Annotated in this window: 100 protein-coding genes and 1 tRNA gene (2 of these 101 only partly in view); 56 read left to right on the top strand and 45 right to left on the bottom strand. The window is 60.6% G+C overall.

The annotated features are described in order from the left end of the window. From FIU93_RS08525 to tsaD, 7 genes are all read right to left on the bottom strand, one after another. Positions 1–180: the beginning of a methyltransferase gene (locus FIU93_RS08525; RefSeq protein WP_152505353.1), read on the bottom strand. Its footprint begins 492 nt before the window's first position; 180 of the gene's 672 nt are visible here — the first part of the coding sequence; the start codon lies at positions 178–180; the stop codon falls past the left edge of the window. 27 nt (positions 181–207) lie between these two features. Continuing rightward, positions 208–633 (bottom strand): EVE domain-containing protein, encoded by a 426-nt coding sequence (locus FIU93_RS08530; RefSeq protein WP_023002897.1) that lies wholly within the window; start codon positions 631–633, stop codon positions 208–210. Then, a complete protein-coding gene (locus tag FIU93_RS08535) occupies positions 634–924 on the bottom strand; it encodes a YciI-like protein (RefSeq protein WP_055659704.1) in 291 nt (96 codons plus the stop codon). A 479-nt stretch (positions 925–1403) separates the two neighbouring features. Next, the gene (locus tag FIU93_RS08540) at positions 1404–2411 is read right to left on the bottom strand and encodes an NAD(P)H-dependent glycerol-3-phosphate dehydrogenase (RefSeq protein ID WP_023002899.1); all 1008 of its coding nucleotides are present in this window, start codon (positions 2409–2411) and stop codon (positions 1404–1406) included. Continuing rightward, positions 2398–2874, bottom strand: coding sequence for an NUDIX domain-containing protein (locus FIU93_RS08545; RefSeq protein WP_055659702.1), 477 nt, complete (start codon positions 2872–2874; stop codon positions 2398–2400). The genes FIU93_RS08540 and FIU93_RS08545 overlap by 14 nt, the downstream gene beginning before the upstream one ends. 26 nt (positions 2875–2900) lie before the next feature. Beyond that, positions 2901–3404 (bottom strand): NUDIX domain-containing protein, encoded by a 504-nt coding sequence (locus tag FIU93_RS08550; protein WP_075283377.1) that lies wholly within the window; start codon positions 3402–3404, stop codon positions 2901–2903. A 103-nt stretch (positions 3405–3507) separates the two neighbouring features. Further along, a complete protein-coding gene (gene tsaD / locus FIU93_RS08555; RefSeq protein WP_152505354.1) occupies positions 3508–4614 on the bottom strand; it encodes a tRNA (adenosine(37)-N6)-threonylcarbamoyltransferase complex transferase subunit TsaD in 1107 nt (368 codons plus the stop codon). Between the two features lie 93 nt (positions 4615–4707). Between tsaD and hemC the strand changes: the two genes are divergently transcribed. The 7 genes from hemC (at position 4708) to FIU93_RS08590 (ending at position 13360) form a co-directional block, all read left to right on the top strand. Then, positions 4708–5634, top strand: coding sequence for a hydroxymethylbilane synthase (hemC, locus tag FIU93_RS08560; protein ID WP_152505355.1), 927 nt, complete (start codon positions 4708–4710; stop codon positions 5632–5634). 7 nt (positions 5635–5641) lie between these two features. After that, a complete protein-coding gene (locus FIU93_RS08565; protein WP_152505356.1) occupies positions 5642–6358 on the top strand; it encodes a uroporphyrinogen-III synthase in 717 nt (238 codons plus the stop codon). Between the two features lie 120 nt (positions 6359–6478). After that, positions 6479–8377 carry a hypothetical protein gene (locus FIU93_RS08570; protein WP_209010315.1) on the top strand — a complete coding sequence of 633 codons (1899 nt, stop codon included), beginning with the start codon at positions 6479–6481 and terminating at the stop codon, positions 8375–8377. Between the two features lie 77 nt (positions 8378–8454). Next, complete coding sequence (locus tag FIU93_RS08575) at positions 8455–10497, top strand: heme biosynthesis HemY N-terminal domain-containing protein (protein WP_152505357.1); 2043 nt, start codon at positions 8455–8457, stop codon at positions 10495–10497. 200 nt (positions 10498–10697) lie between these two features. After that, a tRNA-Thr gene (locus tag FIU93_RS08580) sits at positions 10698–10773 on the top strand. A gap of 739 nt (positions 10774–11512) precedes the next feature. After that, positions 11513–12334, top strand: a complete 822-nt coding sequence (locus FIU93_RS08585) for a response regulator (protein ID WP_208984613.1) — start codon at positions 11513–11515, stop codon at positions 12332–12334. A gap of 288 nt (positions 12335–12622) precedes the next feature. Further along, positions 12623–13360, top strand: a complete 738-nt coding sequence (locus FIU93_RS08590; protein ID WP_152505358.1) for a hypothetical protein — start codon at positions 12623–12625, stop codon at positions 13358–13360. Between the two features lie 206 nt (positions 13361–13566). Here the strand turns inward: FIU93_RS08590 and FIU93_RS08595 are convergent, their stop codons facing one another. From FIU93_RS08595 to FIU93_RS08635, 9 genes are all read right to left on the bottom strand, one after another. Beyond that, the gene (locus FIU93_RS08595) at positions 13567–14355 is read right to left on the bottom strand and encodes a crotonase/enoyl-CoA hydratase family protein (protein WP_152505359.1); all 789 of its coding nucleotides are present in this window, start codon (positions 14353–14355) and stop codon (positions 13567–13569) included. Then, complete coding sequence (locus tag FIU93_RS08600) at positions 14352–15212, bottom strand: hydroxymethylglutaryl-CoA lyase (RefSeq protein WP_023002910.1); 861 nt, start codon at positions 15210–15212, stop codon at positions 14352–14354. The genes FIU93_RS08595 and FIU93_RS08600 overlap by 4 nt, the downstream gene beginning before the upstream one ends. A 117-nt stretch (positions 15213–15329) precedes the next feature. Further along, positions 15330–16961: an acyl-CoA synthetase gene (locus FIU93_RS08605; RefSeq protein ID WP_152505360.1), complete on the bottom strand. Its 1632-nt coding sequence runs from the start codon at positions 16959–16961 to the stop codon at positions 15330–15332. Next, positions 16948–18942: an acetyl/propionyl/methylcrotonyl-CoA carboxylase subunit alpha gene (locus FIU93_RS08610; protein ID WP_152505361.1), complete on the bottom strand. Its 1995-nt coding sequence runs from the start codon at positions 18940–18942 to the stop codon at positions 16948–16950. Before FIU93_RS08610 ends, FIU93_RS08605 begins: the two co-directional genes overlap by 14 nt. A gap of 3 nt (positions 18943–18945) precedes the next feature. After that, positions 18946–19275 (bottom strand): hypothetical protein, encoded by a 330-nt coding sequence (locus FIU93_RS08615; protein WP_152505362.1) that lies wholly within the window; start codon positions 19273–19275, stop codon positions 18946–18948. Further along, positions 19265–19786, bottom strand: coding sequence for an O-acetyl-ADP-ribose deacetylase (locus FIU93_RS08620; RefSeq protein ID WP_152505363.1), 522 nt, complete (start codon positions 19784–19786; stop codon positions 19265–19267). Before FIU93_RS08620 ends, FIU93_RS08615 begins: the two co-directional genes overlap by 11 nt. Further along, positions 19783–20208 (bottom strand): ASCH domain-containing protein, encoded by a 426-nt coding sequence (locus tag FIU93_RS08625; protein ID WP_152505364.1) that lies wholly within the window; start codon positions 20206–20208, stop codon positions 19783–19785. The genes FIU93_RS08620 and FIU93_RS08625 overlap by 4 nt, the downstream gene beginning before the upstream one ends. Before the next feature lie 4 nt (positions 20209–20212). Next, a complete protein-coding gene (locus tag FIU93_RS08630; RefSeq protein ID WP_152505365.1) occupies positions 20213–21820 on the bottom strand; it encodes a carboxyl transferase domain-containing protein in 1608 nt (535 codons plus the stop codon). A gap of 75 nt (positions 21821–21895) precedes the next feature. After that, positions 21896–22537 (bottom strand): TetR/AcrR family transcriptional regulator, encoded by a 642-nt coding sequence (locus FIU93_RS08635; protein ID WP_152505366.1) that lies wholly within the window; start codon positions 22535–22537, stop codon positions 21896–21898. Between the two features lie 222 nt (positions 22538–22759). On the opposite strand from FIU93_RS08635, the gene ppk2 reads away from it, so the two are divergent. Both ppk2 and FIU93_RS08645 read left to right on the top strand, forming a co-directional pair. Next, a complete protein-coding gene (gene ppk2 / locus FIU93_RS08640) occupies positions 22760–23668 on the top strand; it encodes a polyphosphate kinase 2 (RefSeq protein ID WP_055659675.1) in 909 nt (302 codons plus the stop codon). 264 nt (positions 23669–23932) lie between these two features. Continuing rightward, positions 23933–24940 (top strand): Gfo/Idh/MocA family oxidoreductase, encoded by a 1008-nt coding sequence (locus tag FIU93_RS08645; protein WP_152505367.1) that lies wholly within the window; start codon positions 23933–23935, stop codon positions 24938–24940. Between the two features lie 133 nt (positions 24941–25073). On the opposite strand, the gene FIU93_RS08650 is transcribed toward FIU93_RS08645, so the two are convergent. Next, positions 25074–25913, bottom strand: coding sequence for an MBL fold metallo-hydrolase (locus tag FIU93_RS08650; protein WP_209010316.1), 840 nt, complete (start codon positions 25911–25913; stop codon positions 25074–25076). Positions 25914–26009: 96 nt separating this feature from the next. On the opposite strand from FIU93_RS08650, the gene FIU93_RS08655 reads away from it, so the two are divergent. Continuing rightward, positions 26010–26930: a helix-turn-helix domain-containing protein gene (locus FIU93_RS08655; RefSeq protein ID WP_152505369.1), complete on the top strand. Its 921-nt coding sequence runs from the start codon at positions 26010–26012 to the stop codon at positions 26928–26930. A gap of 100 nt (positions 26931–27030) precedes the next feature. Beyond that, positions 27031–27873 (top strand): hypothetical protein, encoded by an 843-nt coding sequence (locus FIU93_RS08660; protein WP_152505370.1) that lies wholly within the window; start codon positions 27031–27033, stop codon positions 27871–27873. A gap of 86 nt (positions 27874–27959) precedes the next feature. Here the strand turns inward: FIU93_RS08660 and FIU93_RS08665 are convergent, their stop codons facing one another. From FIU93_RS08665 to FIU93_RS08685, 5 genes are all read right to left on the bottom strand, one after another. After that, positions 27960–28799, bottom strand: coding sequence for an inositol monophosphatase family protein (locus FIU93_RS08665; RefSeq protein WP_152505371.1), 840 nt, complete (start codon positions 28797–28799; stop codon positions 27960–27962). A gap of 1 nt (position 28800) precedes the next feature. Beyond that, positions 28801–29862, bottom strand: coding sequence for an ABC transporter ATP-binding protein (locus FIU93_RS08670; RefSeq protein WP_152505372.1), 1062 nt, complete (start codon positions 29860–29862; stop codon positions 28801–28803). Continuing rightward, positions 29859–32090: an iron ABC transporter permease gene (locus FIU93_RS08675; RefSeq protein ID WP_152505373.1), complete on the bottom strand. Its 2232-nt coding sequence runs from the start codon at positions 32088–32090 to the stop codon at positions 29859–29861. Before FIU93_RS08675 ends, FIU93_RS08670 begins: the two co-directional genes overlap by 4 nt. 237 nt (positions 32091–32327) lie before the next feature. Further along, positions 32328–33356 carry an ABC transporter substrate-binding protein gene (locus FIU93_RS08680; protein ID WP_031270233.1) on the bottom strand — a complete coding sequence of 343 codons (1029 nt, stop codon included), beginning with the start codon at positions 33354–33356 and terminating at the stop codon, positions 32328–32330. Between the two features lie 198 nt (positions 33357–33554). Next, positions 33555–34595 (bottom strand): ABC transporter substrate-binding protein, encoded by a 1041-nt coding sequence (locus tag FIU93_RS08685; protein ID WP_152505374.1) that lies wholly within the window; start codon positions 34593–34595, stop codon positions 33555–33557. A gap of 211 nt (positions 34596–34806) precedes the next feature. Here FIU93_RS08685 and FIU93_RS08690 point away from each other — a divergent pair, with 211 nt between their 5' ends. The 6 genes from FIU93_RS08690 to FIU93_RS08715 all read left to right on the top strand — a co-directional run bounded on the left by FIU93_RS08690 (position 34807) and on the right by FIU93_RS08715 (position 43017). Continuing rightward, positions 34807–35550, top strand: coding sequence for a response regulator transcription factor (locus tag FIU93_RS08690; protein WP_023002928.1), 744 nt, complete (start codon positions 34807–34809; stop codon positions 35548–35550). Then, entirely contained in the window at positions 35551–37668 is a 2118-nt protein-coding gene (locus tag FIU93_RS08695) for an ATP-binding protein (protein WP_023002929.1), read from the top strand. A 486-nt stretch (positions 37669–38154) separates the two neighbouring features. Then, positions 38155–39153: a Gfo/Idh/MocA family oxidoreductase gene (locus FIU93_RS08700; protein ID WP_152505375.1), complete on the top strand. Its 999-nt coding sequence runs from the start codon at positions 38155–38157 to the stop codon at positions 39151–39153. A 2-nt stretch (positions 39154–39155) separates the two neighbouring features. Further along, complete coding sequence (locus FIU93_RS08705) at positions 39156–40730, top strand: CoA-transferase (protein ID WP_023002932.1); 1575 nt, start codon at positions 39156–39158, stop codon at positions 40728–40730. Continuing rightward, positions 40727–41500 carry an enoyl-CoA hydratase/isomerase family protein gene (locus FIU93_RS08710; RefSeq protein WP_152505376.1) on the top strand — a complete coding sequence of 258 codons (774 nt, stop codon included), beginning with the start codon at positions 40727–40729 and terminating at the stop codon, positions 41498–41500. The genes FIU93_RS08705 and FIU93_RS08710 overlap by 4 nt, the downstream gene beginning before the upstream one ends. After that, on the top strand, positions 41497–43017 hold the full coding sequence (locus FIU93_RS08715; protein ID WP_209010317.1) for an aldehyde dehydrogenase family protein: 1521 nt from the start codon (positions 41497–41499) through the stop codon (positions 43015–43017). Before FIU93_RS08710 ends, FIU93_RS08715 begins: the two co-directional genes overlap by 4 nt. A gap of 8 nt (positions 43018–43025) precedes the next feature. Here the strand turns inward: FIU93_RS08715 and FIU93_RS08720 are convergent, their stop codons facing one another. Continuing rightward, positions 43026–44075 (bottom strand): substrate-binding domain-containing protein, encoded by a 1050-nt coding sequence (locus FIU93_RS08720; RefSeq protein ID WP_152505377.1) that lies wholly within the window; start codon positions 44073–44075, stop codon positions 43026–43028. 316 nt (positions 44076–44391) lie between these two features. Between FIU93_RS08720 and FIU93_RS08725 the strand changes: the two genes are divergently transcribed. From FIU93_RS08725 to FIU93_RS08780, 12 genes are all read left to right on the top strand, one after another. Next, the gene (locus FIU93_RS08725) at positions 44392–45594 is read left to right on the top strand and encodes an ABC transporter substrate-binding protein (RefSeq protein ID WP_228148126.1); all 1203 of its coding nucleotides are present in this window, start codon (positions 44392–44394) and stop codon (positions 45592–45594) included. Between the two features lie 164 nt (positions 45595–45758). Next, positions 45759–46664: a sugar ABC transporter permease gene (locus FIU93_RS08730; RefSeq protein WP_023002937.1), complete on the top strand. Its 906-nt coding sequence runs from the start codon at positions 45759–45761 to the stop codon at positions 46662–46664. Next, positions 46664–47536 carry a carbohydrate ABC transporter permease gene (locus FIU93_RS08735; protein ID WP_023002938.1) on the top strand — a complete coding sequence of 291 codons (873 nt, stop codon included), beginning with the start codon at positions 46664–46666 and terminating at the stop codon, positions 47534–47536. Before FIU93_RS08730 ends, FIU93_RS08735 begins: the two co-directional genes overlap by 1 nt. A 4-nt stretch (positions 47537–47540) precedes the next feature. Beyond that, on the top strand, positions 47541–48650 hold the full coding sequence (ugpC, locus tag FIU93_RS08740; RefSeq protein WP_055659653.1) for a sn-glycerol-3-phosphate ABC transporter ATP-binding protein UgpC: 1110 nt from the start codon (positions 47541–47543) through the stop codon (positions 48648–48650). A 3-nt stretch (positions 48651–48653) separates the two neighbouring features. Continuing rightward, positions 48654–50138, top strand: a complete 1485-nt coding sequence (locus tag FIU93_RS08745; RefSeq protein WP_152505378.1) for a GMC family oxidoreductase — start codon at positions 48654–48656, stop codon at positions 50136–50138. Further along, a complete protein-coding gene (locus FIU93_RS08750) occupies positions 50135–50893 on the top strand; it encodes a 3-ketoacyl-ACP reductase (protein ID WP_152505379.1) in 759 nt (252 codons plus the stop codon). Before FIU93_RS08745 ends, FIU93_RS08750 begins: the two co-directional genes overlap by 4 nt. 25 nt (positions 50894–50918) lie before the next feature. After that, positions 50919–52511, top strand: coding sequence for a GMC family oxidoreductase N-terminal domain-containing protein (locus FIU93_RS08755; RefSeq protein WP_152505380.1), 1593 nt, complete (start codon positions 50919–50921; stop codon positions 52509–52511). Further along, positions 52508–52822 carry a Dabb family protein gene (locus FIU93_RS08760; RefSeq protein ID WP_152505381.1) on the top strand — a complete coding sequence of 105 codons (315 nt, stop codon included), beginning with the start codon at positions 52508–52510 and terminating at the stop codon, positions 52820–52822. Before FIU93_RS08755 ends, FIU93_RS08760 begins: the two co-directional genes overlap by 4 nt. Positions 52823–52849: 27 nt before the next feature. After that, a complete protein-coding gene (locus FIU93_RS08765) occupies positions 52850–54013 on the top strand; it encodes a dihydrodipicolinate synthase family protein (RefSeq protein WP_152505382.1) in 1164 nt (387 codons plus the stop codon). Between the two features lie 7 nt (positions 54014–54020). Then, on the top strand, positions 54021–55034 hold the full coding sequence (locus tag FIU93_RS08770) for a LacI family DNA-binding transcriptional regulator (RefSeq protein WP_023002945.1): 1014 nt from the start codon (positions 54021–54023) through the stop codon (positions 55032–55034). Further along, entirely contained in the window at positions 55031–56302 is a 1272-nt protein-coding gene (locus FIU93_RS08775; protein WP_152505383.1) for a glycerate kinase, read from the top strand. Before FIU93_RS08770 ends, FIU93_RS08775 begins: the two co-directional genes overlap by 4 nt. Then, on the top strand, positions 56299–56889 hold the full coding sequence (locus tag FIU93_RS08780; RefSeq protein ID WP_152505384.1) for an HAD family phosphatase: 591 nt from the start codon (positions 56299–56301) through the stop codon (positions 56887–56889). The genes FIU93_RS08775 and FIU93_RS08780 overlap by 4 nt, the downstream gene beginning before the upstream one ends. A gap of 30 nt (positions 56890–56919) precedes the next feature. Here the strand turns inward: FIU93_RS08780 and FIU93_RS08785 are convergent, their stop codons facing one another. From FIU93_RS08785 to infC, 3 genes are all read right to left on the bottom strand, one after another. Next, positions 56920–57819, bottom strand: a complete 900-nt coding sequence (locus FIU93_RS08785; protein WP_152505385.1) for a sigma-70 family RNA polymerase sigma factor — start codon at positions 57817–57819, stop codon at positions 56920–56922. 15 nt (positions 57820–57834) lie between these two features. Next, positions 57835–58500 (bottom strand): flavodoxin family protein, encoded by a 666-nt coding sequence (locus tag FIU93_RS08790; protein WP_152507545.1) that lies wholly within the window; start codon positions 58498–58500, stop codon positions 57835–57837. A gap of 168 nt (positions 58501–58668) precedes the next feature. Further along, the gene (infC, locus tag FIU93_RS08795; protein ID WP_075283347.1) at positions 58669–59208 is read right to left on the bottom strand and encodes a translation initiation factor IF-3; all 540 of its coding nucleotides are present in this window, start codon (positions 59206–59208) and stop codon (positions 58669–58671) included. Positions 59209–59540: 332 nt separating this feature from the next. Here infC and FIU93_RS08800 point away from each other — a divergent pair, with 332 nt between their 5' ends. Then, entirely contained in the window at positions 59541–60008 is a 468-nt protein-coding gene (locus tag FIU93_RS08800; RefSeq protein ID WP_152505386.1) for a translation initiation factor IF-3, read from the top strand. Positions 60009–60016: 8 nt separating this feature from the next. Here the strand turns inward: FIU93_RS08800 and FIU93_RS08805 are convergent, their stop codons facing one another. After that, positions 60017–60391, bottom strand: a complete 375-nt coding sequence (locus FIU93_RS08805; RefSeq protein WP_152505387.1) for a YkvA family protein — start codon at positions 60389–60391, stop codon at positions 60017–60019. Between the two features lie 106 nt (positions 60392–60497). Next, positions 60498–60746 (bottom strand): hypothetical protein, encoded by a 249-nt coding sequence (locus FIU93_RS08810; RefSeq protein ID WP_023002954.1) that lies wholly within the window; start codon positions 60744–60746, stop codon positions 60498–60500. Between the two features lie 201 nt (positions 60747–60947). Here FIU93_RS08810 and FIU93_RS08815 point away from each other — a divergent pair, with 201 nt between their 5' ends. Beyond that, on the top strand, positions 60948–61199 hold the full coding sequence (locus tag FIU93_RS08815) for a YMGG-like glycine zipper-containing protein (protein ID WP_023002955.1): 252 nt from the start codon (positions 60948–60950) through the stop codon (positions 61197–61199). 143 nt (positions 61200–61342) lie between these two features. Here the strand turns inward: FIU93_RS08815 and FIU93_RS31365 are convergent, their stop codons facing one another. Continuing rightward, on the bottom strand, positions 61343–61504 hold the full coding sequence (locus FIU93_RS31365; protein ID WP_156912406.1) for a hypothetical protein: 162 nt from the start codon (positions 61502–61504) through the stop codon (positions 61343–61345). A gap of 73 nt (positions 61505–61577) precedes the next feature. Here FIU93_RS31365 and FIU93_RS08820 point away from each other — a divergent pair, with 73 nt between their 5' ends. Next, on the top strand, positions 61578–61853 hold the full coding sequence (locus tag FIU93_RS08820) for a hypothetical protein (RefSeq protein WP_152505388.1): 276 nt from the start codon (positions 61578–61580) through the stop codon (positions 61851–61853). Between the two features lie 136 nt (positions 61854–61989). Next, positions 61990–63021, top strand: coding sequence for a sodium:calcium antiporter (locus FIU93_RS08825; protein ID WP_152505389.1), 1032 nt, complete (start codon positions 61990–61992; stop codon positions 63019–63021). Positions 63022–63049: 28 nt separating this feature from the next. Here FIU93_RS08825 and FIU93_RS08830 read toward each other — a convergent pair whose 3' ends face one another. Together FIU93_RS08830 and FIU93_RS08835 are read right to left on the bottom strand one after the other, a co-directional pair. Continuing rightward, positions 63050–63637: an exopolysaccharide biosynthesis protein gene (locus tag FIU93_RS08830; protein ID WP_152505390.1), complete on the bottom strand. Its 588-nt coding sequence runs from the start codon at positions 63635–63637 to the stop codon at positions 63050–63052. A gap of 145 nt (positions 63638–63782) precedes the next feature. Further along, a complete protein-coding gene (locus FIU93_RS08835; RefSeq protein WP_023002960.1) occupies positions 63783–64235 on the bottom strand; it encodes a host attachment family protein in 453 nt (150 codons plus the stop codon). A gap of 208 nt (positions 64236–64443) precedes the next feature. Here FIU93_RS08835 and FIU93_RS08840 point away from each other — a divergent pair, with 208 nt between their 5' ends. Continuing rightward, positions 64444–64872 carry a DUF4399 domain-containing protein gene (locus FIU93_RS08840; RefSeq protein WP_055659623.1) on the top strand — a complete coding sequence of 143 codons (429 nt, stop codon included), beginning with the start codon at positions 64444–64446 and terminating at the stop codon, positions 64870–64872. A gap of 89 nt (positions 64873–64961) precedes the next feature. Beyond that, positions 64962–65537, top strand: a complete 576-nt coding sequence (locus tag FIU93_RS08845; RefSeq protein ID WP_286202415.1) for an MgtC/SapB family protein — start codon at positions 64962–64964, stop codon at positions 65535–65537. 6 nt (positions 65538–65543) lie between these two features. Here FIU93_RS08845 and FIU93_RS08850 read toward each other — a convergent pair whose 3' ends face one another. Continuing rightward, entirely contained in the window at positions 65544–67232 is a 1689-nt protein-coding gene (locus FIU93_RS08850; protein WP_152505392.1) for an acyl-CoA dehydrogenase family protein, read from the bottom strand. A gap of 163 nt (positions 67233–67395) precedes the next feature. Here FIU93_RS08850 and FIU93_RS08855 point away from each other — a divergent pair, with 163 nt between their 5' ends. Beyond that, positions 67396–68286: a YihY/virulence factor BrkB family protein gene (locus FIU93_RS08855; RefSeq protein ID WP_023002964.1), complete on the top strand. Its 891-nt coding sequence runs from the start codon at positions 67396–67398 to the stop codon at positions 68284–68286. A gap of 36 nt (positions 68287–68322) precedes the next feature. On the opposite strand, the gene FIU93_RS08860 is transcribed toward FIU93_RS08855, so the two are convergent. Beyond that, entirely contained in the window at positions 68323–69198 is an 876-nt protein-coding gene (locus FIU93_RS08860; protein WP_023002965.1) for a DMT family transporter, read from the bottom strand. Between the two features lie 312 nt (positions 69199–69510). Between FIU93_RS08860 and FIU93_RS08865 the strand changes: the two genes are divergently transcribed. Continuing rightward, a complete protein-coding gene (locus FIU93_RS08865; RefSeq protein ID WP_209010320.1) occupies positions 69511–71448 on the top strand; it encodes a HAMP domain-containing methyl-accepting chemotaxis protein in 1938 nt (645 codons plus the stop codon). Positions 71449–71618: 170 nt separating this feature from the next. Continuing rightward, complete coding sequence (locus FIU93_RS08870) at positions 71619–72803, top strand: FAD-dependent oxidoreductase (protein ID WP_152505394.1); 1185 nt, start codon at positions 71619–71621, stop codon at positions 72801–72803. 80 nt (positions 72804–72883) lie between these two features. On the opposite strand, the gene FIU93_RS08875 is transcribed toward FIU93_RS08870, so the two are convergent. From FIU93_RS08875 to secA, 7 genes are all read right to left on the bottom strand, one after another. Next, positions 72884–73846: a hypothetical protein gene (locus FIU93_RS08875; protein WP_062486775.1), complete on the bottom strand. Its 963-nt coding sequence runs from the start codon at positions 73844–73846 to the stop codon at positions 72884–72886. Between the two features lie 130 nt (positions 73847–73976). Beyond that, a complete protein-coding gene (locus FIU93_RS08880; RefSeq protein ID WP_152505395.1) occupies positions 73977–74771 on the bottom strand; it encodes an alpha/beta fold hydrolase in 795 nt (264 codons plus the stop codon). A 53-nt stretch (positions 74772–74824) separates the two neighbouring features. Continuing rightward, positions 74825–76015 carry an adenylate/guanylate cyclase domain-containing protein gene (locus FIU93_RS08885; RefSeq protein WP_209010321.1) on the bottom strand — a complete coding sequence of 397 codons (1191 nt, stop codon included), beginning with the start codon at positions 76013–76015 and terminating at the stop codon, positions 74825–74827. A gap of 68 nt (positions 76016–76083) precedes the next feature. Then, positions 76084–77604, bottom strand: coding sequence for a glycosyltransferase family 39 protein (locus FIU93_RS08890; RefSeq protein ID WP_209010322.1), 1521 nt, complete (start codon positions 77602–77604; stop codon positions 76084–76086). 3 nt (positions 77605–77607) lie between these two features. Next, positions 77608–78039 carry a GtrA family protein gene (locus tag FIU93_RS08895; RefSeq protein WP_152505397.1) on the bottom strand — a complete coding sequence of 144 codons (432 nt, stop codon included), beginning with the start codon at positions 78037–78039 and terminating at the stop codon, positions 77608–77610. Then, positions 78029–79066, bottom strand: coding sequence for a glycosyltransferase family 2 protein (locus FIU93_RS08900; protein ID WP_209010323.1), 1038 nt, complete (start codon positions 79064–79066; stop codon positions 78029–78031). Before FIU93_RS08900 ends, FIU93_RS08895 begins: the two co-directional genes overlap by 11 nt. 109 nt (positions 79067–79175) lie before the next feature. Beyond that, the gene (gene secA / locus FIU93_RS08905) at positions 79176–81947 is read right to left on the bottom strand and encodes a preprotein translocase subunit SecA (RefSeq protein WP_062491312.1); all 2772 of its coding nucleotides are present in this window, start codon (positions 81945–81947) and stop codon (positions 79176–79178) included. Positions 81948–82216: 269 nt separating this feature from the next. On the opposite strand from secA, the gene FIU93_RS08910 reads away from it, so the two are divergent. The 4 genes from FIU93_RS08910 to FIU93_RS08925 all read left to right on the top strand — a co-directional run bounded on the left by FIU93_RS08910 (position 82217) and on the right by FIU93_RS08925 (position 85340). Then, the gene (locus tag FIU93_RS08910; RefSeq protein ID WP_051990069.1) at positions 82217–83101 is read left to right on the top strand and encodes a peptidylprolyl isomerase; all 885 of its coding nucleotides are present in this window, start codon (positions 82217–82219) and stop codon (positions 83099–83101) included. Positions 83102–83356: 255 nt separating this feature from the next. Then, positions 83357–84598, top strand: a complete 1242-nt coding sequence (gene argJ / locus FIU93_RS08915) for a bifunctional glutamate N-acetyltransferase/amino-acid acetyltransferase ArgJ (RefSeq protein WP_075284199.1) — start codon at positions 83357–83359, stop codon at positions 84596–84598. A gap of 85 nt (positions 84599–84683) precedes the next feature. Next, a complete protein-coding gene (mutT, locus tag FIU93_RS08920) occupies positions 84684–85085 on the top strand; it encodes an 8-oxo-dGTP diphosphatase MutT (RefSeq protein ID WP_152505399.1) in 402 nt (133 codons plus the stop codon). Positions 85086–85112: 27 nt separating this feature from the next. Next, on the top strand, positions 85113–85340 hold the full coding sequence (locus FIU93_RS08925; RefSeq protein ID WP_152505400.1) for a Flp family type IVb pilin: 228 nt from the start codon (positions 85113–85115) through the stop codon (positions 85338–85340). A gap of 19 nt (positions 85341–85359) precedes the next feature. On the opposite strand, the gene FIU93_RS08930 is transcribed toward FIU93_RS08925, so the two are convergent. After that, on the bottom strand, positions 85360–86190 hold the full coding sequence (locus FIU93_RS08930; protein WP_209010397.1) for a methyltransferase domain-containing protein: 831 nt from the start codon (positions 86188–86190) through the stop codon (positions 85360–85362). A gap of 295 nt (positions 86191–86485) precedes the next feature. On the opposite strand from FIU93_RS08930, the gene FIU93_RS08935 reads away from it, so the two are divergent. The 5 genes from FIU93_RS08935 (at position 86486) to FIU93_RS08955 (ending at position 89798) form a co-directional block, all read left to right on the top strand. Further along, the gene (locus tag FIU93_RS08935) at positions 86486–87247 is read left to right on the top strand and encodes a ComF family protein (protein WP_055659609.1); all 762 of its coding nucleotides are present in this window, start codon (positions 86486–86488) and stop codon (positions 87245–87247) included. A 114-nt stretch (positions 87248–87361) separates the two neighbouring features. Continuing rightward, entirely contained in the window at positions 87362–87619 is a 258-nt protein-coding gene (grxC, locus tag FIU93_RS08940) for a glutaredoxin 3 (protein WP_006932400.1), read from the top strand. Between the two features lie 47 nt (positions 87620–87666). Then, on the top strand, positions 87667–88521 hold the full coding sequence (locus tag FIU93_RS08945) for a carbon-nitrogen hydrolase family protein (RefSeq protein WP_077291620.1): 855 nt from the start codon (positions 87667–87669) through the stop codon (positions 88519–88521). Next, positions 88518–89045, top strand: a complete 528-nt coding sequence (locus FIU93_RS08950) for a DUF1178 family protein (protein WP_023002983.1) — start codon at positions 88518–88520, stop codon at positions 89043–89045. The genes FIU93_RS08945 and FIU93_RS08950 overlap by 4 nt, the downstream gene beginning before the upstream one ends. Positions 89046–89426: 381 nt before the next feature. After that, a complete protein-coding gene (locus FIU93_RS08955) occupies positions 89427–89798 on the top strand; it encodes a response regulator (protein ID WP_075284198.1) in 372 nt (123 codons plus the stop codon). 204 nt (positions 89799–90002) lie between these two features. On the opposite strand, the gene FIU93_RS08960 is transcribed toward FIU93_RS08955, so the two are convergent. The 3 genes from FIU93_RS08960 to ubiG form a co-directional block, all read right to left on the bottom strand. Continuing rightward, positions 90003–90548 carry a hypothetical protein gene (locus tag FIU93_RS08960; protein WP_023002985.1) on the bottom strand — a complete coding sequence of 182 codons (546 nt, stop codon included), beginning with the start codon at positions 90546–90548 and terminating at the stop codon, positions 90003–90005. A gap of 230 nt (positions 90549–90778) precedes the next feature. After that, the gene (locus FIU93_RS08965; protein WP_062486793.1) at positions 90779–91474 is read right to left on the bottom strand and encodes an alpha/beta hydrolase; all 696 of its coding nucleotides are present in this window, start codon (positions 91472–91474) and stop codon (positions 90779–90781) included. Continuing rightward, on the bottom strand, positions 91474–92235 hold the full coding sequence (gene ubiG / locus FIU93_RS08970; RefSeq protein WP_152505401.1) for a bifunctional 2-polyprenyl-6-hydroxyphenol methylase/3-demethylubiquinol 3-O-methyltransferase UbiG: 762 nt from the start codon (positions 92233–92235) through the stop codon (positions 91474–91476). The genes FIU93_RS08965 and ubiG overlap by 1 nt, the downstream gene beginning before the upstream one ends. Positions 92236–92428: 193 nt before the next feature. Here ubiG and FIU93_RS08975 point away from each other — a divergent pair, with 193 nt between their 5' ends. From FIU93_RS08975 to FIU93_RS09015, 9 genes are all read left to right on the top strand, one after another. Further along, on the top strand, positions 92429–93679 hold the full coding sequence (locus FIU93_RS08975) for an aspartate kinase (protein ID WP_055659596.1): 1251 nt from the start codon (positions 92429–92431) through the stop codon (positions 93677–93679). A gap of 64 nt (positions 93680–93743) precedes the next feature. Beyond that, entirely contained in the window at positions 93744–96011 is a 2268-nt protein-coding gene (gene ptsP / locus FIU93_RS08980) for a phosphoenolpyruvate--protein phosphotransferase (protein WP_152505402.1), read from the top strand. A 54-nt stretch (positions 96012–96065) separates the two neighbouring features. Then, complete coding sequence (prfA, locus tag FIU93_RS08985; RefSeq protein ID WP_152505403.1) at positions 96066–97139, top strand: peptide chain release factor 1; 1074 nt, start codon at positions 96066–96068, stop codon at positions 97137–97139. A 1-nt stretch (position 97140) separates the two neighbouring features. Continuing rightward, positions 97141–97989: a peptide chain release factor N(5)-glutamine methyltransferase gene (gene prmC, locus FIU93_RS08990; protein ID WP_152505404.1), complete on the top strand. Its 849-nt coding sequence runs from the start codon at positions 97141–97143 to the stop codon at positions 97987–97989. Between the two features lie 391 nt (positions 97990–98380). After that, a complete protein-coding gene (locus FIU93_RS08995; RefSeq protein ID WP_152505405.1) occupies positions 98381–99076 on the top strand; it encodes a DUF4167 domain-containing protein in 696 nt (231 codons plus the stop codon). A 255-nt stretch (positions 99077–99331) separates the two neighbouring features. Further along, the gene (clpB, locus tag FIU93_RS09000) at positions 99332–101929 is read left to right on the top strand and encodes an ATP-dependent chaperone ClpB (protein WP_075284185.1); all 2598 of its coding nucleotides are present in this window, start codon (positions 99332–99334) and stop codon (positions 101927–101929) included. A gap of 206 nt (positions 101930–102135) precedes the next feature. Further along, positions 102136–102339, top strand: coding sequence for a DUF2892 domain-containing protein (locus FIU93_RS09005; RefSeq protein ID WP_152505406.1), 204 nt, complete (start codon positions 102136–102138; stop codon positions 102337–102339). A gap of 13 nt (positions 102340–102352) precedes the next feature. Then, positions 102353–103381 carry an efflux RND transporter periplasmic adaptor subunit gene (locus FIU93_RS09010; RefSeq protein ID WP_152505407.1) on the top strand — a complete coding sequence of 343 codons (1029 nt, stop codon included), beginning with the start codon at positions 102353–102355 and terminating at the stop codon, positions 103379–103381. Then, a complete protein-coding gene (locus FIU93_RS09015; protein ID WP_152505408.1) occupies positions 103378–106599 on the top strand; it encodes an efflux RND transporter permease subunit in 3222 nt (1073 codons plus the stop codon). The genes FIU93_RS09010 and FIU93_RS09015 overlap by 4 nt, the downstream gene beginning before the upstream one ends. Positions 106600–106742: 143 nt before the next feature. Here the strand turns inward: FIU93_RS09015 and FIU93_RS09020 are convergent, their stop codons facing one another. Then, positions 106743–107253: the end of a M23 family metallopeptidase gene (locus tag FIU93_RS09020; protein WP_075284182.1), read on the bottom strand. 1463 nt of this gene lie beyond the right edge of the window; 511 of the gene's 1974 nt are visible here — the last part of the coding sequence; its start codon lies beyond the right edge, outside the window — the gene reads right to left on this strand; the stop codon is at positions 106743–106745.

The raw sequence follows: 107253 nt of genomic DNA on the forward strand, positions 1-107253 counted from the left end.
TGCCCAGGCAAAGGCCCAGAATGGCGGCGGCAGGCCTAGCTCGCCCAGTTCGTCTTCGGTCTTTTGCCACAGATCCATGGCCTCGTCGGCCACATGCAGAAGGATTTCCTCCGCATGCGGCACAGGTTTGACCTTGGTCTCCTTCCGGATGAAGGCTGCCGGATCCTTGATAAGGGCCATTCAGGGCGGATCTCTCAGGAGAGGACGTTAGGCAGGCTCTTTCAGGCCGCCCATTTCACAGACGATTTTCCATTCCTCTTCCGTGACCGGCTGAACCGACAGGCGCATGGAAGTGACCAGCGACATCTTGGCAAGGCGCGGTTCGGCCTTGACGTCGGCCAGGGTCACCGGCTTGGGCATGTCACGGACGGCCTTGAAGTCCACGCATTCCCAGCGGGGATCATCGATAGTGGTGTCCGGATGGATGTCGCTGCAGACTTCAACGATGCCGACGACTTCCTTGCCGATGTTGGAATGGTAGAAGAACGCCTTGTCGCCGATTTCCATGGCCCGCATGTTGTTGCGTGCCTGGTAGTTCCGGATACCGTCCCACTGCTCACCCTTGTCGCCACGGGCCTTCTGCTGTTCCCAGGACCATTTGTCGGGCTCGGACTTGATCAGCCAGTACTGCACTCAGTTTGCCTCCGGATTCTTGATTGCCCAGTTCCAGGGGCGGATCTCGACGCTTTCGAACAAACCGGCACGGGCGTAGGGATCTTCCTGGGAGATCGCCAGGATCTCGTCGCGGTTGGAGGCTTCGATCACAACCAGCGAGCCGGTCATGTTGCCGTCGTCGTCAAGGAACGGACCGGCTGCCTTGAGGCTGTCGCCGAGGCCTTTCAGGAAGTCGAGATGGGCGGCGCGGTTGTCGAGGCGCGTCTGCAGGGCACCGGGCTTGTCGGTGCAGATCAGGGCATAAAGCATGAAGAATTCCCCGGGTTGGTCGAATCTGCGTCGAACCTAGGGCCGGGGCGGGGGAAACTCAATGGGGGAAAGAAAGGAGAGGTGCATCACACCCTGTGCAAGCGGCCCATCCTTCGAGACGCCTGGCGTTGCCCGGCTCCTCAGGATGAGGGGGTGGGGGAGCTGTTCTCCCCTTCGTGGCAGGGCAACTGACTTTGGACTAAAGACAGGCAGCAAGCACAAGTGTCACCCCGGGCGAGCAACGCGAGACCCGGGGGCTACTCGTTTCCAGGGAGCTGGAATGGGTTGTGCCTCTTCAGGGTACCTTGTCTGCTTCGGCAAGCGGCGCTGCGAGTGGGCCCCGGATCTGCGCTTCGCTTGTCCGGGGTGACGCCGAGGGGATGAGGATATCGCTCATATGCCAATCCCCTATCACAAGCGGAAAGAGAACCAGGTGCCGGATTGTTCCTATGCCAAACGCCGGTTTCCTTGCGAGAGGCTTAAAGCCCTGCCGTTTCCGATTTCAGCGGGCGTGCCATCAGGGTGTTGAGGGCGTCGTCGATGGTCAGGTCCTCGTCGATCATTCTGGCGACGGTCTCGCAGATAGGCACTTCGACATCGTATTTGCGGGCCAGCTTGACTGCGACGCGGGCGGAATAGGCGCCTTCCGCGAGCTTGCCGCCTGCCGAAATCAGCTCGGAAGCCATGAAGCCTTCCCCGAGCCGCAGCCCGAAGGAAAAGTTGCGCGACTGGCTGGACGAACAGGTGAGCACAAGGTCTCCCAGACCGGAAAGGCCTGTCAGGGTTTCACCCTGTGCGCCCATGGCAGTGCCGAGGCGAGACAGTTCGGCAAAGCCGCGGGCGGTCAGCGCTGCCTGGGCACTGGCGCCGAGCTTGCGGCCGACCACGGCCCCGCAGGCGATCGCGAGCACGTTCTTGAGGGCGCCGCCGATCTGGGCACCGAGAATGTCGATCGAGGCATAGGGCCGGAAACAGGGCGATTGCATCGCTTCGCACAGGCTGAGCGCGGTCTTGGCCGAATTGGCGGCAACGGTGACGGCAGTCGGCAGGCCCTTGGCGACGTCGTCGGCAAAGCTCGGGCCGGACAGGACGCCGGGTTCGACGCCGGGCAGTTCCTCGCTCATGACCTTCGACAAGAGCTTGCCGGAGGATTGTTCGATGCCCTTGGCGCACAGCACGACGGGGCCGCGTACCTTGCCCGTCTGTTTGAGGGCAGCCAGCATCGCACGGGTTGTCTGGGCGGGTGTCACCAGCAAGATGGCATCGGCGTCGGCAACCTCTTCCAGCGAAGATGTCGCTTCCAGTTCCTCGTCAAAGGTGATTCCCGGCAGATACCTCGGGTTCTGCCGACGGGACCTGATATCGGAGACCGTGCCGGGATCACGCGCCCAAAGGCGCACTTCCCGTCCGGCACGGGCTGCGGTCAGGGCCAGGGCCGTGCCCCAGGCGCCGCCGCCAACGACGCCGATAGACCTAATGGCGCCCATTGCTCTGCCTTTCCACGCGCGTCCGTAATGTTTCAAGTTGCGCTCCAAACCCTTCAAAAAAGCGGGCCTCGGTCGGCGCATCCATGGTGAACAGGTCAATCCAGAACAGGCGGAACCTTATCGGGGGACCGCCTGCGTTCGGTGACATTTCGAAATGTTCCCATTCTGTCGCGGGCTTTTCACGAATTCGGCCGTGAAAATGCCGCCGGCGATGCAAGCCGTCGAGACAACGGGGAACATCTTTGAAGATATGGTCCTGGTCGGCGAACGATTCGAGCGCGATATCCAACGAAAGTCCGGTCTCCTCGGCAAATTCTCTCCTGGCAGCCTGCAGATAGCTTTCGCCGGGGTCGACCGTGCCTCCGGGAACCTGGAGGCCGGCGTTCGGGAAATCGGGTTCCACAAACACGAGAAGCTCTGTTCCACAGGTCAGGTAGACATAGGCCTTTTGGTAGATCAGCACGGGCAGGTCCTTGAAAGAACTGTTGTTTATGCCGCGTTGGCGAGGCGTGTCACACGTTTGCGCAGGGCATCGAGGGGCGCGCCGAAGGCTGCGAAGAAGTTTTCCTCGTCGCTTGCCCGTTCGCCAAAGAGGTCAACCCAGAAGAAACGGTAGCGAATCGGATCGCCGCCGCTGCTGGGATGCATTTCGTAATGTTCCCACTCGCTCTTCGGCCGGGCACCAAGGCGGACATGGTAGTTGCGACGGATGTGTCGGCCGAGCAGTGGACGGTTGGGTGCGGGCCGGTACTGTCCGACGGGAGGGATCGTTTCGAACGGGATATCCTGACTGGAAAAATGATCAAAGGCCACGTCCAGTTCGAGGCCGGTTTCCTCGGCAAATTCCCGCATGGCGCCATGCAGAAAGCTTTCGCCCGGATCGATGGTGCCACCCGGAACCTGCAGGCCCAGATGAGGCGTGTCCGGTTCGTCGAAGACCAGAAGGTCCGTGCCGCAGGTCAGGTAGACATAGGCCTTGTGGTAGACGCGCATTTCTCAGAACAGTCCTTGTTGGAAGGCTGAAGTTTCCTAACAGGGTCTTTGGTCGCGCAAAAGGGTCGGTGGGAAATTGAGCGATGATTTACAGGTCCACATCCTAGACCTTGGCGCCCTTTTTACCCGCGCCGAGCACACCGGCATTGGCTGAATCCAGCGGCCAGCGAGGCCTGGGTGACAGGCTCATGTCGTCCACGGGGCCAATTCGAAGCCGCTCGATACCGGCCCAGGCGATCATTGCTGCATTGTCGGTGCAAAGGCGCATGGGCGGCGCGATGAAACGGGCATCTGCCTCTTCTGCCGCAGCCAGAAGACTGTTGCGGATTTCCTGGTTCGCCGCGACACCGCCAGCCACAACGATTGCCGGTTTGACACCCGGGTGACGTGTCCGGAAGAGATCGAGTGCGGAGCGGGTGCGGGCTGCCAAAACGTCGGACACAGATCGCTGAAACGCCGCGCAGAGGTCGGCAATCGTCTGTTCATCGACAGGTTCAAGCTTTTTCGCCTGGGTGCGAAGGGCCGTCTTCAGTCCGGCGAAGGACATGTCGAGGCCCGGGCGATCCAGAAGCGGACGCGGCAGGCGGAAGCGGGTGACGTCGCCCTTGGCAGCCATTTTTTCTACATGCGGGCCGCCGGGATAGGGCAGGCCCAGCAGTTTGGCTGTCTTGTCGAAAGCTTCGCCAATGGCATCGTCGATGGTCGTGCCGAGACGTTCATAGTCCCCGACGCCGCGCACCAGCAGGAACTGGCTGTGGCCGCCGGAGACGAGCAGCAAGAGGAACGGAAACTCGAGATCGTCGGTCAGGCGCGCGGTCAGGGCGTGGCCTTCCAGGTGATTGACGCCGACGATCGGCTTTCCCGCTGCCATCGAGATGGCCTTGGCGGTCATGAAGCCGACGATGACACCACCGATGAGGCCGGGACCGGCAGTTGCGGCAATCGCGTCGATATCGTCCCAGCCGCAACCGGCCTCGTTCATGGCTTCGGCAACGATCCGGTCGAGGATCTCGATGTGGGCACGGGCGGCAATTTCCGGCACCACGCCACCGAATTCTGTATGCTCGTCGATCTGCGAACGGATCGTATTGGAGAGGATCTTCTTGTGCGCAGGGCCGCACACAACCGCTGCTGCGGTTTCGTCGCAGCTGGTTTCAATGCCCAGGACCGTCAGATTGGTCGCATTGTCATCTGTTTTGACTGAGGTCATTGGTCTAAGTGCGGTGGCCTGTGTTAGGACATCCGAAAAGACATAAATCGGTGCCCGTCATTTCTGCCGGGCGTAGCATCTGGACGGTAAACCTTGCAATCAAATCCTTTGCGTATCGGAACAAGGGGCAGCGCGCTGGCGCTGGCACAGGCCCACGAAACCCGCGACAGGCTGATGGCGGCCCATGATCTGGCCGAAGACGCGTTCGAGATCGTGGTCATCAAGACCTCCGGCGACAGGATCCAGGACAGGCCGCTGTCGGAAGTCGGTGGCAAGGGGCTGTTCACGAAGGAAATCGAGGAAGCGCTTCTGGACGGACGGATCGATCTTGCCGTTCATTCGTCCAAGGACATGCCGACGGTCCTGCCGGATGGTCTGGCTTTGACGGCCTTCCTGCCGCGGGAAGATGTGCGCGATGCGTTCCTGTCGCCCAAGGCAAAGACCCTGACCGATCTGCCGCAGGGCGCCGTCGTCGGGTCCAGTTCGCTGCGCCGCCAGGCAATGATCAAGCGGCTGCGCCCGGATATCGAAGTGGTGATGTACCGCGGCAACCTGCAGACACGCCTGCGCAAGCTGGCAGAGGGAGAGGTGGACGCAACACTTCTGGCGGCTGCCGGTCTGCGCCGGTTGGGCCTGGAAGCGGAAATCACCAGCCTTCTGGAAACCGACCAGTTTCTGCCGGCTGTCGGCCAAGGTGCGATCTGCATCGAAAGCCGGGCGGACGACAAAGCTACCCTTGAAATGCTGGCGGCGATTCACGACGCGGCAACGCAGATCCGCCTTGATGCGGAGCGCGCCTTCCTTGCTGTTCTGGACGGGTCTTGCCGCACGCCCATCGGCGGTCTAGCAACACTCGAAGGCGATACGATGCACTTCCGAGGGATTGTGCTGAAGCCGGACGGATCGGCCGCGCATGAGGCATCGGGCAGTGGGCCTGCGGCAGAGGCCGCGCGGATCGGCCGGTCTGTCGGGGACGATCTGAAAACCCGGATGGGACCGGACTTTCTGGCAGGAGCCTGACCAGGTCATGCGCTTTCTGGTGACACGCCCCCAGCCGGATTGCCGGCGAACCGCTGAAAAACTGCGGGCGTTGGGGCATGTTGCCGATGAAGCTCCCGTTCTGAAAACCGTTGAGGTGCGGTCGGCACAATTCGGGCCGGAGGGCGTGTCGGCGCTGGCGTTTTCAAGCCGGCGGTCGGTCGCCGTCCTGTCGGCACAGGGCCGGATCGATGCCTTGCGGAGCTTGCCGGTTTTCACGGTGGGCGACGCGACCGCACTCGCCTGCCGGGAAGCGGGCTTTTCAAACATACTTTCGGCCAGCGGGGATATTGCTGCGCTGGCTCAGCTGATTCTCGATAATCGGAGCGGATTGTCCTCAGGGGCCGTCCTTTATCCTGCTGCCGAGGATCGGGCGGGGGATCTGGAGGGACTTCTCGCCGCAGGGGGCATTTCCTGTCGCACCGTCGTGCTTTACCGCATGGAGCCGGCGGAAAGCCTGCCTTCTGCCGTGGTTGACGGCCTTCGCCAGAATGCCTTTGATGGTGTCTTCATTTATTCCAAACGCACGGCCGAAGCTTTTCTGGCGCTGGTTCGCAGGCACGGTCTTGACCATATTTTTTCCAGGTTGCCTGTCTATGCCCTTTCGCGGCAGTCGGCCGAGCCCCTATTTGAGGTAAGCCAGGTGCGTATTGCAGCTGCGCCGAACGAAAGCGCCTTGATGGATCTGGCTTTAACACAGTGTTAACCAGATCCGGGGGAGTCGTTCTTTTGCAGCGCGCAAAAGTCTTTGCTGCGGCGGTACCGCTTCGCAAAGAGGTGTGTATAGTGAAGGTCTTGGGACCGGCAGGGTTCAGGAGGAGATGAGATGACGACGGACAAGAAATCCCCGGGCGGGACATCTTCATCGGGCGGCAGCGGCACTGGCGGCAAGGACAAGCCGGGCAGCAGCACTGCGTCTTCCTCCGGCAGCAGCAAGCGGCCGGTAACGATTGATCTGACCGCAGAGAAGGTCGGTGCCAAGCCGACAGACACGAAGCCAGCCTCTGGTACGAGCTCAACGACGAGCGCCACGACGGGGTCTGGCGGCACGACTGCCGGTGCAACCAAGACAGGCGGTATCGGCAGCACGACTGCGTCCGGCAGCTCAACGTCAGCCGGAAATACAACGTCATCCAGCAGCACCGGCAGTTCGGGCAGCACATCGTCGCCCTCTTCGTCTGCATCGACCTCGTCCTCGACCGGATCAGGCTATTCTTCTTCGTCGTCTACCACTGCCGGGTCTTCCACAGCCGGAAAGCCCGCAGGAGCCAGCACAACCGGGTCGTCATCTGCGACCGGCAAACCGGCGTCTCCGGCAGGCTCATCGACGTCTGCCACCAGCCAGCCTGGAACCTCCTCGACAAGCAGCAGCTCCCGTCCTGCGGGATCAACCAGCTTTTCCAATCCGCCGGCCGCTGAAGACCGCGGCGGTGTCGGGGCATTCGGCGTTCTGATTGCGGCCGTTATCGGCGGTATCCTGGTGCTTGGCGGCGGCTTCGGCCTTTACCAGGCCGGGCTCGTCAAACTGTCGCCCGAGCCGAACCAGCAGCTCACCAGCGCGCTCAGTGCCGCCGAACGCAAGATCTCTGATCTGGAGAAAAAACTCGGCGACGTGACGTCTTCGGTCTCCAGCCAGGGCAGCTCCGGTGCTGTTTCTGCTCTGGAAAGCAAGGTCAGCGCGCTTGAAGCCAAACTGCAGGATGCGTCGTCGTCCGATCTGGGCGCCGCAGTCGATGCCCTGAAGCAGGATGTAGAAGGACTGCGCAGCACCGTTGCTTCGGCAGGGGCCGGCACCGGCGAAGGAACCCCAGCCGATCTCCAGCCGCTTGAAAGCCGCCTGGCCAAGCTGGAAACCGACACCACGTCGACATCTTCCGAAGCCGACAAGCTTTCCGGTTCCGTAACCGGGCTCGAGGGCCAGCTTTCGGACCTGAAGACGACCCTTTCCGAGGTGGAAACCAGACTTTCCAATACCGAAGCGACCGCGAAAGCAGCGCAGACAGCCGTATCGACGTCGGACGTTTCCCTGAAGACCCTTGCCGACAGCCAGGCACGGGCAACCGAGACCCTGTCTTCGCTGGCTGCCGACATCAAGTCTGTCGGCGCGGCCAACACGGCAGCGCTGGAAGGTTTGCGCTCTGAACTGGACGCGCTTTCAACGCGCCTTGCCGCGGTTGAGGCAACGATGGGCGATGCGACAGCGCGTGAAGTTGCTGCAAGGGCTCTGTCCGTTTCCGCGCTGAAGTCGGCCGTCGATTCCGGCCGCCCTTATGAAACCGAGCTGGCCGCCGTCAAGGCGGGGCTTCCGGGCGGGCTCGACCTGTCTGCACTGGAGGCCAACGCCAAGACCGGTGTCGAGCCGGTGCCCGTGCTGATCGCCCAGTTCCCGCCGGTTGCGCGCTCTGTCTACCAGACGTTTTCCGAACCGGACCGGTCCGGTGATGTACTCGACAGCCTGATGACCAGTGCACAGTCGCTGTTCACCGTTCGTCGTTCGGGCTCAGGTGAAGGCGACGGGCCGGCCGCTGCCCTGCAGCGCATGGAAAACGCCGTCCGGAAGGGAGACCTCAAGTCGGCACTTGCCGCCTACAAGGATCTGCCAGAACAGGGACAGGCTGCTGCTGCCGACTGGGCAACGCGCGCCGAAGCCCGGGTCGAGGTTGATGACCTGACGGACAAGGCCTCGCAGGAAGTGCTCAACGCGCTTGCTGCGAAGGATAGCTGAATGCAGGCCGGCCACTCGCCCGCCCGTCAATGGAACTATGTGCCGGCAGGGGCCGGCCGTCGCAGGGAGCGAACTGAATGATCCGCGTTCTGTTCTTTTTCGCGCTGTTGTTTGCCGTTGCCATGGGCTTTGCCTGGATGGCGGACCTGCCGGGAACGATCCAGATTTCCTGGCCGGTTTATGAAGGTGGCCAGCAGGTCGGGACGGATATCTGGGAGCAGTCGCCTGCGATTGTTGCCCTTGCCGCAGCCATTTTCCTGGCGATCTTCCTGGCGATTGTCTGGGTGATCCGCGTCGTCTTGAAATCACCGCAGATTGCCAGCCGCTTCTTTCGGCGCCGCCGGAAAGACAAGGGCTACAATGCGCTGTCACAGGGCTTGATCGCTCTGGGCACGGGCAACGCCAAACTGGCGCGCCGCTACGCGCTGGACGCCGACAAGCTGCTGGATGATGAACCCGCGGCAAAGCTGTTGCTTGCACAGACGGCCCAGCTTGCCGGCAAGGACGACGAAGCGCGTCAGCGTTTCGAGGCGATGCTGGAAGATCCGGCCACCAAGGCGCTTGGTCTGCACGGTCTCTTCATCGAGGCCGAGCGGCACAGGGAACCGGTGGCAGCACGCCACTACGCGGAGGAAGCCGCCAAGACATCGCCGGGTCTGGAGTGGGCCGGCAAGGCCGTGCTCGGCTACCAGGCGGTTGCCCACCATTGGGACGAAGCGCTCAAGACCCTGGAGCGCAACTACGCCGCAAAGATGCTGGACAAGAAAACCTATCGGCGTCAGCGCGCCGTCATCCTGACGGCCCTTGCGACAAAGCTGGAGGACGGCGAGCCGGAACGGGCCTATTCGCTGGCCAAGGAAGCTCATGGCCTGGCACTCGACCTTGTACCGGCCGCCGTGCTGACGTCTCGTCTGGCAACGCGCCGGGGCGACATCCGCAAGGCCTCCAAAGTGTTGGAAGCGACCTGGCGTTTGTTTCCGCATCCGGAGTTGGCTGAAACCTATGCCCATGTGCGTACCGGCGATTCGGCTGTCGATCGTTTGAAGCGGGTGAAATCGCTTTCCGCACAACGGGCAAACACTCCCGAAGGTGCGCTGGCTATCGCCCGCGCAGCCATGGAGGCGCGCGAGTTCGAAGAAGCGCGCAAGCAGCTGAAAAAGGTCCTGCAGTCCGAACCTACCCGTCAGGCGTTTCTGCTGATGGCGGAAGTGGAGGAAGCCGAACACGGTGACCGGGGCCGCACACGCGACTGGCTGGCCCGTGCCGTCAGTGCGCCGCTCGACAAGGTCTGGATGGCCGACGGCATCATTTCCGCCGAATGGCAGCCGGTATCACCGGTCACCGGCAAGCTCGATGCGTTCCAGTGGGCAACGCCGGGCAGTCTGTCCGACGAGGACGGTCCTCTGCTTGAGGACAGCCTGTTCGAGGCGCCGGCCCTGCCGTCCGCCACTCCAGCCGAGCCGGTTCGGCCGGTTGCAGATGTGGATGACGACGCGATGGTGCTGGAAGCCGAACCCGTCACCAGGCCTGCCACTGCCAAGCCTGCGGGATCCGAGACGGGTGACGCTAAATCCGGCAGCGCCAAGTCAGCCGCCGCGGAACCTTCCGCTGCCTCTGCAGCACTGGAAAAGCAGGGCTACGAAGGGACGACGGACGATGTCAAATACAGCCCTGCGCTGAAGGACCTGCCCGACGCCGAGGCTACCAAGGCACCTTCGGACAAGGCTGCGACCGTTGAGAAGACGGCAGCCAAGGAAAGCGCGGTAAAAGCCGAAGCCGGGGCAGACGATAAACCTGCCGTGGTGACAGGCAAAGACGCCGGGACAGCGAAAGCTGGTGTGACCGGCAAGACCGACACCCGGAACGGTTCCGAGACGCCTTCCAAGCCAGAGGCAACATCTGAGGCCAAGGTTGAGGAAACTCCGAAATCGGCGGATACAAAGCCATCGGCTGCCAAAGCCGGGGAGGCCAAGACAGGCGAAACAAAATCCGGCAGTTCCAAAGAGGATCTCAACCGGCCAATCGAATTTCCCCTGTCGCGGATGCCGGACGATCCGGGCCCGGATGAGGACGACGAGGACGAGACCGCCAAGACGCCACGCCCGCGCTTTTTCAACTGAAGCGCTGCTGCGGCGATAGTCGGAATGTGCTGACGAGCATGTGTTTGCCTGGCTTCCGGAAAAGGGAAGATGTGATCTTCCTGAAAGAACCGGTTTTAGGCTCTTGCATCTGACGCCAAGCTCCGGTAATTAGCGGCGCACTCGGGCTTGACCTGAGTGTCCGCGCCAAATCGCGCGATGCCCGGCATCTGCCGGAGAACGCCGCTGTAGCTCAGATGGTAGAGCACGTCATTCGTAATGATGGGGTCGGGGGTTCGAGTCCCTTCAGCGGCACCACTTTCCAGGCCCAGGTTCCTTTCTTCAGGTGCGCCCGATAGGGCTATCCCTTCTCTGATGCTTTCCTCTGAATTGAGCAAGCTGTCACGAGACTTCAGAAACAGCTGTGCGATCGTTGGCCCTGCCACCAGTCCATGGGCTGCACAGGTCGCAGTGACAGCTTTGATGCTGGCGAACTTGTTGCCCTGCTGCTGATCCGGTTTCTGTTTGTCGGACGGGAAGTGCCGCATTGATGGCTCGTCGGCAGTCCTTGCAAGAGGCGGGTGATTGTCCAATTCTGACGCTACAAATTGACGTAGAGTTGGTTTGGCAGGTTGTGGGCGCCCTTGTCCTCACGAGACAATCGTATCGGCCGACAGATCCTTGTTTGGGTCTCGTCTTATTTTCAGAAACAGGCTGGTTGGATCCCGTGTTCTGAAAAATCTGGCCGCAGGTTGCTTCAATTCGACGGAAGTCACTGAACCATAATGCGACTGCGGGAATCCTGTGACGCCGGCTTGCGCCTGTTTCCTCGTATTTTGTGGGATTTTCCCAGATGTGGTTTCGGTCTTTACATCCTATTTGTAAGAACTTTGGAATCCGGTGAATGAATATTCATGTAAATCTATGTATATCAAAGGTTGTAAAATGTCTGGCCAGCTTCAGTAACAGAAAATATACAATTGTTTCCTTATTGTACTTGTTAATTTAGACATGGCCTCAAGTGACGATGCGAGAGCCGCACACAAGGTGATGAGAATTGCTGCATAAAATGATCCGCATTCTTGTCGCTGACGACAGCGGCATCGCTCGTGAAGTCATCAACAACGGCATCGCCGTTCATCGTTCCAAGCGGTACATCGAGGTTGATAACGTCGATAACGGTCGTTCTGCTGTCGAGGTTTTGAAGAAGAAACAGATCGACATCGCCTTCATCGACATCAACATGCCGGGGCTGAATGGTCCGGACGTAATCGCCGCGATGAGCGAGACGAAGTCTGCAGATTGTCTGACAGTCGCGATTTCAAGCGGCCTTGATGAGCGCAATGCCAACATGCTTCAGCAGCTGGGGGCCTATCATTTCCTGAAAAAGCCTTTCACTCAGGAGGATGTGTCGGAGATCGTCGCCACTTACATGACGATGACGACGACCTATCCGATCCTGATCGTCGACGACAGCGGTACGATGCGCAAACTGACGCGCAAGGTTCTGGAGGCCAGCCGGTTCGACTTCGAAATCTCGGAAGCCGACAGCGCGCAGGCGGCACTTCGTACACTGGCATCGGGCAAGTTCCGGATGGTGCTGACGGATTTTCACATGCCGGATGTCGACGGTATCGAGCTTGCCGGTTCGATCCGGGACCTGTCGAGCAAGATCGGCATCTACATGATGTCCACCAACGACACGAGCTATCTGGAGCGGTCCGCGGCCTTCGTCGGGATATCCGGTTTCCTGAAAAAGCCGTTCACGCCTCAGGACATAGATACGCTCATGCATCAGTTCCTGGAGCTGGATACGCCAAAATTCGGCAAGGTGCGCAACATGTTCAGCTTCATGGAACGAGAACGCAAGGCATCGTGAGGCTCGCCGGACTGGCGAGTGCTGATCGTTCCTCTTGGTTCTTCTGGGCATTTCGGGGGAACCATTTGCCGAACGCTTACATTGTTTCTGGATTGTTTGTCAGCATTCTTGATTTAAAACGCTTCAGTTGATTCAATGCAAGAATCAGAAGTCTCCCCCTAGTTCGTATCGGTTCCACTGTCTGAATGCATGGAGAGCGGTGTGGGCAAAACAGCAAAACTTGAATTACTTCGCCGGATATTGCCTCTCGGCCTCTGCGTGCTGGGTATAGTCGGCGGATATTTTTTCATGTCGGTGCTCAGCAGCCTGCTCTGCATTATCGCCGCCGCCGGGATCTATGCCGCCTTGCCGCGGCCGAACGTACCGTCCGGTGCCGTAAAGCCGGTATGTCATCCGCCGGTTCTGGTACTCGACATAATCGGGTTTGTGATTGGTGCCGCTTTCTTTTCCATTGCATTCATCGGGATGGCAGACTGGAGCGGAGGCGCAGCCCTGATGGCGCTGCTTTGCCTGGGGCCTGCCTCGATTGCACCGGTGCTGTTCACCGTGTCCGCGCGACAGGAGACATCCTGGGTTCGTTTCTTCAGCAACGGTTTCGAATTCACCCAGTTCGGCCGGCGCGTCCGGGTGATGTATGAGGATCTGAAAAAGATCGACATCCGCCTATGGCACGCTTCCGGCTGGGCTGCCTGGTTCCAGTCGACGATCGGCTCGCTTGGGCCGAGATCAGCGGTTCTGCTGAATGGGGCTGAAACCACCACGACTCTGGTCTTTAAGCGCCCGGACGGAGCAACCTTCACCATTTCCTCCGAACTTGTGCCGGACCTGCAGCGGGTGCTGATCAACATCGACAGGGCCGGTATGGAGCTTCCTGACGGGATCAGTGAATATCAGCGCAAGAAGATCCGCCAGCGGCGCGAGCGCATGTACGGCGGCCCGCCGCAGGAACCGCCGCAGTCGGAACAGAAGGAAGTGGCGCGTATCGCGGCCCTTATCGAACACGCCAGGCGCAGCGCCGGCCATTGAGGGCGGTTTTTCTGTTTCCAGCGCTTTGTTGAAGCTCACCACAAATTCATCCTCATGCTGAGGAGGACTGCCAGGTCCGTCTCGAAGCATGGGCTGCTTGTTCTGTGTGGCCCATCCTTCGAGACGCGCGCCAGCGCGCTCCTCAGGATGAGGGAGTGGGGAGTTTGATTGTCTGAAGACCCGGTGCTGGCATCAGCCGCTGCAAACTATGAACCGACCCAGTTCGCCTTTCGCTTTTCGAAGAATGCGGAGATGCCTTCCCGGGCTTCGGGGGTTTCCCAGGTCTCGGCGAGACGGCGGATGGTGTCGTCGATGATTTCTTCGGTGATTTCCGGGCCAAGGCTGCGGGCCAGCGCCTTGGAGGCGGCTACGGCAGCGGGGGCAGCGGAGAGATACGGTTTGATTTCCTTTTCGATCGCCGCATCGAGGTCCGCTTCGCTCACGACCTTCGCCACAAGATCTAGATCCCGAGCCTCTTCCGCGCCGAACAGGCGGGCGGACATGAATACCCGGCGTGCCTTGCCTTCTCCCATGCGGGCCAGCACATAGGGGCTGATGGTTGCCGGGATGAGGCCGAGACGTACTTCCGTCAGGCCGAATTTGGCGCTGTCGACGGCTATCACGGTGTCGCAGACGCTCATCATGCCGATGCCGCCGCCAAAGGCCTGGCCTTGTACGCGGCCTATCAGTGGCTTCGGCAATTCGTTGAGGCTCTGCAGCATCATGGCAAGCTTGCGCGCTTCAGTCATGCGGGTTTCGCGGTCAGCTTCGAACTGCTCGCGCATCCATCCAAGGTCGCCACCCGCGCAGAAGCTGGCGCCAGCACCCGTCAGGACAACGACACGGACAGTGTCGTCCTCTGCCAATTGTGCGGCAACTTCCGTCAGTTCGGAGATCATCGTGGCGGAAAGCGAATTGTGCTTTTCCGGGCGGTTGAGTGTCAGCGTTGCGACGCCCCGGTCGTCAACGGCAAGGGAGATTGTCTCGAAGCTCATGCGTCAACACTCCTGAGGGTGCGGGCAAAGTCGGCGATTTCAGCAAGCTTTGCCCGGTCGATGCCGGTCTCGAAGCCCTTGCGGGTCATCAGGTCTAGCACGGCTTCGGTTGCGACATTGCCTTTGGCACCCGGTGCATAGGGGCAACCGCCCAGACCGCCGACCGCACTGTCGAAGGTGCGCAAGCCTTTTTCGAGGCTGACCTCGATGTTCTCGATCGCCCGGCCCTTTGTGTCATGAAAATGGCCGGCAAGCTTGTCCGCAGGGATCGCGGTCAGCACGGCGTCCAGCATCCGGCCGATGGTCTCCGGCGTTCCGGCGCCGATGGTATCGCCGAGGGAAATCTCGTAGCAGCCGAGATCGAACAGCGTTTTGGCGACCTCCGCAACCTTCTCCGGTGGTGTTGCACCGTCGTAGGGGCAGTCGGTTACGCAAGAGACATAGCCGCGAACCGGGATGCCGTCCTCATGTGCCTTTTCCAGAAGCGGCTTGAAGCGTTCGATGCTTTCGGCAACCGAGCAATTGATGTTCTTTCTGGAAAAGCCTTCCGAGGCCGAACCGAAAATGGCGACTTCATCCGCCGACACCTTCTTGGCGGCCGTATAACCCTTCACATTGGGTGTCAGCACCGCATAGGTCACGGACGGATGCCGGTAGATGCCTTCCATCACCTCCTGGGCGTCGGCCATCTGCGGTACCCATTTCGGACTGACGAAACTGGTCACCTCGATCTTGCGGAAGCCGCAGGCAGAAAGCCGGTCCACGAGGTCGATCTTCTGGGCCGTCGGCACAAAGGTTTTCTCGTTCTGCAGACCGTCGCGCGGGCCCATTTCAAACAGGGTGACGAATTCAGACATGTTTTCTTCTCTAGCTTCTCGTGAGGCCTAAAGGTGAGGCCGGTTCTTCGCTGCGCTTCGTCCGGGGACGGCACCAGGCAAATCGCGGATGCATTCGTTAAACGGTGTTTGACACGATCACTCTTCCTGCTCGGCACGGGCGCGCAGTTCACGGCGGATGACCTTGCCGGTAGTGGTCAGGGGCAGGGCGTCGACAAAAGCGACTTCGCGCGGATACTCGTGGGCTGCAAGGCGCGTCTTGACGAAGTCGGCGATTTCCCCGGCAAGTTTGTCCGTCGGATCAATGCCGCTTTTCAAGACGATGTACGCCTTGACGATCTCCGTACGCTGGCTGTCGGGTTTGCCGACGACACCGGCCATGGCGACCGCCGGGTGCTTGATCAGGCAATCCTCGATCTCTCCCGGGCCGATGCGGTATCCTGATGACGTGATGACGTCGTCATCCCGTCCGACGAAGCGGATCCACCCGGTGTCGTCCTTGATGCCCGTGTCGCCGGTCAAAAGCCAGTCGCCCGCAAATTTCTTTTCCGTCGCTTCCATGTTGTTCCAGTAGTTCAGGAACATCACAGGATCAGGACGTTTGACGGCGATGTTGCCGAGTGATCCGGCAGGCAGTTCCTCGCCCGTGTCGCTGACGACGCTGACATCATGACCCGGAACCGGGCGGCCCATGATGCCGGGGCGCGCTTCCATCAGTCTGGCGCAACTGGAAACGATCATGTTGCACTCGGTCTGGCCGTAGAATTCATTGATCGTCAGGCCGAATGTGCGGCGGCCCCAGTCGATCAGCTCCGCGCCGAGTGTCTCGCCACCGGAGGCAACGGACCGCAGGGTGAATTGCCAGCGGTTTTCCGGGGCTTCCACCTGACGCATCATCTTCAGCGCGGTTGGCGGCAGGAAGGTGTTGCGGATCTTCTGGTCCTGCAGCAGCTGGAAGGCTGCTTCCGCGGTGAACTTTCTGAACCGGCACGCTACCACGGGCACACCCAGGAAGAGCGCGGGCATCAGAACGTCGAGCAGGCCGCCGATCCAGGCCCAGTCCGCCGGGGTCCAGATCCTGTCACCCGGCTGGCCCAGAAGATCATGGCTCATCTCGACGCCCGGCAGATGGCCGAGCAGCACCCGGTGGCCGTGCAGGGCACCCTTGGGCTGTCCGGTGGTGCCGGAAGTGTAGATGATGATTGCCGGGTCATCGGGTCCTGTGTCGAAGGGGTGGAATGTGCCTTCGTGTCCGGCCATGTGATGATGGAGGCTTTCTGCCCCCGGGACGTCTTCATCTGCACAAAGGACAGTCGTCAGTTCCGGCAACCGGTCACGGATGGTCGCGAGTTTGGCAGCGCCACTTGCATCCGTGATCACCGCCTTTGCGCCGGAATCCTTCAGCCGATACTCAAGTGCTTCTTCACCGAACAGGGTGAAAAGCGGAATGGTGATCGCGCCGAGTTTCAGGGCCGCAATATGGGCAAAGGCGGTTTCGGGCCTTTGCGGCATCAGGACGCCGATCCGGTCTCCGGGCTGGACGCCTCGGGCAGTCAGCAGGTTAGCAAGCTGATTGGAAAGCCGCCGAAGGTCGCCATAGGTGTAGCTGGTGGCGCTGCCGTCCTCGTCGGTATAGACCAGCGCCTCCCGGTTCGGCTCGCGTGCCGCCCAGTCGTCACATATGGCAACGCCGATGTTGAACCGGTCTGGGATCTCCCATCGGAACCTGCCGGACAGGTCGTCATAACTCGTGGCGTCATGCGGCAGCATCGGCTTCCTCCGCGAGCGCCAGAAGAACGGTGCCGTCGGTTACCTGCTCGCCTTCGGCAACAAGAACCTCGCCAATGACACCGTCCCGCGGGGCTTTCAGCGTGTGTTCCATCTTCATGGCTTCCAGGATCACAAGAGGCTGGTCCTTCGTCACGGCTTCGCCTGCCTTGGCGTTCAGAACCTTCACGAGGCCGGGCATCGGTGCGATCAGCTGATCGCCCGCGCCGCCGGCTTCCTCGTCTGCGCTGAGCGTGTCCGGCAAGGCAACCGGGAAAGCATGGCCGCCGAGGAAGACCGTCAGTCCCTTGCGGTCCTCCACCACGACCGCGCGGGCACGGTGGCCGTCACAGTCGTAGGTGATCGCACCGCCTTCCACCTTCACCAGAGCATATTTGCGTGAGCCTTCCTCCAGCTGGACCGCGAACCGCTGATGGCCGAGGGCATGGACCTCGACATCCCGGCGCTCGCCTGCAATTTCAAGCAGTGCGTACTGGCGCGATGCACTCCAGATCCGCCATCCGGCCAGCGTGTCGAACGGATCGTTGCCACTTGCCGGCCTGGTCAGGCCGAGCGCCGTGAGAGCGGCAAGGGCAATCGCGTCCACCGGAATGGAGGGTTCTTCTATGAGCTGGGTCAGATCCCGGTCGATAAGGCCGGTGTCGACATCGCCCGCGGCAAAACCTTCATGGCGGCACAGGGCCGCCAGAAAGCCGGCGTTGGTGACGCAGCCGGCAACTTCCGTTGCCTCAAGGCTTGCCAGCAGCTTGCCGAGTGCCGCCTGGCGGGTCGGGCCGTGGACGATCACCTTGGCGATCATCGGATCGTAATAGGGGGTGATTTCATCTCCGGAACGCACGCCGCTGTCGACCCGGGCGCTGTCTTCCGGAAGGGCCAGATGCTCCAGCGTGCCGATGGCGGGCAGGAAGCCCTTCGGCGCATCTTCCGCATACAGCCGGGCTTCGAAGGCCCAGCCGTTGAAGGAAAGATCTTCCTGGCGCTTTGGCAAGGTTTCGCCGGAGGCCACGCGAAGCTGCCACTCGACCAGGTCTTCGCCGGTGATGAGCTCGGTAACCGGGTGCTCGACCTGCAGCCGGGTATTCATTTCCATGAAATAGAACCGGTCGGGCCTGAGGCCTTCGGAAACGTCGGCGATGAACTCGATAGTGCCGGCGCCGGAATAGTCGATGGCCTTGGCCGCGGTCACGGCGGCTTCCCCCATGGCGCGGCGCATTTCCTCCGGCATGCCGGGGGCAGGGGCTTCCTCGATCACCTTCTGGTGGCGGCGTTGCAGCGAGCAGTCGCGCTCGAACAGATGCACGGCATTGCCGTGGCTGTCGCCGAAAACCTGAATCTCGATATGGCGTGGCTTGGTCAGGTATTTCTCGATCAGCACGCGGCCATCGCCAAAACTGGCTTCGCCTTCGCGCTGCGCGCCTTTCAGGGCGTCTGCAAAATCCTTCGGGTCATCGACCCGGCGCATGCCTTTGCCACCACCGCCGGCACGCGCCTTGATCAGCACCGGATAGCCGATCCGGTCGGCCTGCTCCTTCAGGAAGTCCGCGTCCTGGTTTTTGCCGTGATATCCGGGCACCACCGGCACGCCGGCCTTTTCCATCAGCGCCTTGGCGGCATCCTTCAGGCCCATGGCGCGGATGGACGAGGCGCTCGGGCCGATGAAGGCTATGCCGGCCCTGTCGAGGGCGTCGACGAAATCCGGATTTTCCGATAGGAAGCCGTAGCCCGGATGTACGGCTTCGGCGCCACTCAGCTTGCAGGCTTCGATGATCTTGTCAGCCTTCAGATAGCTTTCCGAGACCGGTGCCGGTCCGATGCGGAAAGCCTCGTCAGCCATGGCAACGTGCTTGGCCCTGGCGTCCGCATCGGAATAGACCGCAACGGTCTTGATGCCGAGCTTCTTGGCCGTTGCCATCACCCGGCAGGCAATCTCGCCGCGGTTGGCAATGAGGATCTTCTTGAACATTTCTCAGTTCTCCTCCCAGGGAGTGACTAGTGCGCCGGGGGTATCGGCAGTTCGGTCCGGAGCAAGATCCGGCATATGTTGTATGGGCAGCTCGCTGAACACCGTGATGGAGTTCCGGCTCCCGTCGGCAAGGAGCGCGCTTCGTCCGGTTGCCAGCACGTTCACCCGCAGGCCGCCGACGGAGAGGGTGTCGCCCTTGTCGATATTGCCTTCGTCGAGCGCAACCAGGATGGCCGTCAGGGGCTGCGTCAGCTGTATGTCGGGATGCTGGTCACGGAACGCCGCTTCGATATCCGGGCCGCATTCCACCATCGAGCGGACTTCACCCTTCATGAGGTTTCCTCCCGAGTGCTGCCAGAAGATGGGCATGGCTTGCCTCGTCGAAGGCAACCAGTGTGACGGTTTCGATTTCCGGCAGGTCCTCCAGAAACCGTTTGACAGTTTCCACCGCGACCGACGCGGCGCTGCCGGCCGGATAGCCGTAAATGCCGGTGGAAATGGCCGGGAAAGCTATGCTTCTGCAGCCGGTTTCTGCCGCAAGACGCAGGCTGGTTTCATAACAGGAGGCAAGAAGGTCCGCTTCGCCCGACGTGCCGCCTTTCCAGACGGGGCCGACCGTGTGGATGACGTGACGGGCGGGCAGGCGGTAGCCACTGGTGATCTTTGCCTTGCCTGTTTCACAGCCGTTAAGCGTCCTGCATTCGGCCAGGAGCTCCGGACCTGCCGCACGGTGGATCGCCCCGTCGACACCACCGCCGCCGAGCAGCGATGAGTTGGCCGCGTTGACGATGGCATCCACGTCGAGCCGGGTGATGTCGCCGATGTGTGTCTCGATCCTGCTCACGGCTTGAGCTCCGGCTGCAGATCTTCAACAACCTTGAAGCGTTCGCAGACAAGGTCCATTTCCGGGTCAAATCCGCCGTTGCGTTCAAAGAAGACCTGATGGTCCCTGCGCCAGCCGGCGAGGTCATCATTCTCGCCTTCCGCCAGGGCGAAGTCTTCCCCGACATCGCAGAAGCGCACGACGGACACTTCCAGTGTTTCGATCACCAGCGCGGGGGTGTCGTCCCAGTTCAGTGCAATGTCCCGCCGTCCATGAACGGGCAGGACCTCACCACCGTCCTCATAGCTCTGCAAGGCGCCGCATGTGGCGGTTTTCCTGCCGGCGCGCACAAGGGCGATGAGCTGGGCACACAGGTCCGCATTGTCGCCGAACTTGAAGGTTTCGGCGCCGGGGTATCTTTCTTTCAGCTCGTCGATGGACATCGGATCACATCCTGAAGAGACCGAAGCGCGTGTCTTCGATCGGGGCGTTGAGGGCTGCCGACAGGGAAAGGCCCAGAATGTCCCGGGTCTTGCGCGGGTCGACAATGCCATCGTCCCAGAGCCGGGCAGTCGCGTAAAGCGGGTGACCCTGCTGTTCGAACTGATCGATGATCGGTTGCTTGAAGGTTTTTTCCTCATCCGCCGACCAGCTGCCACCCTTGCGCTCGATACCGTCGCGGCGGACGGTGGCAAGCACGCCGGCGGCCTGTTCGCCGCCCATGACCGAAATGCGGGAATTGGGCCAGGTCCAGAGGAAGCGCGGCGAATAGGCCCGGCCGCACATGCCGTAGTTGCCGGCGCCGAAGGAGCCCCCCACCAGCATGGTGATCTTCGGGACCGAGGTGGTGGCGACCGCCGTCACCAGCTTGGCACCGTCCTTGGCAATGCCGCCGCTTTCATATTTGCGGCCGACCATGAAGCCGGTGATGTTCTGCAGGAACACCAGTGGAACCTTGCGCTGGGAGCAGAGCTCGACGAAGTGGGCCCCTTTCACCGCGCTTTCGGAAAACAGAACGCCGTTGTTGGCGATAATGCCGACCGGCATGCCATGGATATGGGCGAAGCCGCAGACCAGTGTGGTGCCGTAGCGGGCCTTGAATTCATCGAAGCGTGATCCGTCGACGGTGCGGGCGATCACTTCGCGGATGTCGTAGGGCGTTTTCAGATCGGCCGGAACGACACCGAGGATTTCGTCCGGATCGTAGAGCGGGTCTTCCGGGGCCTGCAGCGCGACGGATGGCGTCTTTGTGCGGTTGAGGCTGGCGATGGCGCGGCGGGCAAGCGCCAGTGCGTGGGCATCGTCGCGGGCCAGATGATCGGCAACGCCGGACAGGCGCGTGTGAACATCGCCGCCGCCGAGATCTTCCGCAGATACTTCCTCGCCGGTGGCGGCCTTCACCAGAGGCGGGCCGGCCAGGAAGATGGTGCCCTGGTTCTTGACGATGATGGTCTCGTCCGACATGGCCGGCACATAAGCGCCGCCCGCTGTGCAGGAGCCCATGACGACCGCGATCTGGGCGATGCCTTTTGCCGACATGTTGGCCTGGTTGAAGAAGATGCGGCCAAAGTGGTCGCGGTCCGGGAAGACCTCGTCCTGGTTGGGCAGGTTGGCGCCGCCGCTGTCGACCAGATAGATACAGGGCAGATTGTTTTCCGAGGCAATTTCCTGAGCGCGCAGGTGTTTCTTGACCGACATCGGATAATAGGTGCCGCCTTTGACGGTCGCGTCATTGGCGAGGATCATCACCTCGCGGCCTTCAACCCGGCCGATGCCTGCGATCATACCGGCGGCGGGAGCCGCGCCCTCGTACATCTCGTGGGCGGCCAGCATGCCGACTTCCAGGAAGGGTGAGCCGGGATCGAGCAGGCGGGAGACGCGTTCGCGCGGCAGGATCTTGCCGCGGGACACATGACGCTGTCGGGCGGTCTCGCCACCACCGTCCAGTGCTGTCTGGGCTGCTGCCTTGACGGTGTCCATGGCCGCTTCGTGGGCGGCGCGGTTTGCTGCAAACTGTTCGCTTCTCGGCGATAGGCTCGATTTCAGGATGCTCATGTCACCCGGTCTCCCTTGGATCAACCTTGTGGACGGTCGATTGAGTTCAGTTGCTTGCTCCCCACGCGTCCGGTTTCACGCCTGAGGGGCCGGAATGTCTCGGTTCTCCGGCGCAACGGCCTTGCGCGCCAGGTCCAGGTAAATCTCTTCGATATCCAGTTTCGACAGGCGACCGCCTTGGCGGTACCAGCTCGGAATGCCAGTCAGCATGGCAATGATCGCGCGGGTGGCGACCCTCGGTTCGCGGACGCTGTAGCGGCCTTCAGCGGAGCCGGTTTCCAGAATACCCGTCAGGATGCCCTCGTAGCGACGGCGCTCCGCTTCGACGATGTCGAAGTTGTCCGGTTCGAGATTGCGCAGTTCCATGTAGGAAATGAACACCTCGTCCGCCCGTTCCAGGTGATAGCGGATGTGAAAGCGGACAAAACGCTCCAGCGGGTCCATGTCAGCCGGAAAAGCCGCTTCGTCCCAGGCAGCAAGGAGTTCGCCCATGTGGGCGAGCATCAGGTCCTTCAGGATGTCCTGCTTGGTCGGAAAATGGTTGTAGAGCGCGCCTGGCTGAACGCCGACATCGGCGGCGATTTCGCGCATGGAGACAGCGGCATAACCGTTGGCGGCAAAGCGTTTCAGGGCTGCCTTGCGCACACGTGCGGCAGTCTCCTGGCCTTTCGCTCCCGTTCTGGATCGGCTTTGCGGTCTTGCGGCTGCACTTGCCATCTTGTTTCTCCCTATTGCAAAAAATAAATGAACGTTCGTTCATTTGCAAGGGTAATTTGAGTGCGAAAGCGTTGCTGCTAGAAAGAATGACAGGGGAACAGGCGCGACTGTCAAAAAACTTTCATGGATAACCTGTTCACAGTCCTTGGGCATTCTGCGTCCGGTTGAATGCGCTGACGAACCTGGGTGTACCTCCGGGATGTATTTCAAAGGAACCGATTGATGACCGAAGAAAGTGCAAAAACCTGGGTTGAAGCGGAATGGGCAGACAGCCTGGACGAAGAGCTGGAAATGGAGATCGACGATTTTCTCGTCGCCAAGGATCTCGCCTTCATCTCCGCGAAGAAGCACAAGTCGACCATCGACCGGAACACCTATTTCCACGAGTTGCTGCGTCTGCAGGCCGAACTGGTGAAGCTGCAGGACTGGGTGCAGCATACCGGTGAGAAGATCGTGATCATCTTCGAGGGGCGCGACGCTGCCGGCAAGGGCGGGGTCATCAAGCGCATCGCGCAAAGGCTCAATCCGCGTGTCGCCCGTGTGGTGGCGCTGCCGGCACCAACCGACCGTGAAAAGACCCAGTGGTACTTCCAGCGCTACGTGCCGCATCTGCCGGCCGCCGGCGAAATGGTGCTGTTCGACCGCTCCTGGTACAACCGCTCCGGCGTCGAGCGCGTCATGGGCTTTGCCAGTGATAGCCAGGTGGAGGAGTTCTTCCACGATGTGCCGGAATTCGAGCGCATGATCGTGCGCTCCGGCGTGCGGCTGATCAAATACTGGTTCTCCATCACGGATGAAGAACAGCAGCTGCGCTTCCTGATGCGCATCCACGATCCGCTGAAGCAGTGGAAACTGTCGCCGATGGACCTGGAATCCCGCGTGCGCTGGGAGGATTACACCAAGGCCAAGGAAGAAACCTTCGAGCGGACCAATATTCCCGAAGCACCCTGGTTCATCGTGGAAGGCAACGACAAGAAGCAGGCGCGCCTCAACTGCATCAGTCACCTCCTGTCGATGATCCCTTACGAAGATATCCCGCACGACCCGATCAAGCTGCCGGAACGGGTCTACAATTCCGACTATGAGCGCAAGGTCCTGCCGGAACATCTCTACGTGCCGGAGAAATTCTGAGCCGCGACAGTGCTCCCTTCACGGGCGCGGCGCTGCTATGTGAAATCGCGGCGAAAGACCTTCGATGTCTCCCCGGATCACCGCTACGCTTGTCCGGGGGGGCGCGGTTGGTGTGAATGCTGCCCGCGTCCAACCGATGAGGCCGGTTTCAAATCAGCTTTTCACCAGCGAGCAGGCCTTTCTCCGGCCTTTCTGCCCTTGCGGAGTTAAATCGTTTTATGTCATCTGGCGTGCGTACCTCAAAATCATGGGAAGGATGCCGGCATGACGGAAAAGACTATCAGGTGGGGGATCGTTTCGACCGCGAAAATCGGTCTTGATAAGGTCATTCCGGGCATCCAGCGGTCGAAGACCGGCACCGCCTATGCGATTGCTTCGCGAGATCTCGACCGGGCAAAGGAAGCTGCGAAGGGTCTCGGCATCGAGAAGGCCTATGGATCATACGAGGAGCTGCTCGCAGATCCGGAGATCGACGCGATCTACAATCCGCTGCCCAACCACATGCATGTGCCCGTGACGATCCAGGCGGTGAATGCGGGCAAGCACGTGCTTTGCGAAAAGCCGGTCGCGCTGAATGCCGACGAGGCAAAGCAGCTTCTGGACCTGCCGAAGGACAAGCTGGTTGCCGAAGGCTTCATGGTTCGGGCCCACCCGCAGTGGATCAAGGCGCGCGAGATCGTGCGGTCCGGCGATCTGGGGGAGCTGAAAGCGATCCAGACCTTCTTCAGCTACTACAACGATGACCCGGGCAACATCCGCAACAAGGCGGATATCGGCGGGGGTGCGCTGCTCGACATCGGTTGCTACACGATGCTGGCCGGTCGGTATTTCTTCGATGCCGAACCGCAGCGGGTCGTTTCGCTGATCGACCGGGATCCCGCATTCGGCACCGACCGCATGACCAGTGCCCTGCTCGACTTCGGCAATAACCGGCACCTCAACTTCACCGTCTCGACCCAGCTGACGCCTTATCAGCGCATTCATCTGGTCGGTACGAAGAAGCGGCTGGAAATCGTCATTCCGTTCAACGCGCCGCAGGGCGAAGCTGTTCAGATCCGGCTTGACGACGGTTCGCTGCTCGGCGATGCAGCGATGCAGTCGGATATCATCGCGCCTTGCGATCAATATGCCGAACTGGCGGACGTGTTTGGCCGGGCGATCACCGGTGAAGCGCCACTTCCTTATGGCGCGGAAGATGCCGTCCAGAACATGAAGATCCTCGACGCTATCTTCGCGTCGGCCGAAAAGGATGGCTGGGTCAACATCGGTTAAGCCGTTCGCACACCCTGCCTCCCGCAAAGCCAAGTCCCGGCCTCGAGCCGGGACTTGTTTTTTGAGGAGACCGCGGGGCAAAAGCCTGCGCAACCACGAAAGGACTTGGCGTGGTTGAAAAGTCGCCTTGTGTTCAAATCTCCACAAAAGCGAACCCGTTGTCGCGTGTTTCCAGACATCCGAACCTGTCGGTAGACAGGTGCGTCGCGGCGAAGGGGATCCTGTCTGCCGACAGCCTGTCGAACAGAGCCCTTCTTGTTTTAACGGCCAGATCCGGGTCACTGTCGAGCGCATAGCGGACATCCGGATTGGCAAATTGCAGCACATCGGACACCACGACATCCGCGAGCAGAATGGCTTCCTTGTTGCCTGAAGAAAGGTGCAAGGCCTGATGACCAGGGGTGTGGCCGGGCGCTGAAAGCAGGGTGATGCCATCGCCGATGTCGGCGTCGCCACGATGAAGCCGCAGCTGATTGCCGACCGGTTTCGCAAGCGCCTGAATGAGACCCACCAGCGGCCGTTTGTCTTCCGGTACTGAGGTCAGCAGGGCTTCGTCGGTCCAGAAGTCCCACTCGGCGGCCTGAACATGGATCTCTGCATTCGGGAAGAGACTGCTGCCGTTCAGCGACAGTCCGCCGATATGGTCGGCATGCATGTGGGTAATGACGATATCGGTCACCGCTGCGCGCTCTTCGGTCTTTTCCGGAGCTTGCCAGGTCAGCGTGCCACTGGTTGGAAATCGTTCCTTCAGATATTCGCCCGAACCGGCGTCGACCAGGATCTTGCGGTTGCCGGTCTCAATCAACCAGGTATTGGCGCCAAAGCGTGTGCTCGGGCTGACGGCGTCCTGTTCGGTCTGTGTCACGTTGGAAAAATAGGCTGCGGGAATGTCGAGATAGCCGTCCGACAGGGCCGTGACGGTCAGGTTGCCTCGTGCAAGACGGGATGCAGATTTATCGAGAGTGCCGAGCATAGGGGTCTCCATGTGTTTGTGCTTTGGAGAAACTTAGCTTCGAGCATCTTTCGGGGCGATTGGCGCAAATGACAAAGAATGTGCTAAACCAGCCAAATGGGCCAATCGCTGTCGATCGCCATTCTCGCTTATCCGGGATCCCTGAAATCCGCTGTCTACGGGCTCCAGGATATTCTGGGCCATGCGGCGCGGATCAGCGATACCGAGGTGAAACTGGATCTGTTGGAGGATTTTTCTGCGGCAGTGGACCGATATGACGCGGTAGTCCTGCCGCCCTCGGCAGGGACTGTCCGTCTGGAAGATGTTCCGGCTCTTCCTGGTTTTCTCCAGCATTTGCACGGTCGCGGCGCTGTTGTCTGTTCGGCTTGTACCGGGCTGACATTCGTTGCGGCGGCCGGTCTGGCGGAGGGGCGCAAGGTTACGACCCATTGGGGACTGGAACAGCGTTTGTCAGCAACCTATCCGGACCTCAGGCTCGATACGGACAGGCTGCTGATCGAATATTCCGATCTGATCACGGCCGGAGGCCTCATGGCCTGGGTCGATCTTGCGCTGGCGCTCATCGAGCGGTTTCTGGGGTACCCGGTGGCCGTTGCCACGGCGCGGCATTTCATTGTCGACTTTCGCCGCCGCGACCAGCGCCGGTTCAGGCGCTTCCTGCCTGAACTTCGGCACGGCGATGCTTCCATCCTGAAAGTGCAGCATTTCCTGGAAACCCGGTCGGGTGACGACGTGAGCGTTGCCGATATGGTGCGCACCAGCGGGCTGCCGGCGCGAACCTTTCAAAGGCGCTTCAAGCTGGCAACGGGACTTGCCCCGAAACAGTATCTCCAGGAGCTTCGCATTGAACGTGCGAGGGATCTCCTGATCGAAACGGATCGGCCCGTCTCGGATATCTGCTTTGCCGTCGGCTACAACGACCCGCCATCCTTCGTTCGCCTGTTTTCACGCCTTTCCGGCCTGACACCGGGCGCGTTCCGCGAGCAGTATCGACGGCAGTCAGATATGGCAGGGTAACCGGCTTGATCGACCCTCTTGTTGGTGCGACCTTTGCCGCTGCCGGCGAGCGCATACGAATATGAGAGAGGGACAGGCGATAGGTATCTTCGCAAGAACTATGGGACTTCTGGCCGTTGTGGGCCCCTGCCTTCTCGCGGGCGGCGGCGCTGCGGACACGTTGCCTTCTCCCGTCACGGGTGCGGTCGAGTTCGGCGGTCTCCAGATGAAGCTGTCAGAGGACGGCGGTCAAAGACGTTTGATCTTGGCAAACGGCGACCGTCTGCCTTTTCCGAAAGGTGGCAACATCGTTCTGGCTGTCGATCGGGTCCTGGTCTTTGATGCAGAGGGAAACACCGCCGGGAGTTTTCTTCATGACGGTCGGATTTCTTCTGAATTGCTGCAGCGGATGGCCATTCTGGAGAGCTTTTCCGCAATAGGTGCAAACCAGACACGTGAAGACGCCGCACAGCATCTTGCTGCCTTTGGTCTGCCTCGGACGTCTGCAGAACTGCTGGCGGCAATAAACCGGGATGTGCCGGAGTTTGCCCGCGCCAGTGGAGAAGAGTGTGGCGGCAATTGCGATTGGGCCGCGCTCAACGCCATCGAGCGTATTTCAGAGGATCTGGAACGCAAGGATGTCCGTATCTTCGAAAACGCCACTCGCTATCTTGTCGGCTTCGGGCCGCCGGAAGTAGAGGCGAAGCCTGATTACATGATAGCGGCAAACCCCGCTGCGCCGCTGTACCTTTCTGCGGACAAGACGGCTGCGGCGACTAATGCACTCGGCCTGAAGTTCTTGCTGCTGAATGCGGACGAGCAAACGGACAGCCCCGGGCGCCGGGCCGTCTGCGTTCCGCTTTCAGGCTGTGGTTGGGCGGAAATCGATGTTCTGACAGAGGTTCGCCCGGAATGGCTCGAGTTTGAAAAATCGACCGGAAAATTGCTGCGCGTGATGTTTTGAGGTCGTTCAAAAGGTCCTGAATGAAAAGAAGGCGTACCTCTTCCGAGACACGCCTTTGGAGATGTTTGCAGGATTTCCCTGAAACGTCAGCTTTTCAGGAAACGCTCGCACTCCGTTGCCAGAGCCGACAGATCGTCAAATGTTCCCGGACCGGCCGCGAGAACCGGACCACCGTCCAGGATGGCATCCCCCGCCACCGGGAAGGGGCGGTAGCTGCCGCCGGCTTCGGCGACCAGGCAATAGCCGGCAAGGCAATCCCAGGCATGCATGGACGGTTCGTAGAAACCGGCGAGCCTGCCTGCGGCCACGGAGGCCAGCATCTGCGCGCCCGAACCGGTGCGGATGTAGTTGCCGCCACGCGCCATCAGACCGGCGATAAGCGCGCCGATCATTTCCGCTGGCACGGCGTGGTTGGCGCCGATCCCGGTCAGGCTGTTTTGCAGGGTCCTGGATGAATCAAGCCGGAGGGGTTCGCCGTTAAGTGTTGCGCCGCCGCCCTTGACGGCTGCGAAGCTCTCGTCGTCGCAAGGCACGCGGATAACACCCATGACCAGATCCGTACCGTTGAGAAGGGCGATCGAAACACACCAGCTCGGCAGACCGTGAACGAAGGCGGAGGTGCCGTCGATCGGGTCAACCACCCAGGTGAACCCGCTGCTGCCCTGTTCGATCCCGTGTTCCTCACCCAGGATGCCATCTTCGGGAAACGAGGTGTGCAGCCTGTCGCGGATGAGGGTTTCAACGTTCTTGTCGGCGATCGAAACGACATCCTGCAGGCCGCCCTTGATCTCTATGGTGAGGTCCTTGCGCCGTCGAAAATAGTCGAGTGCCAGGGAACCGGCTTCCTCGGCGATTTCCCGAGCTGCGGCGAACCTTGCTGTCAGCGCATCGGTCGATGGGGACATGTCTTCAGTAACCAGTGTCATCTCATGCCTCGATCAGGGCGAGCCCGCGGTTGCGGAAGCCGAGGGAAACGGCTGTGTGGGGGGCAAACGACCTTTCGACCGAATGATCGATGACGAAGAAGTTTCCGACCTGGGTCTCGATCTCGTATTCGACGTGATCGCCGAGATAGGCCGCGGTCAGGATCTCTCCGCCAAGTCCGGAAGCACCTTCCGGGTTCAGCACGACCGAGCCGGGCCGTACCGCCAGCTTGGCCTTGCCATTGGCGGTCTGGCGGGCGCGCAGTCGGTGCTGCAGGCCACCGACATCGATCAGTGTTTCGTCGCCTTCACGCCCGACGACTTCGCAGGTGACGACATTCGCCTCGCCCATGAAGTCTGCGATGAACTCTGAAACGGGTTCTTCGTAGAGTTCGCGCGGAGCGCCCTCCTGGGCGATCTTGCCGTCTTTCATGACCACGATCCTGTCGGACACCGCAAGTGCTTCGTCCTGGTCGTGGGTGACGTAGACGGCGGTGAAACCGAGCCGCTGCTGCAACTCGCGGATTTCCGTCCTGACGCGCCGGCGCAGCCGGGCATCAAGGTTGGACAGGGGTTCGTCCAGCAGAAGCACCTGTGGGTTCAGCACCAGAGCACGAGCGACCGCGACGCGCTGCTGCTGACCACCGGAAAGCTCTGCCGGCAGGCGGTGACCCATGCCGCCAAGACCGACCTGGGCAAGGCCTTCTTCCGCCCGCTCGCGCGCTTCGCGTTTTTTGTATCCGGAGGATTCCAGGCCGTAGGCAACATTGTCGAGCGCGTTCATGTGCGGGAAGAGCGCATAGGACTGGAACACCATGGAGACGTCGCGTTCATGTGCCGGAACCATGGTGACGTCCCGTCCGCCGATCAGGATCCTGCCCGCGCTCGGGTGTTCGAGACCTGCCAGCATGCGCAAGGTGGTCGTCTTGCCGCAGCCGGAGGGGCCGAGCAGGGTCACCAGAGTGCCGGGTTCGATGGTGATCGACAGGTCCGGAATGGCGGTGAAGGTGCCGAAGTCCTTGCGGACGTTTTCAAAAACGACGGAGCCGGGTTTGAGGTCAGTCATGCAGTTTTCTCCTGCGCGATACGGATTTTATTGGATTTGGCCATGCCGGAGACGCGGTTTTCCCGGCGCAGGCGGCGTTCGCCGACCAGCAGCTGGAAGCCCGCAATGACCGTGATCATCACGAAGATCAGCATGGAGGAATAGGCGATGGCGATGCCGTATTCGCCGTTTTCGACGAGGCCGACGATGTAGGAGGTCGCCATGTTGTATTCCGCGCTGACCAGGAAGATGACCGCACTGATGGATGTGATTGCCCGGACGAAGGAATAGACCAGCGCAGCGGTGATGGCCGGCCGCAACAGCGGCAGGATCACTTTGCGCAGGGTCCGGGCGCTGTTGGCCCGAAGCGTCAGCGAAGCTTCGTCCAGGCTTTTGTCGAGCTGGCTCATGGCGGCAATGCCGCCGCGCACGCCAACGGGCATGTTCCGGAAGACGAAGCAGGCAACCAGGATCAGGGCCGAGCCGGTCATCTCGATGGGCGGCAGGTTGAAGGCCATGATGTAGCTGATGCCAATGACGGTGCCGGGAATGGCGAAGCTCATCATGAGGGCAAATTCGAAGGCGTTCTTGCCGGCGAATTTCTGCCGCACGATGATATAGGCCGTCAGCAGGCCGACTGCCGCCGTCAGGGGGGCGGAGATCAGCGCGATTTCCATGGTCGTCCAGAAGGAGTTCCAGGCAACGCCGGTCCACACGAGAGCACCGTCCTGGAAGGTGACCGAGAACGCCCTGGCGTAGTGTTCCAGCGTCAGGGAATTGTCGAGACCCCAGGTCTTCACGAAGCCGCCGAACAGGATCATGCCATAGACGACGATGGTGAAGCCCATCCAGGGAAGAACGATGCCATAGACGGTGACGGAGAGGCTCTTCGGCAGGCCTGCGTGGGCACCGCTGTCGCCCTTGCCGGTGACGGTTGCGAAGTTCTTGCCCGACAGCCACAGACGCTGCGCAAGGAAGGCGGTCAGTGTGAAGCTGAGCAGGATGATCGCGAGTACGGCGGCGCGGGACGGGTCGACCTGCGAGCCGACGACGGCAAAGAAGATTTCGGTCGAGAGCACGCCATGGCTGCCGCCAAGCACCAGCGGATTGCCGAAATCGGCCATGCTTTCGATGAAGCCGATCAGAAAAGCGTTGGCAAGGCCGGGTTTCATCAACGGCAACGAGACGCGCCAGAAAGTGCGCCAGCGGTCGGCCCGCAGCGTTTGCGAGGCTTCTTCCATCGATGGGCTGACACCTTCGACAACACCGATCAGGACGAGGAAGGAAATTGGCGTGAAGGACAGGACCTGCGCAATCCAGATGCCCGTCAGCCCGTAGAGCCAACGGCTTGGTTCGATGCCGAACAGCGTGTCGAGCGCTTCGGTAACGACGCCGGAGCGGCCGAACAACAAGGTGAGTGCCAGGCCGATCACGAAGGGCGGGGTGATGATCGGCAGGACGGTCAGAAGCCGCAGGCCCTTCTTGAAGGGAAAGCGCGTGCGTGTGGCAACCAGTGCGAAGGCGAGACCGAGGATGGTCGAGCCGAGGCCGGTCATCACCGCAAGGAACAGCGTGCGCCATGCGACGCCGCAGCGATTGCCGCCGATGACACAGTCAAGGCTCCAGATCGCAGGATCCTGCATGTTGCGGATGAAGCCGTCCGGCTTGAAGGAGCCGTCGAAATCCTGCACCGAGCCGGCGAACATCGAGCCAATGGGATAGAAGATGAATACCGTCACCAGGAAGATCAGGATGGAGATCGATCCGACGACAAAGGCATCGCCCTTCATGAAGCCCCGCTCGGCAAGACCGAAGGCGATGAAAAGGACGAAGATCAGCGAGGTGAGGATGGCACCTGCCCCCATGGCGGGCTGGCCAAGCGGCAAGGCTCCGAAGGCGGTTTCGGGAAAGGTCCAGGCCCAGCCGGTGAAGCTGATCGCAAGGCCCTGAAGTGCCATGTACAGAATGCCGATGGTACCGGTGACGACGAGCAATCGGCCGCGCTTGTTGGCGTCCGCCATGAAGCGCGCGCTGCCGCCGATCAGGAAGAGAGCCAGTGCCAGTACAAGCCACACGCGACCTTCTGCGAAGATCTGCAGAAGACCGGGCGCGAGATCGGATGAGAACGGAAAGTCCGATGGCCACTCAAAGGAAAAGAAGCCGCGTTCGACCCTGTACCAGGGTACGATCAGAAAGGCGCCGATCCCCAGCCCGAGTAGAGCGTTCAGCCGTTTGTTGCCATTCAGCATGGCCACCCCTGTATTTATGGTTTTTCAATAACGGTCGTACCCCGCCGCATGGCTATTGCGATGCGCTGGCGAAGCCGGCCGGAAGTGCGGACGTGCCGCGGCACTGCCATCGACGTGTCAGATGCTTGTGGCGGCAGCTTTCAGCGAACGTACGTCCGCCTTGCTGCGCAGTCTGTCCGGGCGAAGCCCGCACCCGGCTTTTAGGCAGCCGTGTGCGGACTTCTTCGGGTGTTGGGGTCAGTTGGCGATAGCGCCAATCTCACGGTCCCAACGCTCCAGGAGGCTCTTGCGGGTATCCGGGTTGCCGTAGGTGGTGAAGTCGTAGTCGATCAGCTTGATGTCTTCGAACTTCGGTGCTTCCGGCGGAACTTCGGCAGCCTTGTTGGACGGCAGCTGGAAGGACTTTGCCTCTTTCATGCGGGACTGAACTTCCGGGGACAGGGCCCAGTCGTACCAGACCTTCGCATTGTCGAGGTTGCGGGCACCCTTGACGATGGACATGGAGCCGATTTCATACCCGGTACCTTCGCACGGTGCGATTGCCTTGACCGGGAAGCCGGAAGCAGCCTGTGCAATGGCGTCATGCATGAAGACGATCCCGAGGCCGGTTTCGCCGCGGGCAGCGGCCTTCACCGGTGCAGAACCCGACTTGGTGTACTGGGACACGTTGTTGTTGAGTTCCTTCAGATAGTCGAAGGCCTCGTCTTCGCCCATGATCTGAACCAGGGAAGCAAGCGCTGTATAGGCGGTGCCGGAAGAATTCGGGTTGGCGACCTGGATTTCAGCTTTCAGCTCAGGTTTCAGGAGGTCTGCCCAGCAGGCGGGTTCGGCAAGACCCTTGTCCTTGAAGATTTCGGTGTTGTAACCCCAGCCGAGAGCGCCGGCATAAACGCCAACGGTCTTGAAGCCGGAGCTTTCCGCCTGTTTCTGAGCCCACTCATGAAGGTCTGCGAGCTTTTCCGACTTGTATTCCTGGGTCAGGTTTTCAGAAGCTGCCTGAAGATGCGGGTCGCCGGTGCCGCCCCACCAGATATCGGTCTTCGGATTGCGGGATTCGGCGCGAATCTTTGCGTAGCTTTCGCCTGACGACAGGCGCACCATGTTGACCTTGATGTCATGCTTGGCTTCGAAGTCGCCCTGCAGCTGTTCACAGATCACGACATCCGCCGAACAGATGACATTGAGGTCGCCCGCTGCCATGGCCGGAGCAACCGAGTAGGTTGCTGCCGTTGCAAGCAGTGCGACGGAAAGTGATTTCAAAGACATGGTTTCCTCCACTTTTGGCTTTCAGCCTGTTACCTGCCCGGACGGGCAGGCGTTTGTTTCAGCCCGGGGGCTGATGTGTTGACCGGCATGAGGCAAAGCTTGCCCGTTCGGATCCGCCTCCACGGGTCCGTTGCCGGTCGAATTTCAAATGACGAACTCCGGATTTTTCCTTCGCTGGCGAAGGGTCAATCTCGTCCTTTACTGGGTGGCTACAGGGGTTGCCGTCTGCAGCACCTCCTTGTCGAAACGGTCAAGCAGTCTTCGCCTCTGGTCAGGTGAACCGAAGGTGGCGAAGTCGTAGTCGACCATGCGAATGAGTGAAATATCGGGGGCTGCCGGTGGCAGCGACGCTTTCGCGTTTGCGGGTATCTGATTCTGTCCTGAGGCCGCGCAGGTTTCCTGTCCTTCCGGGCTCAGCGCAAAATCGACGAACAGGCGGGCAGCCTCGGGGTTCCTGGCGCCCTTGACGATGCTGACGGCGCCGATCTCGTAGCCGGTGCCTTCGCAAGGAGCGACGATGACCATGGGCGCGCCGGCAAGTTTCTGCGTCACCGCGTCGTGGATGAAGGAGATGCCGATGCCTGTCTCACCACGGGCGGCTGCCTGAACCGGTGCTGCGCCCGAAGTGGTGAACCGGTCGATGTTTATCGCAAGCGCCGCCAGATATTCGAAAGCCTCGTCTTCCCCCAGCAGCTGAACGAGCGTTGCCAGCATCGTGTAGGCGGTTCCCGAGGAATTCGGATTGGGCATCTGAACAAGGCCCTTGTACCGCGGTGCGGTCAGGTCTTTCCAGCAGGACGGAGCGGCAACGCCATACTCAGCCAGAAAGTCGGAATTGTAGCCAAACCCGAGTGCGCCCGCATAAATGCCTGCCGCCTTGCCGCCTGACATCAGAAAGAAATTCTGCGCCCAGGGCAGCGTGTCCTCGAAGTTTTTCGGCTGGTAGGGTTCAAGCAGGTCTTCGCCTGCTGCTTGCAAGTGGGTGTCACCGGTGCCGCCCCACCAAACGTCGATCTTTGGTGCGGCGCGCTCGGCCCGGACCCTGTCGAGGATCTCGCCGGTGCTTCTGCGTTCCATGGAAACATCAAGGCCGGTCTTTTCCTCGAAGACAGCCTCCATCATCTGGCACCACTCGACCTGCACGGCACACAGGACATTCAGGTCCTGCGCCGAAGCAGCGTTGAGCGACAGCGACAGCCATACGGCCGCACCCGCTCCGAGTGACGCGATGAATTTCATGTTTCCTCCCAGTCCGGAACCAGGCCCCGGACAGCTATTACCATGGCAGAAGAGGCAGTGTTCGCAACAGGAGATTGGTTACTGTTGTTTCGCTGGCAAAAGAAAAGAGTTACAAATATTACAAGCCTTACAAATGTGACAAGCAATTGAAAAACCAAGGCTTTGCATAACACGGCTCTATGCCTATGATGTCACTCGGGAGGACATAGGTTTGCTGAACGAAGGCATCAAGATCCTGATCGTGGAGGACGATCAGGATATGGCGGAACTGATATCGGATCTTCTGGAAGCCGAAGGCTGGTCGCCGGTTGCCGCGCGCTCGGCGGAAGAAGCTGCGCGGATCCTGCCGGAGCATGCCTTTCATCTGGTTCTGGTCGATCATAACCTGCCGGGCATGTCCGGCCGGGTGTTTGCGCAGAAGCTGCGGTCGCAGACCGATATCGGCATTGTCATGGTGACGGCCGCCGGTAGCGCCGCAGAGCGGGTGCTTGGCCTTGAAACCGCCGCCGACGATTATGTGGTCAAGCCGTTCGAGCCGATTGAACTCACCGCCCGGATCAAGGCGGTGCTCCGGCGGATGCATCCGTCCCTGCGCGGCAGCGACAAGGACACCATCAGCGTTCAGCACGAGCCGACCGCGCTGCTTCTGGGCGACTGGGTGATCGATCTCGTCAATCGCAAGGCCGTCTGCACGTCTCACCCGACCCGGACGCTGACGTCGTCGGAATTTTCCCTGCTGGAGATCCTGGCATCGACGCCGAACGAACCGGTGAGCCGGACCAAGATCCTGGAACAGCTGGGCGCGGAAACAGACCGGCTGATCGATCGCAACGTCGATGTTCTGGTCCTGCGGCTTCGCCGCAAGATCGAGCGAAACCCGGACCTGCCGCAACATATCAAGACCCGCCGGGGGAAGGGCTACATCCTGCATCAGGATCCAGCCCATGCACCTTAAATGATCAGCCGGCCGGTTCTTTCTTCCATTGCCTTCAGGCTGCCTGCCGCCATCGCGCTGATCTGCGCCGTCGCCTTCACGCTGTCGGCCATCGCGATCTACGGGCTTTTGAAGGCGCGTGAGGAAACCGCCGCTTACGGGCTGCAGGCCTTCACCAGTCTGGCTGATGCCGCGCTGGTCTCGCGGCAGGTGTCTGACCTCGTCTCCAGTGCGCCTTTCCTGATGAATGCGACCTCGCCCTACACCGTCTCTGGCAAGAGCCGGCTGCTGGTGGAGCAGGTCGACCAGTTGTTGAGTTCGCTCCCTGACTATCCGCCGGGCAAGGAGACCTATAGGGCCGCCAACACGCGGATCTTCGAACTGCTCGGGCAGATCCGTGCGCAGACGCTCGCGCTGTCTGCCAAGGCCGAAACCGCCCAGCACTACAAGGAAGAAGTCTCCTCCGCGCTCGGCATGATCGCCGTTGCCGACACCGCCAGCCAGAAGGAACCTCGCCAGCGCCTCAATGCCATCGTGCATTCCGTGTCGAGTGCGGGCAGCCTGTTTCAGCTGGGTGAATTGAAGCGGCGCTATGTGGCGGAGCCGGCCGCGGCCTCATTGCCGCCGTCAGACCTCAGGCCCTATGAGCGGGTTTTCGAGGCGCAGACCAGCTATCTCCTGGAAATGTTCGCCGTGCGCAGCGCAATTGCCAGACTGCACACGGTGGCGCGGGAGCTGTCCCTTGCGACGGAAACCCAGTCGGGCATCGTGACGGAAACCCTCAACCGGGATTTCCAGTCGACTTCGGCCACCCTGCAGCAGCTTCTGGTGATCGTTGCCGTGGCGTCACTGCTGGTGCTGACCATGGCGGTGATGTCGATCCGTTCGGTCATCCGGGTATCGAAAGGCATCGTTTCGCTGTCCAGCGGCATGAACGCCCTTGCCAAGGGGCAGAAGGATGTCGGTCCGCCGGTCTATCAGGGCGATGAAACCGAGCTCCTGAACCTGCAACAGGCCTTTCTCGCCTTCAAGGAAAGCGTTGACCGGGTCACACGTCTGCGGCGCACGGCGGAGGCCGCTGCCAGGACAATCCGTTCCACCTTCCGCAGCATGAATGAGGGCATTGCCATCTTCGATGCTGCCGGCAAACCGGTCACCATGAACCGGCGGGTCATCGAATTGCTGGGTCACAAGGGTGCTGCCCGCAAGCTGCCGCTTGTCCAGTTTCTGGAGCCGGTCCCGGAAATCCGGACCGAACTGCTTCCGGGTGCGCCCGACGGCAGACCCTTGAGCGCCCCCTTTTCCGTACGTCATCGTTCCGAGAACGGGTCGGTGACGGAAATCTCGCTGTCGCGGCAAAGCGATGACGGTGTCGTGCTGCTCGCCCGGGATGTGACCTTGCTGGACCGGCAGGAAGCGGAGGCGGCCAAGGCCCAAAGGCTTGACGGCATCATGCGCCTGACGCATCAGCTCAGCCACGAGGTCGGCAACACCATCGGCATCATTACCGGAAGCCTCGGACTGCTGGAGCGGGACGGCGGCTTCAGTGACCGTCAGGCCCGCAACATTGCCCGCATTCGCAAGGCGGCGGATCGAGGTCGGTCGCTTGCCAGCAGCATGTTGACAATCGGCCGTCAGCAACCTGCCAACCTCAGCCGCATCGGTATGTCCTCGTTGCTGCGCGGCATGGCGGACATCCTGGAAATCGCCATTGGCGAGAAATGCAGTCTGAAACTGGATCTGGACGACAGCTTGCCACCGCTGGTGCTGGATCCGGAACTGTTCGAGCAATCGGTACTCAATCTCTGCCTGAATTCGGCAGCGGCGATGCCCGACGGCGGCGAAGTGCAGGTTGCCACATTTTCAAACGGGGACGCGGTCGTGGTTGCCGTCCGGGACACGGGCATCGGCATGAGCCGGGAAGAGGTCGACAAGGCCTTCGAGCCCTATTTCACCACCAAGACCAGCGAGGGCGGCGCGGGGCTGGGCCTCGCTGTCGTCTATGGCTTCGTTCGCCAAAGCGGCGGCACGGCAAATATCTTCTCCGAGCCGGGCAAGGGCACGACCGTCGAATTGCGGTTTCCGCAAGACGTGGAAGAAGCCGGGGAAGTCACTCCACGCATCGAGGTCGTTTCCTGAGGTGCTGACCATCCACCTGGGGAACGTTTCCAAGTTCACCGTATTCGGAACCACCTCACCACCTGAGTCACCCCGGACAAGCGAAGCGCAGATCCGGGGCCTACTCGCGAAGCCGCTTGCTGAAGCCGATGTCATCGTCTTGATGGTTGCTGCACCTTGCGAACGCTCTGGAAATGAGTGGGCCCCGGGTCTCGCGATGCTCGCCCGGGGTGACGCAGGGGGGGGAAGTGGGGGCAATTTCTGATGCAGTGCTGAGCCGGCGACAGCCTAGCTGCCTTAAGCCGTTGATAAGGCGGAGATGTCTGGAGACTTTGAGCAATGCGAACGTGTTGCTGATTGTTGTCTAACTCGATCATCGATCTCGTCTGTCTCTCCAATTTCACGTCCTTGCAAAATTCCACTCTTGACTCATTTGGAACGTTCCAGTAATTGTTCCGATCAAGAAATTGGAACGTTCCAAAATTAAGAGTTATTCGGGAGGAATGGATGCGTTGGGCCCTTATCGGTGCAAGCCGAATTGCGTCGAGTTACATGATCGATGCCATCCGCTCGCAGAATGCCGACATTCAGTCCGTCCTGAGTTCGGATGCGGCCCGCGGCGAGGCGTATGCCCGTGAGCATGGTATTGCCGACAGCTTCACGGATCTGGATGCGCTCCTTGCGGATGACAGTGTCGACGCGGTCTATATTTCCACCACCAACGAAAAGCACCATGCGCAGGCGCTGGCCGCGATCGCTGCCGGCAAGCATGTGCTGTGCGAAAAACCGCTGGCCATGACCCTGGATGAGGCCGGTGAAATGGTTCGCACTGCCGCCGGCAAGGGTGTGGTCTTTGCGACCAATCATCATTTGCGCAATGCCGGGTCTCATCTGGCCATCCGCGAGCTGATCGCTTCCGGCCGCATCGGCAAGGTGTTGAGCGCGCGCGTCTTCCACGCGGTCAACCTGCCGGACGCGTTGCGCGGCTGGCGCATCAACGATGCGGCTGCCGGTGGCGGCGTCATTCCCGATATCACCGTGCATGACGCGGACACCATGCGCTTCCACCTGGGTGAAGATCCGCAGGAAGTCGTTGCCAAGGCAGCAGCCTCAGGCCTCGGAGAAGGGGTCGAGGACAGCGTGATGTCCGTCTGGTCGATGCCGTCGGGTGCCATGGTGCAGTCGCATGAAAGCTTCACGCATAAATTTGCGGGAACCGGCATCGAGTTTCATGGCACGGATGGGTCGATCTTCGCCCGCAACGTCATGACCCAGGAACCTGTCGGAGCGGTTCGTCTGGTCGATGCGGATGGCGAACACGAGATCTCCTACGACAAGCATAACCTCTACCACCGCGCGCTCGGTCTCTTTGCCGATGCGGTCAACGGCAAGGGGCGTCCTTCTGCCGATGGTGTCGACGGGGTCAAGTCGCTGGCGGTCGCCCTTGCCGTGCGTGAGGCCGCGCAGTCCGGCAAGGCCGTTGCCGTCAACTATGGAGGCTTCTGAACATGACCTCCAAGATCGTTTCCATGGCGGATGCCGCCGCCCGCATTCAGGACGGCGCGGTCATCACCGTTTCCTCTTCCTCCGGTCTCGGGTGCCCGGACAAGATCCTTGAGGCCATTGGCACAAGGTTCGATAGTGAAGGGCACCCGAGAAACCTCACGACGCTCCATCCCATTGCCGCCGGCGACATGTACGGCATCAAGGGGATCGACCACCTTGCCAAGGACGGTCTGCTGTCGACCATCATTGCAGGGTCCTACCCCTCCGGTCCGTCCAACCTGCCGATGCCGGCGATCTGGCAGATGCTGGTGGAGAACCGGGTAGCTGCCTACAACGTGCCTTCCGGCATCCTGTTCGACATGCACAGGGATGTTGCGGCCCGCCGCCCGGGCGTCATGACCAAGGTCGGGCTGGACACCTTCGTCGACCCGATCCGTCAGGGCTGTGCCATGAACGATGTTGCGGCAGACCGGCCCATCGTGTCCCGGCTGGAGCTTGGCGGCGAAACCTGGCTGCATTTTCCGAATATCGTGCCGGATGTCGCCATCATTCGGGCAACGACTGCGGATGAACGCGGCAACCTCACCTACGAACACGAAGGCGCCTATCTCGGCGGCCTGGAGCAGGCGATTGCCGTGCGCAATCACGGCGGCCTGGTGATCGCGCAGGTGAAGCGTGTGACGGCCTCGGGCTCGCTGCGTCCGCACGATGTCCGTGTGCCCGGTCATCTGGTCGATCTCATCGTTGTCGATCCGGACCAGCGCCAGACCACGGAAACCGGTTACGACCCGGCGATCTCGGGCGAGATCATGCGGCCATGGTCCAGCTTCTCGCTTGCCGAGCACGGCATCGAGAAGGTTGTCGCCCGCCGGGCAGCAATGGAACTCAAGTCCGGCCAGACGGCAAACCTCGGCTTCGGCATTTCGGCGATGGTGCCACGCGTGCTGCTGGAAGCCGGTCAGGAACAGGCCGTCACCTGGGCGATCGAGCAAGGTGCGACCGGCGGCATGCCGCTGACGGGTTTTGCTTTCGGCTGCGCCTCCAACGCCGATGCTTACATGCCGTCGCCGCAGCAGTTTACCTACTTCCAGGGGGGCGGTTTCGATGTCTCCTTCCTGTCCTTCCTGGAGATCGACCTGGATGGCAACGTCAATGTCTCCAAGCTTGGCAAGAAGCCCTATCTGACCGCAGGTTGTGGCGGGTTTGTCGACATCACGGCGAACGCGCGCAAGATCGTGTTCTCGGGTCTTTTCGAGGCGGGTGCCGATCTCGAACTGACGGAGGATGCGCTGAAGGTGCGGACGCCGGGCAAGTTCACCAAGATGGTGGACGAGGTCGAGCATGTCACTTTCTCCGGCCGCAGGGCGAAGGAACTCGGCCAGGACGTCATCTATGTGACCGAGCGCTGCGTTATCCACCTGACCGATGCAGGCCTGGTGGCGACCGAGATCATGCCGGGCATCGATCCGGCACGTGACATCGTCGATGCTTCCAAGGGCCGGGTGCGGCTCGCAAACGATCTGGTCGAGATGCCGAAAGCGCTTCTGTCCAGAGGGGCGATGGAGCTGAGCCTGTGAGCGCGCTGCATTTCATCCGTCATGGGGCAATTGCCGAGCTGAAGCTGGACAATCCGGCCAAGCTGAATGCGTTCACGCTCGACATGCTGAAGGCGGTTGAGACCTTTTGCGATGAGCTGGAGCGCGATGCGTCGATCCTTGCGGTGGTGATTACAGCGGAGGAGAGCAAGGCCTTTTGTGCCGGCGCGGACATTCTCGAATGGTCCGAGCTGTCGCCTTACGACTTTGCCCGTCACTGGGTGCGCGAAGGGCACCGGGTTTTTGACCGGCTGGCGCGGCTTTCCAAGCCGACGGTGGCTGCACTTGGCGCGCACGCCTTTGGTGGCGGACTGGAGTTTGCAGCGACCGCCGATATCCGCGTGATGGCGCCAAGGGCGACGCTGGCGCTGCCGGAAGCATCCGTCGGCATCGTACCGGGCTGGTCCGGCACGCAGCGGTTGATCCGTTTGCTGGGTGAGCCGATGGTGAAGGAAATGGCCCTGTTCGGCCGGCGCATTTCCGCAGAACGTGCCTATGCGGCGGGCTTTGCAGCCGAGATATCCGACGATCCGGCTTCAGCTGCGTTCGAGATGGCCGAGAAGCTGGCCGACAAATCGTCCCGGGCCGTGGAAGTGGCCAAATACATGATCCATGCCGCCGTGGGTGAAGATCGCAGTGCCATGATCGAGGCGCTCGGCTCCGGCATGATCAGTCCGACAGAAGATCGCAACGAGGGCGTTACCGCCTTCCGTGAAAAGCGCAAACCGAAGTTCCTGGAAGTTAAGTCATGAGTGACCTGAACGTCGTTTCCATCAGCGAAGCAAAACTCCCGGCCGAACCCTTCGTCGCCCGTCACCTGATCGATGGCGACTGGCGTCAGAGTGCTGACGGGTCCACCTTCGATCGTGTGTCTCCGTCCCATGGCAGCGTTGTCACGAAGGCGGCGAAGGGCGGTGCCCGTGATGTTGATGCGGCGGTTTCCGCCGCGCGGCTTGCTTTCGACAAGGGACGCTGGTCGCGCACCAGCGGCAAGGAGCGGGCAACGCTTCTCTTGAAGATCGCCGATCTGATCGACCGGGAACGGGAGCGGATCGCTTATTGGGAAACGCTGGAATCCGGCAAGCCGATCAGCCAGGCCATGGCGGAAATCGAAGGCGCGTCCGATATCTGGCGCTTTGCCGCTTCGCTGGCGCGCACCATGCACGGCGAAAGCTACAATTCACTCGGCAGCGACATGCTCGGCCTGGTTCTCAAGGAGCCGGTCGGTGTCGTCTCCATCATTACACCGTGGAACTTTCCGTTCCTGATCGTGTCGCAAAAACTGCCTTTCGCGCTTGCTGCCGGCTGCACCGCGGTTATCAAACCTTCCGAAATGACCCCGGCAACGACGGTCATTCTGGGTGAACTGTGCATCGAAGCCGGTATTCCGGCCGGGGTCGTCAACATCGTCCTTGGCTATGGCGATCCGGTTGGCACGGCGATGACCGCCGACAAGCGTGTCGACATGGTCACCTTCACCGGCTCGACCGGCGTCGGCAAGGCCATCGTCAAGGCGGCGGCCGGAACCTTGAAGAAGGTCTCGCTGGAACTTGGTGGCAAGAACCCGCAGGTCATCTTTCCGGATGCCGACCTCGAAAGCGCCGTCGACGCGGTTGTCTTCGGCGTCTATTTCAATGCCGGCGAATGCTGCAACTCCGGATCCCGGATCATTGTGCACGAAGACATCGCCGAGGCGTTCCTGAAGGCGACAGTGGATCTGTCGCGGAAGGTGCCCTTCGGCGATCCTCTGGACCCATCGACCAAGGTCGGCGCGATCATCACGCCCGACCACCAGAGCAAAATCGACAAATATGTGCGCGATGCCGCGGACGCCGGAGCGACTGTCCACCTGGGTGGGGAAGCCCTGACGGTTCCCGGCCTTGCCGGACAGTTCTACCAGCCGACGATCGTTGCGGATGTAAAAAGCGATATGCCGATCGCCCGCGAAGAAGTATTCGGGCCGGTGCTTTCGGTGCTGACTTTCAAGACGCTGGATGAGGCGATCGATCTCGTCAACGATGCCGACTACGGTCTGTCCGCCGGTGTGTGGAGCGAGAATGTTCACACCTGTCTGGAATTCGCCCGCCGGGCGCATGCGGGCACGGTGTGGACCAACACCTGGATGGATGGTTTTGCGGAATTGCCCTTCGGCGGCGTGAAGGAAAGCGGCCAGGGCAGGGAACTTGGCAAATACGGACTGGACGAGTTCCTGGAAGCCAAGACCGTGACCATGCGCATCGGCAAGACCCGGGCACCCTGGGTGGCGTGATGAGCAGGCTAGTCCGAAATCGAGAAGGCGCCTTCGGGCTTCAGGAGGATCTGCATATCCTCCATGGGAGCGCCGTCGATCCTCGCGAGAAGAACCTTGGCCATGGCTCTGCCAGTGGCGCGCAGGTCCTCGTCGATGGTCTCGATTCTCGGGCGGAAATGATTGGAAATGGGCGAGGCGCGCTTGGCGACGACGTCGATTTCCATACCGGGTGTCAGACCGATGTCGTTGAGATAGGCCAGGGTGACCAGGGCCATGACCTCACCGACGCAGACATAACCGTCGGGCGCGTTGGGGCCGGCATGGAGGGAGCGCAGGGTCGCTGCGATCTCGTCGGGCTCGCTGTCGAGGTCAACGCGATCGGGAACCGTCAATTGAACGCCATGGGAAATGGCTGCCTGGCGGGCGCCGAACCGAAGGTGCTGACCGAAGGTGTAGCGTTCGTTCGGCATGACCATGCAAATGTGTTTGCGCCCCTTTGCAACCAGTCGCTCCACGGCCATGCGAGCGAAAACCTCGTTGTCGAAGTCGACGTAAGGGTGGGGCGTGGTGAAGTCCGTCCGGCCATGGGTGGCAAAGGGGAAGTCGTGCTCCAGCAGGTAGCGGACCCGCTCGTCAAAGCACTCGGTGCGGGTAAAGACAATGGCATCTGCCAGCGAGTGCCTGCGGATGTTGCGGATTGCCTCAAGCCGGTCGTCGGCAAGACCGTCTGCTGTAATGGTGATCGCGTAGCCGGTTCCGGCAAGGCCTTCGGACATGCCGCCGAGAAACTCGGATGTGAAGCTGAGAAACTCGTGCCGTGTGTTCAGGAGAAGGCTGATAACCTTGGTGCGGCCGGTGCGCAGGCGCTGTGCCGCGCGATTGGGAACGTAGCCGAGACGCCGGGCAACTTCGGAAACGCGTTCGCGCGTCGTCTCCGCGATCCTGGGGTCTCCGGCAAGGGCGCGGGAAACCGTGGTCACCGCGAAGCCTGCCTCCTGCGCCACCGTGCGCAAGGTGGGACGCGGCAGCTTTTCGGCGGCGCGACCGCTGTTGGGTTCAAAGGTTTTTCGCGTCATGCCCGTTCACTTCAGCCGAAGCCTTCTAGCTCAAAAAGCAAGCCAAGTCTAATCAGGGCTTTTGTAACGTTACAACACTATAATGTGCTGCACTGCAGCACCGAAACATCCGCCTTAATAGTATGTAAGACAAACGAAACTCTTTGTTTTTCGGGAGTGATGAAAATCGTTGACACCACTCCGGTTTGCAACGTTACAATAAACGTTGCGTGACACTCGAATGCCGGGCTCCGGCACTCGAAACGCCTTTAGGCACCTTATGGGAGGAATATCGATGTCTTTGAAATCTCTGAAGCTGGGCCTCGCCGCCCTTGCAATGAGCACAAGCCTGGCGTCCGCCGCCGATGTTGAAGTTCTGCACTGGTGGACTTCCGGCGGTGAAGCTGCTGCTCTGAACGTTCTGAAGCAGGACCTGGAAAGCCAGGGCATCGGCTGGCAGGACATGCCGGTTGCAGGTGGCGGCGGTACCCAGGCCATGACCGTGCTGCGCGCACGCGTTACCTCCGGCAACCCGCCCACCGCCGTACAGATGCTCGGCTTCGACATCACCGACTGGGCCAAGGAAGGCGCACTTGCCGACCTGAACATCCTGGCCGGCATGGAAGGCTGGGACGACGTGGTTCCGGAAGCCCTGCAGAAATTCTCCAAGTATGACGGCAAGTGGGTCTCCGCTCCGGTGAACGTCCACTCCACCAACTGGGTCTGGGCGAACAAGGCCATCCTCGACGAGCTTGGTATCGAGCCGCCGCAGAACTGGGACGAATTCGTTGCCGCTCTGGAAAAGGTCAAGGCATCCGGCAAGACCGCGATCGCGCACGGCGGTCAGGCCTGGCAGGACGCGACCATCTTCGACGCAGTCGTGATGGCGACCGGTGGTCCCGAGTTCTACCAGAAGGCCTTCATCGACCTGGACGAGGAAGCGCTCGGCTCCGACACCATGAAGGAATCGTTCGACCGCATGGCCGTGATCCGCTCCTATGTGGATGACAACTTCTCCGGTCGTGACTGGAACCTTGCGACCGCCATGGTCATCAATGGCGATGCAGCCTTCCAGATGATGGGCGACTGGGCGAAGGGTGAATTCCTGAATGCCGGCAAGAAGCCGGATGAAGACTTCCTCTGCTTCCGCTTCCCGGGCACCCAGGACCAGGTGACCTTCAACGCCGACCAGTTCGCGATGTTCGCGCAGGGTCCGGAAGTCGGCAAGGAGCAGGCTGCCCTGGCAACCGCCATCCTGTCACCGAGCTTCCAGTCCGCGTTCAACGTCGTCAAAGGCTCCGTTCCGGCCCGGACCGACGTGCCGAACGATGACTTTGACGCCTGCGGCAAGAAGGGCATGGTGGATCTGAAAAAGGCTGCCGACAGCGGCAACCTCTACGGCTCCATGGCGCATGGTCACGCCAACCCGGCTGCCGTCAAGAACGCCATGTATGACGTGATCACGGCGCATTTCAACGGGGAATACGACAGCGAAACCGCTGTTGCAGAACTCGTTACCGCCGTTCAGATCAACAAGTAACGACCGCGCGGAGAGCGGTGATCCGTCACCGCTCTCCCACCGGTTCGGCGGACCGTCTCGCGGTTGCAAGCAACCGCCTGGAGCCGGCCGGAACCAAAGTCTCAGAGCTGCCGCGCGCGTTCGCTGGAACGCCGGCAAAAGTGCTCTAGGTCGGGGAACTCAAGATGTCTCTCTCTGAAACGGCGAACCCGCGCGGTTCCGTTGTTGACAGACTGCGTGATGCTTTGCCCAAACTCGTGCTCAGCCCGACGATCGCCATCGTGGCAATCTTCGTTTACGGCTTCATCGCCTTCACGCTTTACCTGTCTTTCACGGACAGCCGTATTCTGCCCACCTTCGGCTGGGTCGGCTGGCAGAATTATGAAAATCTCTTCAAGATCCGTGCGTGGGATACGGCCGTTTGGAACCTTGTGGTTTTCGGCGTTCTCTACATCACCATCTGCTGCGTCCTGGGTCTGCTGCTGGCGATCCTTCTCGATCAGAAGATCCGCGCAGAAGGCTTCATCCGCACGATCTACCTCTATCCGATGGCGCTCAGCTTCATCGTGACCGGAATTGCCTGGAAATGGTTCCTCGACCCGGGCATCGGTATCGAGGCCGTCGTGCGCGGCTGGGGCTGGGAAACCTTTACCTTCAACTGGATCAAGGACCGGGATTTCGCGATCTACACCATCGTGATCGCGGCGGTCTGGCAGACCTCGGGCTTCGTCATGGCGATGTTCCTTGCGGGCCTGCGCGGTATCGACAGCGAGATGATGAAAGCTGCCCAGATCGACGGTGCTTCCACGTTCGCGCTTTATCGCCGGATCGTGATCCCGCAGCTTCGTCCTGCCTTCATGTCGGCCTTCGTGGTGCTCGCCCATATGGCGATCAAGTCCTACGACCTGGTGATCGCCCTGACAGGCGGCGGACCGGGCACCGCAACCGAAGTGCCGGCAACCTTCATGTATTCCTACACATTCACCCGTAACCAGATGGGCATCGGTGCGTCTTCCGCCGTGATCATGCTGATGACGATCGCCGCGATCATCGTGCCCTACCTCTGGTCAGAGCTCAGGGAGAAAAAGTGATGTCGACGATGTCCAAGTCTTCCTCCCTGCGTCCGGCCCGGGTGATCCTGTATCTGCTGCTCGCGCTGTTCTGCATCTACTACCTGCTGCCGCTGTACGTGATGGTGGTCAACTCGCTGAAGCCGCTGACCGAAATCACTTCGGGCGGGATGATGGCGCTGCCGCAGGAGTGGACCATCGCTCCCTGGCAAAGCGCCTGGTCGAGTGCCCAGGTGGGCGTTGAGGCAACGGGTCTGCGGCCCTATTTCCTCAACTCCATCATCATGGTCGTTCCGGCGGTCGCCCTGTCGACGCTGGTCGGCGCGCTGAATGGGTACGTGCTCACCAAGTGGACGTTCCGCGGTGCGACCATCCTGTTCGGCCTGCTGTTGTTCGGTTGCTTCATTCCGTTCCAGATGGTGCTGATCCCGATGGCTCGCATGCTGGGTCTGATGGGCATCGCCGGCACGGTGCCGGGTCTGATCTTCGTACACTTCGTCTACGGGATCGGCTTCTCGACGCTCTATTTCCGCAACTACTATGCGGCCTTTCCGACAGAGCTTGTCCGGGCGGCGCAGATCGACGGTGCCGGTTTCTTCCGGATCTTCTGGCGCATCCTGCTGCCGTCGTCCGGTCCGATCGCGGTGGTCTGCATCATCTGGCAGTTCACCAACATCTGGAACGACTTCTTGTTCGGCGCGTCCTTCTCCGATTTCGACAGCCAGCCGATGACCGTTGCCCTCAACAACCTGGTGCAATCCTCCACCGGGGTGAAGGAATACAACGTGCATTTCGCCGGCGCGATCATGGCCGCGCTGCCAACCCTTCTCGTCTACATCGTCGCGGGCCGCTACTTCGTGCGTGGTCTGATGGCAGGCTCAGTAAAAGGATAAGACAATGGGCTTTCTCGACATCAAGCAGGCGACCAAGTCTTATGGATCCTTGCGGGTCCTGCATGAAACCGACATCTCCATCGAAGAGGGCGAGTTCCTCGTGCTCGTCGGCCCGTCCGGCTGCGGCAAGTCCACCCTGCTCAACATGATTGCCGGCCTGGAGGACATCACCTCCGGCGAGATCGCGATCAAAGGCAAGAGCATGAACGGCGTCAAGCCGGCGGACCGCAACATTGCGATGGTGTTCCAGTCCTACGCACTTTACCCGAACATGACCGTTGCCGGGAACATCTCCTTCGGCATGGAAATGCACGGCATTGCGAAGCCGGAACGCGAAAAGCGGATCGGCCAGGTGGCCGATCTCCTTCAGATCAGCCATCTGCTCGACCGCAAGCCGGGCCAGCTTTCCGGTGGTCAGCGCCAGCGTGTCGCCATGGGGCGTGCACTGGTGCGCGAGCCGGACGTGTTCCTGTTCGACGAGCCGCTGTCCAACCTGGATGCAAAGCTGCGCGTCGACATGCGCACGGAAATCAAGAAGCTGCACCAGAAGCTCGGCACGACAATTGTCTATGTGACCCATGACCAGATCGAGGCACTGACGCTGTCGACCCGGATCGCTGTCATGTTCGGTGGCTATGTCCAGCAGCTGGGCACGCCGAAAGAGATCTACGACAATCCGGCCAACATGTTCGTGGCGGGCTTCATGGGATCGCCTTCCATGAACCTGTTCCCGGCCAAGGTGGTCTCGGCGGACGGCAGGCCGGCTGCGGAAGTCTCGCTGGCAGACGGCAAGACGGCGGCCATTCCGTTTGCCTCCGACGCGCTCTCTTCCAGCATCGGCAAGGACATCATCCTCGGCATTCGGCCGGAAGCCATTACCGACAAGGATGGTGCCGACCGCAATTCCAAGGCGGTTCACATCGTCGATGCTCCGGTGGAAGTCACCGAGCCGGCAGGTTCCGACACGTTCGTCGTCAGCCAGATCGGCGGCAAGGACGTGACCGGCCGCTTCCGTGCCGACGTTGCCGTGAAGGCGGGAGAAGTGTTCCCGTTTGCCTTCAACATGGAAAAGGCGGTCGCTTTCGACCCGAAGACCGAAAAGCGGATCGCCTGACCCATGAATACGGCGCCCGACATTGTGATCATTGGCAGCGGAATGGGGGGAGCTTCTCTTGCCGCGGGCCTTGCTCCGACCGGGGCCAAGATCACGATTCTGGAACGGGGATACCGGATACCGGACGATGCTCCGGCCCGGGACCCCTGGCGCATCTATACCAACAGCGCCTTCCGGGCACCGGAAACCTGGCTCGACGGACAGGGTAATCCGTTCGAGCCCGGCAACTACTACAATGTCGGTGGCAACTCGAAGCTCTACGGCGCGGTGCTGATCCGTTACCGGGAAGAGGACTTCAGCGCGCTGGAGCATTATGACGGTGTTTCACCTGCCTGGCCGATTGCCTATGACGAGCTGTCGCCCTGGTATGACGCCGCCGAACAGCTTTTCCAGGTTCGAGGCGATACCGCCTCCGATCCGACTGAACCGCCGCATGGCAGGCCTTATCCGTTTCCGCCCATCCCGGACGAGGAAGCCATCCGGATTGCCCGGCGGCGCCTTGAGCAGGCGGGCGTTCGCCCGTTCAGCCTGCCGCTGGGGGTTGATATCGACCGCTGGCTGGATGCCGGGCACACCGGCTGGGATGGTTACCCCGACCTCAGATGCGGCAAGATGGATGCGGAAACCTGTGCGCTGGAAGCCGCAATGGCTCATGACAACGTCACCCTTGTCACCGGTGCCGAAGTCACCGCGCTCCGGACGGGCTACAAGTCCGGCCGTATCGATGAAGTCCACTACAGCAAGGACGGTGAAGAGATCTGCCTGACACCGGGGGTCGTTGCCCTGTGTGCGGGTGCTGTCCAGTCCGCGGCGCTCTTGTTGCGGTCCGGCGTAGCCAACCTCTCGGACTATGTCGGCCGTTGTTTCATGAACCACAATGCGACGGCGATGATCGCCATTGATCCGCGGTTCCGGAATACTTCCGTCTATCAGAAGACCTTCGGCCTGAATGACTGGTATCTCGATGACGGCGAAGACGGCAAGCCATTGGGCAACGTCCAGCTGCTGGGGCGGGTAACGCCGGATATCCTGAAGATCCAGGTGCCGCAGTTGCCGAAATTCGCTGCGCGCTGGATTTCCGGGCATGCCCTTGATCTCTATCTGATTTCCGAGGATCTGCCCGATCCTGAAAGCCGGGTTGTCCTGAAGGACGGCAAGATCCAGCTCATCTGGCAGCGGTCCAACATGACGGCGCACAGGAAGCTGGTCGAGAAGACCCGCAAGACCCTGCGCGAGGCCGGTTTCCCGCTGGTGCTGTCGCGGCTGTTCGACGGCAGGGTGCCCTCGCATCAGTGCGGCACGGTGCGCATGGGCGATGATCCGGCTAACTCCGTGCTCAATCCGGACTGCCGGTCCTGGGATCATCCGAATCTGTTTGTGGCCGATGCGGGAGCGCTGCCTACCTCGGCTGCCGTCAATCCGGCCCTCACGGTCGCGGCATTGGCACTGCGCGCCGCCGAAACGATCAAGAAGGACCTGGCGGCATGAACAGGATCGCACTTGTTACCGGCGGCCAGCGCGGCATCGGTCTCGGCATTTCGAAGGCTCTTGCGGAGGCCGGTTACACGGTTGCCATCGCCGCTCAGGAAGAAGCGTACGCACCGGAGGTGGTCGAAGCCCTGAACAGCCTGGGTGGCAAGGGCCGCTATTTCCGGCATGACCTTCTGGACATCGACCATTGCAAGACGCTGCTCGACCGGGTGGAGGCGGATCTCGGGCCGGTGACGGCTTTTGTTTCCAACGCGGGCGTTCCGGCCAGGATCCGGGGCGACATGCTGGATCTGGCGCCCGACAGTTTCGACTTCGTCATGGGTGTCAACCTGCGCGGGGCCTTCTTCCTGGCGCAGGAAGTGGCGAGACGCATGCTGAATCAGCCGTCAGACAGCTATCGCTCGATGAGTTTCATCACCTCCGTAAGTGCGGAGATGGTGTCGATCGAAAGGGCGGAATACTGCCTGTCGAAAGCAGGCGCCGCCATGATGGCGGAGCTTTTCGCCGTCCGGCTTGCGCCGTATGGCATCGGTGTCTTCGAGCTAAGGCCAGGCATTATCGAAACCGGCATGACCGCCGGAGTGAAAGACAAATACACGGCCCGGATCGAAGGCGGTCTGGTGCCTGCTGCCAGGTGGGGGCAGCCCGCCGATATCGGCTCAATCATCGTGCCGATTGCCGATGGCCAAATGGCCTTTGCAACCGGTTCGACTTTCGCGGTGGACGGCGGACTGTCGATCCCCCGGCTTTAGAGCGAGTTGTTCTGAGAGACTTCAGATGAATACAAGCTACGACTTCATCATCATCGGTGGTGGCAGCGCCGGCTCGGTTGTTGCCGCGCGTTTAACCGAGAACCCGGACGTTTCCGTGCTGCTGCTGGAAGCAGGCGGGCGCGACTGGCATCCGTTCTATCACCTGCCTGCCGGCTTTGCGAAAATGACCAAGGGGATCGGCTCCTGGGGCTGGCACACGGTGCCGCAAAAACACATGCAGAATCGGGTGTTCCGCTATACCCAGGCCAAGGTGATTGGCGGCGGTTCGGCCATCAATGCGCAGATCTATACCCGCGGCAATGCGCTCGATTATGACGAGTGGCGTCAGATGGGCTGCGAGGGCTGGGGCTATGAAGATGTTCTGCCCTACTACCGCAAGGCCGAGGACAACGACACCTACGACAACCGCTACCACGGCAAGGGCGGCCCGCTCGGCGTTTCCAGGCCCTGTGCCCCGCTGCCGATCTGCGAAGCCTATTTCGAAGCTGCTGCTGCGCTCGGCATTCCGAAAAACGAGGACGTGACCGGCGAGAAGCAGGACGGTGTTGCCTACTACCAGCTGACACAGCGCAATGCCCGCCGGTCTTCCTCCGCGATGGCGTATCTGGCGCCCAACAAGGGCAGGCCCAATCTCCACATCAAGACCGGTGCCCAGGTGCGCCGTATCGTGGTGGAAGGCGGCAAGGCGACCGGTGTCGAACTTATCGACGGCACCCGGCTGACGGCGGGCTCTGAAGTCATTCTGTCGTCCGGCTCCATCGGCTCGCCCCGTCTGCTTCAGCTTTCCGGCATCGGTCCCGCGGACGAACTCAGAAAGCTCGGCATCGATATCGCCTATGACCAGCCTGAGGTCGGTTCCAACCTGCAGGACCATCTAGACCTTTACTGCATTTGCGAAGTCAGTGGCCCGCATACCTACGACCGCTATGCCAAGCCGCATCTCTCTGTGCTGGCCGGCCTTCAATATCTGCTCACCCGGCGCGGGCCGGTGTCCTCCAGCCTGTTCGAGACGGGCGGGTTCTGGTACGCGAACCCCGATGCGCGTTCGCCGGACCTTCAGTTCCATCTGGGTCTGGGGACGGGGATCGAATCCGGCGTTGCCGCCATGCCGGACGGCGGCGTGACGCTCAACTCCTGTTATCTTCGTCCGCGCTCAAGGGGCAGCGTGCGCCTGAAGAGCTCCAATCCCGCAGATGCTCCGTTAATCGACCCGAATTACCTGCAGGACAGCCAGGACCGGGAAATGTCGATCCGGGGTCTGAAGCTGACGCAGGAAATTCTGGCGCAGGCACCGCTGAAGCCCTTCATCAAGGCCGAGCACTTGCCGGGGCCAGGAGTGAAGACCGACGAAGACTACTTCCGCTTCATCTGCGAACACTCCAAGACCTCCCATCACCCGGCAGGTACCTGCCGCATGGGCTCCGACGACAAGGCCGTGGTCGATCCGCGCCTGAGGTTCAACGGTATCGAGGGGTTACGTGTGGTCGATGCCTCGATCATGCCGACGGTCATCTCATCCAACACCAATGCCGCGGCCATCATGATCGGCGAGAAAGCCTCCGACATGATCCGCCAAGATCACGGGGCGCTGTCATGATCCGCCATATCGTTCTCATCAAGTTTCAGCCGGACGTTGCCGAAGAGCTGATCGAAAGCCTGTTTCAGGAACTCAGAAGCATCCGCGATCAGGTGTCCGGCATCGGCGAGATCGTTTCGGGCCGCAGCGAAAGCCCGGAACAGATCGAACGGGGCTACATGCACGGTTTCACCGTCGATTTCGAAAGCTGGGAGGCACTGGAAGCCTACCAGACCCATCCGGACCACAAGGCGCTCGGCGCCAAGTTGGTCGCCAATGTCATCGGCGGGATCGACGGCATTCTCGTCCTCGATATTCCCGTCTCGGCCTGACTGGCCGCCAAGTTTCCGGAGCGTATCATGCTGACCCTGCCCACCTACGAAAATCGTCTGGAACCCTACAGCCTCATCGGAGAAGCCCTGACCCCACGTGCCCCGCGGGTGCCGCTAACCCGCACCGCTTTTGCCGCGGCGCATGTGGTGTCCGATCCGCTGCGCGAGCGCGATCCCTGGGTTGGTTCTCCGGCTGTCGATTGGGAAAATACGCTGAAATTCCGGCACTGGCTGTGGGATCAGGGACTGGGACTGGCCGAGGCGATGGACACTGCGCAGCGCGGCATGGGCGTTGACTGGGCAACGGCGAAGGAACTGATCGAACGCACCATGAAAGAGGCGAAGGCGCATCCGCTGAAGCCGCGTGTTGCCTGCGGGGCAGGCACCGATCAGGTGCCGCTGGAAAATCTCAAGACGAAGGACGACATCGTTGCGGCCTATACGGTCCAGCTGGAGGCCATCGAGGCGGCAGGCGGTCAGGCGATCCTGATGGCTTCGCGGGCACTTCCCGCCATCGGGGCCGGGCCGGATGATTACGCCGACGTCTATGGCCGGCTGATCCGTCAGGCGCGGGAGCCGATCATCCTGCACTGGCTGGGCGACATGTTCGATCCGGAATTGACCGGCTATTGGGGGTCTAAGGATGTCTCGGCGGCGTCCGACGCCGTCCTCGCCATCATCGAAAGCCATGCGGCAAAGGTCGACGGCATCAAGATCTCCTTGCTCGATCAGGCACACGAAGAAGCCTTCCGTGCACGCTTGCCCGACGGTGTGCGGCTTTATACGGGCGATGACTTCAACTATGCAGATCTGATCGCCGGCGATGGCAAGCACTATTCGCATGCTCTGCTGGGGGCCTTTGCGGCGATTGCCCCTGTGGCGAGCCAGGCGCTTGAGGCATTGGCGGAACGGGATATGGATACCTATCACCAGCTCTTCGCGCCAACCGTTCCGCTGAGCCGGGAAATCTTCAAGGCGCCGACCCGCTTCTACAAGGCCGGAATCGCGTTTCTTGCCTGGCTGAACGATGCCCAGAGCCACTTCATCATGCCAGCCGGTTTTCAGTCTTCGCGTGAGATTGCCCATTATGCAGAGGTCTTCCGGCTTGCGGATCAGGCGCGTTTGTTGTCAAAGCCGGAGATCGCCGAGGAGCGCATGGGGCTGCTCCTGAAACTGCACGGGATCGGATAGACCTTTCATGAAGAAGCGGCCGACAATTCTGGATGTTGCAAGGCAGGCGGGCGTTTCCAAATCGACCGTCTCGCTGGTGCTCCAGAATTCGTCGCTGGTGAAACAGTCAACCCGGGAAGAGGTGGCCAGGGCAATTGATGAGCTTGGTTATGTCTACAACCGGTCGGCTGCCGGCTTGCGGGGCGCTGCATCCGGCCTCATCGGCCTGATCATCAACGACCTGCGCAACCCCTTCTTCACCGAATTTGCCGCCAGTGCGCAGATGACCTTTGCCAGCAAGGGATACTCGACCGTCATCGCCAATACGGATGAGGACCCGGAAATCCAGGCCCAGGTGATCGACAGCATGATCGAGCATGGCGTGTCGGCCTTCGTCATCTCGCCGACCTATGGCGGCGACGAAAGCCCGTTCGAGCGGATCGAGCGGGCCGGAATTCCCACCATGCAGGTGCTGCGCCAGCTGGACGAGCGCACGGACCTGTTTCCCTTCGCTTCGCATGACTACGCCTTTGGAGGCGAAGCTGCGACACGGCACCTGATCGATACGGGATGTCAGAAGATCGCCTTTGCCGGCGGTCTGGCGGATCGTCCGATCACCTTGGAGCGCATGTCCGGCTATCGAAGCGTGATGCAGGCGAACGGCCTTGCGCCGACCATTTTTCACGGACGGCCATCGAGGCAGTTCGGCCGTGAAATCGCACTGAAGATCCTGCAGGAACACGAAGGCCTGGAAGCGGCGATCTGTTTCAGCGACCTGGTTGCGCTTGGCATGCTGAGCGGCTTTGCCGAGCTTGGCATCAAGGTTGGTCAGGATTTCAGGATCATTGGCTTCGATGATATCGAGGAATGCTCACTGGCCTTTCCCAGGCTCAGCTCGGTGCGCTGCGATACCGCGCTGTTCGGCCGAAATGCTGCCGAAGCGATGCTGGCCTGGATTGTCGATGGCGTCAGGCCACCCGACACGAAACATTATCCGGTCGAGCTGATCAAACGGCAATCGACCCTGGGACTCGATGCATGACAGATTGTTCGCGTGAGGCCCTGTTGCGGCGTCTGTTCGAGACGGCCGTTGCAGCGGCCGACCCGATGAAGTGCGTTCCCGCATTCCTGCCGGAACGGATTAAGGGCCGGACGGTCGTGATCGGTGCCGGCAAGGCGTCGGCACGCATGGCCGAAGCGGTTGAAGCAGCCTGGGGGGCTTCAGAGGGACTGGTCATCACCCGTGACGGCTACTCCAGGCCTTGCCGGGGGATCGAAATTGTCGAGGCATCGCATCCGGTGCCGGACGGTCGAGGGCTTCAGGCAACACAGCGCCTTCTCGGTCTGTTGTCCTCGCTTGAAGAAGCGGATCACGTGATTGCGCTGATTTCAGGAGGGGCGTCGGCGTTGCTGGAGGCACCGGCCGGAGATATTTCGCTGGCTGACCTGCAGGCCTTGAATGAAGCCCTGCTGGCATCAGGCGCGCCAATCACCGACATGAACACGGTCCGCAAGCATGTCAGCCTGGTCAAGGGCGGCCAGCTTGCAGCAGCAGCCTTTCCTGCCCGGATGACGGCGTTGATCATTTCCGATGTTGCCGGTGACGATCCGGCCTTCATTGCCTCAGGCCCGACGGTCGGCGATCGGACGACACCAGCGGACGCGCGTGCGGTTATCGAACGCTTTGGCATGTCTGTGCCGGCATCTGTTCTCGCTGTGCTGGACGGCGCCACCGGAGTGCTGCCGCCGGAAGATGAAAGAGTGTCGAGGGTGGAAAACCGCATCATTGCGGCACCATCGCTTTCGCTGGAAGCAGCGGCAAGCCTGGCTGCCGACGAAGGTATGGAAGTCGAGATCCTGGGCGACGCCATTGAAGGCGAGGCGCGCGAAGTGGCTGCGCAGCAGGCGAGACTCGCGATCGAACGCCAGCAGGCGATGAAACCGGGTGGGCGGCCCATCCTGCTTCTGTCTGGCGGTGAATGCACGGTGACGCGGCGCGGCAAGGGCTGTGGTGGTCCGAATGCGGAATTTGCCCTTGCGCTCGCGATCGCTCTCAAGGGGGCAAACGGTCTTTACGGGATTGCCTGTGACACAGACGGTGTCGACGGGGCGGCGGATGTTGCAGGGGCGGTTATTGGCCCAAGCACTCTTGAGAGTGCAGAGGCGCTTGGCCTCGACCCGGTCACCAAGCTCGGCGACAACGACAGCCACAGTTTCTTCGCGGCTCTTGGCGATCAGGTGGTGCCGGGGCCAACCCTCACCAACGTCAACGACTTCCGTGCAATTCTCATCGAAAGCCCAATGACATGACTGAAATGGAGACGCTTCTCCAACGGGCGCAAGCCCTGATTTTCGATTGTGATGGCACGCTGGTGCAAACACCAACGCTCTATGCCGGTGCCTGGCAGGACGCGTTCAGGGCTGCCGGTCATCATATGGAACCGGACTGGTACCACGCCCGGGCGGGAATGTCGGAACATGTGCTGCTTGATGACTATGAAGCCGAGCACGGCGTTACGGTGGATCGCCCACTGGCCGTTCGGGAGATGCGTACGGCAGTATTGGCCCGGATCGGTGAAGTCAGCGAGATCGAGGTAATAAGCGCCATTGCACGCAGGTTTCACGGCAAGTTGCCGATGGCGGTCGCCTCTGGTGGACCGCAGGAAGTGGTGCTGGCGTCGTTGAAGGAGACGGGACTGCTGTCGTTGTTCGATACGGTTGTCACGATTGATGACGTTGCCCATGCCAAACCGGCGCCGGATCTCTTCCTGGAAGCCGCTTCCCGGCTCGGTGTCGCAGCCGCACAATGCCTCGTGTTCGAGGACAGTCATCAGGGGCTTGAGGCAGCGCACAACGCAGGAATGCCGGTTGTTGATGTGAACCGGCTGATCGGATAACGCCGCGAAGCTGAATTCCACTCGTGCTGATCAGTTCAGGTCAATTGGCGGACGTATCGTGTCCTCCTGCTCTGCGCCAAGATGCCTGAGCTTTTCCGGGTTGCGGGTCACATAGACGGCGATGATCCTGCCGTCCCGGATCTGCAATGCTGTGGTCTGGACAATGCCGCGATCTTCCTCGGTTACAAAACCGGGCAGTCCGTCAATGTCAGCAAACCGGATCAGGCGTGACGGAGCCTTTCTGAAATAGCGGGCGAGTGCCGCAAAGAGGATCATGGATCGTTCGTGCCCGAATGTCGGAGCTGACGTGGCAGGCACCTTGCCGCCGCCGTCGGCGTAGACGACGATGTCTTCGGCTAGCAGGGATTGGAGTTTCTCCATGTCGCCGCTGCGCGATGCTTCGTAGAAGGCGGTCGCCAGCTTTCGGCCCTGTTCCGGCGTGGCGGAAAAGCGTGGTCTTGCTTCCTGCAGCCTTGCCCTGGCCCGACTGGCGAGCTTGCGGCAGGCTGCCGGTTCCCGGTTGATGGCGGTCGAAATTTCCTCGAAACCCATGCTGAAAACGTCATGCAGCAGAAAGGCGGCCCTTTCGAGCGGTGACAGCCGCTCCAGAGCCACCATCACGGGCAACGTGATGTCGTCGGCGACTTCGGCATCTGATGTCGTCAGCAGGGGCTCTGGAAGCCAGGGGCCAACATAAGACATGCGGCGACGGCGTGCGGATTTCAATTCATTGAGGCAAAGCCGCGTGACGATGGTCTTCAGGAAGGCGACAGGCTCGCGCACCTTTTCCCGGTCGGCGGCAAGCCAGCGTAGCCAGGCTTCCTGAACCACGTCTTCCGCGTCGGAGACTGATCCCAGCATGCGGTAGGCGATGCGGGTCAATCGCCTGCGCAAAGCGGTGTCTTCTTCAAGGGCCGGTGTGTCCGTCATGATCACGACAACCTATCACGTCAACGCCGGTTCGGGCCGCGCTTGCGCCCGTCCGGCTGCAAACTGCAAGGCCGTTTTCGCCACGCGCCTGCCAAGATGGCGGGCGGTTGCCAGATCCGCGGCCGGGGGAGCTGTCTGCGGCCCTTCGTCGGTGTTCGACTGTGCCGCGGCCCCGAGCCAGAAGCCGAGCCGGTTGAGATCGTCTTCCGATCCGTGCGAGGAACAATTGGCTGGCGGCAGGTCCAGGCTGACCCAGTGCATGCCGTGCTGGGCTGCAAACAGGGCCAACTGGATGAGCACCGCCAGCTTGTCGCCGGAACGCGAACCGGAATTGGTGAAGCCGGCCGCAATCTTGTCCCGCCAGAGATAGCCCTTCGACATGATTTCCTGCGAGCTGGCTTCCTGAAAGGTCTTGAAGGCGGCGGAGGCTGCGCCGACGTAGGTTGGCGTGCCGAAGATAATTGCGCTGGCCGCATTGAGTTCGTTCCAGCGGGTGCTGGCTTCATCGGCCGTCAGAAGCAGTGCGCGTGCACCGTCGACATCCTCTATGCCCTGCCTGACAGCCGCTGCCTGACGTTCTGTGTGACCGTACCCGCTGTGAAAAACGACGGCGACGTCAATCAGTTGCCGGTCATTCGCAAGCTTGGTCTGAAACCCTGCTGCTGCATTCCCATTGTCCATCTTCATTTTCGTCTCCTGCACACACCTGGTGTTCGCAGGTAATGACAAGACAGCGGCGCTGGATGTGACATGCCGGACGGGATTTTTGAGGAAATGAGTTGTTCTGCCGCCTGAAAACGAGAAAACCCCGCCGGAGCGGGGTTTTCGGACATTCAAACGCGATGAAGCTTACTTGATCGGAGCCAGAACCATAACCATCTGGCGGCCTTCAAGCTTCGGCGCGGATTCAACCTTGGCGATTTCGTTGGTTTCCTCACGGACCTTGTTGAGCAAGTTCATGCCCAGGTCCTGGTGGGCCATTTCGCGGCCCCGGAAACGGAGTGTGACCTTCACCTTGTCGCCTTCGCCAAAGAACCGCAACATGCTCTTCATCTTCACCTCGTAGTCGTGGGTGTCGATGTTCGGACGCATCTTGATCTCCTTGATCTCGACGGTCTTCTGTTTCTTGCGGGCTTCTGCTGCTTTCTTCTGAGCCTGGTACTTGTACCGGCCATAGTCCAGGATCTTGCAGACAGGCGGATTTGCGTTCGGCTGGATTTCAACAAGATCCAACCCGGCATCCATGGCGATGCCCATCGCCTCTTCTGTCGGGATGACGCCACGGTTGGCGCCTTCATGATCAATCAACTGGACTTCGCGAACGCGAATTTCGTGGTTTGTGCGCGGGCCTTCCTTCGTAGGAGGCGGGGCGCGGAACGGACGGCGAATGGTCGCAAACTCCTCTTTCGTTTCAACGTGGCGCTAGGGCTTTGATATGCTCCATGCACAAAAATCCTCGGAACGCTGGTACCAAGGTGCTGAGATGGATATGGCCTAACGCCATCCCCCAACGTCTTGCGAAACCGGCAAAAAGTCAAGCGAAAACACCGTTTTCGACATGCCGGGTCACATTTTCAGGGGCTAAGGCTCCGGCTGGCCTGATCATGGCCAGTCGGGCAACTGCCGGTTCTGGATGGTTGCAATCCGACCGGCAGATGGTCAAGTAAGCAGTCAGCTCGCGCATATCAAGGAAGGACAGCGGTTTGGACGGCGGGAAATTCATGTTGCAGCTTCTCAGGATCGCGTTCGGTTTCATCTTCGCGGTGCTGGCGTGCGGCCTGTTCCTTGCCTGGGGCTTTTTCCGGGCCGGGCATCCCGAAGCCGATCCGATTGCCTTTGCAACCATGGTCGGAAGCGGTCTCGTGGGTGCAAGTGTGGTCGGTGCCACGGCCCTGACCCCGGCTGCCGTTGCAATCGTTCTGGCCGAAGCTGCACGGCTGCGCAGTTTCCTGTTTCACGTCGGTGCCGCCGGGGTGATCGCCTTTGCAGTCTGGACACTTGGAGCCGAAGCCGCGGACAGTGCCTTCCGGCCGGGAAGTGCGGTTGCGCTGGCGGCCGGATTTATCGGCGGTGGAATTTACTGGCTGATTGCCGGGAGAACGTCAGGCTGCTGGCACGGAACCAAAGCGGCCGGTCATGTGATGCACAAGCCGGCACAAGACGATCAGCCCGGACGCGACCATCCCTAGAAAAGCGGTCATATTTCACCGTCCTTCAAGGCATCCTTTGCAGCCTGGTAGTGATCCGGCCGCATGTGGCTGCGGATCATCGCGAGGGCAGCCAGAAGCACGGTCGCGTCATCGCCGAAGCCGATGCCGATCAGAAAATCTGGAATTACATCCAAAGGCAGCACGAAATACGCCAGCGATGCGAGGACGGTGGCCCGCACCTTGCTGGGGGTCGCGGGATCGAGCGCGCAGAAATAGCCGGCGACGACATCTTCCATGAACGGCACCTGACGCGCGGCCTTGCGGACCGTCGTCATCAATTTCTGACGGATCGTCTTCTTCTGCTCTTCCTCCGGACCGAGGATCTCGGGGTCAAAGCCAAGGTCTTCAAAGGTGGTGTTCATGGGTCCGCCTGTGCTTGTGTTCGCCCTTAGAGATAGGTTTTCTTGCCGGCAGCTTCAACGTTTCGCCCTTCCAGGCCGGGCTGGAAGGGCCGCGCAGGGTCGACGGTCAAAGGGTTGCCGCGCTGTTTTCCTCAGCCTCGGCAAGGTCGCTATGGCCGAGGCGCTCCAATGCCCTGTCGATGTCCCGAAGGCCCGACGAATCCGGGGTTTCGTTACCCATCGGGCTTTCCGTCGCCGCCCGTTGCAGGGCACGTGCGTCCTCGCGCATCCTCAGAAGCTCGTCTACGCGATCAGCCTTGCTGCGCGTGTTGTCTTTCAGAATACGGGCGATCTCGTCCCTGGTCCTGTCAGTCATGTCGGATCCTCCTGTAAATGGCAGCCGGGAAATCCTCCGCTGGATCGCCGGCTGCCCGATACCGGGCAAACGTTCGAGGGTGACAGAAGTTCCTCCGCACGACGGATCTCTGCGTTGGTCTTGGCGGCAGTTTCCCATCTTTTTCTGGAACATTTCCGCTGCTCTCCCGTTCTGCCTAATGCAACACGAAGGGAGTTGATCATGTGGAAAATCATGCTGGTTGCGGTCGCTTTGACTGGTCTGACCGCTTGCAACAACACGCAAAAAGGCGCGGTGATCGGTGGTGCCTCAGGCGCGGCGATCGGTGCTGCAACGACCGGTAAGGCAGGCGGAGCGCTTGTTGGTGGCGCTGTCGGCGCAGCTGCCGGTGCGCTTGTCGGAAGGGCAACGGAACCGGGCAAGTGTATCTACCGCGATTCCTATGGCCGCGAATATGTGGCGGCTTGCCGTTAATCGGTCTGCCCGGCGATCTGCCGGGTCACCTTCTGTGAGCGGGAGTTGAACCTCTCGTCTGAAAAACAAAAGGGACGACCTTTTCAAGGTTCGTCCCTTTTGTTTGGTCCTTCGAAGGGCTTTACCCTTCCGGACTGGTAAACTCAAAGCAGGATGTAACCGACAACCGCCAGTGCGATTACCGCGCCTGCGGTGCCGATCGCCAGGACGTAACGCATCTCGTGAAGTTCGAGGCCCTGCTTGGCTTCCTTTTCTCCCAGAACGACTTCTTTGTCCTGTGCGTTGGTCTGCCTTTGATAAGTCATCTCTACCTCGCTGGATTGTGCGTCGTTGCAAGCGCTGAGGGCGGTTTGGCCTCATCACTCTTCAGAACAACGTTTGAGCGGCAGTAGTGTTCCTGAAAACGTCCAGGCTGGCCTGGGCGTGCGGTCAATAGCTGAGCAGGAATATCAGGGCGATCAGCGAAAAAATGATGCCGCTGAATCCGAAGCCAAGAGCAAGGTGCTTCCAGCTGGAGGCTTCCTTGTCTCTGATCCTTTCGCGCAGGATGGCAAGGTGCCGGTCCGCATCGTCGTTAAAGCCGTGATAGATCATCTTCACTACCTCGCGATGTTGCCACTTGGCAGCCAGGCTCGACTGCTCTTCAGCGGATAACGCGCAAGACCCTTATTCGTTCCCCTCCGGGGGGTTTCAAGGGAGAACCTTCAGGTGGGAACTTCCTGATGGGGTGGCCGTTTTCCCTTTGAAGTCCGGACAACTTCCGCAAATGCCAAGAGGGGACAAGGTCACTATGGGTTTCGACAGCCTGCCGCTGTGGGTCTTGCTTGCGCTTTTTGCAGGTGCCGGTGGAGTTATACTGGTTTGCGGCGTTCATCTGACCGGTCAGGCTGACCGTATCGCCGACCGGACAGGGCTGGGCGAGGCCTTGGTTGGCGGTGTCCTGCTGGGGGCGGCCACGTCGCTCTCGGGCACTGTGGTGTCCGTAACTGCTGCGCTGGACGGCCGCGCGTCGCTGGCCTTTTCAAATGGCGTTGGTGGTATCGCTGCGCAGACTGCCTTTCTGGCCATCGCTGACATCGTTTACCGGCGCGGCAACCTGGAGCATGTGGCCGCTGACGTTTCCAGCCTTTTTCAATGTGCCCTGCTGATGCTTTTGCTGGCCATTCCCCTGGTCGCCTACACCACCCCGGAAATCACGTTGCTGGGCGTTCATCCAGCCTCCTACGCCCTGGTTATCGTTTATGGCAGCGGTTTGCTGGCTCAGCGGCACGTGCGGGAGCAGCCCATGTGGCGTGTCGTGAATACGTCCGAAACCCACGAGGACAGCCCGGATGAGGAACAGCACGACCTGCGCGGTAACTTGCGGCTTATCGCAGGGTTTTCAGCGCTGATGCTTATCCTCGCCTCGATGGGCTGGGTGCTGGCGGAGGTGGCTGGCGCGCTGACGGACCGTTTCGATCTCAACGCCTCGCTTGTCGGTGCGCTGATGACAGCCGTTGTCACCTCGCTGCCCGAACTGGTGACGACGCTGGCAGCCGTGCATCGTGGTGCCCTGCAGCTCGCCATCGGCGGCATTGTTGGCGGCAACACCTTCGACACTCTGTTCCTGACGCTTTCCGATGTCGCCTATCGCGACGGCTCGCTGTATCAAGCCGTCTCCCCTCAGGACTATTTCTGGCTGGCGATCGGGCTGGTGATGACAGCGGTTCTGCTTCTGGGGTTGCTGGTACGGCAGAAGTCAGGCCCCGGCGGGATCGGTTTTGAGAGTGTCAGTCTGCTTGGCATCTATGGCGGTGCCATCGCGCTTCAGGCGCTCGGTTGATCCTGCGAACCTGTTCGGGAGGCCTTCTTCAGAACAAGGCCGTCAGTGCCCAGACAACGATGGCCAAAGGTAAAAGCGCGGCTAGGGCAAAGAGACCGTCCCGGGTGAGGAGAGAGAAGGCAATCAGGCAAACAGATGCGCCAAGAAGCGATGACGAGAATGGCACCAGTTCGAGAAAGGGCATCAAGGCGCCGAACAGGAGGCATGAGAGCGGCAACAAGGCCCGAAGAGGTTGCCGAAACAGGAACCGTGCTCTCGCGCGGGAATGTTTGTCCAGCCAGCGTGCGGCGGGCCGCAGCTTGTTCATCGCCACCCGCACCTTGTCGCCCTCAAGACTTTGCTGACCCAGCCAGTGGGGAAGCCAGACCCGGTCGCGTTTCATCAGCCATTGTGCCGCGATCAGGCAAATGGTCACTCCACAAAGGCTTGAAAACAGGGGAATGCCGCTCAGCGGTGTCACGACGGCGGCCGCGGGCACGATCAGCATCGTCGCAAATCCGGTTTTCTCGAAAGCGCCGACCACGCGGTCAAGCGAGACCTGTCCTTCTTTCGTGATGTCTCCGACCCTGTCGACAATGGACGTCAGGGGCCGGTCCAAGTCCGGATCAACGGTCATGGTCCTGCCTGTTTCAGCGGCCGCAATTGGCGGCCACTGTGTTCTAGGGTGAAAAAATTCCGAGCCTGCTCTTGCAAGGCACATCGTGGCAGGGGTATTCGGACGGTGGCGGCCGAATGCCCTCAGCGTCTGCGCAAGAAGATGATTATCTTCCGAAGACAAGTTTCTCGATGCGATCGACAGGATGATTGGTGAGATCCTTGTCGATCTCCGCGACGACACGGTCACTGACTTCCTTGTGCAGGCGCTTGCGGACCTGGCCGAGAACCGACGGGGCTGCGACCAGTACGATCTCGTCGAACTTGCCCTTGTGGGCGCGCTTGTAGAGCATCTGGGCAAGGTCCGCGGCGAAATCGTCTTCAGCCAGCGCATGCCAGTCGGCTTCCTGAACTGCACTTCGATGCCCCTGCGGACCGTCACTCAAACGACCGGGACGGTCAGCGGTCTGCTCGCGGTTGGGAGGGTTGTCCTGGGTTTCTTTCCGAAAGACCTTGAGGTCCGGCACGTGTTCCGTGCCCGCGTTGGTCAGGAACAAAGCCTTGGTTCCGTCGGCAACGACTACCCAACCATCATGTTTCAGTCGGATCGCATCCTTCATGTCGCACTCCTGCAGTTTTGGGTCCGTCTGGAGTGAACGCCGGACCACCGGAAGCGTTCCTGAGGATATCTGTGACAATTTCGACAGTTCGCAAGCCTACCAGTACGGGAAACGGATTGCAGGGCCTACCGGAAGAGAGCGCGGCGCCCTAAGTGAAGAGTGGTCGTGAGGAACAATGCAGAATTCCGTCCTTGAAAGGGAGAAGATCATGAAGAGACTTGCAATCGGGCTCGGTGCTGCCGTGCTTGCCCTCACAGGTACCGTCGCCCAGGCTGGAGAAACTCCGGCACCGGACGGCGTGAAGCTCTACTTCGTAAACCTGAAGGATGGCGACACCGTCAAAAGTCCGGTGACCATCCAGTTCGGCCTCTCCGGAATGGGCGTTGCCCCCGCCGGTACGGAAAAGGAAAACACCGGACACCATCACCTGATCATCGATGAGAGTATCGAGGGCGAGGAGCTGAACGAAGCTATTCCGGCGGATGACAATCACAAGCATTTCGGTGGTGGGCAAACCGAAACCACGATCGAATTGCCAGCCGGTTCACACACGTTGCAACTGGTGCTGGGTGACTGGTCGCACATTCCGCACAATCCGCCGGTCATGTCGGAAAAGATCACGGTTACCGTGGAGTAGGCGGCAGCCAGCACCGGTCACCTTCCGGAACGAAAGACTTGTTGCGGCGTTGCTCTGTTATGCTGACCGACCCGCAACAAGGAACGACCATGGTAGACCGGCTTGCCGCAGAGATGGACCTCGGCTTCGGTGCGGTTCCGCTGGACGTTCTGGTTCTGCGGATGATTGCGGCCATCGTTCTGGGCGGTATCATCGGGTTCGAGCGGGAAGAGCGTGGCAAGGATGCCGGGCTCAGGACGCATATGCTTATCGCATTTGCCTCGTGTCTGTTCCTCCTGATCAGCCAGGCGCTTGCCGATCTTCCCTTTTCCGGGGCGAGCAACGTCAATGTGGATCCGCTCCGTCTGGTCGAAGCCGTCACAGCGGGCGTGGCGTTCCTCTCCGCCGGTCTGATCTTCTCCCGCAACGGCTCGGTGCAGAACGTCACCACAGGTGCATCAATGTGGCTGGCAGGTGCCATCGGCACGGCCTGCGGCGTCGGTCAGATCGGATTGGCGGGTCTTGCAACACTCATGGTGGTGATTGTCCTGGCCGTCATCGGCCGCCTGCAAAGCAAGCTCGGTCCCCGGGCCCGGGACAGCGCCCCGGACGAGGGAATGAGCGAGAGATCTGACAAGCTTCGCCACGCGCAGGCACACGGCCATCGCGACAAAGGGGCGATCTGATGACGATCAGGCGTTGCCGCGCGTCTCGAGCAAGCGGCGCGCGATGACCTGAGCCTGAATTTCCGCCGCACCTTCGAAGATGTTCAGGATGCGGGCGTCGCACAGGACACGGGAAATTGCATATTCCAGAGCAAAGCCATTGCCGCCGTGGATCTGCAACGCATTGTCCGCCGCGGCCCATGCAACGCGGGCACCAAGCAGTTTCGCCATGCCTGCTTCCAGATCGCAGCGTTTGCCGGAATCCTTCTGCCAGGACGAGAAATAGGTCAGCTGGCGGGCGATCATCAGTTCGGCAGTCATCATGGCCAGCTTGTCGGCAACACGCGGGAAGTTGACCAGTTCCTTGCCGAACTGGACGCGTTCTTCGGCGTATCTCAGGCCCAGATCCAGTGCAGACTGGGCGACGCCCAATGCGCGGGCAGCGGTTTGGATGCGGGCGCCTTCAAAGGTCTGCATCAGTTGCTTGAAACCTTCGCCCTCGACCTGGCCGAGAAGGTTCTCGCCCTTCACCTCGAAGCCGTCGAAAGCGATTTCATATTCCTTCATGCCCCGGTAGCCGAGAACTTCGATCTCGCCGCCGCTCATGCCGTCTGCCGGGAAGGGCTCCTCATCGGTGCCGCGCGGCTTTTCCGCGATAAACATGGACAAGCCCTTGTAGCCGGGTTCATCCGGGTTGGTGCGGGCCAGCAAGGTCATGATATCGGCACGGACCGGATGGGTAATCCAGGTCTTGTTGCCGGACACCTTCCAGACGTCGCCGTCCTTCACGGCGCGGGTCTTCAGCGAGGCAAGGTCCGAGCCGGTATTGGGTTCGGTGAAGACGGCAGTCGGCAGGATCTCGCCGGATGCGATTTTCGGTAGCCAGTGCTGCTTCTGCTCTTCCGTTCCGCCGCACAGAATGAGTTCCGCCGCGATTTCGGACCGGGTGCCGAGCGAGCCGACACCGATATAGGCGCGGGACAGTTCTTCGGAGACGACGCACATGGCCTCCTTGCCAAGTCCGAGGCCACCATATTCTTCCGGTATGGTGAGGCCAAAGACGCCGAGCTCGGACATCTGCTCGATAATCTCAAGCGGAATATATTCGTTTTTCAGATGCCACTCGTGCGCGTTGGGCACGACGTTGTCTTCCGCAAAGCGGCGCATCTCGTTGCGGATCTGCTCCATGGTCTCGTCCAGACCTGGGTCGCCGAAGGTGGAATGGCCCGCCTGGTCGCGGATCAGGCGGGTGATCTCGCTGCGGATTTCCGGACGGCTTCCGGTATCGATCAGCGACAGGATTTCGGCTGTCTGGAAGACAAGAGCTTCTTCGGAAGAGACGCCAAGATCCGCCAGGCGAACGATTTCACCCTGGTTCATCGGAATGCCACCAAAGATCTGTGCAAGGTACTCCGCAAATCCGAGCTGGACGATGTAGTCCTCAAGAGCGCCGTAGCGGCCTTCCGCGGTCAGACGTTTCGCGTAGGCATCCAATTGGCGCAGAGACTCCACATAGGTTGCAAACCAGGCCAGTCCGTGGGTTGCCCTTTGCTCTTCTTCCATCAGGCGGGAGGAGATGCGCCCATCTTCGCTCACGCGGTCGCGCACCCGCTGCGCTGCAAGATTGAGCAGATGATCGAGCGTGGCGACGGCAGCTTCCGTTCGCTCGGTAAGGCTTGCGGGTGTTTCTGCGGCCGGCAGGGCTGCGGTGGACATGGCGATCTCCGTTTTCATTTGTTGCGCAGCAGCGCTTCTTGTTGAAGCTATGTTGCGTTGCACACCCTCATTTGTCGAGCGTGAATTTATAGACCTTTTGGCGGATGCGGTTTTCACTACCCAGGCTTGACGAATTGTGTCAGCGCAGGCCACATCTTGGGTCATGAGCGCCAGACAGACAGTTCTCGTGATCTACGCCGTCCTGAAAGACGCCATCGGTCACTTCGCCCGGGATGACGGCTTTGCAATGGCCAGTCACGTGGCACTGTCGGGGTTGCTGGCGATATTTCCCCTGCTGATCTTCATCGCCTCGCTCGCGGCCTTTCTCGGCATGACCGGTGCTGCCGACACGGTGTCGGAACTGCTGTTCGATGCCTGGCCGGCAAGCGTTGCATCGCCTGTCGTGCGGGAAATCCAGAATGTCCTGACCATTCGCCGCGGCGACCTTGTGACCTTCGGCGCCGTTGCCGCTCTGTGGTTTTCCTCCAACGGTGTGGAGGCGCTGCGTACCGCGCTCAACCGGGCCTACCGGCAGCATGAAAACCGCTCCATCGTGCTGTTGCGGCTGCAATCGATCGGGCTTGTGCTGCTGGGTGCCGGCATTCTGCTTGCCTACACGTTTCTGGTGGTTCTGGCGCCGCTCGCCCTCGAGGGGCTGAAGGTCTTCGTGCCGCAGGTCGAGACTTTCCTGCTGTCAATCAACGTTGCCCGATACACACTGGCCGGATCGCTGCTGATCATCGGCCTTTTCATCACCCACTGGCTGCTGCCCGCGGGGCATCGCACTTTCCGCGACCTGTGGCCCGGAGTGCTCGCCACACTGTTCATGTGGATCATCGCCGGCAGTGCCTTCGGCGCCTATCTCGCCAGCTTCGCCAATTACGTCTCCACTTATGGCGGTCTGGCCGGGATCATGACCGCGCTGATCTTTCTTTATATCTGCGCGCTCGTGTTCATTCTGGGCGGTGAACTCAACGCGGCAATCTCCCGTCAACGGCGCTACTGGCGCCGCCGTCAGGAACAGCTTGCGCTGGCGCTGGATACAGAAGCCTGACCGGATTTTCCGCAAGACGGCTTCCGGGGACCACCCCTAGCTCCTTGCTGGCTTCTTGCGGATGGTCAAGACGGCGCTGATGACCAGCACCATGCCACCGATCTGAACCGGCGTCAGGGATTCACCGAACAGGAAATAGCTTTCCACCGCTGTTGCCACCGGCACCAGATAAAATAGGCTGGCGACCTGGGAGACCGCGCCCTCGCGGATCAGCAGCATCAGGAGCAGGATCGCGCCGACGGACAAGACCAGCACGAGCCAGGCCATCGCAAAGATCAGCTCACCTGACCAGGTGATCTGCCAGCTTTCGGTCAGGCTCAGCGGAATTGTGACAAGCAAAGCGCCGACGTACTGCCAGACAGTTGCCGCCATGAGGTCGGTCTGCTGTACGAAACGCTTCTGGTAGACTGTTCCCAGGCTGATGGCCGCAACGGAGATGAGGACCACGAATATCGTCACCGGTGTGATGCCCGATCCGGCAAGGTCGAGTTTCGGACCAAGAACGAATGCAAGACCAATCGCTCCGATGGCCATGGCGAGCCAGTGTCTGCGGGAAATGGTTTCGCCAAGCAAAGCCACCGCGATGAGCGCGGTCAGCACGGGCTGAAGACCGACAATGATCGAGGACGCTCCAGCCGGCATGCCCTGTTTGATTGCCCAGAACACACCACCGAGATAGATGCCGTGAACCAGCATGCCGGTGAAGATGCAATGGGCAATGGCAGCGGGATCTTTCGGCCAGGACTTCGATAAGAACATCGCCAGCAGAATCAGCACCGGCAAAACCGCAACGAAGCGGACCGTCAAAAACACCATCGGATCGATGTAGGGCGCGCCGAGTTTAGAACCGACGAAGCCCGTAGACCACAGCAAAACAAAAATGGCCGGTGCGGCTCTGGCGAGGAGATTCAATTGCAGCCTCAATGACAAAGTCGAAGATGACGCAAGGTTAGATTGCGTCGAGTCGGTGGGGTTACACGCATGTTAACCGTAAGTTGGCATTTATAGTCAAATATACGGCGCAAACATGAGTGTTCGAACGTTCTGTCGTGAAAGAAACGCAGGCCAGAAGCACGAACACTTCCAGATCGATCAACTCATGGATGTAAACATCGACCCCGATGGCACATCCGTTGATCCAGGGGACATACGCTGGTGGCCTTCAGATCTCAATCACCTTTTCGGATCTTCGCGAATTTGTCAGTCAAAGCCAGAATTCTGGCCTTGAGCCTTTTCACCATTGTGGGGCTCCTTGCGATCGGCGGTGTCTTCTTCTGGAGCCAGGGTGAACTCAATTCGGCCTTCGCGCGCATGAGCAGCAGTTCGACACTGGCCGGACAGGTCAGCACACTGTCGGAAAGCGCCGCGGCGCTACGCTCGATTGAAGAGCGTTACCACAGCACGCCATCCGTCGAGACGTTCCAAAGTTTCAACGCCAAGCTTGAAGAAGCCAGCGCAGTTCTGGAGACGATCGCAACCAACCCGGCCGCAGCGGCCTACGCTTCGGAAATCGCCGACGTCAAGGATACGCTGGAAGGCACAAGAGGTGCCTTCGAGATGCTGGACACTGCCCAGCAGAAGATCGGGTATGACACTACGCAGGGATATCTGGCGGGGCTCAATGAATATGCAGGGGCGGTCAAGCATCGCCTGTCGGAAGAGATGAAATTCGGCGGCGGGCCGGATTTCGAAAAGCTGGCCCGCGCGATCCTGGCCGTTCAGCTGGCGGAACGGGAGTTCACGCTCAACAATACCGAGGCGGCGCTGGAGGTTTTCCAGGGCGAGTTCAACGATTTCGAAAAGCTCTTGAAGAAAGTCTATATCTCCGACGCCATCAAGGCGGAGCTGGCCGACAACATGGCCAAATACAAGACGACTTTCGACGATTACACAGTCGCCAAGACAGAGCGGGGCGAGCATTCGGAACTGCTGGAAAACCTGTTTGAACTTGTTCCACCGCACATCGCGTCCCTCAGCGAAGCCGCCAACACCACTCAAGGTGAAGCCGCCGGTCAGCTTGAGATGGCCCGGTCGATCGCAACCTATGCAATCGGCGGGGCTATCGTGGTTCTGCTTCTGCTGCTTCCGGCCATCGCGCTTGTGATCGGCCAATCGGTGGCGCGCCCGCTGGCACGTCTGCAGTCGGCCATGGAAGCTCTTGCCAGCGGCCAGACCGACCTCGACCTGCCGGACGACAGTGGCAGCACCGAGCTTGCTTCCATGAGCCGCACGGTTCAGGTCTTCCGTGACAATGCGGTCGAGCGGGCTGAACTTGCGGCCTCGCAGGATCAGGAAAACCGGCGGCGCGAAGAACGCGTTGCCCGTCTCGATACTCTGATCGGCCGGTTCGAGGGGACCGTGTCCGCGGCACTCGACAGTCTTGACCGAGCCAATGGCGAACTGCGGCAGACGTCCCAGTCTATGGAACAGTCGGCCGACGATGTCGCCAACCAGTCCGGGGAAGCAGCCGAAGCGGTGCGCACGGCGGCGGAAAACGTCACTTCCGCAGCTCATTCCGCGGAAGAGCTTGCCGCGTCCATCGCCGAGATCGCCGGCCAGGCCAACAAGTCGACGGAAGTGGCCCAGCAGGCGGTGCGGAGTGCGTCTTCAACGGTTGCCACCATGCAGGAACTTTCCAGTGCGGCAGACCGGATCGGCGAAGTCATGGGGCTGATCCGCGACATTGCCAACCAGACCAATCTGCTGGCGCTGAACGCGACCATCGAGGCTGCCCGCGCGGGCGAAGCAGGCAAGGGGTTTGCGGTGGTTGCTGCCGAAGTGAAGCAGCTTGCCGACCAGACCTCGAAAGCCACCGAGGATATCGCGACCCAGATCGAGGCCATCCAGGGGTCTTCCGGTCAGGCGGTCCAGGCGATCGAGGACGTCAACCGGATCATCTCCGACATGGAAGGCCTTGCCTCGGCTGTGGCATCGGCTGTGCAGCAGCAGGACGAAGCCGTTCAGGCGATCTCGCACAACGTTTCCAGTGCCTCGGCGCGGTCCGAACAAGGGGTGTCGAGCATGGAGGCCGTCGGTTCGGCTGCCGAGCTTGCACGGTCCAACGGTTCCGAAGTGGAGCACCTCGCAGAATCGCTTGGCGAGCAGGGCGCGTTGATCCGGCAGGAAGTTGCCGAATTCCTGCAAGGCGTGCGCAGCGCCTGATCTCGAACCGGAACGCTTGAAACAAAGAAAATCGAAAAAACGCCGTGTCCGCACCGACGCGGCGTTTCGCCATTCTGGCGGCCTGCGTTTCTTCGTGCTAGCCATGCACTCAAACGATCGGCCGGCACACCATCCGCCGGACCGGCCAAGCGCAAAGAGGGCGAAGCGGAATGCAGGAAGACATCGTCATCATCGGAGCAGGACAAGCCGGAGCCCAGGTCGCCCAATCCCTGCGGCAGGGCGGATTTGAAGGCCCGCTGCGGCTGATCGGCGACGAACCGCATCCGCCTTATCAAAGACCGCCGCTTTCCAAGAAGTTCCTGGCCGGCGAGATCGGCGCCGAAGGCTTGTGGCTGCGCCCGCCGGCTTTCTTCACCACCAACAATATCGACCACATTCCCAATACCAGAGTGGTTGCGATCGACCGTGGCGCGAAACGCCTGACACTGGCAAACGGCGATACGCTGCCGTATGGCAAGCTGGTTCTGGCAACGGGCACCAATGCCCGGCTGCTGACGCTGGAGGGTGCGGACAAGAAGGGCGTGGTCACGCTGCGCTCGATTGCCGATGTCAACGTGATCCGGGACATTCTGCAAAAAAGCAGCAATGTCGCCATCATCGGAGCCGGGTACATCGGTCTTGAAGTCGCTGCCGTCGCCAAAAGCCTGGGCAAGTCGGTCACCGTTATCGAGGCGCAGGATCGTCCGATGAAGCGCGTGGTCAGTCAGGCGGTCTCCGACTATTTCTCCGGCCTGCACAAGGCCCGCGGCATCGAATTGCGCCTGAATACGGGCATCGAGGCAATCGAGGGTGGTGACAGTGTCACCGGCGTCCGGTTGTCGACAGGCGAGACGGTTCCGGCGGAGCTGGTTCTGGTTGCCGTCGGTGCAGAGCCCAATGATCACCTGGCCGCAGAGGCGGGCCTGGAGGTCGACAACGGGATCCTGGTGGATGGATGCGGCCAGACCAGCGATCCTGACATCTTCGCTGCGGGTGACTGTACGCGTTTCTATTCCAACCGCTACCAGCGGTCCGTGCGCATGGAAAGCGTCCAGAACGCCATCGACCAGGCAAAGGCGGTTGCCCAGGCGCTGCTGGGTCAGGAAGTCGATTACGACCCGTTGCCGTGGTTCTGGTCCGATCAGTACGACATCAAGCTGCAGATCGCCGGTCTGTCGGAGGGGTATGACGACACAAAGGTCGTGGGTTCGACCGAGGACAACAAGTTCTATGTCGCCTACCTGCACGATGGCCGGCTTATTGCCGTCGACAGCATCAATTCACCGCGCTCGCACATGATGGCCCGCCGGGTGATCGGTGAGCCGTGGCGTGATGATCTGCTGCCGGAAGCCTGAACAACAGGTTCCGATAGGATAGGTGCAGGCGGGCAACAGGAGGGCGAAGCGCTTCCATTGTCCGCGGTTCGCGCCTGCTGTTATTCGACCTTGCCGAATTTCTCCATGAAATAGGCGGTCATTTCCTTGTTGCGGTCGTACTGGTGCACGATGGCGTAGGGCTGCTTGTCGAAGGTTTTGACCAGCCCGTCCTCGAACACCGGCACGGTTTCCCGAGGCATGCAGAACCCCGGTGCGTCCGGACCGACATTCGCACTGACCGCGTGCAGCAGCCAGGGAACCTGCCAGTTCACCTTCTCGGCCTTTTCCTTCCAGCCGCAAAAGGTCAGCAGCTGGTTGAAGGCGGCCTGATCACCGCTGCGTTTGGTCTGGTCGAAGTAATAGACCGCCAGCATGAAATCCATCATCGCCTCATAGCGGCCGGCGAAATAGCCAGCGCAGCACACGGGAACCTTGGCCACACGGTCATAGGCATGGCGGCCGTAGGTTTTCAGGACGTTCCGGCGGTTCCAGGGGTCTTCATGGGTGATGCTTTCCTCACCGATGAGGAGATCCTTGCCCGGAGCAAGGTTCTCTTCCATCCAGGCGAACGGGTCAGACTGGAAGATGACGTCCCGGGCATCCGAGAACGCGACGAAGCGCACAGGTTCGCCAAGCGCATCGAGATGCTGTTTCACCAGGTGACTGGCATGGAAGAAGCGCCGGTCGTAGATTTTGTCCTTGAAACGCAGGACGCGCTTGTTCCAGGTCCAGCGCCTGTCGGTGTAAAGTTTGCCGCCATCGGTATGGTCGGCGATTTCTTCCCGAAGCTGCGAGTAGGAGTAGCGCTTCTTGCCGGCGTCATGATCGAAGGTGATGACGAGCGAGCCCATATGCTTCATGTAGTCAACAAGGGCTTCGCTGACATTGTAAGCCACCGCGACTGTCCGGCCGCGATACCCCGTTGCCTTCAGGGAATTGTACCAGGCCGCCATGTGTTTCGGCTCATAGCCCGACACCGCCGTGACGATGACATCGTTGGCTGCTGACATTTCGGCTGACATGCGCGCTCCGGCTCGGTTCATACAGGCCCCGCCGTCCGATCGGCCAGGTTTCGGCCTGCTACCTATCCCAAACCGCGCCGGGGGGCCAGATCACGGGGAAACTTTCTGGAGTTCCAGATGTTGGTCCGCGTTAGCAGCCAGCGTTCTGAAGGATGAGCCGGGTCACTTCCTTGGGCAGTTCCAGATGCAGCATGTGGCCGGTTCGTTCGAAAATGTGCGTGGCAACGACACCCGGCAGCTTGTGGGCCTGGCGCGTCGGCAGGACACGATCCTGTGTGCCCCAGAGGACCTTGATCGGCATGGGCAGGGCTGCCAGTTCGTCGCGCGGCAGGGTCTTTTGAACGCTGCCGTCGATGATCTCGTCCGCGATTGCCTCCAGTGTCGCGGCCGCGCCCGGGCGCGCACGACTTTCGGCGGCCGTTCTGGCGAGGAATTTCGGCAGTTTGAACTCCCAGCCGAAGAACTGCTCCAGCAGGGTTTCCATGGCGTCGGCATCCGTTGCAGCCGCATAGCGACGCAACAGGCGGTGATTGATTTCGGAGCCGAAGCCGCCCGGCGCCAGCAGGGTGAGGCTGGCCACCAGATCAGGATTGCGCAGGGCAATCAGCGCGGCCACTGCGCCGCCCATGGAATGGCCGACCAGATGGACCCTCGTCAGCTCGAGCGCCTCCAGAGACTGCCCGACAGCTTTTGCGGAAACCCCCGCATTGCCGATCCGCGGCCAGTCCAGCGCCTCGCCGTGCCCCGGCAGATCGAACGCTATGGAGCGTTTCTTCGAAGCCAGTGCCGTCTGTATGTTGAGCCAGGTTTGCCGGTCGCCGCCGAAGCCGTGCAGCAGCACGACCGGAGCACCGTTGTCAGGGCCGGTGGATTCCTGGTCTCTGAAAGGCAGATGGGAAGGGGCGTCGGGACGTAGATCGGTCATGTCGGTCTTTGCTTGTCGGTGGGATGAGGAAATACCTGCCGGACGGGCGGCTTTCAGAAAAGCCGGTCCAGGGTAAACAGGGGCTGGGGGTCGGTGAAGCCGTTCAGTTCGAACGACCCGGCCGGTTTTGATCGTTCGCTGGCGAAGCGGGCGACGTCTTCGGTCATCAGAACGTCGGCGCCGACGGTCTTGGTGAGGCTTTCGATCCGTGCAGCCGCATGGACCGTCTGGCCGATCACCGAAAAGGTGAGCCGGTGCGGGACGCCAATATTGCCGAACATTACGGAGCCGACGGACAGGGCGATGCCCGCCTTGAGAACGTGTGGCAGCGCCGGGTCGGCGTTGATCGCTTTCAGACGCTTCCGGCTTTCATCCGCGGCCGACAGTGCCTGTGCGACCGCCTTGTCCAGGCTTTGCGCGCCTATGGGAAAGACGCCCAGAACGGCATCGCCGATAAAATCGAGCACTTCGCCGCCTTTTGCCAGAATCGCACCGGCTGTCGCGTCGAAATAGGTGTTCAGAAACGACAGGTAGGCATCGGGACCAAGCAGTTCCGCAATCGCGGTCGAATTGCGCATGTCGCTGAAATAGATCACCGCATCGACGGTCTGGCCGTCGCCATGGCGGATCTGGCCGCTGAGCACCTTGTTGCCGGCGATCTTGCCGAGATACGTCTCTGCGATCGTCTGGTTGATCTGCCCCTGAATGGTGGCGCGCGCGGCCAGGGCAAAGCGTTTTTGAATGTAGCGGATTGCGGTTAGGGCATCGTCGGAAAATCCGTCGCTTTCCCGCGTTGCCCAGCTGATCACGATGCCGGAGGTAGCAATCTGGTCCTTGATGGTCGGCAGGTCGAATTCGGTCGCGATGACGATGTAATCGGAGTACCCGCTATCCTTCAGCCGAACGAGCAAGGGAAACTCGAGCGGGGCATTGGCGTTCGTGAGGCGCCGTCGCAGGACGGATTCCTGGTTGACCAGCACGGCACGGACGGGACTTTGCAGCCACTCGTCTGTTTCTTCGGCATTGTGGGCAATCTGCTCGCGCTGGATTTCGGTGCCGTTTTCCCAGATGGCGGCTTCCGCCTCGATCAGGGGATGAAGGGTCGACCAGCCGATCATGGCGCGGTCCACAGGAACCTCGCATGCGCGCAGGCGCTCGCACATCTCTCCGAACATCGACCCCAGATCGGGTGAGCCAAGAGACTGGTCGATCAACCAGTCTTCCACGCCGTCGATTTCCGCCATACTGATCATGGCGCCAAGTTAGTGTTGTTTTCGTCCGGTTTCCAGACGGCTTGTGCCAGCGTTTGCGATTAATTCGCTGGTTCGAAAACCACCTTGCCAGGCGGGACGATGACCCAGTTGACCGTGACGTCGGGAATGCTGCCGGAGGTCAGGTAGGCGAACGTTCGTGACCCTTCGCGGACAGCATCCGGATAATAGCGGCGGATTTCCTCAATCGGTGTTTCCCGGTCGCCTCGCCAGACGATCATCAGACCCTTCTCCTGGACATCCTTCGGGTCGATCCAGGGGCTGAGGGTCCGGTCATGCAGATAGAACATCGACGGGCGGCTGGCGGCCTGTGTGGTGACGTTGGCTGCCGACCACATATCGCCAGCCACATAGGCAAGATCGGTGCCCATGTGCTCCTTCCAGACGCGTGCCATGTCTTCGGCGATCGCCTTGCCGGGATAGTGGAGCCGGGTCTGCTTATGTTTCCAGTGCGGCTCCAGAACCGCCTGCCCGAACAGGATGCCCAGGAAAATCGCCTGGATGGCAACGGTGGCAACGAGGGCGCGGGCGGGAAAGGGCCAGAGTTGCGGCAGTGCCAGAAACCGCACCGCCAGGATGCCGGACAGCACGAACATGGGCGTGCCCCACATGTGTTCGAACTCGTTGCCGGTAACGGCTGATGCAATCAGAACAACTGCAAGCGGCAGAACGGCAAACCAGAGCAGAAAGCGGTCGGAAGGTGTGGCCAGGGGTGTGACCGCTTCGCGCCTGCGCAGTCGAACCTGTTTCAGGCCGTGCCAGCCAAGACCGGCCAGAAGCACAAGGAACAGGCCGGCGTGATTGCCGATCTGAGCTGCCAGGAAGTTCAGCGGATTGAACAGATGGTCGACAAAACCGTCAGCCGGATTGCTGCGGCTGGCGGCGTAGCGCAACGTCAGGAAGTCCGTTTCCCGAAGCCATGCCGCGTGTGGCACCAGCAGGGCAAGGCAGACGGCTATCGTCACCCAGGGCCCCGGGCGCAGGATATGCCGCCGGGCATCGGCGAAGACCAGCGCGTAAAGTCCGATTGCACCGATCAGGAGCAGCACGAAATATTTCGTGTAAAGGCCGAAGGCGGCGAGGGTGCCAAGCAGGACCCAGTCGAGCAGGCGGCCTTTGTCCACTGCCCGGTGAAACAGCAGCATCATGCCTGCCCAGATGGGGATCTGCAGTATGTTCGGGTTGAATTCCGGCAGGGGCATCGTGAAGTAGAAGGTGACGCTGGTCAGCACGAGAGACCAGAAGGCCTGCTGGCCGGAAAGACCGAGACGGCGAGCGAGCCGCCAGATGAACAGATAGCCAAGGGCAACCGAAAGCGCGCTCAGCCAGTACCCGCCACTGACGCCCCCCGTGAGACGATAGGTGAGCTCCAGAAGCCAGGCCTGCATCGGCGGATGTTTGGTATAGCCGAGCTGAAGTTCCCGGCCCCAGGCAAAGCCTTCAACCACGTCAAGTGGCGGGTTGGGAAAGGTCAGGGCCGGTATCAGGGCATAAAGCAGGCAGAGGCCGCCAGCGTAATAAAGGGCCGCCCTTGAAGGAGCGTTTTCGATCAGACGTATCAAGGGTCAGGTCTCGGCTGGATGGTGCGAGAAAGCCCAGAGCCGGGCTCCGGCAAAGGAAAGGGCTGGCACGATCGCGATGGAAAACAGGAGGCCGATGAGATCAGGCCAGGGGGTCAGCGTCAGCCACAGGGCCAGAACGGTGGAGTTCAGCAGGAAGCCGGAGACGGCAATCACCAGGAACCGCACCATGCTTCTGATTGCGGTGCCCTTCCGGCGCAGGTGCGAGAAGCTCCAGAAATAGTGACCGGTGAAAGAGACACAGAAGGCGACCAGGAAGCCGCAGATATTGGCCGGATAGGCCGGAAGCATTCCAGATTGCAGCAGGCTGCCCGCCACAATGGCATGGGTCAGCGTCGCCAGCACGCCGATCACGGCGAATTTTCCGGCGGCAGCGGTTTCCGTCTTCAGCTTGCCATGGCGAATTTCAGGCGCCATTGGCGGCGTCGTCCGTTTGCTTTGCGGATGGAGGTGTGTTGCCGCCTTCGATGACATCCTGAACGATGAAGACCGGCCGCTGTTTCGCTTCGTTGAAAAGCCGCGCCACATATTCGCCGATCATGCCGATCGACAGCAGTTGCACACCCGAGAAGAACAGAAGCGCGACCATCAGCGATGCGTAGCCCGGGAGATCGATGCCTTCGATGAGGACGCGTAACGTCAGATAAAGCGCATAGGTGAAGGCGCCGACAGAGATCAGAGCGCCGCCATAGAACCAGACCCGTAGCGGGAGCGTTGTGAAGCCCGTGAGGCCGTCCAGCGCAAAGTTCCAGAGCTTCCAGTAATTGAACTTGCCAGCCCCCGCCAGGCGAGGAGGGCGCTCATAGGGCAGTGCCATGGCCGGAAACCCGACCCAGGCAAACAACCCCTTCATGAAGCGATTGCGTTCCGGCAGGCGCAGCAATGCATCGATAACGCAGCGGTCGATCAGACGGAAGTCACCGGCGTTCGCGGGCATGTCGATATTGGCCAGGCGGTTGAACAGGCTGTAGAACATGCCCGCCGTGGACCGCTTCATGAGCGTGTCGGAAGACCGGTCGACCCTGAGGCCGTAGACGACATCATAGCCCGCGCGCCATCCGTCCAGCATCTGCAGAATGAGCTCCGGCGGGTCCTGCAGGTCAGCATCGATGATGACACCGATGTCTCCTTTCGCCGCCTCGAGCCCTGCGGAAAGAGCAGCTTCCTTGCCGAAATTGCGGGAAAGGCCCAGAAGCCGTCCCGGCAGGCCGTTTGCAAGCTCCTCCGACAGCATGTCCGCGGTCCGGTCCCGGCTGCCGTCATCAATGAAAACATATTCGTAACGAAGGCCGCTTCGCTCGAGCACCGGCCGGGTTGCCCGCAGGAAGTGGAGGATGACTTCCTCTTCGTTAAAGACCGGTACGATGACGCTGAGCAGCGGTGCCTGCGGGCGGGCGTTTTCCCGCCGGGTGACATAGACAGTGTTAGCCGCTTTGGTGTGCATGAACATTCGTTAGCCGGTTGAAGTCGGCGGCAACCTGCCGGAATTTCACGAAAAAGGCCAGCCCTTTGACGAGGCTGGCCTTCGCGATGGTCAATTGTTCCGACTGCCGTCAGACGAGCACGCCGTGGCAGTGCTTGAACTTCTTGCCGGAGCCGCAAGGGCAGGCCTCGTTGCGGCCGACCTTGCCCCAGGTCGCAGGGTCTTCCGGATCACGCTGCGCCGGAGGTACTGGGAGCTGGGCGTCCGCCATGGCCATCTCGTCTTCCCCGGTCAAGGGATTGATGTGATGAGCATGCATTTCCGGCTCGGCCGGCATCTGCGGTGCCTGTTCCGTTACCAGTTCGACCCGCATCAACTGCGCGGTCGTCATCTGGCGCAGCTGGGTCAGCATGGATTCAAACAGCGTGAACGCTTCGGTCTTGTATTCCTGCAGCGGGTCGCGCTGGGCGTAACCACGGAAGCCGACGACAGACCGCAGGTGATCGAGATTGGCCAGGTGCTCGCGCCACAGGTTGTCGAGCGTCTGCAGCAGCACGGCCTTTTCGACCTGACGCATGATGTCCGGGCTGTATTTGGCAACCTTTTGCGCCATGCCGGCGTCGGCCGCCTTGCGCAGGCGGTCCTTGACCTCTTCGTCGGCAATACCTTCCTCGGCCGCCCAATCCTTGATCGGCAGATCCAGGTTCAGATACTTGCGGACTTCTTCCTGAAGGCCCTCGGTATCCCACTGCTCCGGGTAGGCGCGCTCGGGAATGTGCGCGGATACAAGATCGTCGATCACGTCGTGACGCATGTCGGAAACCGCGTCCTGGATCGCTTCGCTGTCCATCAGCTCGATACGCTGATCGAAGACCACCTTGCGCTGGTCGTTCATCACGTCATCGAATTTCAGCAGGTTCTTACGGATGTCGAAGTTGCGTGCCTCGACCTTCTGCTGAGCTTTTTCAAGCGCCTTGTTGATCCATGGGTGGATGATGGCTTCGCCTTCTTCCAGTCCGAGTTTCTGCAGCATGGAATCCATGCGCTCGGACCCGAAGATGCGCATCAGGTCATCCTGCAGGGACAGGAAAAACTTGGAATGGCCCGGGTCGCCCTGGCGGCCGGAACGGCCACGCAGCTGGTTGTCGATGCGGCGGCTCTCGTGACGCTCGGTGCCGATGACATAAAGACCGCCGGCCGCAAGCGCCTTCTGCTTCATGTCCTCGACTTCGGCGCGGATCTGCGCTTCCCTGGCGCTGCGCTCTTCACCTTCCGGCATATCGCCCAGTTCCATGGCGATCTGCATGTCGGCGTTGCCGCCGAGCTGAATGTCCGTACCGCGGCCGGCCATGTTTGTGGCAATGGTCACGGCGCCCGGCAGACCAGCCTGGGCAACGATGAAAGCTTCCTGCTCGTGGTAGCGCGCGTTGAGAACCGCGAAGACCTTGGTCTTGCCGCCTTCGTTCTTCTGCGCGGCGGCAAAAGCAGCCGGATCGCTGAGATCGATCTGCTTGTAGCCATGCTTCTTGAGCATCTCGGCAAGATATTCGGACTTCTCGATCGACGTGGTGCCGACCAGGATCGGCTGGGCGCGCTGCTTGCAGTCGTCGATCAGCTTGACGATGGCCTGGAATTTTTCCTGAACGGTCCGGTAGACCTCGTCGTCATCATCGATACGCTTGACGGAAACGTTGGTCGGAATCTCGACCACTTCCAGCTTGTAGATGTCGGCGAATTCGTCGGCTTCGGTGGACGCGGTACCGGTCATGCCGGCCAGCTTGCCATACATGCGGAAGTAGTTCTGGAACGTGATGGAGGCCAGCGTCTGGTTTTCCGGCTGGATGCGCACTTTCTCGCGGGCTTCCAGCGCCTGATGCAGGCCTTCGGAGAAACGGCGGCCCGGCATCATGCGGCCGGTGAACTCGTCGATGATGACCACTTCGTCGTTGCGGACGATGTAATCCTTGTCGCGCTGGAACAGCTTGTGCGCCTTCAGCGCCTGCTGCAGATGGTGCACGATGGCGACGTTCTCGACGTCATAGAGCGAATCGCCTTTCAGCAGGCCGGCTTCGCCGAGCAGCTTTTCCAGCTTCTCGTTACCGGCTTCGGTGAAGGTGGTCGAACGCTGTTTTTCGTCGAGCTCGTAATCTTCTTCAGTCAGGTGCGGAATGAAGGCGTCGACCGAATTGTAGAATTCGGAACGGTCTTCAAGCGGACCGGAAATGATCAGAGGCGTACGGGCTTCGTCGATCAGGATCGAATCCACTTCATCGACGATGGCATAGGCATGTCCGCGCTGAACCATGGACTGACGGTCATGCTTCATGTTGTCGCGGAGATAATCGAAGCCGAATTCGTTGTTCGTACCGTAGGTGACGTCAGCGGCGTAGGCTGCCCGGCGTTCTTCGTCGCTCAGGCCGTGGGTGATACAGCCGACGCTGAGGCCGAGGAATTTGTAGACCTGACCCATCCAGTCGCTGTCGCGCTGTGCCAGGTAGTCGTTGACGGTAACGACGTGAACGCCGTTTCCGGTCAGGGCGTTGAGATAGACCGGGGCGGTTGCCACAAGTGTCTTGCCCTCACCGGTGCGCATTTCTGCAATCTGTCCGGAATTGAGGACCATGCCGCCGATGAGCTGCACGTCGTAGTGTCGCTGACCGAGTGCTCTGCGGGCCGCTTCGCGGACGGTGGCGAACGCGGGAACCAAGAGATCATCGACGCTTGCGCCGTTTTTCAGCTGGTTTCGGAACTCGTCGGTCTTGGCTCTGAGAGCGTCGTCCGAAAGAGCCTGGATCTCAGACTCCAGGGCGTTGATCTGTTCGACCTTTGCCCGAAATGTCTTCACCTTCCGGTCGTTCGCCGAACCGAAAATCTTACGTGCTAAAGCGCCAAGGCCAGCCATGTGGCGGTCCTTCCCTACCGGGCGGCGCCAACTGGCAAAGAGGCGCCTGCCCATGAAATCGTCTCAATTGCTGTCCACGTTGCCGCCTGGCGCAGAGCGCTGGCCGGCATTCGCGGCCGAAAAGATGCCTTCCCGGCGCTACGGCCAGGACGCCCGACAGATAAGAGGGGGCTGAATGCTTGTCAACGCCGCAGGAATGCGCAATGTAGCCACGCCCCTGCAAGACAGGGGAAAGAAAGATTACTGTTCCGATACGTAAAGGACTACTCATGTTCCGAATTTCGATGCGCAGGCCGGCTCAGGCGCTTGCCGTTTCTCTCCTGGCGCTGTCGCTCGGATCCACCGTTCTGTCCGCTGCAGAACCGGACGATGTGGTCGCGAAAGTTGGCGACACGGAAATCACCGAAGCCGATCTCGCCTTTGCTGCGCAGGACCTGGGCAAGGAATTGCAGCGGTTCCCGCCGGCACAGTGGCGCAAGCTTCTTCTGGACGTCATGGTCGACATGGAACTGATGGCGCATGCTGCTCGTGAAGATGGCCTGGACAAGGATCCGGACTTCGAGCGCCAGCTCGACTTCCTGAAACTGCGCGCCTTGCGGAATGCTTACCTTGCCCAGAAAATCGACGGTGCCGTAACCGACGAAGAGGTGCAGGCGGCATACGACAAGGAATTCGCCGACTTCGAAGGTCCGGAAGAAATCAACGCCCGTCACATCCTGGTGAAGGAAAAGGCTGAAGCTGAAGCCCTTATTGCCGAACTGGACGGTGGCGCGGACTTCGCTGAACTGGCTCGCGAAAAATCTACTGGTCCGTCCGGTCCCAATGGCGGCAGCCTGGGCTACTTCGTCAAGGGTCAGATGGTTCCGCCGTTCGAGGCTGCGGCTTTTGCGCTGGAGCCGGGCACCTACACCAAGGAGCCTGTCGAAACCCAGTTCGGCTGGCACGTGATCAAGCTTGAAGACAAGCGTCGTCAGGAAAAGCCGGCGTTCGAGGAAGTCGCAAACGGTCTGCGCCAGCAGCTGATGCGCGAGCGCTATGACGCCCGCATGGCCGAGCTGAAGGATCAGGTTGCAGTCGAAATCCTCGATGAAGCCCTGGCCAAGTCCGAAGAAGAAGGTGCTGCTGCCGAAGACGGTGCGGCCAAGACCGAATAAGGCAAACGCTGCCTGAAACCAGAAAGCCCGGCAGTCAGACTGCCGGGCTTTTTTGCTGCCCTTGTGCACCACGCCCGAAAAGGCTTGAAAAGGCTTGCCTTTGTCCCATGCTTACGGCAAGAGCATCCAGTGTTCAGGCGAGCGCTGACAAGGTGCTCACACGCATTTGAATGGATCAATGTCCGGACGGTCAAACGATCTCGATTGAGCGCCCGTTGATCCGGAACTTTGTATCATCTGACCGGGACCGCCTTGATGTCGACCACCGTATCTCCCCTTGCACCCAAGTCCTATCCCGAGATGCCGGAGATCGAGGGTGTTCAGTTCGCGACCGCCTCTGCCGGGATCAAGTACAAGGGCCGGACCGACGTCCTGCTGGCAACGGTTGCCGAGGGAACGGCCGTCGCAGGGGTCTTCACCCGTTCCAAGTGTTCTTCCGCGCCGGTTGACTGGTGTAAGGCTCGGGTCGGTGGCGGCAAGGCCCGCGCGCTCCTGGTCAATTCCGGCAATGCCAATGCCTTTACCGGCAAGAAGGGCAAGGCAGCTGTTGAACTGTCTGCCGAAATCGTCTCCAGGGAGCTTGGCTGCAGCGAAGGTGAAATCTTCCTTGCATCAACCGGCGTGATCGGCGAACCGCTTCCGGCGGACAAGTTTTCCGGTGTCATCGGAGAATTGAAGGCCAACCAGGGCAGCGCGAGCTGGCTGGATGCCGCCAAGGCGATCATGACCACTGACACCTATCCGAAGGTCTCCACTGCAAGCGTTGAACTGGATGGTGTTACCGTGACGATCAACGGCATTGCCAAGGGCGCAGGGATGATTGCGCCGGACATGGCCACCATGCTGTCGTTCATCTATACCGACGCTCCGATCGCGCCGTCAGTTCTCCAGGCTCTGCTCAGCGGGGAAGTCGACGGCAGCTTTAACGCGGTGACCGTCGACAGCGATACGTCCACCTCCGATACGGTTCTTCTGTTCGCGACCGGTGCAGCCGGCAAAAAGGGCGTGGAGAGCGTTGCCTCGCTCGATGATCCGCGCGTAGATGTGCTGAGGGCCGCTCTTGGCGACGTCATGCTGGACCTTTCCCATCAGATCGTCCGCGATGGTGAAGGCGCACGCAAATTCGTGGAAGTGCGGGTTGAAGGTGCCGAAAGCGATGGGTCCGCAAAGCGGATCGCGCTGTCGATTGCCAATTCGCCGCTGGTCAAGACGGCAATCGCCGGCGAAGACGCCAACTGGGGCCGCGTCGTCATGGCCGTCGGCAAGGCTGGTGAGCCGGCCGACCGCGACAAGCTGGCCATCTGGTTCGGCGATGTGCGGGTGGCCGTGGAAGGTGAGCGCGATCCAGACTACAGCGAAGCGGCGGCTTCTGCCGTCATGGAGCAGGAAGACATTGTCATCCGGGTCGATCTCGGTCTTGGCAGTGGCCAGGCGGCGGTCTGGACCTGTGATCTCACCAAGGAATATGTCGCCATTAATGGCGACTACCGGAGCTGAGTATCCCTAGCAGTTCTGACGGTACTGCCCGCAAACGTGCTTAACTGCGCGTTAATTCAGCGTTTCAGGATTGGACAATCTGCCAATGACCAAGATCGTGCTCGTCGCCGCTTGCGCCCTTGTGGATGCGGATGGCCGCATTCTTCTGGCGCAACGGCCCGAAGGCAAATCCATGGCCGGACTGTGGGAATTCCCCGGCGGCAAGGTCGAGCAAGGCGAGCGACCCGAGGAGTCGCTGATACGCGAGCTGGAGGAAGAGCTCGGCATTGAAGTTAACGAAGCGTGTCTGGCGCCACTTACTTTTGCCAGCCACTCTTACGAAGATTTTCACCTACTTATGCCATTGTTCATTTGCCGCAGGTGGAATGGAACTCCACTCGGCAAGGAAGGCCAGGCGTTGAAATGGGTGCGGGCTGTCAGGCTGAGGGATTATCCGATGCCTGCCGCTGATGAACCTCTGATACCCCATCTCCTGGATGCAGTTTAAGTCAGCTTTCTTGGCGCCGGGGGCCTCATGCAGTTTAGATTTGAATCTGACGCGAACCGCATAGCGACCGTTGCTCGTATAGTCCGAAAACTTGATCGCGATGAACGTGGTGCGACCGTAATCGAATATGGTCTGATTGTCGGATTGATCGGCGTTGTCGTTCTGGTTTCTATGACTGCAATAGGTTCAGCCATGCGCAACGATATTTTCGGTGCGATAACGACTGCCCTTCAAGGAGCGCTCGGTTCCAGCTGATCCGGGCCGTCGGCTACCTCTAGTCGCCTATTTTCCGTTCCTGAACGCCAAGCGCGTCTGCGAGCCGTGTCTTGGCCGAGCCGGGGCGCAATGGTTTCTGCTGGCTTTCATGCGGCGCCCAGCCCGACAGGGTTACCAGTGAAAATGTCGCCCGGATCCTGCCGTCCGCATCGGCGTGGTTCTGCGCATAAAGTTCGGCCGCACGCAGCAGTACCTGTCGAGACAGCGGTTTTCTGCTGCGGTCTTTCAACACGGATGTTGCACCCATGGCCCTGAGATCCGCCAACAGTGCGAACATCGTATCGTAGCGCACCGTCAGAGTGTCCAGATCCGTGACCGGCAGCGCAAAGCCTGCCCTTTGAAGCAGGCTGCCGAGGTCGCGCGTGTCGGCAAATGGCAACACCCTTGCAGCCGCACCGCCTTTTACTTCCAGCTCAGCCCGCGTGAGGCTGTCGCGCAGTTCGCTCAAGGTGCCGGCTCCGGGCAAGGTTGCCAGAAAAAGGCCGTCCGGTTTCAAGGCACGGCGGAGCTGTACCAGTGTTCCCGGCAGGTCGTTGACGAATTGGAGGTTGAGAGCGGAGACGATCAGATCCACCGACTGGTCGCCAAAGGGGATCAGGGCGTCATCGAAGACAAGGTCGGGTGCAGCAAGGCTCGGGTCGGCAGCAAACAGATCTGCGCGCAACACGAGGTCAGCCTTGCCGGACTGCCGGATTGCTTCGCTCACGTGAGCGCAGTGCCCACCGAGATCGACAGCAACCGGAAACCGCCGATTGACCAGCAGAAGGCGGTCCAGCAGATCTTCGCTGACGGCTTTCAGCAGAAAGTCCGCACCCGGTTTTGCAGCCATCAGCGCCCGCAGGCGGCAGGTGCGGAAGAAGGAGCGGTCGAAGAGATCTGGTTGTGCGGTCACGGCAATCCCGGTTGTCATCGAACTTATCGCGGTCACATATGGTATCCGCCCGCCAAGGTCAAAGGCGCAAGGGTCGCGCCAGGCGGCTTGCGGAGCAGGCTTCCAGAAAGTTCAGGCCGGTTCCTGCTTGTTTGGGCTGGCCAGATTTGTGTTTTCAGTGCCAAGGTATTCCTCAGTTTGAAGAATTATTCCTGTCAGGTGCCATTGGGGAGCGGTTTTGCGAAGCCTTGCGATGAACATTGCCGGCCTGCCGGAAGTCGCGGCGCGATTTGCGCTCGATTTCGTGCTGCCGCAGCGCTGCTTCAGCTGCGATGCGCGGGTGTCCGAGCAGACGGGATTGTGCGCGGAATGCTGGTCCTGGATGCCGTTCCTGGAGCGGCCCTGGTGTCAGCGGCTCGGTATTCCTTTCTCCTATGATGTCGGTGACGGTGCCTGGAGTCCGCAGGCGATCGCCTCGCCACCTGTGTTCGACAGGTTGCGGGCGGTGGCCTTTTATGATGGTCCCGCCCGGCAGATGGTGCATGCGCTGAAGTTTTCCGGGCGGCGGGAACTTGCCCGTCCGATGGCACGCTGGATGGCGCGTTCCGGCAGCGAACTTCTGAGCAGCGACAGCCTGCTGGTGCCGGTGCCGCTGCACTGGATGCGACTGCTGCAGCGCCGGTTCAACCAGGCAGCAGATCTGGCGAAGGAAGTTGCCCGCGAATGCGGTGGCCAGTTTGAACCGCAGGTCCTCAGGCGGCAAAAGCGTACACGCCGGCAAGTTGGCCTGTCAGCCAAGGACCGCCACAAGAATGTCCGCTCGGCTTTCAAGGTCGATGGTGGCCGGGCCGATCTGGTTCAGGGGCGTCACGTTGTGTTGATCGATGATGTGCTGACGACCGGTTCAACGGTGTCGGCCTGCTGTAAATGCCTGCTTTCTTCAGGGGCAGCTTCCGTCGACGTGCTCACATTCGCGCAGGTCGACCCTGCTTTGCGCTCGGGCAACCCGACCTGATCGCGACAGTCTTCCTCTTGAGTTTTCGCCGCGCGCTCGCATATAACGCCCGGATTTGGTGTGCGGCGGTGCGGGAAAAAGCGTGCAGCTGCCAAAAAGCAAGGAAAAGACCTGATGGCTGAAGTGGTGATCTATACGCGCCAGCTCTGCGGCTTCTGCACGGCGGCCAAGCGGCTGCTGGACAAGAAAGGCGTTGCCTACACGGAACACGATGCCACGTTCGATCCAGGCCTGCGCAAGGAAATGGTGCAGAAGGCCAATGGTCATTCAACCTTCCCGCAGGTCTTCGTCGGCAAAACCCATGTGGGCGGCTGCGACGATCTTCACGATCTGGAACGTGCAGGTAAACTGGACGCACTGCTCGCGTCCTGATTTACTGAACGAACAACCTTACCTACCAGGACGGAGACAGCGGTCGGATGACCTCATTCACGGCAGCATGCATTCAGCTGCGCAGCGGCAAGACGATTTCGGACAACGCCGATGCTGCGGAAGACCTGATCCGGGCAGCGGCAAAGGATGGCGCGCAATTCGTTCAAACGCCTGAAATGTCCAATGTTCTGGTGCGCAGCCGCGAAGAACTGCTGGAGCGGATTTCCGATGCCGAAGACGACTTGTTCCTGAAAAGAGCACGTGCGCTTGCAGCCGAGCTGGGCATCTATCTGCATCTGGGGTCGCTGGCCGTGCTTGCCGGCAACGGCAAGGTCGCCAACCGTGCCTTTCTGATCGGGCCTGACGGCAAGATCCTTGCGACCTACGACAAGATCCACATGTTCGACGTGGACCTGCCAAATGGCGAAAGCTGGCGCGAGTCCGCAACCTATGAACCTGGAACACAGACGGTCATCGCGGATCTGCCCTTTGCCAAGGTCGGTATGGCTGTCTGTTACGATATAAGATTTCCGGCAATTTTCCGGACCCAGGCCCGTCAGGGTGCGCAGGTTCTGACGGGGCCGGCAGCCTTTACCCGCCAGACCGGGCAGGCGCATTGGCACGTACTGCAGCGCTCCCGCGCCATTGAAAACGGTGCCTACGTGATTTCGGCTGCACAGGGTGGCACGCATGAAGACGGGCGTGAAACCTATGGTCACAGCCTGATTATCGACCCCTGGGGTGCCGTGATCGCCGAGATAGACAATGATGATCCCGGCTACGTTCTCGCCGAGATCGACACCCAGAAGGTTGCCGATGCGCGGGCGCGCATCCCTGCGATCGCCAACGAGCGGGATTTCGTCTGCTGTCACGCGGATGGTCTGAAGGAGATTTCGGCGTGATCAAATACACGCTCGTTTGCGACAGTGCACATTCCTTCGAAGGCTGGTTCCGCAATTCCGATGATTTCGACGCGCAGTGTGCGCGAAAACTGGTTGTCTGCCCGATCTGCGGAGCAACCAGCGTTCAGAAAGGTTTGATGGCGCCTGCAGTTTCAACCGCACGCAAGCGGGAAGCGCTTGTCGGTGCCGCGCAGGCGGAAATGCAGTCGGTGGCCGCAGCCGCTGCCAACAAGGCCGATGCGCCGACGGCAGCTGCCTCGACCGAAATGCGGCCGTCCGCCCTATTGCCGCAGGATGTGCAGCAGAAGGAAATCCTCGAAGCTCTTCGACTGGTGCGTGCGCGTATCGTCGAAAGTTCGGAAAACGTCGGTCAGAATTTTGCGGCGGAAGCCCGCAAGATCCACTATGGCGAAGCTGAAGAACGCAGCATCTATGGCGAGACAACGCCCAAGGATGTCGAGGCATTGCTTGACGAGGGCATCCAGGTGTTCGCACTTCCTGAACTGCCTGACGACAAGAACTGAGTTCAGGCGGCTTTCAGCGTGAAGTTCGAAGCGTACCCAGGAAAGGGGCGGGAGCTTCGCGCCCGGGTTGCCGGCCTCTGCAATTTCCCTGCTGTTGCGATTTCTCAGCCGTTTCGCTGGAAGTTTAGGTTGCCGGGAAAGAGGCGTTTCTCTTTCGGTAGTCTCAGATGAAGATCACGTAAAAGAAGATATATTGCGTTTATGTAGTGGGATTGTTCCAGGAAATTTCTTACGTAGTGTTAATCATTGTTAATTATTTTGGATATTTAAAATTTACATCGACTTGGGAACTTTTTCGGGTTGTCGGTGTTGAATATTGAAACAAACATTTATAATCATGATGCTGTGCCGAGGTTCCCGATGTCGATGACTGAGATGAACATGCCCGATACGATACGTGTAATGGTGGCGGAAGATGAGCCGCTGATCGCCTGGATGCTGGAAGATATCCTGTCTGGCATGGGTTTGCAGGTTGTCGGGCCATTCGCGACCGTTGCCGAGGCACGTTCCTGCGTGTCTTCCGAGCCGCCAGAGTTGGCACTTCTGGATGTCGATCTGGCCGATGGCGTTGTCTATCCGCTGGCCGACACGCTGCATGCTCAGCAAGTGCCGATCATCTTTCATACCGGTAATACGGACAAGGTGGACCTGAAGAATCGCTACGGAGGGGCTGAAGTCATTCCGAAGCCGTCCAACCCCAAGCGGTTGCAGATTGCCGTGGAAACGGCCCGGACGCTGCTCAAGCGGGCGTAAGCGGGCCCTTCAGAACGCGCTTTGCTGATCTGTTTGGGGCGCAGGCGTCTTCCTGGCGTCCGAATTGTGCAGTTTCGCCGCGGCTTCACCGGGTGCCGGTGAAGCCAGTCGACTGGAATTTTCCGTGACAACCAAAACGAAAACCTGCTTCAGCCCGGGCGGATGAAGCAGGTTAAACGGTGTAGGGCCGGTCTGGCGAGGATGTCAGGGTTTCGCTGAAGCCGGCTTGCGCCGCGCCTGCGCCGGTTTCAGCGCAGCCTTGGTTTCTTCCAGGCTTTCTTCTGCAGCCTTGCTCATCTCGTTGACGCTTTCCATCGCCGTTTCATTGAGCTCTTCAACCACGGCGGCGCTTTCTGAAAAGCTGTCGCGGAAGAGGGCGGCCTGCTTCTCGAAATGGTCCTGATACTCGCTCGCCATTCTGGAATAGAAATCCTGCAGGGTTGCCATGGTTTCTTCCGGCGCGGCGCACTGGCTGAGGGACTTGGCGCATTCCATGTCCTGGTGCAGCCGGTGGCTGACGAAATTCATGTGGTCATCAAACGCCTTTTCGGCATGGGACCACATGGTCTTGCCCACTTTCTGAAAACTTGCGATGGCTTTGGCTTCAATGCGGTCTTCGCGCTCGGCAAACGCCCAGTTGGAAAAGGCAGGCATTGGCCATTCGGTCGGTGCCGGCCATTCCGGCAGCTTGGGCCATTCGGCCATCATGGCGCTGAAGTCGAAGGCACCTGTATTGCTTTTCGTCGGCATGAAAGATCCTCCGGTTGTTCGTGTGACGTCCTGCGGCTGGCCATGGCGTTCTTCGCCGGCTTGCCGTCCCCGGACCTGCGCATTCTGTCATTGCCAGCGCAGGGCCCCGCTCCAAAGGTGACGTAACTGTACCTTTGCATCAAGGCCAAGCTTTGACACGGATCAAATCGCATACCGATTCTTACGTAAAAGGCATTTGTGCCGCAGGTTTGTGCAGCCGATTTGCAGGCTTAAGGGCGATTGAGAAAATCGCGCAGTGTCGCCGTTACCTTTTCAGGGGCTTCGAGAGGCGACAGGTGGCCGCTGCCTTGGATCACCGCCAATTCGCTTTGGGGGATGTGGTCGTGGATTTCCTGCGAGATTTCAACCGGTGTGAGCCGGTCGCCATCACCGACCAGCACAAGCGTGGGGCATGCGATTTCGCCGAGACGGGGGCGGGAATCGATGCGGTTGATAAGCGCGGTCTGCTGGCGGATAAAGGCCTCGGGCCCGGTTTCCTGCGCCATCTCGACGACGATTGCCTTCAGCTCTTCGTCTTCCTCGCGCTTTTCATGAACGAACCCGGGGTAAAGGAGGTGGGGAACCTTGGAAAAGCCCTTCTTGCGGGTCAGGTCGATGAGGAACTGCCGGCGCTCCGACTGGTCGGGCGTATCCGGCCGGGAGTTGGTGTCCAGAAGGGCAAGCTTGCCAACCCGCTCCGGCGCTTCGCGCAGGATTTCCATGGCGACATAGCCGCCCATGGACAGGGCGATAAGGGAAAACCGCTCCGGTGCTTTTTCCAGGATGCTGGCGGCGATCGCCTTGATGCTGTCGTGTTCGCGGTGGTTTGCCACCATGATCGGTCGGTCGGCAAAGGCAACTATCTGCGGGGCGTAGAGCGCTTCGGTGCACAGAAGGCCCGGTACGAACAGGATCGGATCGCTCATCAGCTGTCTTTCGCCCGTTCCGCCAGCAGCATGTAGTTCACGTCCATGTCGCGCGATCTGGCCCAGGTGTCTGTCAGCGGATTGTAGGTGACGCCGCAACGGTCGATCATGGTGAGCCCGGCGGTCTGAAGCGGGCCTTCGATCTCGGAAGGGCGGACCAGCTTTTCGTAGGAATGTGTGCCCTTCGGCAACCAGCGCAGGACGTATTCGGCGCCGACGATGGCAAGTGCATAGGCTTTCATCGTGCGATTGATGGTCGCGACGAACATCAGCCCACCCGGACGGACCATTTGCGCGGTCGCCTCCAGAAACAGAGGTACGTCGGCGACGTGCTCGACCACTTCCATGTTGAACACAACGTCGAAGGTCTCCCCCGCCGCTGCCAATGCTTCCGCTGTTTCTGCCCTGTAGTCGATTTCAAGGTCGGAGGTCTTCATGTGAAGGCGGGCGATCTCGATGTTGGTTTCGGACGGGTCCGCGCCGACCATATCGGCACCGAGACGTGCCATCGGTTCGCTCAACAGGCCGCCGCCACAGCCGATATCGAGGCAGCGCAGCCCCTTGAACGCGTCCGTGGTCTTCGGGTCGCGGCCGAAATGCCGGCAGACATGTTCCTTGATGTAACCCAGCCGCACCGGGCTGAACTTGTGCAAGGGCTTGAACTTGCCCGTCGGGTCCCACCACTCTTCTGCCATGGCGGAAAAGCGCGCGACTTCCTCGCTGTCGATCGTGCTTCTGGTTTCCTGAGCCCTGCCAGTCATCGGACGGTCCTTTCAAGAGCGTGAAGCGGCTTGGCGCTTCGCCTGGTCATTCAACGGTTCGAAGTCGTTCCAAGGTCTGAGACTATTTGTCAAGACACCCAGTTGCAGCAAAGGAACGCAGCCTGTATGCATGTGCGCCGATCCCAGAGGCGCAACAGCGCTTCCAGACACGACTATAAAGAATACGAGTGGTATGGCCCGACTGGTTTTAAAATTTGGCGGGACTTCGGTTGCCGATCTCGATCGCATCCGTAACGTCGCCCGCCATGTCAAACGGGAAGTGGACGCCGGCCATCAGGTCGCGGTGGTAGTTTCGGCCATGGCCGGACAGACCAACAAGCTGGTGGAGTTTTGCCGTGAGGCATCACCGCTCCACGATGCCCGCGAATATGATGCCGTGGTTGCTTCCGGCGAGCAGGTGACGTCCGGTCTCCTGGCCATCGTGCTGCAGGACATGGGCGTCAACGCCCGGTCGTGGCAAGGCTGGCAGGTGCCGATCAAGACCGACGAGAACCACGGTGCGGCCCGCATCCGCGACATCGAGGGCAGCTTCCTGAGCGAGCGTCTCGAGCAGGGCCAGGTGGCCGTGCTCGCGGGCTTCCAGGGTGTGGCGCCGGACAACCGGATCGCGACCCTGGGTCGCGGCGGGTCCGACACCAGCGCCGTTGCCATCGCCGCTGCCATCAAGGCCGACCGCTGTGATATCTATACCGATGTCGACGGCGTCTACACCACCGATCCGCGCATCGTGCCCAAGGCGCAGCGTCTTGACCGGGTGTCTTTCGAGGAAATGCTCGAAATGGCCTCGCTCGGCGCCAAGGTGCTCCAGGTGCGCTCCGTGGAAATGGCCATGGTCCATGGCGTCAGAACATTCGTGCGCTCCAGCTTTGACGATCCGGATGCGCCCCAGGTCGGCGAGAACGGCCTTCCGATTGGAACTCTTATTTGCGACGAGGATGAACTCGTGGAACAGCAGGTTGTCACCGGCATTGCCTATGCCAAGGACGAAGCCCAGATCTCACTTCGTGACGTTGCCGACAAGCCGGGTGTCGCCGAATCCGTGTTCGGTCCGCTGGCGGATGCCAACATCAACGTCGACATGATCGTCCAGAACATCTCGCCGGATGGCAAGACCACCGACATCACCTTCACGGTTCCCGAAGGCGACTTCGAACGCGCCAACAAGGTGCTGGAAGACAATCGCGGCGTCATCGGTTTCCAGAACCTTGAGGGCGCCCGTGACGTGGTGAAAGTCTCCGTCATCGGCATCGGCATGCGCTCGCATGCAGGCATCGCGGCCCAGTGTTTCCGCGGCCTCGCGTCCAAGGGTATCAACATCCGAGCCATCACCACATCCGAGATCAAGATCTCTGTGCTTATTGATTCAGCATATGCAGAACTTGCGGTGCGGACTCTGCATTCGCTATACGGGTTGGACGGATAGTTCATCCGGGAGGCAGGCCCCTGTAGAAAAGGGGCCTGTTTGAAGCGGGATCAACGGGGGCGCTATGCGCAGCAACCTAGCCGGACCGCGCCTTCTGCTCCGCCGGCTTCGCGAAGTCATGGCGGAGCCGATCACGGCGCAGGAGCGACTCGACAAGATCGTGGTGTTGATCGCCTCGAACGTCGTCGCGGAAGTCTGTTCCGTTTATATCCTGCGCGCCGATGGTGTTCTCGAACTCTATGCGACCGAAGGTCTGAAGAGCGAAGCGGTCCACATTGCCTCGCTGCGCGTCGGCCAGGGTCTTGTCGGCCTGATCGCGGCCGAAGCCCGGCCGCTGAACCTGCCCAACGCCAGTGCCCACCCGGGCTTTGCCTATCTGCCGGAAACGGGTGAAGAGGCCTATAACTCCTTCCTCGGTGTGCCGATCCTGCGAGCCGGTCGCACGCTTGGCGTTCTTGTCGTCCAGAACAAGTCTCACCGGACCTATCTGGAAGACGAAGTCGAAGCACTTCAGACGACGGCCATGGTGATCGCCGAAATGGTCGCCGCCGGCGAACTGGAAGCCATTTCCCAGAAAGCCACCGGTCTGGATCTTTCCCGGCCGATCACCTCCAACGGTGTTGGCCTTGCCGAAGGTGTCGGCCTCGGTCATGTAGTGCTGCATGAACCGCGTGTGGTCGTCACGAACCTGATCGCGGAAGATACGGACCGGGAAAAGGGGCGTCTGGAAGCTGCCATCAACCGGCTGCGTCTTTCGATCGACGATCTGCTGGCCAGCGGAGAAATCGCGGCCATCGGCGAGCACCGCGAGGTGCTGGAAGCCTACCGCATGTTCGCTTACGACCGCGGCTGGATCCGGAAGATCGAGGAAGCGATCCGCAACGGCCTGACCGCCGAGGCTGCCGTCGAAAAGGTCCAGAGCGACACGCGCGCCCGGATGCTGCGCCAGACCGATCCGTATCTGCGTGAGCGCCTGCACGACCTCGACGACCTTGCCCACAGGCTTATCCGCGAACTCATGGGCCGCGAACACGGCCCGGGCCTGGATGAATTGCCCCAGGATGCGATCGTCGTTGGCCGCAACATGGGTGCCGCAGAACTGCTGGACTACGGCCGCGACCGCATTCGCGGCCTTGTGCTGGAAGAAGGCGGCCCGACAAGCCACGTGACCATCGTTGCCAGGGCACTCGGCATCCCGACGGTCGGACTCGTGGATGATATCGTCAGCCTGGCCGATGGCGGCGACGCGATCATCGTGGATGGCGACACCGGCGAAGTGCACTTGCGCCCGGCCGCCGATCTGGAAAATGCCTATGCGGAAAAAGTCCGCTTCCGTGCGCGGCGACAGGCCCAGTACCGGCGCCTGCGCAACAAGCCGTCCGTCACGCGGGACGGTGTCGACATCTCGCTTCAGATGAATGCGGGTCTTCTGGTCGATCTGCCGCACCTGGATGAGGCTGGCGCGGCCGGGGTAGGCCTGTTCCGCACCGAACTGCAGTTCATGGTGGCGTCTTCTTTCCCGCGCATGCGGGAGCAGCAGTCCCAGTACAGCCAGGTTCTCGATGCGGCTGCGGGCCGGCCGGTAACGTTCCGGTCGCTCGATATCGGTGGTGACAAGGTGCTGCCGTACCTGCGCTCGATCCAGGAGGAAAACCCGGCGATGGGCTGGCGCGCACTGCGCCTCGGCCTTGATCGGCCGGGCCTGCTCAGAACCCAGATCCGGGCCTTGCTGCATGCGGCCGCCGGCCGGGACCTGAAATTGATGTTCCCGATGGTTGCCGTGGTCGATGAATTCCTGCAGGCCAAATCGCTGGTGGACAAGGAAGTCAAACACCTGCGTCGCCACGGTCACGCCACGCCGGAAAACATCCGTCTGGGCGTGATGGTGGAAGTGCCTTCGCTGCTGTTCCAACTGGAAGAGCTGATGAGCCATGTCGACTTCGTGTCTGTCGGTTCCAACGATCTGTTCCAGTTCTTCTGCGCCGTCGACCGGGGCAACACGCGTGTTGCCGACAGGTTCGACACATTGGGTGTCGGCTTCCTCCGGGCCTTGAAATCCATCGTGGATGCCGCAAATAAGGCTCATGTGCCCGTGACCCTTTGCGGAGAGCTCGCTGGCCGTCCACTTGAAGGCATGGCGTTGATAGGCCTGGGCTTCAGGGACCTTTCCATGTCGCCCGCGTCTCTTGGGCCAGTGAAAGCCATGCTTCGGACCCTTGATGCAGGCCGCCTGTCCGCCAGGTTGCTGCCGCGACTGGAGCCGGGACACGATGACAGCAACATACGGGAAGTGTTGAAGCGCTTTGCCGCCGAAACCGATGTTGCCCTTTAGCGCTAACGGGCGTAACTCACCGTCAAAGCGATAATTTCTGGAGAATCAGCGCGTATGCTGGCGCGTCACAAACTTGATACCCTGCTGGACCGGTTCGCTGAACTCGAACACATGATGTCCGCCAATCCGGATCCGGGCGCTTATGTAAAGCTGTCGCGGGAATATGCCGGACTGGAGCCGTTGGTCGGCAAAATCCGTGCGTTGATCAAGGCGGAACAGGATCTGGCCGGTGCAAAGTCACTGGTGCAGGATCCGTCCTCCGACGCGGAAATGCGCGAACTTGCCGAAATGGAGCGCGACGAGCTGGAAGGGCGCGTCGAAGAACTGGCCCAGGATGTACGCATCGGGCTGTTGCCGAAGGACGAGGCGGACTCCAACGATGCCATCCTGGAAGTGCGGGCGGGGACCGGCGGCGACGAGGCGGCTCTCTTTGCCGGTGATCTCTTCCGCATGTACCAGCGTTATGCCGAACTTCAGGGCTGGAAGGTGGAAATCCTGTCTGCCAGCGAAGGTGAAGTCGGCGGCTACAAGGAAGTGATCGCGTCCGTTTCCGGCGACAACGTTTTTGCCAAGATGAAATTCGAGTCCGGTGTTCACCGGGTGCAACGGGTGCCCGCGACCGAGTCGGGCGGACGTATTCATACGTCGGCGGCAACCGTTGCCGTGCTGCCTCAGGCGGAGGACGTCGATATCGACGTTCAGGAGAGCGACTTGAGGATCGACACCTACCGCGCATCGGGCGCAGGTGGTCAGCACGTCAACACGACCGATTCTGCAGTGCGCATCACGCACTTGCCGACGGGTATCGTCGTTGCCGTTCAGGACGAACGCTCGCAGCACAAGAACAAGGCGCGAGCCATGCAGCTTCTGCGGGCGCGCATCTATGACGAGGAGCGCGAGCGGGCTGCGAGCGAGCGAACCGAGGCTCGGCGCCTACAGGTCGGGTCCGGCGACCGATCGGAGCGTATCCGCACCTACAACTACCCGCAGGGCCGCGTGACAGATCATCGTATTGGTTTGACGCTCTACAAGCTGGAGCAGATCCTTTCCGGGGAAGCGCTTGGCGAAGTCATCGAGCCGTTGATCCTGGACCACCAGGCCAATCTTCTGGCAACCGAAGAGGCCTGAGGTGACCATCGGCCAGCTTTACCGGTCCGTGCGCGACCGGTTTCGGGTGGCCGGTTTGCCGACACCGGAACTGGATGCAAGGCTTCTGGTCAGCGCGGCGCTCGAGCTGCCCCTGTCGGAACTTGTCTTTCGAGAACAGGAAGAGGCTGCACGTGGGGCGGCCGAACTTGCAGAGGCCCATGCGCGGAAACGCCTGGATGGGATGCCCGTCGGCCGGATACTCGGAGAACGGGATTTCTACGGCCGGCGATTTCATTTGAACGAGGCAACGCTGGAGCCCCGGCCGGACACTGAAACCCTGATCGATGCCGTGCTTGAAAGATGTGCTCCTGAAGAAGCGCCGTTTATCTGCGATATCGGCACGGGTACGGGAGCGATCGCCGTCACGTTGCTGGCCGAGTTGCCCCGAAGCCGGATGATCGCGGTGGACCTGTCGGAACAGGCGCTTGAATGTGCTGCAGGCAACGCCTCTCTGCACGGCGTGGAAGACCGGTTTCTTCCCGTGCGGGCGGACTATACCTCCGCGCTGCGGCCGGAAAGCGGCTTCGACTGGGTTGTCAGCAACCCGCCCTATATCCGCAGCGCTGTCCTCGCCGAACTGTCGCGCGAAGTGATTCAGCATGACCCGAAGCTTGCTCTTGATGGCGGTGAGGACGGCCTGACAGCCTATGTTCGTATCGTCGCGGATGCTGTGAAGCTGCTGCGCCCGGGCGGTTGGATCGCTCTCGAAATCGGCTTCGATCAAGGAGAGGATCTGGAAAAACAGCTGCGTCATCATGGCTTTGTAGAGATTGAAATCATTAAAGATCTTTCCGGAAACGACCGTGTTGTGGTGGGGCGCAGGCTCTAATTTTGCGGATTTGATCCAAAGGCGAAAAAGCACTTGGAAATCGCAACGGAAACGGGTACGTTCCTCTTGCCGAGACCGGAAATGTTATCAGCGTTTAGCGGGGCATGCGCATCCGGCAGCTGGGAACCGGCGCAACTTCAGCGTTTTGGAAACCGTTGCAAATCGGACTATCCGGTGTTTCGGACTGTCGAAGAAAAAGACAATCGCGTTGGCCATCGGCCTTTAGCGCGCTGCGTATGTTTTCAATGACAGCCGCTAACCAGCATTGTTGGTTTCGGCAGGTATTTCGTGTCGGTTTTAGGCAATTCCGATGTTGGGTCAGCGTCAAGCTGACCGCCGTTCCTTAAGAGAAAACGGCAGGATGAGACCAGGTAATCAAAGCAATAAGCGTATGCGCGGACGGGGCCGCAAGGGCCCAAATCCGTTAACCCGGACTTACGAATCAAACGGTCCTGATGTGAAAATCCGCGGTACTGCGATGCACGTTGCAGAGAAGTACCAGCAGCTTGCACGGGATGCCCAGGCATCCGGCGACCGGGTGATGTCCGAGAACTATAACCAGCATGCGGAGCACTATCTGCGCATTGTGGCTGCCGCGCAGCCGCAACAGCAGCCGATGGCGCATGCCTCTTCCCGCAACGAAGCCGAAGACGGTTTCGAAACCGCGGCAACGAATGGCTCAGGCCACTCCAATGGCGCAGAACGGTCTTCCCAGGACGTGTCCTCCTCGGACAACGACCTGATGGATGCCGACAGCCCGCAGCCTTTCATCGACGACATGCCTGTCATCGATCAGGAAGGTAAGGTCAACGGCGCTTCCCAGAAGGCAGAGAAAGCCGAAGCCGGCGACGACGAAGCGGACGAAAAGCCGCGCCGCCGCCCCCGGACACCTCGTGCGCGCACGCCGCGCCGGGCCTCCGGTGATCAGGCTGACGCAGGCCAGGCCACGGCGGAAGCCGCGGACGGTGCTGAAGCTTCTGGCGGTTCCGACGAAGAGGATCAGCCGAAACCACGCCGCCGGGTTGCACGCCCGCGCCGTGCCAAGGCGGCTGAAGAGGCTCCGGCCGAGGCTCCTGCCGGAGAATGATCCGGTAGATGGTCAGCCTCGATAAAGCTGAAACAGATAAAACGGCGTCCATGATGGGCGCCGTTTTTTGTTTGGCTTGCAGACATCCGTTCCGGACGGCACAGAATAAGATGCCGCAGGGGCTTTTGTGGTGAATATGCAACACTATATTAGAGGAGCAGCACTGCAAAAGGCTGTGCGGATGCCCGTATCAGGGGTCCGTATTCCAGATCGTTCCCCACGCTTCGGGTGGTGCGGACGGGTAGGAGGTAACTTATGAACTTTGAAAAATACACTGAGCGTGCGCGCGGTTTTGTTCAGTCCGCTCAGACCTTTGCCTTGGGGCGGGGCCATCAGCAATTCGCACCTGAACACATCCTGAAGGTTCTTCTGGATGATCCCGAAGGCATGGCCAGTGGCCTGATCGACCGTGCCGGCGGCAACGCCAAGGCATTGAAGGGCGATCTTGAGGGCCTTCTGGACAAGATGCCGAAAGTTTCCGGTGGGTCCGGACAGCTTTACATGGGCCAGGCAACCGCACGCCTGTTCGAGCAGGCCGAGAAGATCGCCGACAAGGCCGGAGACAGTTTCGTCACCGTGGAGCGGCTTCTGCTCGCCCTTGCCATGGACAGCGACAGCGAGACTGGCAAACTGATGAAGCGGCACGGCATTACGCCAAACGGACTGAACGAGGCAATCAACCAGCTTCGCCAGGGCCGGACGGCCGATACCGCGACTGCCGAAAACCAGTATGACGCGCTGAAGAAATTCGCTCGGGATCTGACCCAGGTTGCCCGGGAAGGCAAACTCGACCCGGTGATCGGCCGTGACGAGGAAATCCGCCGGACCATCCAGGTCCTGTCGCGCCGTACCAAGAACAATCCGGTTTTGATTGGTGAGCCAGGGGTCGGCAAAACTGCGATTGCCGAGGGCCTTGCGCTGCGCATCGTCAATGGCGATGTGCCGGAATCGCTCAAGGACAAGCAGCTTCTTGCGCTCGACATGGGCTCGCTGATTGCTGGCGCGAAATACCGGGGTGAGTTCGAGGAACGCCTGAAGGGTGTTCTGTCCGAAGTCCAGGCGGCCGCGGGCAAGGTAATCCTGTTCATCGATGAGATGCACACGCTGGTTGGCGCCGGCAAGGCGGATGGGGCCATGGATGCCTCCAACCTCTTGAAGCCTGCTCTGGCGCGCGGTGAGCTGCACTGTGTCGGTGCGACCACGCTGGACGAATACCGCAAGCACGTTGAAAAGGACGCCGCTCTGGCACGCCGGTTCCAGCCTGTGTTCGTGAGCGAGCCGACGGTCGAGGACACGGTTTCGATCCTTCGCGGGATCAAGGAGAAATACGAACTCCATCACGGGGTCCGTATCACCGACAGTGCCATCGTCTCGGCAGCGTCTCTTTCCAACCGCTACATCACCGACCGGTTCCTGCCGGACAAGGCGATCGATCTTGTGGACGAAGCCGCCAGCCGGCTGCGGATGCAGGTCGACAGCAAGCCGGAGGAACTGGATGAACTGGATCGCCGGATCATCCAGCTCAAGATCGAGCGCGAGGCGCTGAAGGCAGAAAGCGACGAAGCTTCAAAGGATCGCCTGTCCAGGCTCGAGAAGGAGCTGACGGATCTGGAAGAAAAGTCGCAGGCACTCAGCAACCGCTGGCAGGGCGAGAAGGAAAAGCTGAACCTTGAACAGAAGATCAAGGAACAGCTGGAACAGGCCCGCATCGACCTGGAAATCGCGCAGCGTCGCGGTGATCTGGCCAAGGCTGGTGAGCTTGCCTACGGCGTGGTTCCGGAGCTGGAGCGCAAACTCGCCGAAGCGGAAGCTTCAGAGGATGCCGATGCCATGGTCGATGAGGCCGTGACGCCGGCTCATATTGCCCAGGTCGTTTCGAAGTGGACCGGAATTCCGGTCGACAAGATGCTGGAAGGCGAGCGCGAAAAGCTGCTTCAGATGGAAGACATGCTGGCGAACCGGGTCATTGGCCAGGCAGAAGCCATTCATGCGGTTTCCACTGCGGTGCGCCGGGCGCGTGCCGGTCTGCAGGATCCGAACAGGCCGATTGGCTCGTTCATGTTCCTCGGACCGACCGGTGTCGGCAAGACCGAGCTGACCAAGGCACTTGCGTCGTTCCTCTTCGATGACGACAGCGCAATGGTGCGGATCGACATGTCGGAATACATGGAGAAGCACTCCGTTTCCCGTCTGATCGGCGCGCCTCCCGGCTATGTCGGATACGAGGAAGGTGGTGCGTTGACGGAAGCCGTTCGGCGGCGCCCGTATCAGGTCGTGCTTTTCGACGAAATCGAAAAGGCGCATAGTGACGTGTTCAACGTGCTGTTGCAGGTTCTGGACGACGGTCGGCTGACCGATGGTCAGGGCCGGACGGTCGACTTCCGCAACACGCTGATCATCATGACCTCGAACCTGGGGGCCGAGTATCTGGTCAACCAGCCGGAAGGTCAGGATACGGATGCGGTTCGCGACGAGGTGATGAGCGCCGTGCGGGGTCATTTCCGTCCGGAGTTCCTGAACCGTCTCGATGAGATCGTGCTGTTCCATCGCCTGCAGCGGTCGCAGATGGCCGATATCGTCAAGATCCAGCTGGAGCGCCTGCGGGCTCTCCTCAGCGATCGCAAGATCACGCTGAAACTGGACGACGGCGCTCTCGGTTGGCTGGCCCAGAAGGGCTACGACCCAGCCTATGGAGCGAGGCCGCTGAAACGGGTGATCCAGAAGGACGTTCAGGATCCTCTCGCCGAAAAGCTGCTTGCCGGCGAAATCCTCGACGGCCAGACGGTGGATGTCACGGCTGGGTCAGACCGCCTGATGTTCCAGGTGGAAGGTTCGGAAAGCGCAGCCGCCTGACCTGAGGCAAGCTGAAAGATATGAAAAGGAAACCCGCGGAAGGACACTTCCGCGGGTTTTTCGTTTTGTGGCTCGATTGGCCCGGGCATTTGCGTTTTGTCAAACGGGCCCGCGAAAAGCTGTGGTATTCATATATTCATAAATGTGAAACAAGAGCCGCGCTTCGGTGAAACCCCAGGGCGGCTGATCCGATCAAGGAGACTCAGATGACAGTCGATCGTGCAGTCATGATGTTTGCAGGTGCCATGGTGCTCTTGTCCCTGGCGCTGGGGTTTTACGTTTCGCCCTACTGGTATCTGCTCAACGCCTTTGTCGGCTTGAACCTGATGCAGGCATCCGTCACCGGCTTTTGTCCGGCAGCAATCATTTTCAAAAAGCTCGGCATGAAACCGGGAGTGGCCTTCTCGTAAGGTGGAGGACAAGATGAGACGCGGTATCTTCATTTTCTTTCTTTTGACGCTGGCTGCAGCGTCGGGTGCCGCGCCGGTGGCTCGTGCCGGTGAATTTCTGGCCGAGCCGATCACCGTACCGGAAACCAAGGCGGTATTTGCCGAGGTCAAAAGCCGGACGGTCGTTCCTGCCCGTGCCCGCATTGGCGGAACCATAAAGACAATTTCCGTGCGCGAGGGCGATGTCGTGTCAGCTGATCAGGTCATTGCCCTGGTCGTTGACGAGAAAATTGCACTCGAGCTGGGGGCTGCGGAGGCCCGGATCGAGGTTCTGCGCTCCCAGCTTCACAATGCCCGCACCGAGTTGGAGCGTGTGGAGCAACTGGTTGCCCGTGGCAGCGCGGCACAAAGCCGGCTGGACCAGGTGCGCACACAATTCGATGTGGTCACCAACCAGACCGTCGCGGCGGAATCGGAGATGGCGGTCGTACGCCAGCGTGCCAGCGAAGGCGAGATCCTGGCCCCCAATGCCGGACGCGTTCTGACAGTGCCGGTCACGGAAGGCTCGGTCATTCTGCCGGGAGAGGAAGTCGCCCGGATTGCCAGCGGCCGATACTTCCTGCGTCTCTCCATCCCGGAGCGTCATGCCGCCCAAATAACCTCAGGGGCGAAAGTCCTGCTGGGTGGACGTGGTCTTGACCCCAAGCCCGAGGCTGCGGAGACCGGGAGCACCGCAACCCGGCAAACCTTCGGAACGATCGTGAAGGTCTATCCCGAAATTACCGAAGGCCGGGTGACGGCGGATGTCGATGTCGATGGCCTGGGAGACTATTTCGTCAACGAACGCACCCTTGTTCATGTGCCCGTCGGCGAGCGTCAGGTCATTGCGGTGCCGGAAGCTGCTCTTTCGATCCGGCATGGTGTCGATTATGTGCAGGTCGCCGTTGCGGCTGGCACCCAGGATGTCGCCGTGGTTCCAGGCGCAAATGTTCTTCACGACGGGACGGTTCTGGTCGAAATCCTGACAGGATTGCGTGCCGGTGATCGGGTGTTGGTGCCATGAAACTCGGTCTTGCCGGATGGCTGACCCGATCCTTCATCGGGTCACCGCTCACCCCGCTGGTCCTGATGGCTTCCCTTGCCCTCGGGCTGATTGCTCTTGTTGCCCTGCCACGTGAAGAAGAACCGCAAATCTCCGTGCCGATGGTCGATATTCATGTGGAAGCCAACGGCCTCAATGCGGATGATGCGGTCAAACTGGTGACGGAACCGCTGGAGACGATCGTCAAGGCGATCGATGGTGTCGAGCATATCTATTCCCAGACCCAGGACGACCGTGTGCTGGTAACGGCACGGTTTCTCGTCGGGACCGACGCGGACGCTGCCATCTTGCGCGTGCACGAAAAGATCCGCGCCAACATGGACCGGATCCCTGTCGGCATTCCGGAGCCATTGATTGTTGGCCGGGGTATTGATGATGTCGCCATTGTCGTCGTTACGCTGACACCGACACCGGGGGGCGCCGAACGGTGGACGGCAAACGGTTTGACCCGGATCGCGCGTGAACTTCAGACCGAAATCGCCAAGCTCTCGGACATCGGTCTCACGTTCATCGTCGGGGAGCAGCCGGAAGCCATTCGCGTTGAACCTGACCCGGAAAAACTGTCGCTCTACGGCATCACGCTGCAGCAGCTGGCTGCCAAGATCGAGGGCGCCAACAAGTCCTTCCGCGCAGGCTATGTTCGCGAAGCCGGAGAGCAGCGCGTTCTGGTCGCAGGGGAGACGTTGCAATCGGCCGAAGAGATCGGAAATCTCTTCCTGACTGCCCGTGATGCCCGGCCCGTTTATGTGCGTGATGTCGCCCGCATCGACCTTGCCACTCAACCGGCAGAACACAGGGTCGCCCATATTCGCAAGCAAGATGGAGCATTGACCTTGGCCCCGGCGGTGTCGCTGGCCATTGGCAAACGACCGGGCACCAATGCGGTGGTGATTTCCGATGAAATCGTTTCACGGCTTGAAGCAATTCGCGGAGATCTCTTTCCCGAAGGCGTGGATATGGAGATCACCCGGAACTACGGTGAGACCGCCAATGAAAAAGCCAATGAACTGCTGTTCCATCTTGGGCTTGCGACAGTCTCCATTGTCGTCCTGATCGCACTGGCGATCGGCTGGCGCGAAGCGCTGGTGACGCTGGTGGTGATCCCGACGACGATCCTGCTCACGCTCTTTGCAGCCTATCTGATGGGCTACACCATCAACCGTGTCAGCCTGTTTGCCCTGATCTTTTCCATCGGCATCCTGGTGGACGACGCCATCGTGGTGATCGAGAACATCGCCCGGCACTGGGGCATGTCGGATGATCGCAGCCGGACGCAAGCCGCGGTGGAAGCGGTGGCGGAAGTCGGCAATCCGACCATCATCGCAACGCTGACGGTCATCGTCGCCCTTTTGCCGATGCTGTTCGTTTCAGGCTTGATGGGCCCCTATATGGCGCCGATTCCTGCCAATGCTTCGGCAGCGATGCTGTTTTCGTTCTTTGTTGCCGTGATGCTGACACCCTGGCTGATGATGAAATTCGCTGGCCGCGGCGGAGGCCATTCCCATGCGCCTGCGGCACATGGCGGGGCTCTGGGTCGTATTTACGCGAAGGTCGCCAGACCGTTGATCGGTTCGCGCGTGCGCGCCTGGGGCTTTCTGCTGATCGTCGGCGTCTGCACAATCGGTTCGCTTGCGCTGTTCTATACCACCGACGTTACGGTGAAACTGCTTCCATTCGACAACAAGGCGGAGCTGCAGGTGCTTGCCGATCTGCCGGAAGGGTCTTCGGTCGAGGACACGGACAGGGTTCTTCATGAAATTGTCGCCCGTTTGGGAGAGGTGCCTGAAATCCTGTCGTTCCAGACTTATGCCGGCACTGCATCGCCTTTCAATTTCAACGGACTGGTTCGCCACTACTATCTGCGCGCACTGCCTGAACAGGGTGACGTGCAGATCAATCTCACCGAGAAGGGGGAGCGGGACCGGACAAGTCATGACATCGCGCTGGATATCCGCGAGATGTTGTCAGGTCTCGACCTACCCGCCGGTACTGTGTTGAAGGTGGTGGAGCCGCCCCCAGGGCCGCCGGTTCTGGCGACGCTGCTTGCGGAAATCTATGGGCCCGATGCCGAAACCAGGCGCGCGGTTGCAAGCAAGGTTCGCCAGGCCTTCGAGGACGTGCCGTTCATCGTGGATGTCGACGATTCCTTTGGAACCCAGGCCGACCGGGTGCGCATCGCCATCGATCAGGACCGGCTTGAATATCACCGGGTCGAGCAGGGCGATGTCTTCGACACCGTCCGGCGCCTCTATGGTGGAACGGAGGTCGGTTATTCGCACCGCGGCCGGGCGCGTTATCCGATCCCGATCCGGATCCATCTAGCCAGGGGTGACATGGTGATCGGTGAAGCGGTGCTTGCAACGCCGGTGCCGGCCAATGCATTGCCTGGAGGCCGGGGCGTGATCGAGCTTGGCGACGTGGTGACGGTTCGCAGGGAAAAGACATCCTTTCCGGTGTTCCGCCACAACGGGCGCGCGGTTGAAATGGTAACCGGCGAACTGGCAGGTGCGTTCGAAGCACCGGTTTACGGGATGCTGGCTGTTGGACAAAAGATCCAGGACATGGATTGGGGACCTGACGGGGAACCGGTGATCTCGTTCCATGGTCAGCCCGAAGACGAAACGCGGCCAACCCTGCTCTGGGATGGCGAGTGGGAAGTCACCTGGGTCACTTTCCGGGACATGGGAGGTGCCTTCATGGTGGCGATCCTGGGCATCTACTTCCTGGTGGTGGCCCAGTTCGGTTCCTTCAAACTGCCGCTCGTGATCCTGACGCCAATTCCGCTGACGCTGATCGGCATCATGTTGGGGCACTGGCTGTTTGCTGCGCCATTCACGGCGACATCGATGATCGGCTTCATTGCACTTGCCGGCATCATCGTGCGCAACTCCATATTGCTGGTCGATTTCATCCAGCATTCGCGCACGCCCGACAAACCGCTTCTGGACGTTTTGCTGGAAGCCGGGGCAATCCGCTTCAAGCCGATCCTGTTGACAGCGCTTGCCGCCATGATCGGCGCTGCAGTTATCCTGACCGATCCGATATTTCAGGGGCTGGCGATCTCGCTGCTCTTCGGTCTGGCATCGTCGACGATCCTGACGGTTCTGGTAATCCCGGCGATCTACATGGCTCTGCGCCGCGACCAGGCACGGCAGAAGGAAGTTTCGGAAGCTGGATGAGCGGCAGGTTGATTGTCGCCGGCGTCAAGCTGGTGCCGGTCCCTCAGGCGGGGATTGAATGATCGAAGCCTGTCCGGAGTGCAGACATCAACAAGTTCGGCCGGGGCACGAAGGCCCCGGCCGAACTTTGTTTTTCAGGAGTGTCAGTTGATGGCAGCGATCCGCGACGGCTTGCGGACACGATCCAGCAAGGTGTCGACGCGGTAGCGCTCGGTTTCGAACGCTGTGCGCATTTCACCATCCAGCGTACGGCCCTTCGGCAGCTTGATACGCATCGGATCCATGTAACGGCCGTTGACGAGCACTTCATAGTGCAGGTGCGGGCCTGTCGACAGGCCGGTGGAGCCGACATATCCGATGATCTGGCCCTGGGTGACCTTGGATCCTTCACGGATGCCGCTGCCAAAACCACTCATGTGGTTATAGGTCGTGGTGTAGCCGTTCGTGTGCTGCAGCTCGATACGGCGGCCATAGCCGGAGCTCCAGCCGGCCTTGACGATTGTGCCGTTCCCGGCCGCCATGATCGGCGTTCCGCGCGAAGCAGACCAGTCCACACCGCGGTGCATCTTGGTGTAGCCATGGATCGGGTGGCGGCGCATGCCGAAACCGGAGCGGAACTTGCCGCCATTGAGCGGTTTGCGGATAAGAAACTTC

Source organism: Labrenzia sp. THAF35, from assembly GCF_009363595.1.
GTDB classification, from domain to species: domain Bacteria; phylum Pseudomonadota; class Alphaproteobacteria; order Rhizobiales; family Stappiaceae; genus Roseibium; species Roseibium algicola.

Coding starts and splice junctions, on each gene's coding strand:
- FIU93_RS08535 (WP_055659704.1), bottom strand. CDS start 924: ATGCTTTATGCCCTGATCTGCACCGACAAGCCCGGTGCCCTGCAGACG.
- FIU93_RS08540 (WP_023002899.1), bottom strand. CDS start 2,411: ATGGGCGCCATTAGGTCTATCGGCGTCGTTGGCGGCGGCGCCTGGGGC.
- FIU93_RS08550 (WP_075283377.1), bottom strand. CDS start 3,404: ATGCGCGTCTACCACAAGGCCTATGTCTACCTGACCTGCGGCACGGAC.
- tsaD (WP_152505354.1), bottom strand. CDS start 4,614: ATGACCTCAGTCAAAACAGATGACAATGCGACCAATCTGACGGTCCTG.
- FIU93_RS08565 (WP_152505356.1), top strand. CDS start 5,642: ATGCGCTTTCTGGTGACACGCCCCCAGCCGGATTGCCGGCGAACCGCT.
- FIU93_RS08570 (WP_209010315.1), top strand. CDS start 6,479: ATGACGACGGACAAGAAATCCCCGGGCGGGACATCTTCATCGGGCGGC.
- FIU93_RS08575 (WP_152505357.1), top strand. CDS start 8,455: ATGATCCGCGTTCTGTTCTTTTTCGCGCTGTTGTTTGCCGTTGCCATG.
- FIU93_RS08590 (WP_152505358.1), top strand. CDS start 12,623: ATGTCGGTGCTCAGCAGCCTGCTCTGCATTATCGCCGCCGCCGGGATC.
- FIU93_RS08595 (WP_152505359.1), bottom strand. CDS start 14,355: ATGAGCTTCGAGACAATCTCCCTTGCCGTTGACGACCGGGGCGTCGCA.
- FIU93_RS08600 (WP_023002910.1), bottom strand. CDS start 15,212: ATGTCTGAATTCGTCACCCTGTTTGAAATGGGCCCGCGCGACGGTCTG.
- FIU93_RS08605 (WP_152505360.1), bottom strand. CDS start 16,961: ATGCTGCCGCATGACGCCACGAGTTATGACGACCTGTCCGGCAGGTTC.
- FIU93_RS08610 (WP_152505361.1), bottom strand. CDS start 18,942: ATGTTCAAGAAGATCCTCATTGCCAACCGCGGCGAGATTGCCTGCCGG.
- FIU93_RS08615 (WP_152505362.1), bottom strand. CDS start 19,275: ATGAAGGGTGAAGTCCGCTCGATGGTGGAATGCGGCCCGGATATCGAA.
- FIU93_RS08625 (WP_152505364.1), bottom strand. CDS start 20,208: ATGTCCATCGACGAGCTGAAAGAAAGATACCCCGGCGCCGAAACCTTC.
- FIU93_RS08630 (WP_152505365.1), bottom strand. CDS start 21,820: ATGAGCATCCTGAAATCGAGCCTATCGCCGAGAAGCGAACAGTTTGCA.
- FIU93_RS08635 (WP_152505366.1), bottom strand. CDS start 22,537: ATGGCAAGTGCAGCCGCAAGACCGCAAAGCCGATCCAGAACGGGAGCG.
- ppk2 (WP_055659675.1), top strand. CDS start 22,760: ATGACCGAAGAAAGTGCAAAAACCTGGGTTGAAGCGGAATGGGCAGAC.
- FIU93_RS08645 (WP_152505367.1), top strand. CDS start 23,933: ATGACGGAAAAGACTATCAGGTGGGGGATCGTTTCGACCGCGAAAATC.
- FIU93_RS08650 (WP_209010316.1), bottom strand. CDS start 25,913: ATGCTCGGCACTCTCGATAAATCTGCATCCCGTCTTGCACGAGGCAAC.
- FIU93_RS08655 (WP_152505369.1), top strand. CDS start 26,010: ATGGGCCAATCGCTGTCGATCGCCATTCTCGCTTATCCGGGATCCCTG.
- FIU93_RS08660 (WP_152505370.1), top strand. CDS start 27,031: ATGGGACTTCTGGCCGTTGTGGGCCCCTGCCTTCTCGCGGGCGGCGGC.
- FIU93_RS08665 (WP_152505371.1), bottom strand. CDS start 28,799: ATGACACTGGTTACTGAAGACATGTCCCCATCGACCGATGCGCTGACA.
- FIU93_RS08670 (WP_152505372.1), bottom strand. CDS start 29,862: ATGACTGACCTCAAACCCGGCTCCGTCGTTTTTGAAAACGTCCGCAAG.
- FIU93_RS08675 (WP_152505373.1), bottom strand. CDS start 32,090: ATGCTGAATGGCAACAAACGGCTGAACGCTCTACTCGGGCTGGGGATC.
- FIU93_RS08680 (WP_031270233.1), bottom strand. CDS start 33,356: ATGTCTTTGAAATCACTTTCCGTCGCACTGCTTGCAACGGCAGCAACC.
- FIU93_RS08685 (WP_152505374.1), bottom strand. CDS start 34,595: ATGAAATTCATCGCGTCACTCGGAGCGGGTGCGGCCGTATGGCTGTCG.
- FIU93_RS08695 (WP_023002929.1), top strand. CDS start 35,551: ATGATCAGCCGGCCGGTTCTTTCTTCCATTGCCTTCAGGCTGCCTGCC.
- FIU93_RS08700 (WP_152505375.1), top strand. CDS start 38,155: ATGCGTTGGGCCCTTATCGGTGCAAGCCGAATTGCGTCGAGTTACATG.
- FIU93_RS08705 (WP_023002932.1), top strand. CDS start 39,156: ATGACCTCCAAGATCGTTTCCATGGCGGATGCCGCCGCCCGCATTCAG.
- FIU93_RS08715 (WP_209010317.1), top strand. CDS start 41,497: ATGAGTGACCTGAACGTCGTTTCCATCAGCGAAGCAAAACTCCCGGCC.
- FIU93_RS08720 (WP_152505377.1), bottom strand. CDS start 44,075: ATGACGCGAAAAACCTTTGAACCCAACAGCGGTCGCGCCGCCGAAAAG.
- FIU93_RS08725 (WP_228148126.1), top strand. CDS start 44,392: ATGAGCACAAGCCTGGCGTCCGCCGCCGATGTTGAAGTTCTGCACTGG.
- FIU93_RS08730 (WP_023002937.1), top strand. CDS start 45,759: ATGTCTCTCTCTGAAACGGCGAACCCGCGCGGTTCCGTTGTTGACAGA.
- FIU93_RS08735 (WP_023002938.1), top strand. CDS start 46,664: ATGTCGACGATGTCCAAGTCTTCCTCCCTGCGTCCGGCCCGGGTGATC.
- ugpC (WP_055659653.1), top strand. CDS start 47,541: ATGGGCTTTCTCGACATCAAGCAGGCGACCAAGTCTTATGGATCCTTG.
- FIU93_RS08745 (WP_152505378.1), top strand. CDS start 48,654: ATGAATACGGCGCCCGACATTGTGATCATTGGCAGCGGAATGGGGGGA.
- FIU93_RS08750 (WP_152505379.1), top strand. CDS start 50,135: ATGAACAGGATCGCACTTGTTACCGGCGGCCAGCGCGGCATCGGTCTC.
- FIU93_RS08755 (WP_152505380.1), top strand. CDS start 50,919: ATGAATACAAGCTACGACTTCATCATCATCGGTGGTGGCAGCGCCGGC.
- FIU93_RS08760 (WP_152505381.1), top strand. CDS start 52,508: ATGATCCGCCATATCGTTCTCATCAAGTTTCAGCCGGACGTTGCCGAA.
- FIU93_RS08765 (WP_152505382.1), top strand. CDS start 52,850: ATGCTGACCCTGCCCACCTACGAAAATCGTCTGGAACCCTACAGCCTC.
- FIU93_RS08770 (WP_023002945.1), top strand. CDS start 54,021: ATGAAGAAGCGGCCGACAATTCTGGATGTTGCAAGGCAGGCGGGCGTT.
- FIU93_RS08775 (WP_152505383.1), top strand. CDS start 55,031: ATGACAGATTGTTCGCGTGAGGCCCTGTTGCGGCGTCTGTTCGAGACG.
- FIU93_RS08780 (WP_152505384.1), top strand. CDS start 56,299: ATGACTGAAATGGAGACGCTTCTCCAACGGGCGCAAGCCCTGATTTTC.
- FIU93_RS08785 (WP_152505385.1), bottom strand. CDS start 57,819: ATGACGGACACACCGGCCCTTGAAGAAGACACCGCTTTGCGCAGGCGA.
- FIU93_RS08790 (WP_152507545.1), bottom strand. CDS start 58,500: ATGGACAATGGGAATGCAGCAGCAGGGTTTCAGACCAAGCTTGCGAAT.
- FIU93_RS08800 (WP_152505386.1), top strand. CDS start 59,541: ATGTTGCAGCTTCTCAGGATCGCGTTCGGTTTCATCTTCGCGGTGCTG.
- FIU93_RS08805 (WP_152505387.1), bottom strand. CDS start 60,391: ATGAACACCACCTTTGAAGACCTTGGCTTTGACCCCGAGATCCTCGGT.
- FIU93_RS08810 (WP_023002954.1), bottom strand. CDS start 60,746: ATGACTGACAGGACCAGGGACGAGATCGCCCGTATTCTGAAAGACAAC.
- FIU93_RS08815 (WP_023002955.1), top strand. CDS start 60,948: ATGTGGAAAATCATGCTGGTTGCGGTCGCTTTGACTGGTCTGACCGCT.
- FIU93_RS31365 (WP_156912406.1), bottom strand. CDS start 61,504: ATGACTTATCAAAGGCAGACCAACGCACAGGACAAAGAAGTCGTTCTG.
- FIU93_RS08825 (WP_152505389.1), top strand. CDS start 61,990: ATGGGTTTCGACAGCCTGCCGCTGTGGGTCTTGCTTGCGCTTTTTGCA.
- FIU93_RS08830 (WP_152505390.1), bottom strand. CDS start 63,637: ATGACCGTTGATCCGGACTTGGACCGGCCCCTGACGTCCATTGTCGAC.
- FIU93_RS08835 (WP_023002960.1), bottom strand. CDS start 64,235: ATGAAGGATGCGATCCGACTGAAACATGATGGTTGGGTAGTCGTTGCC.
- FIU93_RS08840 (WP_055659623.1), top strand. CDS start 64,444: ATGAAGAGACTTGCAATCGGGCTCGGTGCTGCCGTGCTTGCCCTCACA.
- FIU93_RS08845 (WP_286202415.1), top strand. CDS start 64,962: ATGGTAGACCGGCTTGCCGCAGAGATGGACCTCGGCTTCGGTGCGGTT.
- FIU93_RS08850 (WP_152505392.1), bottom strand. CDS start 67,232: ATGTCCACCGCAGCCCTGCCGGCCGCAGAAACACCCGCAAGCCTTACC.
- FIU93_RS08855 (WP_023002964.1), top strand. CDS start 67,396: ATGAGCGCCAGACAGACAGTTCTCGTGATCTACGCCGTCCTGAAAGAC.
- FIU93_RS08870 (WP_152505394.1), top strand. CDS start 71,619: ATGCAGGAAGACATCGTCATCATCGGAGCAGGACAAGCCGGAGCCCAG.
- FIU93_RS08875 (WP_062486775.1), bottom strand. CDS start 73,846: ATGTCAGCCGAAATGTCAGCAGCCAACGATGTCATCGTCACGGCGGTG.
- FIU93_RS08880 (WP_152505395.1), bottom strand. CDS start 74,771: ATGACCGATCTACGTCCCGACGCCCCTTCCCATCTGCCTTTCAGAGAC.
- FIU93_RS08885 (WP_209010321.1), bottom strand. CDS start 76,015: ATGGCGGAAATCGACGGCGTGGAAGACTGGTTGATCGACCAGTCTCTT.
- FIU93_RS08895 (WP_152505397.1), bottom strand. CDS start 78,039: ATGGCGCCTGAAATTCGCCATGGCAAGCTGAAGACGGAAACCGCTGCC.
- FIU93_RS08900 (WP_209010323.1), bottom strand. CDS start 79,066: ATGCACACCAAAGCGGCTAACACTGTCTATGTCACCCGGCGGGAAAAC.
- secA (WP_062491312.1), bottom strand. CDS start 81,947: ATGGCTGGCCTTGGCGCTTTAGCACGTAAGATTTTCGGTTCGGCGAAC.
- FIU93_RS08910 (WP_051990069.1), top strand. CDS start 82,217: ATGTTCCGAATTTCGATGCGCAGGCCGGCTCAGGCGCTTGCCGTTTCT.
- argJ (WP_075284199.1), top strand. CDS start 83,357: ATGTCGACCACCGTATCTCCCCTTGCACCCAAGTCCTATCCCGAGATG.
- mutT (WP_152505399.1), top strand. CDS start 84,684: ATGACCAAGATCGTGCTCGTCGCCGCTTGCGCCCTTGTGGATGCGGAT.
- FIU93_RS08925 (WP_152505400.1), top strand. CDS start 85,113: ATGCAGTTTAGATTTGAATCTGACGCGAACCGCATAGCGACCGTTGCT.
- FIU93_RS08930 (WP_209010397.1), bottom strand. CDS start 86,190: ATGGCTGCAAAACCGGGTGCGGACTTTCTGCTGAAAGCCGTCAGCGAA.
- FIU93_RS08935 (WP_055659609.1), top strand. CDS start 86,486: ATGAACATTGCCGGCCTGCCGGAAGTCGCGGCGCGATTTGCGCTCGAT.
- grxC (WP_006932400.1), top strand. CDS start 87,362: ATGGCTGAAGTGGTGATCTATACGCGCCAGCTCTGCGGCTTCTGCACG.
- FIU93_RS08945 (WP_077291620.1), top strand. CDS start 87,667: ATGACCTCATTCACGGCAGCATGCATTCAGCTGCGCAGCGGCAAGACG.
- FIU93_RS08955 (WP_075284198.1), top strand. CDS start 89,427: ATGCCCGATACGATACGTGTAATGGTGGCGGAAGATGAGCCGCTGATC.
- FIU93_RS08960 (WP_023002985.1), bottom strand. CDS start 90,548: ATGCCGACGAAAAGCAATACAGGTGCCTTCGACTTCAGCGCCATGATG.
- FIU93_RS08965 (WP_062486793.1), bottom strand. CDS start 91,474: ATGAGCGATCCGATCCTGTTCGTACCGGGCCTTCTGTGCACCGAAGCG.
- ubiG (WP_152505401.1), bottom strand. CDS start 92,235: ATGACTGGCAGGGCTCAGGAAACCAGAAGCACGATCGACAGCGAGGAA.
- FIU93_RS08975 (WP_055659596.1), top strand. CDS start 92,429: ATGGCCCGACTGGTTTTAAAATTTGGCGGGACTTCGGTTGCCGATCTC.
- ptsP (WP_152505402.1), top strand. CDS start 93,744: ATGCGCAGCAACCTAGCCGGACCGCGCCTTCTGCTCCGCCGGCTTCGC.
- prfA (WP_152505403.1), top strand. CDS start 96,066: ATGCTGGCGCGTCACAAACTTGATACCCTGCTGGACCGGTTCGCTGAA.
- FIU93_RS08995 (WP_152505405.1), top strand. CDS start 98,381: ATGCGCGGACGGGGCCGCAAGGGCCCAAATCCGTTAACCCGGACTTAC.
- clpB (WP_075284185.1), top strand. CDS start 99,332: ATGAACTTTGAAAAATACACTGAGCGTGCGCGCGGTTTTGTTCAGTCC.
- FIU93_RS09005 (WP_152505406.1), top strand. CDS start 102,136: ATGACAGTCGATCGTGCAGTCATGATGTTTGCAGGTGCCATGGTGCTC.
- FIU93_RS09010 (WP_152505407.1), top strand. CDS start 102,353: ATGAGACGCGGTATCTTCATTTTCTTTCTTTTGACGCTGGCTGCAGCG.
- FIU93_RS09015 (WP_152505408.1), top strand. CDS start 103,378: ATGAAACTCGGTCTTGCCGGATGGCTGACCCGATCCTTCATCGGGTCA.